This window comes from Chryseobacterium scophthalmum, assembly GCF_900143185.1.
Lineage (GTDB): Bacteria > Bacteroidota > Bacteroidia > Flavobacteriales > Weeksellaceae > Chryseobacterium > Chryseobacterium scophthalmum.
In genome coordinates this window covers 1959232-2074574 of the sequence record NZ_FSRQ01000001.1, presented here as the reverse complement: position 1 = coordinate 2074574, position 115343 = coordinate 1959232, and the positions used below count along the sequence as shown (strand labels likewise).

Here is a 115343-nt window from a genome sequence, read left to right as displayed (position 1 = left end):
TACAGCACCAACGCAACCCGAAAAAAGGTTGCCCAGTGTAATGGCGTTTGCCAGATTGTTCTTAATGAAATTCATAGAAGCAAAATTACATTTTTTAAAAATTTTAACCTTAATTAATGTCAACTAAAAATTACAATCCTATGAAATCGCTATAACTAACAGTGAAATATAAGTTAGTATATATTGGCGATTGCATATGACCTTTAAAAAAAATAAATATCTACATATGAATTTAATGTAATTTTGCAACCGATAAATAATCGACTTTAAAAACAATACTATTTAAAAATGAAATTTTTCAAAGAATTCAGAAAAGAAGAGATTCTTGTTTTGTGTTACAGGCTTTTTTTGGCTTTCGTTTTTTATCAGATCGCGAGACTTTTGTTTTGGTTTTTCAATAAAGATTTAATAAAAGTAGATAGCGTTGCAGATTATCTGAACTTGGCTTATCATGGGATTGCGTTTGATCTTACAGCGATTTTATATGTGAATGCTCTGTTTATTTTTTTAAGCCTCGTTCCGATTGTAATCAATACAAAAAGTGGGTATCAGAAATTCCTGATCTGGCTTTATTTTATCACCAATGGAATTGCGTATGCAATGAATTTCGGAGATTTTATTTACTATAAATTTTCCCAGGCAAGGCTTACTTCTGCTGCTTTTCAGGTAGCAAAACATGAGACGAATATTTTAAAAGTATTCACCACTTCTATTACAGAGCATCCTTTTGTGATTATTTGGTTTGTGTTTTTAATGGCTGCATGGGTTTTTCTGTATAAAAGATTTAAAATTAATTATAAAAAACCGGTAAAGCTCATTCCTTATTTTATTTGGTCTGTGGTGACTTTGTGTATTTCTGCGGTATTAATTGTTGGCGGAATAAGAGGAGATTTCAAACACAGCACAAGACCAATTAATTTGGTTGATGCGAATAAATTTGTAAAAACTCCGCTTCAGGGAAATTTGGTTTTGAACTCTACTTTTTCGTTTTTCAGAACCATGGGAACGAATAATTTTAAAGAAGTTCAGTTTGTCGATCAGAAATTTATTGATGAAAATATCAATACCTATAAAACATACGACAGACAGGTTCAGGATAAACCAAACATTGTAATTTTTATTGTGGAATCTTTCGGCAGAGAATATTCGGGAGCTTTTAATAAAGATAAAAATATTAAAGATTATGTTTCTTACACGCCATTTATAGACAGTTTGGCAAATGAAAGTCTTATTTTTCCGAATACTTTTGCCAACGGAAGACAATCTATTCATGGGATGAGCAGTATTTTGGCAGGAATTCCTAGTTTGATGGATGCTTTTACAAGTTCGCCTTATTCTAATCAGAAAATCCAGTCGATAGTTTCGGTTTGTAATGATATGGGGTACGATACATCATTTTATCACGGTGCTCCGAATGGTTCGATGGGATTTTTAGGTTTTGGAAATATTCTTGGTTTTAAACATTATTTCGGAAAAGACGAATACAATCACAATGAAGATTTTGATGGAATGTGGGCAATCTGGGATGAACCGTTTTTACAGTATTTTGCTAAAAATGTAGGGAAAACAAAACCTTTTATGGCAACTGTTTTTACAGCATCGTCACATCACCCGTTTAAAATCCCTGCAAAATATAATGGGAAATTTAAGAAAGGGAACATTGAAATGCATGAACCGATGCAGTACACCGATTATGCGATTAAAGAATATTTTGAAACTGCCAAAAAACAACCTTGGTTTAAAAATACCATTTTTGTCTTTACAGGAGATCATACCAATCAGGTCTATTATTCTGAATACGAAAAAGCGATGAACCGTTTTGCTGTTCCGTTGATTTTCTATTCTCCAAATCCGGCCTATCAGTTGAAAGGAGTGAATGATGAATTGGCACAGCAAATAGATATTTATCCTACTTTGGCAGATTTAATCGGATATAATAAAAAGATAAGAAGCTGGGGGAGAAGTTTGGTTAGCGAAAAAAAATACCAACCTTTGATTGTTAACTCAGACGGAACTTCGGAGCAGTTTATCTATGGAAATTATATTTACAGATTTGATGGTAAAAACATTATCGGAATTTATGATAAAAGTGATTTAGGTTTTGAAAACAATCTGAATGATAAAATAAAATCTCCCGAAACCGAAAAAGGAAAACAAATGGCAAAAGCATGGTATCAGGATTATATGAGCCGCGTAATCAATAGAAAATTGAATTAATTTTTTATTTGTTTAATTTTAAAAAATGCTCTTTCTGTTGTTATATATGCAAAGGATAATAAAAATGTTGGTGTGTTTAAAATTTATGTCTATTTTTAACTAATTAAGAATTTAAGAATCTATAATTTAAATTAAACTCTATAATATGAAAAAATTATTAGCAACATTTGTACTTTCATTATTCAGTGTGATGTCTTTTGCACAAATCGAAGGAAAATGGAAAACCATAGATGATGAAACAAAACAGGCAAAATCTATCGTGGAAATCTACAAAAAATCTGACGGTAAATATTACGGAAAAGTATCTCAGTTATTGATTAAACCAGCAGATCCTAACTGTACAAGCTGTAAAGATGACAGAAAAGGGAAACCAATTTTAGGATTGGAAATCATCAGAGGTTTGGCAAAAGATGGCGATGAGTTTACAGGAGGTACCATTACAGATCCTAAAACCGGTAAAACTTACAAATGTACCATTACAAAAAGCGGAGATAAGCTGAATGTAAGAGGATATATGGGCGTTTCTATTTTAGGAAGAACACAGGTTTGGCAGAAAGTAAACTAATCAGTTTAAAATAATATTAAATATTAAGGCAACTCAGCAATGAGTTGTCTTTTTTGTTATGTAAATAATAAAAAAACACTATTTTTGTACTCTAAATTTTTCAAATAAATATGGCAGAACATACTTTTCGTGAAGTGATTGCGCAGGCAATGAGTGAGGAAATGCGTAAAGACGAATCCATTTTTCTAATGGGAGAAGAGGTTGCAGAATATAATGGTGCATACAAAGCTTCTAAAGGAATGTTGGATGAGTTTGGTGCTAAGCGCGTAATCGATACACCTATCGCAGAACTTGGTTTTACAGGAATTGCTGTAGGCGCTGCAATGAATGGTAACAGACCAATTGTAGAATATATGACATTCAACTTTGCTCTTGTTGGGATCGATCAGATTATCAACAACGCAGCAAAAATCCGTCAGATGAGTGGTGGTCAGTGGAACTGCCCCATTGTTTTCCGTGGTCCTACAGCTTCTGCAGGTCAGTTGGGAGCAACACACTCTCAGGCTTTTGAAAACTGGTTCGCAAACGTTCCGGGTCTTAAAGTAGTAGTTCCTTCAAACCCTTATGATGCGAAAGGATTATTAAAAACTGCAATTCAGGATAATGATCCGGTAATTTTCATGGAATCTGAACAGATGTACGGAGACAAAATGGAAATTCCTGAAGAAGAATATTACTTACCAATAGGAAAAGCTGATATCAAAAGAGAAGGTACTGATGTTACTTTAGTTTCTTTCGGAAAAATCATGAAATTGGCTCTTCAGGCGGCTGAAGATATGGCTAAGGAAGGTATTTCTGTAGAAGTTATCGATTTAAGAACAGTTCGTCCTTTAGATTTCGATACGGTATTAACTTCAGTAAAGAAAACAAACAGATTGGTAATTTTAGAAGAAGCTTGGCCATTCGGTTCTGTATCTTCAGAGATTACTTATATGGTACAGCAAAAGGCATTTGATTATTTGGATGCGCCAATCAAGAGAATTACTACTCCTGATGCACCTGCTCCTTATTCATCTGCTTTATTTGCAGAATGGTTCCCTAAACTTGAAAAAGTGAAAGAGGAAATCAAAAAAGCGATGTACGTGAAATAATTATTGTGCGATTATAGAAAAAAACTTCCGAAAGGAAGTTTTTTCATTTATACAATGCATCACTTATGTGACGGTGGCTGATAAATTTAATATAAATTTGCGCTTTTAAAAATAATAAGCTGACATGGCAGAAGTTACAGAAGGAGGTCATCATATAGACCTTAAAAAGCTTTCATTTGTGGGAGTTATCGTTTCTCTAGGGATTGTTTTCGGAGACATTGGTACATCACCACTTTACGTAATGAAGGCAATTGTCAATGCAAGGAAAGATGGCTCAACGATGCCTTTTGACACTTATATTGAAGGCGCGCTTTCTTGTATTATCTGGACTTTAACACTTCAGACAACTCTTAAATATGTGATTATCGCTCTTAAAGCAGATAACCGCGGTGAAGGTGGAATTTTAGCTTTATATTCTTTAGTTAAAAAACTAAAAAAGAAATGGCTCTACGTCGTCGCCATCATCGGAGCATCAACTCTGGTTGCGGATAGTGTAATTACCCCTTCTCTTACGGTAATGTCTGCAATTGAAGGACTTAAAATCTACAATCCAGAAACACCGGTTGTTTTTATTACCCTATTTATTCTCTTTATCGTTTTCGTTGTACAGCAATTCGGAACGGCTTCTATCGGAAAATTCTTCGGACCTATCATGGTGACGTGGTTTTTGGTTTTAGGAGGTTTCGGATCAATGCATATTTTTGATCATATCGAAATTTTAAAAGCATTCAACCCGATGTATGCATATAACCTGATTACCCATTCGCCAAGTGCAATTGTAATCATGGGAGCGGTGTTTTTATGTACAACCGGAGCTGAAGCTTTATATTCAGATTTAGGACATTGCGGAGCAAAAAATATCCGTGTAAGCTGGATTTTTGTAAAATTGATGTTGATTCTGAATTATTTAGGACAAGGAGCTTGGTTATTAGATAACTATGAAAAAGTTTTCTCAGGAGTCAATCCTTTCTTCGGAATTATGCCGGAATGGGCAGTTTTACCGGGAGTAATTTTAGCAACTTTAGCGGCAATTATTGCGAGTCAGGCTGTAATTACAGGTTCGTTTACGATGTTTTCTGAGGCGATGTCAATTTCATTCTGGCCAAACCAACACATTGAATATCCTTCAGGAGTAAAAGGACAAATGTATATCCCAAGGATCAATTGGGGATTGATGTTTTTCTGTTTCATTGTTGTTGTTTTCTTCCAGAAATCAGAACACATGGAAGCAGCGTATGGTTTAACAATTACCATCACGATGCTGATGACAACAATTTTATTAACATATTGGTTAAGCCGAACAAGACTTAATAAAGTGTTTCTTTTTGGCTTCGTAGCGATTTATCTTTTCCTTGAATCTGGATTCTTCTATGCGAACGTGATTAAGTTTTTCGACGGCGGTTGGTTAACAATGGTTCTTGGAGGCTTCATTGCAGTTTGTATGTACGCTTGGTATAACGGGAGACTACTAAAAGCCAATTTCACAAGCTATGTGAAGATCGATAAATATGTTTCTATCATCAAAGACATGAAATTGGATGAAACAATACCAAAATATTGTACCAATCTTGCGTATCTGAGCCGTGCGAAACGAAATGATGAAATAGAATCGAAAATTATTTATTCCATCATTAAAAAACAGCCTAAAAGAGCAGATCATTATTTTATTCTGAGTATTGTCAACCAGGAAGATCCTTATACTTTTAAATACAGTGTTGATGAGATTTTACCGGGAACAATTTATAAAATCAATTTCCTTTTAGGATTTAAGGTAGACCGTAGAATCAATGATTATTTCAATATGGTTTTAAAGGATTTAATGGCAGACGGAACTATTCCTTCACGAAGCAGCCATCCTTCTTTGAGAGCACATAATGTTCCGCCAGATTTGAAGTATGTAATCATAGATAACACCTATATCAACGATATTCTTTTAACGGTAAAACAAAAAATAACGTTAAATATTTATAATTTTGTTAAATATATCGGCAGTGATGACTTCAAATCTTGGGGTGTTACTTCGCACAATGTTGTCGTAGAATCGGCGCCATTAACAGAAGAAACGATCTCAAGCAGTAAGATTCAACAGGCAGAATTTAGAAGATCTAATTTTTAATACTTGCATTACAGAGCTTAAATGCATGATATTGATTTAAATAAAAATCAATAAATTTGTAAGATAAATTTTTTAATGGATACTTTACAAAAAGAAAAAAATATAGCTTTAATAAAAGACGTTTTACGAAATTATTTACTTGAAAAAGGTTTTCGTAACACGCCTGAACGATACACGATCTTAGAAGAAATCTATAATATGGATCATCACTTTAATGTAGATGATCTGTATCTTCTGATGATGCAGAAAAAATATCATGTTTCTAAAGCTACGATTTACAATACCATCGAGATTTTCCTTGATGCAGGCTTAATTCGTAAGCACCAGTTTGGTGAAAAAACATTGACTTCATCTTCTTACGAGAAATCTTATTTTGATAAGCAGCACGATCATTTGGTGATTTACAAAAAAGATTCAGACAAAGAAATTGAAGAAATCATCGAGTTCTGTGATCCTAGAATTCAAGGGATTAAAGAAGCAATAGAAGGAGCTTTTGGCGTAAAAATTGATTCTCATTCGCTGTATTTTTATGGCACTAAGAATGATTAATCAATGAGACTGGTTCTTTTTCTATTCCTATTTATTTCCTCGTTTACTTTAGCTCAGGTTACACCGAAACCTGCGCAACGAGACCCTTATTTACAAAATCCTGTAAAAAATCAGCCACAGAAAAGTAAGCCCGGACAAAAGGTGAAGATTATTCATGCTGATGAAATTATTAAAGATCCTGCCAAATATGATGGTAATCAATATTTAAAGGGGAATGTTGTCATCGATCATCAAGGCTCTATTTTAAGCGCCGATGAAGTGGTGATGTATGAAGCCGAAAACTTTGTAAAAGCAATCGGAAATACAAGACTTCAAAACTCTGATGGCTCAATCATTACATCATCAGAAATGGAGTACGACGGAAATACTCAAAAAGGTGTTGCCCGAAAAAATGTAGTCTTAACCGATCCGAAAGGAACGATTATTAAAACTGAAACCATGTATTATGACAGGGTTTCAAATCAGGCTTATTTTAATACAGGTGGAACCATCAATGACGGTAAAAGCACAACCTACGCCAAAACAGCTACTTATTTTCTGACAACACGTACGATTGATCTTACAGGAAGAGTGAAAATTGTAGACAAAGATTATACTTTGGAAGGCGATAATGTAGTTCAGAATCAGAATACCAATATTGTTACCATTAACGGCTATACCGTAATTACCAATAATAAAAATCCGAAGAACAGGATTATTACCGATAAAGGAACTCATAATATGAATACCAAAGAGTCTTTTCTTACAAAAAACTCGAGGATTTATTATAATGACAAGATTCTTACCGGAGATGAGATGTATTATAATCAACTCACTGGTTTCGGAAAAGCTACAGGAAATGTTACGCTTGATGATCCTTTAGAGAAAAGATACATTAAAGGTGGCTATGGTGAGATTTACGAAAAGAAAGATTCGTCAATGATGACCAAGGAACCTTATGCGGTAAAGATTTTTGAAAAAGATTCGCTTTACTTTTCGTCCGAAAAAATTCTGTCTTATCAAAAACCGGATACTGCAGATATTACCAAAAAGAAAAGTTATTTGAGGGCTTTCAAAAAAGCAAGAATTTATAAATCAAATGCACAGGGAAGAGCAGATTCTATTGCTTTCAACGAAACAGACGGAATTATGCACATGTACACCAATCCTATTTTATGGAGCGGCGAAAAACAGGTGACCGGTGATAAAGTAGAAGCTTATTTTAATACTGAAACTGAAAATATTGACTCTTTAAAAGTGATCGGAAATGGTTTTGCGATTGCTAAAGTAGATTCATTAAATCTGTTAGATGAATTTCATCAGGTGAAAGGAAAATTAATGACGGTGTATTACGAAGGTCCGGATATCAAAGAAATTAAAGTAATCGGAAATGCTGAAGCAATAACGTATGCCGATGAATTTAATAAGAAAACAAAGGTTAACGATAGAATCGGGGTTAATGTATCAATATGCGGAATTATCAGTGCCTTGTTTGATCAGCGTCAGGTTCAGATTATTTCATGCAGTATCGGAGCGGCTGCAAAAACGTATCCGATGAGTCAGATTTCTCCGGAACAGAAAAAATTTGAAGATTTCAACTGGAATACCAAAGACCGAATACGGAAATGGCAGGATATTCTCGTCGACTCTCCAAATTATGAAGAGATAAAATACGAACCCAACGATGCTCTTTACAATAAAGTACAGGAAGCAGCGGAAAAAGAAAGAGCTAAAGAAGAAGCTAAAAAACCTAAAAGGGTAAGAAAATAATAAATGAAAGACCAGTTGTAAAGCTGGTCTTTTTTCTTTGTAAATATTTGTTTTTATTTACTTAATCTTAATTAGACGCACGACTTAATTAAATTACACGTCTTAATCGAAGTAGTTAGACGTCTAATTTGAGGAACTTAGACGCCTAAGTTGAAATTTATACGAATACGGGTAATAATCATGTATGAAATTTCTACATCTGATGAATGTTTTTTAGCTTTGCCTAAAATTTTTCATCCAATGGAAATGCAAAACAATTTTTTTAAATATCAGGCTCAAACGACGCAATTTGCAGCGGGTTTTGAAGTGGAAAAAGCAGAAGGAAGCTATATTTTTGGAAAAGACGGAAGAAAATATCTCGATTTCGTAGCCGGAGTTTCGGCCAATACTTTGGGGCATTCGCATCCGAAAGTAGTTAATGCGATTAAAGAGCAGGCTGACAAATATCTTCATGTGATGGTTTATGGCGAATATGCTCAGGAAAAGCCTGTTGAATTGTGTAGATTATTAGCTGAAGCAACTCCGGATCCTTTAGAAATTACTTATTTGGTCAACAGTGGTGCAGAAGCAATTGACGGAAGTTTAAAACTGGCAAAAAGATATACCGGTCGAGAAGAAATTGTTTCTTTCAAAAACTCATATCATGGTAATACGCACGGTGCATTAAGTGTTTCAGGACATGAAGGTCACAAAAGAGAATTTCGTCCTTTGTTGCCAATGATTTCCTTCATTGAGTTTAATAATGAAAATGATTTCGATAAAATCACAGAAAAAACAGCTTGTGTAATTCTTGAAACCATTCAGGGAGCAGCTGGCTTTTTAGTTCCGAATAATGATTATTTAATTAAACTAAAAAAGAGATGTGAAGAAGTTGGAGCTTTATTGATTCTTGATGAAATCCAACCAGGTTTTGGAAGAACCGGAAAACTTTTTTCTTTTGAGCATTTCGGTATCGTTCCTGATATTTTGGTGATGGGAAAAGGAATGGGTGGTGGAGTTCCAGTCGGAGCTTTTATGAGTTCTAAAAAGATTATGGAAACACTTTCTCACTCTCCGAAATTAGGACACATTACAACTTTTGGTGGAAATCCTTTAATTGCTGCAGCTTCTCACGCTACTTTAAAAGAAGTTTTAGAAAGTGGTTTGATGAATGAAGTAGATGAAAAAGAAAAACTGTACAGAGAACTTTTGGTTCATCCTAAAATTAAAAATATCAACGGGAAAGGTTTGATGCTTGCGGTAAATCTTGGAACTCCAGAATTTACACTCAATGTTGCTAAAAAATGTATGGAAAAAGGTCTTATTGTTTTCTGGCAGTTATACCGAAATGAATACCTGAGAATTTCTCCACCGTTAACAATTTCTAAAGAAGAAATTACAGAAGGATGTAAGATTATTCTTGACGTTTTAAACGAGGAAAACCCTATATAAAGCTGTGCGCAGAAGATTGCTTTTTCATGAGTTTTTTTGATGCAGTTTTATTTCGGAATTGGCTGTTAAACTTCGTTTTGAAGCAATAAGAATATTTCTGACAAAAATCATAAAAATTTAAATATAATTTTGCGTAATGAAAAAATTAATTTATATATTGCGTGACGTTAAAAATAAGTTATATGGCGAAACATAAAGTCCATTACGAATTCCCAATGCACTGTCTTTCAGAGATTTTGTACGAATATTTGGCAACTGCTGAGGGATTGTCTGAATGGTTTGCGGATGAGGTAGTAGAGAAAGGTGATGATTTCTTTTTCAGTTGGGGTGGAGGTCCTGCTGAAAAGGCGACTTTAATCAGATATAAGCCTGAAGGTTTCGTACGTTACAGATGGGAAGAAGACGAAGGGACGAAAAATTTCTTCGAAATGACCATCACAATTGATGATATTACAGAAGATCTAGCTTTAAATATTACAGATTTTTGTGAAGAAGGTGATGAAGAGGAAAATGCAATGTACTGGGAAAATCTTATCGAAAACCTTAGAATAAAATTAGGTGCTGCTTAATTCTTAAGTAGGACTGTTTTAAATGAACAAAACTGATGAACGATTTATCGTTCATTATTTTTTTATAAAAGAATTAAATTTTGAAAAATACCTATTTTACATCTGAAGAACTTGAATTGAAAAACCGTGCGTTTCTTTCGGGAGATGCTGTGAAAGTTTCTTTTTTTATTAGAAATTCAAAATTAATCATGGATGAAGAATGCTATTTCTTTTTAATGGCTTCCATGAGAAAAATGAGAATGAATATTCCTCTTACTTATACGCTGGAGTTTTTTCAGAATCTTTTTAATACGAAAGTGATCGAAGGAGAAGGTGTTCAAAACGGAATTATCAATTTCTTGGTATTCAGAAATTCAGACGGAGTTATTTTATCTAAATCGACGGTTTCTTATTATTTTGAAGTAGATGAAATGGAGGATGTACTTTCTATTCATCAAAGACCTTTAGAATTAGATTTAATTAAAGAAATTAATGTAAATAATAACCTTTTGAGTAACATCAGAGTTCATTGCCCTGAAAACATTTATGGAGGAATTTACGCCCAGGAAAATGACTTGGATGATGTGATCTTATTAAATCCAAACAAACGTATTGCCCGTTCTACAACTGGAAATCTTCTTTTCTTGGAAGGAAATGTTATCAAGATACCAAAACAGTCAGAAGGAGCTTATATTTCGCCTTTATTGGAGAACTTTGTAACTTTCCTGCATAAAAATAATCTTGCAGATACGCAGGAGCATGAAATTATTGCTTTTGAATCTCAGAAAGCGGAAGAAATTCTATTAATTTCTGATGAAAAAGGAATCTTTTCTGTAAAGAAAATTAGAAATAAAACTTTTGAAAGTGCTCGTTTTACCGAATTGGTAGAAAGCTGGAGAAATAGTTTCTAAAATTGACAAACCCGGTAAACAACATTAAAGTCCTTTACCGGGTTTTATTCTGATTGAGATCAGAAACTGTATTCTTTATTATTTTTCGTTGATGAAGTCAGCAAATTTCTGAGCAATTTCTCTTTGCCCGTCGCTGCTGTTCATGTATTCTCTTTCTTTAGTATTGTTGATATAGCCTAATTCTACCAAAACTGCAGGTGATTTTGAATTCCTCAGGATATGCAGATTTTGTTCTTTAATGCTGCATTCTCCTAATTTTTTCGATAATTTTTCAGCTAAATTTTTAGATTCTTGAGTATTCTGAATAAAAATTTCGTGACCGCTTTTATTGGTGTTTGCTTCAGGAGTTCTGTTAATATGAAGCGAAATAACCATTTCGGGATTCAGTTTATTGATTTGCTCGGTACGTTCTGCAAGAGTTGCATAAGTATCATCACTTCTTGTTAAGATAACTTCGTATTTTCCGTCTTTATCGCTTGCCTTTTTAATTTGTTGAGCGATACTCAAAACCATATCTTTTTCTGACACACCATTGATGTTGGCTCCGAAATCATTTCCGCCATGTCCTGCATCTATTACAATAATCTTTTTGGTTTCGGTTGAGAAAGAAAGCATTGCGGCAGATGCGAATGATACAACCAGTAATTTTAATGCTTTCATAGTTCATTGTTTTAGGTTATCAAATAACGTGAAAAGTATCTTAAAAATTATGTAAAGAAAGCTTAAAAATTTGTTAAATTTTAAATCGCTTCAATGTGAAGTAATGACTAGTTTAACGAAATATCTTCCGGCGCATTTGCCCACAAAAGATATTCACCACCAAGATTCTGCATAATAGATTTCCACAAAGTATGATCATTGGGAAGAGTATAATCCAGATTATAAACATCTACAACGGTCCAGACTTTCTGCAAAACTTCATTTTCCAGCTGTGATGGAGACCATCCCGAATATCCTGAAAATATTTTTACATCCTGAATACTGATTTCATTCTGCAAAACAGCATTGATGATAAGTTCGATATCTTCTGTAAGATAATACTCATCATTAATTTCGGTAAAATTCTCAGTTACTTTTTTTCCTTTAATGATAAAAAAGACTTTATCATTTTCTACCGGACCGCCGTCGTAAACTTCAATTTCAAAATCAAAGAAGTTTTTGAAACGATTACTCATTTTGCTATTTTTCTTATTCAGTATCAAACCGAATGCTCCACTTTCGGAATGATCTATAATCAGCACGACCGATCTTGAAAAAATATCGCCGGAAATATCGGGTGTGGAAATTAATATTTTACCTTTGTATGAGTAATTCATACTCAAATTTAATAAAAATTATTTATGGAAAACCTCCACGATAAAAGAAAAATCTACGAAAAATCTCAACTTATTGAAACTGAGATTAAAGAGAATCCTATTGAGCAATTCAGAGATTGGTTCTTAGATGCTTCTGAAAATCCTTCCGTTTCTGAGGCTAATGCAATGGCTATTTCTACGTTGGAAGAAGATGGTTGTCCGCGCACGAGAATGGTTTTACTGAAAGAATATACTTACGAAGGTTTTATTTTTTATACCAACTACGACAGCAGAAAAGGAAAAGCTATCGAAAAAACACATAAAGCCTGTCTTCACTTCTTTTGGCCGGGTTTAGAAAGACAGATAATCATCAAAGCAAATCTTGAAAAAATTGCAACGAATTTAAGTGATGGTTATTTTCATTCGAGACCGAAAGGAAGTCAGCTCGGTGCAGCAGTTTCACCTCAAAGTCGGGAAATTCCCAACAGAATGTTTTTAGAAGAAAAATTAAAAGTATTAGAGCAGGAATATCAAAATAAAGAAGTTCCCAGACCAGAAAACTGGGGCGGTTATATCGCAAAACCTTACGAAATAGAATTTTGGCAGGGAAGACCCAATAGATTGCATGATAGAATTATCTATACATTAGAAAATCTTGATTGGAAGATTTCTCGATTGGCGCCTTAGTTTTTAAGAGAACAACCTAATTTAGCAATAAAAAAACCCCATCAGATGATGAGGTTTTCTTTTTTTATAATCAGAAGATTATTTTTTCTTTTTACCAGCAGGAACATTTGCTGTAGCAACAGCAGCAGATAAATCTGCACCAGCCTTAAATTTAGCAACTGTTTTTGCTTCGATGTTAATAGGTTTTTTAGTTGCAGGGTTAATACCTTGTCTTGCTGCTCTTTCAGATACTGAGAAAGTACCGAAACCTACTAAAGAAACTTTTCCTTCTTTTGTCTTTAGTGTAGTAGTTACATTAGAAATAAATGATTCTAATGCAGCTTTTGCAGCAACTTTAGTGATACCTGCGTCTTTTGCGATTGCGTCGATTAATTCAGACTTGTTCATAATTTTTAATATTAAAAGTTAGTTAGTTATAAAAGCAAATTTAAAACAATTTTCAAATTGTGCAAATTTTTTGTAAAAACTTATTGATTTTTTTTACAATTTCTTAAAATCAATCAAAATTTGACAATTTGGGTTTTTGCGAAAAATCTACGTTTCGAGGTACTAAAATCGTGCCAACTACTTATGTACATTGACTTTGCTATATTTATATTATTTATTTTTTAATTTATTAAATTCCTAATTTAATATCAAGTATTGATTTTTTTGCTGATATGATTGTTAAGTTTATAAAATAAGTGTTGATATTTTAGTTTGAATAAAAATAATTGCCTCAATTTATGATAGTTGTAATTTTCATTTTAAACCGATTTTATTAAATATTATTAATAAATTTGCACCATGTTAATAGAAGTATTCAAATCTAAAATTCACAGGGTAAGAGTTACGGCTTCAGACCTTAATTATATTGGAAGTATTACCATTGACGAAGATCTTATCGAAGCTGCAGGTTTGGTAGTGGGAGAAAGAGTTTATATCGTCAATGTCAACAACGGAGAACGTTTTGATACGTACGTAATCAAAGGAAAAAGAAAATCTGGCGAAGTATGTCTGAACGGTCCTGCTGCAAGAAAAGTACAACGTGATGACATCATCATCATTATTGCTTATGCACAGATGACACCAGAAGAAGCTCAGGAGTTTCAGCCGAAAATCGTTTTCCCGGACGAAAAAACCAATCTTCTTACCTAATATATGGAGAAAAAATCTAATAAAACTTTAAAATCTTTTTTAACCATAGTAATTTCGCTTGCTTTTGCAGGCTTTTTTTTGTGGTTAGCGTTGAGAGGATTAGACTTTAAAGTCATTCAGAAATCTTTAGCGAAAGCCAATTACCTTTGGGTCGCTTTTGCTGCTGTATTTGCACTTTTAGCTTATTGGTTCAGAGCAATTCGCTGGAATTTATTGTTGGAACCGATGGGACATAAAATCTCAAGCTCAAACGCGCTTTGGTCTCTGTCTTTTGGTTATTTGATGAATTTGACGATTCCGAGAAGTGGTGAAGTGGCAAGAGCAACAGCTTTATATGGAGTTGAAAAAGTTCCTGTAGATAAATCTTTTGGAACAATTATTCTGGAAAGAGTAGTGGATTTGATTTGTATGTTTGGATTCTTGCTTTTAACTGCGATTTTTAAATTTAAAGCAATTGTATCTTTCTACGATTTTGTAATGGAACAGAAAGATAAAAAAGAAGTTTTTGTACCTAATTTTTTCGAAAGAATGATGATGAAATTAGGTGTTGAAGATTTTGATTCTTTTTATTTCTATTTGAAAATAGCTATTTTAGTTTTGATTCTAACAGCACTTATTATTTTTTATAAATATAAAAAAGAGGCTCTAATCAATTTTGGAAAAGGAATTTTACAAGGTCTTACCTCGATTTTCAAACTGAAAGAAAAAGGAAAGTTCATTATATATACATTAGGAATTTGGGTTTCTTATTACTTTGCAGCGTATTTGGTATGTTTTGCATTACCCGAAACTTCAGATTTTACTTTTGCTGACGGATTTTTCATCATTGTTGTAGGAACTTTGGGAATGATAATTCCTGCAAGTGGCGGAATTGGAGCTTTTAATTTGGCAATGAAGTACGGTTTTATGGCATTATTCCTAGCGATGGGCAAAAGTGCTGAGTTTGGTGGCGAAATGGGTTTGACGTATTCATTTATCTCGCTTCCGTTACAAATTGTCGTTATGTTGGTGATGGGATTAATTTCTATTCCGATGTTGGCAAAAGCACGTAATAATATAATAGAAGAATAATCTTATTCATTTTAAAATATAGAAATCCTGTTTCATTTGAAGCAGGATTTTTTTGCTTAAATTTTTTTTCAAATATTAAAAAAACTTTAAAACTGTATGACTTTTTATCATTAATTTGGTTAATTCAAAAATCAAATCTATCTTAAGGGAAAAATTATATTTATAGATTATGGCAATTAATTTACAGAAAGGTCAAAAAATAGAATTAGGACTTACAAAAATGACAATCGGATTAGGATGGGATCCAAATGAAGGTACCGGTCATGCATTCGATTTAGATGCTTCAGCAATTATGATTGATTCAGACAGAAAACTTGTTGGTGACGAGTATTTTGTTTTTTATAATAACCTAAATTCTCCAGACGGAGCTTTACAACATACAGGCGATGATCCCGATGGAAAAAGCAGCGATGGAGACGATGATGAAGCAATTGTTATCGATCTTGAAAAAGTAGATCCAAGAGTGGAAGAAATTCTGTTTGTGGTAACAATTGAAGACTTTGAAAGAAGAAAACAAAACTTTGGAATGGTAAGAAATTCTTACATCAGAGTTGTAGATAATCACAGTCATCAGGAAATTGCAAAATACGAACTGGATGAAGATTTTTCTATTGAAACAGGTGTAGAATTCGGACGTCTTTACAAAAGAAACGGAAGCTGGAAATTTGAAGCTTCAGGTATTGGTTACAGAGCAGATCTTGGTTTCTTTTTAGAGAAATATTATAAAGGTCAAATCATCAAATAAAAAAATAAAATTTAAAACAACACAAAAAAGATATTAAAAATGGCAATTAATTTACAGAAAGGTCAAACTATTGATTTAAGAAAAAACGACCGTGGAGAAAGTGTTTATGATCTGTCTCAGGTAACCATCGGTTTAGGATGGGATGTTCGTAAACAGGGAGGTTTCTTCGGAAAAATGTTCAGCAAAGAAGCAGAGTATGATTTAGATGCTGTTGCATTTCTTCTTGATGGAAACGGAAAAGTTGCCAACTTAGGAAGAACCGTTCAGACCAATGACGGAAGACAAATGGGGCTTTATCAGGGAGACGTTATTTACTTCAACTCAATGCAGCATCCAAGCGGACATATTTGGTTAACCGGAGATAACAGAACCGGAGCCGGAGATGGTGATGATGAGCAAATCATTGTAAAATTAGAACAGCTTGATGAGCGTTATCAGAAAATTATTTTTGTGGTAACGATTTACATGGGTAGAAAAAATAATCAACATTTCGGGATGATCGATAATGCATTTATCCGTGCGGTTGATGCAAGAGGAAAAGAAATTACAAAATACAGTCTTTCTGGCGATGCAAGCATGAACGGAATGTGTTCTATGGTTTTTGCGGAAGCTTACAGACATAATGGTGACTGGAAATTCCGTGCTTTAGGAGAACCCAACCATACCGATAGTTTTGTAGATATTCTTAAAAATTATTCTTACTAATCAAATTTTTATAAAATAATAATTCCATCAAAATTAATCTCCTTAGATGATTTGGATTTTAATTTTGATGGATTTTAAAATTTTTAATTAAATCTTTCAAATAATACTGTCGCAAAATGAACAGAAGATTATTAGCGTATTTTCTGCTGGATACTTCCGGCTCGATGAATGGTGAACCCATTCAGGCGCTGAACAATGGTTTCAACGGATTAATAAGTGCGCTTCGTTCAGATCCGCAAGCGATGGATACATTGTATTTAAGTGTCACAACTTTCGATCGTGAAGTGAAAAATATTATTCCGATGGTTGATCTGGCAAGTTTTCATCCGATGGAAATTACCTGTCCGGATAGTGGTCCTACTCATACAGGAGCTGCTTTGGAGCTGGTTTCTGCACTGCTTCAGGTGGATTTAATAAAAGGTTCAACAGAAGTAAAAGGTGACTGGAAACCGCTTCTTTTTATTTTTACCGACGGAAAACCTTCAGATATTCAAAAATACAGACAAATGATCCCTGTAATTAAAAATATGGATTTTGGAGTGATTGTTGGATGTGCTGCAGGTCCAAAAGCTGATGAAAGTTTCCTGAAAGAATTGACCGATAATGTCGTAAAACTCGATACAACCGATGCTGCAACCTTATCTTCATTTTTCAAATGGGTAAGTTCATCCATCACGATGGGTGGGAAATCTCAGGGAACAGGAGAAAGTATCAGTCTTCCGCCACCACCATCAGAACTGAATATTATTATTTAAAAATTGTTTAAAAAAAGATTAAACCATTAAGATGATTTAAGAAATTAAGTTTAATTAAGAAAAATCAAATAGATTTTTTAAAAGCAAGTTGCTAAGAGCGAAGCTAAAACTTAATATTCTTAAATCCTTAATAAAAGCTTAATGGTTAAATTTAAAATCTTCTAAAATTAAAAATGATGAGAAGACTTCCCATTTATTTTTTGGTAGATATTTCCGAATCGATGATTGGTGAACCGATTGATCAGGTTCAGGAAGGTATTTCAACCATTGTAAGAGAATTGAAAAAAGATCCGTATTCATTAGAAACAGTCTGGATTTCCGTTGTTGGTTTTGCAGGTGAAGCAGAAGTAATTACACCGTTGCAGGATATTATTTCTTTTTATCCGCCAAAAATTCCTGTAGGAAGCGGAACTTCTTTGGCAAAAGGTCTCTTTAAAGTAATGGACTGTATCGACAAAGATATTGTAAAAACCACTTACGATAGAAAAGGCGACTGGAAACCTCTTGTTTTTCTTTTTACAGACGGAGTTCCTACTGATGACGCGCAAATCGCCATCGAAAAATGGAATAGAAACTATCACGGAAAATCAAACACGATTGCAATATCCATCGGTGATAACACCAATCATAAATTATTAGGCTCGCTTTCAGATAACGTTTTATTATTTAATAACAATTCTGAAAATTCTTACAAAGAGTTTTTCAAATGGGTGACAGATTCTATTAAAACGACAAGCCAGAGTGTGATGGAAGCGAATAAAGAAGGAATTAATTTATCTAAAATCGATCACAGTATTTTAGAAAAAGTTGATACTGAAGCTCAACAAAGATTTCCAGATAATAATTTTGTAGTGTTGAATGGAAAATGTTCAGACACAAAAAAATCGTATTTAATTAAATATAAAAAATCGTTTACCGACTCCGGTATTGCAGGAATGCAAACCCGATATTACCGATTGGAAGGAACGTACAGAATAGACGATGCTTCGTATTACCGACTTTCTTCGGCGCAGAAAAGCAGCCAGAAAATTTCTGTAGAAGAACTTCACGGTGCTCCTTCTTGTCCGCATTGTGCCAATCCGATTGCTTTAGCGACCTGTTCGTGTGGTGGAATTCATTGTTTAAAAGGCGAAGGCTACAATGAATGTCCTTGGTGTGGAACCGGAGATTATTACGGATTCAGCAATGAAGGTTTTGACATCAACCGAACTTTAGGCTAAATGGAAAATACAATCAGGCAGATTTTGAAAAATCACGATATCCATGATCGTAAAATATTGGATAAAGTAGTTTCAAAGCTGTTGACTCAAACGGAAATTCAAACTCATGTACAGCTGATTATAGAAGCTCAGAACAAAATTATGCAGGAAGCAATGATTTATAAAGAAAGAGAAGAATTTGCCGACGCATTTTTTCCGATTACCAACGCACATTCCAAGAAGAAATATGAATTTATTTTTCCGATGGAGCAGTTTCCGAATATCAGAATTAAAGATATTTCCGGTCTGGAATTGGCGGGTTTAAGCTTTGAAGAAAACAAGATTAAAGGAATACCTTTTGAAAGCGATACTTACGATTTGAAGATCGAGTTTTTCCATATTCAAGACGAACAAAATTCTGAATTTAAAAAAGCACAGCTTTTTGTGAATGCAGATCCAAAAGATTTGTGGAAAAACATTCCTTCCGATAAAGATGCGCCTTTTCACAATGCAGATGAAGCAATGTTTAAAGGCAGTTTTTCAGATAAAAAAATTGTGGTGGCTTCGCAAAGAGGTCGTTCTCATGCACATGAAGGAAAATTCAGAGATGATGATTTTGCGGTAAATGAATTACCCAATTCCTGGAATATTATTTCGGTTTCCGATGGAGCTGGTTCGGCGCAATTGGCGAGATATGGCTCTGAATTGGCAACGCAATCAATCAACGATTATTTTAAAAATACAGAAGTTTTAACCAAGCTTGATATTCATCTCAATGAAATTTTCAATTTAGAAAATGAGAATTCAGAAGCGAAACAAAATGTTATAAAAATTCTTTACCAAGGAGTTTCTGATACTTTTAAAACATTAAAAGATAAAGCAGAAGAACATTTTGTCACGTTGAAAGATTTACATTCTACTTTGATTTTTGCTTTGGTTAAAAAGTTTGATTTTGGATATATTATTTTAAGTTTTGGAGTGGGTGATTGTCCAATTAATTTGATTAATGAAGATGTTTCTGATGTTAAATTGCTGAACACAATGGACGTTGGCGAATTTGGAGGTGGAACCCGTTTTATTACAATGAATGAAATTTTTGATGATACTATTTCTTCACGTTTCAAAATTACGCATGCCAAAGACTTTTCTAAATTGGTTTTAATGACGGATGGAATTTACGACCCGAAATTTATCACCGAAAATAAACTGGAAGACATCGAAAGCTGGAAAGTTTTTTTTGAAGATTTAAATGGAAAAAATGAAGATGAAGCGAAAGTAGATTTTCAAAACGATGAAGGTATTGATGAACAATTACTTTCATGGATGGGTTTCTGGAGCAAAGGAAATCATGATGACAGAACTTTGGCGGTGATTTATTAATACTTTTTTTATGAAAAATATACTTCAAATTATCATTTTTATTTTATTCTCAAATTTCTGTCAATCTCAATCTTTCAATGTTAATCATCAAGAGATACAAATAAATATTGCGGGAAGACCTTCTCCTTGGTTAAAGTATAAAGATAAATTCTATTGTTATTTTAGCACAGATAATGATAAGTTTAGCTCAGGTTCAACCCATCATTTTTATATTATTGATGATGGAGGAAATATTGAAACTAAAATAAATGTACCTAAAGAATTACAAACATTTTATTATGATTTATATGTTAAGAATGATTCCATTTTTACCACAGCATATATGAGCCATGATACTTTCTATTTTGATGAGATTAATAAAAAATGGATCGAGACTAAAAAGGGAGAAGATCTATTTTATTCTGACGATAATTACAATGTTTATTCGTTAAATTTTGGAGAATGGGGAGGTGTGACTTGGTTTAAAAATAATAAAACAAATTATCAGTATGAGTTAGGAGGGGCAAGACCAATAGTTAATTCATTACACAATACTTATTACGTAACGCAAGGTAAAAGAATTCTAAAAATAACTGATCCTTCAAAAATGGAATTGAGTAAAGAACCTTACAATTATAAAAATGCGGTTCTTGATGAGCATTATTTTCGGGAAGGTAGTGGTTCTTTAAAAGGCACTGAAATTATTTATGAATACAAGAATGACGATTATTTCAGACCAAAATTTTCATTTGCTACTTCTTTTATTGCAGACAAAAAACTATTTAATATTTACACTGATAGTATTTCAACTAAAATAGGATTAGTTGAAAATCATCAATTAATTCCTGTATACGAGTTTCAAAAAGAGATTAAACCTTTTCAGTGGAATTATGATTGGAGAAATCCAATTCAAAATAATAAATATCAGACAATTCAATTTGCAACCGACAATCAGAATGAGTATGGAATAATTGAAATATCTGAAAATAATTTAATGGTCACAACCTTTAAGAACTCTTATAAAGAAAATGTTTGGAGTGAAAAAGCTATGGAGGAATGGTTTGAGAAAACTTTTGAATTTTATCTTAAAAATTTTGATAATTTATATCTTAAAGACATTGATGATTTGGAATTAAAAGTAAAATCTACAGATTTGACTCAAAATCATATGATGACACATTATTTGTTGAAAGACAGAGATATTCAAACTCCAAGAATTTATAGAAAAATAGAAGACGCGTCATTGAAATTGAACACAATGTATTATTATCAAACTAGCGATAAGTCTGTTAAATTAATTGAATTTGAATGGGGACGGAATAATAATAGATTTAATAATATTGAAGAAGCCATTGCCGATTCGTTCAAAGAGGATAATTATAAATCTTTTTATAAATCAAAATTTGTTTGGTTATCTGAATTTTTAATTAAAAAATTAGGTAAACCATCAAAAAATCAAAAAGATAAAACAAACGCTACACAGCAATGGTCTATAAAAGATAATGTAGTTGAACTTTTTTATAACGACAATTTGGTTCAAGTAACTCTTTATAAAAAATAAAGTAAAATCTTTCATGAAAAAAACAACCACCGTTTCCTCAATTTTAGACACTGCAAAATCTTATGAATATGTAGATGAAAACCCTGTAAAAGGCGGGGTCAAAGATGTTTATTTTTCTCCTGACAGAAAATATGTGGTGGCTTTTTACAGAACACCTTTGGAGAACGAACAAAAAGAGAGAATCAAAAGAATTGTTTCTACCTATTTGGTGAATATTCAAAACGGAAACGCTTCAGAATATTATCTGGATGAGGTTTTCAGGTGGCCTTATGATATTGTTCAGAAAAATAATCTGACGGGAATTGTTGTTCCTATTTACAGTCAGAAATTCTTTTTTGCGAAAGGATATTTTGGTTCAGATAATATTGCAGGAGGTGATAAAGTGGGGAAGTGGTTTACGGCTCCAATGTTTAGAAACCAGCATTATCCGCTTCGCTTAGATAAATCGGAATTGGGAGATTGGTTAAGTTATTTTCAAATCGCTATCAATATTACTAGAGGAATTAAAAAGTTGCATCAGATGGGTTTGGCGCATTCAGACCTTTCTTATAATAATATTTTAGTAGATCCGGTGACGAAATCTGCCTGTATTATTGATATTGACGGTTTGGTAGTTCCCAAACTGTTTCCGCCCGAAGTCATCGGAACTGCAGATTTTATTGCTCCTGAAGTTTTAAAAACAAAACATTTGCACCTGCATGATCCCGGAAGACAGCTTCCGAATCAGAAGACCGATCTTCATGCTTTGGCGGTTCTTATTTATATGTATCTTCTTCGCCGTCATCCTTTGAGAGGCGGTAAAATCTGGGATCTGGATTCTGAAAAAGATGAGATATTATCAATGGGTGAAAAAGCTCTTTTTGTAGAGCATCCAACCGATTCGACCAATAAAGTGCGAACTGAATATCTTAAAAAATGGGATGCTTTCTGGGGTGATCCGAATAAAATTCCTTACACCGTTACTGGACCTTATTTGTCTGAATTATTTAGAAAAGCTTTTATTGATGGTCTTCATGATCCGATTAAAAGACCTTTGGCAAATGAATGGGAAACGGCTTTACTGAAGACCGTAGATTTAATTCAGCCTTGTCATAACCCTGAATGTAACGAGAAATGGTATGTTTTCGATAATACCCAAACTCCGAGATGTCCGTTCTGTGGAACTTCACACAAAGGAAGTTTACCTGTCCTCGATTTGTATTTTAAATATGATGATGAGGTTTGGAAGCCTGAAAATCATCGATTAATGGTCTATCATAATCAGTATTTATTCAAATGGCACGTTTCAAGAAAAATAATCCGCAATGAAAGTCTGATTTTTGAAGATAAAAAACCGGTCGGATATTTTACTTTTTATCAGGATAAATGGGTTTTGGTGAATCAAACCTTAACTTCTATGAAAGATTTGACCGAACAAAAAGAGATTCCGCCCAATTCAATGGTTGAATTGTCTGAAGGCAAAAAAATATTGCTTTCTAATGAAGAAGGCGGAAGAATTATTTATGTGACGATGGCGAATAATCAATAGGAGCGGGCTTTAGCCCGCTTTTTTAATCGTAAAACTCATTGGCTTTAGCCAAATTTTATATATTCTCTTTAAAAGTATTTTTGGTTTAAATAAACTAATAGTTTGCTAAAGATTTACACCAATTCAAAAAAATCTCTTTTCCCAATTTTAATTTTCGTCTCTTTTAAAAGCTTAATTTCTGTATTCGAATTTGTAATTTTTACATTGTTAATTTGAATTCCACCGTTTTCAATTAATCTTCTTATAAAAGATTTACTTTCGTTATTTTTCAAATGATGACAAAGCTCAATCAAGCTGATTTTTGATTGATTTGGAAATAAAGATTCAATAGAAATTGGTTCAAATACTTTCTCTTCAAAATTTTTGTTTTGAAACTGATTGCTAAAAAACTGTTCAGCAAGTTCAGCCGATTTTTCATTGTGGTATTGAGAAATAATATTTTTCGCAATGATTTTTTTAATGTTCATTGGGTTTTCTCCATCAGAAATTCTCAATTTTAAATTTTGCTTTTCTGCATTTGAAAGATCTGTGGTCAAATCAATAAATTCATTGATCATAGCATCAGGAATTGACATTGTTTTTCCAAACATTTCGTTGGGTTCGTCTGTTAATCCAATAATATTATTGAGCGATTTGCTCATTTTCTCTTTTCCGTCGAGTCCTTTTAATAAAGGCATACACATCACAATTTGTGGTGATATTTGATGAGCTTCCTGCAATTGTCTTCCCATCGTACAATTGAAAAGCTGATCGGTTCCGCCCATTTCAATGTCTGCTTGGATTTTTACTGAATCAAATCCCTGTAAAATTGGGTACACCAATTCATGCATTGCAATCGGATAGTTTTCAGAAAATCTTTTATTGAAGTCATTTCTGTGCATCAGTTGAGCTACTGTAACTTTTGAAATCAACTGAATAACATCTGAAAAATTCAGAGAATCTAACCAATCAGAATTGAAAACAATTTTCGTTTTTTCTACATTAATTACTTTTGAAAGCTGGTTGATGTACGTTTCTGCATTATGCTGAACTTCTTCTGTGCTTAAAGGTTTTCTGGCTTTGTTTTTCCCGGTCGGATCACCGATTCTTGCCGTAAAACTTCCTACAATAATAATGATTTGATGTCCTAAATTCTGAAACTGTTTCAGTTTTTTCAAAACAACAGCATGTCCCAAATGTAAATCCGGAGCAGTGGGATCAAAACCAAGTTTGATGATGAGTTTTCTGTTTTCTTCTTCGGCTTGTTTTAATTTCTGTTCCAAACCGTTTTCTGGTAGAATAATTTCTACATTTTCTTTTAATGTGTGTATCATTTTGTTGAATTTTAAGCATAAAAAAGCCCGAACAAATCTGTTCGGGCTCATCAATATTGTTAATTTAAATTTTATTGAATGTTAGATATAGAAATACTTCCCGAACGATAGAACGGGTAATAATAAGTACTGAAAAACGGTAAACGTAAAATGCTGTTTAAGTGTTTCATTGTTTGGCAAAGATAAGAAGTTTAAATTTAACTTTTAATGTAATTAAGTTCATACAACTTTTGTTGCTCATCAGTAAGAAAAGGGTAAAATAAATTTAAAAAAATAATAGAGTAGTGTTTTATCGATTCTTCTTTGTTTAATTTTAAAGTAAGACTGTTAAAGGTGATCCAGTTATCTCCGATGATAAAAATCTGTGTAACCAGTGATTCTAAAATGAAATTTGGAATATTTTCTTTGAAAATTCTGTCTTCCTGAAAATCTTTAAAAATAGATTGAAATTCTTCTTTTCTTATGATATTCAATTGAGCATATTGCGATTCTATGGCTGGAATTTTTCTTAAAATGTCTACAAAATTCAGAAAAATAAATCGGTAAGTGTATAAAATTTCACAAGATGACTGAGTATAATTATAAAGGTCTGAAAGATCTTTTTTTTGAATATTTTTCAGGTTTTCCAGTAAATGATCCATGTCTAATTTTAGATTAGTAAAAAAATGGATAATTAAATCTTCTGAATGTTTAAAATGATAATGCAGATTTCCCGCACTGATTTTCATTTCAGTAGCAATATCTCTTGTAGTGACGTTGTTGTAGCCTTTTTCGTTAAAGAGATTTAAAGCGGTTTGCAAGATTTTATCTTTGGTTTTCATCAGTCAAATATAATTAAGTTTTGTAAAATTAGAACATTTGTTCTAATTTTACATATCTTTGCATCAGAATTTTTTTAAAATGGAAAATAAAAAAAGTTTTGATTACGAAAACACACCCGATAGAACCTCAGAAACATCTGCAAAAGCACAAGATATTATTGTGAAAATTTTACAGATTATTCTAGGTTTCATTATGGCTATATTTCACATGTGATGATGAAAGTTCCGTACTTTTTATTGGGAGGATTGGCTATTTGGCTGGGAATTTTTATTCTGCGAAAAAATAATATTATAATTCCCATAATCAATGATTATTTCACAGATTTTATTACGATTCCGTTGTACAGTTATGTTATCAAATATATAATGAATGATATTTTGAATCACCATTGGAAACCAGATTTTCAGTTTTATTTAAGCTCATTTATCTATATTTCTTTGTTATTCGAGTTAATTTGCCCAATCATTTCTCCAAGATTTACAAGTGACATTTTTGATGTTCTAGCCTATTTCTTGGGCGGATTTTCTTATTATTTATTTGAAAAATATAGAATGAAGATTTTCAGTTTTTAAAAATAATTATATTCTTAATAGAATTATAAATCACTGACAATCATTTTTCAACTCAATCGGATTTTCGAAATTTTTTAAAAACTCCAGTTGCTGTTTATCAAATTTTTCCTGATACTTTTTGTCGTTGGGATTTCCACCACCAATTGTATAGTTTGCAGTCCATCCGTTGTTGTTAATTTGAGTTTGGTAATTAAAAATAGAAGAAGGCTGTTTTTTATAATCTTCCCAGATTTTCTGATATTTTACTGAACTCAGTTTAATGGTGTTTGTAACTCCATAATTTCTTTCAGAAATATCATTAGTTTCTTTCGTGATAGATTTCATTTCATAGATAAATTCATTTTCTGCGTCTGTGATTTTTAAAATTAAACCAGGCAATCCAGAGAATTTATAAGGTCCATCCTGAACCGGAATTTCAGTAGTAAACCAGGCGATCCATTTTCTGCCACCAAATTCTGTTGCCGCTTTTTGAACAGAATAACCTAATAATTTATCTTTCGCAGAATTTATTTTCCAATTTATTTTGCATTCATTTTTCACCAAAAAAAGTTTGTCATATAATTGCTTTTGAAACAGAATCTCTTTATTGGTGTAGTTTTTAGAAATAACATCGTTGAATTTTGATTCTCCGTATTTGTAATTAAACGACATGCTTCCCTGTCCAATTTTTTTAAAGTCTTTTACGGTTTTAGTTTTTGTAGAATCATTTTTGAATTTAATATAAGAAAGAAAATCTGATGATTTATTTTCATTGATTAGCAAAGCAAAATCTTCATGCAAATATTCGGTTGCATTTTTCTGAGGTTTCCATTTGAAATCATAAACAGCTTTATAAGATTGAGCTGAGAAAATTCCGAATAAAAATAATGAGAAAAAACATGATTTTATTTTCATATTTAAGTGAGTTTTATTGTCGCTAATATAAATGAAAAAGCCCCGAAAATATTGTTTTTCGGGGCTTTTATTAAAAGATTAACTTTTTTATTTTCTCGGTTTTTCTACTCCGATCCATGCTTCACCTTCTCTTTTTACCTGGCTTAGGATGAATGTTTCAAAATCTTCTGTTTTGTATTCGATGTTATCTTTATTTTGCTCAAAAGGCATAATGTAGAAGAAATCTTTGTCTGTTTTGTCAGCTTTGCTTCCTTTTTTTACCGTAGGCATATATTTTCTTTCAAACTTATACTTCGGAAGATACTGTTTTACAGAAGCGTAAAATTTAGCATTGTCTTTTTCATTTGGAATGATGTCAACAATTTTAAATTTATCATTTTTCTTGTCAACCCAAAGATAGTAATTGGTTTCTTCTTTAGTTTTTTTGTTTAAAGAAGCAAATCCGAAAAATTCTTTAGGAACCAATTGCTTGATTTTTTCAGCATCTACTTTTGTAAAATATTCTCCCTGTGAAGGATCTACATACGTTTCCAGGTTATAAAGCAAAACTGCATTATTCTGGAAATTTTTGTTTTTGAAATATTGGTCTAGAGATAATTCTGCGGTATGTCTAAGCTCTTTTCCTCTGTCGTCCAATTTTTTTGTAGGATTTTGAGGGTTTACTTTTTTCACAAAGTTGTATAAAACAACAGGTTTTACATCAGCAAGGTGAGGATATGTTTTAAGCTGTTCAGCTTTTACCAACCAATAATATTGCTGATAATAATCGTCTTTATCAACAGGTTTTACAGTTTTATAAGAAAGAGCTAGTTTTTTAGAATTGAGAACTTTTCCGTATTTACCTTGTCCGAAAGCTAAGCTTGTACACAGTAAAGCAAAAAAAATAGTAATGTTTCTTTTCATTTTACAACAGAGATTATTTTTATTTTCCAAATATAATTATTTATTAGATAATAAGTTTAATACTTAGTTAAATTATGCAAATATTATTGATTTTATTGAATAAAAAATCCTGTACGAATACAGGATTGATAAATTTTATAGATTTTAATAAGAAGTTTCGTGCACTTTTACGGCTCTTCCACTTGGGTCGTTCATCTTTTTAAATGCTTCATCCCATTCTAATGCGATAGGAGTGGAGCACGCAACTGAAGGAACCGAAGGAACTGTTGCAGCCGCAGTTTCACTTGGGAAATGCTCTTCAAAAATTGTTCTGTAGCGATATTCTTCTTTATTTTGCGGTGTGTTTAAAGGAAATTTGAATTTCGCATTCGCCATCATTTCATCAGTAACATATTTTTCGGCAATATCTTTTAAAGTGTCGATCCATGAATAACCAACTCCGTCTGAGAACTGTTCTTTCTGTCTCCAAGCAATAGATTCAGGTAAAAGATCTTCGAATGCTTTTCTTAAAACCCATTTTTCAATTTTTCCTTCTTCTTTGCGAATCATTTTATCTTCCGGGTTTACATTCATCGCAATATCCATAAATTCTTTATCCAAAAACGGAACTCTGCCTTCAATTCCCCAACTCATCAATGCTTTGTTGGCTCTTAAACAATCATATAAGTGAAGTTTGCTAAGTTTTCTTACCGTTTCATCGTGAAATTCTTTTGCATTCGGAGCTTTATGGAAATATAAATATCCACCAAATAATTCATCTGCACCTTCACCAGAAAGTACCATTTTGATTCCCATAGATTTTATGACTCTAGCTAAAAGGTACATCGGAGTGGAAGCTCGAATTGTTGTCACATCATAAGTTTCCAAATGATAAATCACGTCACGGATCGCATCTAAGCCTTCCTGAACGGTAAAGTTAACTTCATGATGAATAGAACCTATATGTTCTGCAGCTTTTTTCGCTGCAGCCAAATCAGGAGAACCAACCAATCCAACGGCAAAACTATGCAATCTTGGATACCACGCTTCTTGAGTATCGCCACTTTCTATTCTCTGTCTTGCAAATTTTGCGGTAACGGCAGAAATAATAGATGAGTCTAAACCTCCTGAAAGCAGAACTCCATAAGGAACATCACTCATCAATTGTCTGTGAACGGCATCTTCCAGTCCTTTTCTGATAGCCTGAATATCTGTAACATTATCTTTTACAGCATCGAAGTTTTCCCAGTCTCTTTTGTACCATTGCTGAAGTTCGTGTCCTTCAATACTATATAAATAATGTCCTGGTAAAAAAGTTTCAATTTTTTTGCAGATTCCTTCTAAAGCTTTCAATTCTGAAGCAACGTAATAATTTCCTTCTCTGTCCCAACCTTGATAAAGCGGGCAAATTCCCATATGATCTCTTGCAATGAGGTAAGTGTTATTTTCAATGTCGTATAATGCAAAAGCAAAAATACCGTTAAGTTTTTCAATAAAATCTTTTCCGTATTTCTGGTAAAGAGCAATAATGACTTCGCAGTCAGACTCGGTTTGAAATTCATAATCAGGGAATTCTTTTTTTAATTCTCTGTGGTTATAAATTTCACCGTTTACGGCAAGTACAATTTTTCCATCTTTTGAAAATAGAGGTTGTTTTCCGGAAGCCGGATCTACGATAGCAAGTCTTTCATGAGAAAAAACAACTTTTTCACTTTGAAAAACTCCACTCCAATCGGGACCACGGTGACGGATTTTTTTAGACATTTCAAGAACCTGAGGTCTTAGTATTTCGGTTGACTGTTTTGCGTCAAATAAGCAAACGATTCCACACATGTTATATTTATTTGATACAAAACTAAGTATGTGGTTTAAAAATTGCAATAAAAATCTATAAATAATTTATATTTTTAATTTATTTTTGATTTTTAATTTAAAAAATTAATTAAAATAGTTAAAATATAGTACTTGAAAGAATTTTTTTCACAATAGAAAAACAACTATGTTTCATAAAGAAACAATAATTAACATAAATATTTTTTAATTTATTATTTGTAATTCAAATATTTTTCTCACCTTTGTTGCTCGAAATAATTTTTTTTCATCATTTGTGTTTTTACCTCCTTGTAATAATATTGCAAGGAGGTTTTGTTTTTACTCATTTCCTAATAAAACGCCTGAAATATTCCATGCACTGAAGCTTGTTCCTTCCGGTTCTCCCTGCGGAATTTTCACCTGAATTGTATGTTTTCCAGCTTTTAAATCACCTAAAGAAATAAAGTTTGGATTGGTTACCGTTCCGGGACACCAATTTGATCTGCTTAAATCTGAAGAAGAAAGTCCGTCTGCGAAATTTCCGGAAGCCGGATTAAATAATCGGTAAGACCCGCATTCTGTTCTCCAAGGTGTAAATGAAAATGCCATTTTTCCGTCTAAATAAATTGAATTGGCTTTCGGGATAAATTCGTCACCATTTTCCCAACCTCCATGTCCGGTTGTAATGTATCTTAACTGTGCATTTTTAAGATCTTTTTCTAAATTAAATTCCACAAAAAGTCCTTTATCATTATTAAACATTGTTGCATAATCCTGACCCGCCATTTCCATAATATTAGTCGTGTTGAAAAGCGGAATGACCTTATTATTTTTATTAACAATTTGTTCGCTGTTATGAATCGTAATATCTAAACTTACTTTGTGACCGCCTTTATCGTAATTACCGATAAAAGTTCCAATCCAAAGTTCTTTTTCTGAAAGGGAAGGTTTTAATTCGGTAATATCCTGACGAAACGGACTTACCGTTTGCCAAGTTTTATCCTTTAATTCAATATGATTGAACTTGTTGATTCCGAAAGCGGTAAAAAATCTCATTAATTCAACCGTCGGTTGATAATTTTGATTGGAAACAACTCCGTAATATTGTTTTCCGTTTCCATTTTCATAAACAGGAAGTGTTTTTGCTCCTTTTTCTAAACCATCAAAAAATGTCTGCGATTTTTCTTCAGGAATAAAAAATACAGTTCCGGTTCTGTCGTAAGCGTCACCGTTGGATTGTTGTTTCAGTTCCACAAAAATATTATCGCCCAGAGCAATTTTTGGAAACTTTACCTTTTTTAAAATAATTGTTCCGTTGGCAAATCTTTTTATTTTTTCATCAGATTTTGACTGATCTGAGAAATTGATAATTTCATTTTCAAAAACTTTTAACGTCGTAAATCTGCTTTTCCAAAGTAGATCTTTGTAGCTCAATAAATCTTTAGTAGGAATCGTTTTATTAATAATCTTGTCAATTCCTGTTGTTTTAATTTTCTTTAAAGAAACTGCGGTTGTTGCAGAATTTCCGTTTCTTTCAACCTGTAAAACCAAGCCTAAGTTTTGTCCTAAACTTGATGGTCCGCCTTTTATTTTTAAATCATTGGTGTACCAAACTTCAATGGTATTCGAATTGATTTTTGTAACCGCTTTTTTACAGTTGTAGCCTAAGATCTTTTTAGTCTGTGTCGTTAATTCAAATTCCTGTTTAGCAATCGATTCTCTGTCTGAAGTGGAAATAGCTTCATTCGGTTTTAAAAATGCATAAGAAACAATTGTGTTCGAAGGTTTTTCAATTTTACTGATTTCAAAAGGATAATCGCTTTTTCGTTCTTTAATTTTTGTATTTAAAATAAAGTTTTCATTTTCATTTACCCAAACAATTGTCTGGTTCTGATTGGGTTGAGTTTTTCCGTTGTACGAACTTTCATATTGAATTTCGTAAGTCTGCGAAAAACTCAAAACAGATAATAAAATAAAAAAACTTGCTAAAATAGATTTAAACATAATGTATTGATGGTTTTTACAAAGGTAATTTATACTTGATGATTTGTCAAATCTCTTTGTAATGGTTTAGATGTAAAATATTAATTTTAGAATTTCGTTTACCGTTTAAACTAAAAACATGAAGTCTATTTTTTCTTTACTTATTTTTTTATTTTTTTCTAATTATTGTCATGCTCATAAGCCTAAAGTTAAAGTTGAGAGATTCGGGAGTGTGAAAACTTTTTTCAGATCAGGATTCAATTTCGGAGATAAAATAATAGAATCTCAGGAAATGAAAATTCATATTATTGGAAAGCTATCTCAAATTATTTCGAAAAGATTAAATCTTAAAGACACTTTAATGATTGAATATGATAGGAGCTACAATAAAAATAAACTGACTATCTTAGAAAATGATAATTCAAATTATAAGGTTTTAGGCTTGACGGAAGGAAGTGTAATCAAGAGTAACGAAAAAGGAATAGCAGTAAGAATTATTGCTGAAAATGTAAATATTACAGATGTTTTAAAACTGGTGGAATATACTATTCTTAACAGAAAAAAGATAAATAAATTTTTAATTCCTACAGATCATAATTATAGCTACAATGATGAAAATATAATTACTGTTCTTGCTAACTCTGATGATTTTATTCAAAAGATCACTAAAAAGCAGTCAAATTTAATTGATGAAATAATCAACAACGAAGTTGAGTTGTTGAATAATGGTTTTTCAAAAACGAAAATTTCATGGAAGAATGGAGAATTTATATTTGGTATTAATGATATTCCACCAACAAAAGGGAATTATTTAAAGCTTGAAACTGAAAAATATACTATAAAAGATTTCAAATATTATGTAGAAAATACTTGGAATGATTTCTTTGTTATTTTCAATGATTCAAACTGTTTCACTTACTTTGATGGTAGAAAAGAAAATACTTTTTCACAAAAGCTTGATGAAAAGATTAGCGATTTTTATCCTTTCAGATTAAATAAAGATAAAATATCAAACAAAATTTTATTAATTCCATTTAATAATGATAGTCTTTATGTTTATAAAATCAACAAAAAACTACTCCAAAAAATAGAGTAGTTTATGTATAATATGTTGAAATTATTTTAAGAAAGTCTTTCGATCAAAGCCATGTAAAATCCGTCGTAACCTTCGCTTGGCATTACTTTTTCGTCTTTAATCATTTTATAGTTAGGATTGTTTTTAATAAACTCTTCTACTTGCTTATTATTTTCAGAAGGTAAAATAGAGCATGTTGCATACACCATTTTTCCACCCACTTTCAGCATTTTAGAATAATCCTGCATGATTTGCTGTTGTTCTTTTTTAATTCTGTCGATAAAATCCTGGTCGATTTTCCATTTGCTGTCCGGATTTCTTTTTAAAACTCCTAAACCAGAACAAGGTGCATCAATCAAAAGTCGGTCTACTTTATCGTGAAGACGTTTGATTACTTTCGTATCAGAAATTACTCTTGTTTCGATGTTGTGAGCTCCGGCTCTTTTTGCACGACGTTTTAGCTCAACTAATTTCCATTCAAAAATATCTAAAGCGATAATCTGACCTTTGTTTTTCATTAAAGCAGCTATGTGAAGTGTTTTTCCACCTGCACCTGCACAAGCATCAACCACTCTTTGGCCTTCTTTTACATCAAGGAAATAACCGATTTTTTGTGAAGAAGCATCTTGTACTTCAAACAGACCTTCTTTGAAAGCTGTGGTAAGAAATACATTTTTCTTTTCCTCAAGCTGTACCGCATCAGGATAGTTTTTAATAGGATAAGAAACTACATTTTCGTGTGCAAGATCAGAAATAAGTTCTTTAGGAGTCGTTCTTAAAGAATTTGCTCTTAAAACAGTTGGTGCTTTTTCATTCAAAGCATGCATTTCTTTTTCCCATTTTTCGCCTAATTCTCTTTCCAGAGTTTCAACAAGCCATTCCGGAATAGAATGCTCAATAGCTTTTGTAGGAACGGTTCCTTTTCTAAGTTTTGTCGTAATGTCGGCAATTTTGATTCCTTCAAATTCTTCAAATCTTTTATAATTAGTCTTGCTCCAAAGAAGATAAGCGATGATTAGTTTATAGATGTTATTTGGTTTTACACCTTCACCCATATAATATTCAAGGCGTTTTTTCCAACGGATGATATTATAGAAAATCTCAGAAACAACGGCTCTATCTTGGCTTCCCCATTGTCTGTGGGATTTCAAAAGTCTTTCTATTACTTTATCCGCGTATTTGTTTTTTTCGAAAAAAGTTTCCTGTAAAGCATCGTGAATTCCGATTGCCAAGTTTCTGTGAATTAATTCCATAAATTGCTGTAAGCTGTTTGAATTTGCAAAAATACGAATTTAAGTTGAGAGTTAATGATTTGTAGTTATGAGTTATAAATTATGAGTTTAAGGAAAATTAAATTTAGACTAATTGATCTTTACTTTTGCCTAACTTCTAACTTCTAACTTCTAACTTCTAACTCAAAATACTACCTTTGCAAAAAAATATAATATGAGTGATGTAGTAATTTGTCCGAAATGTAGTTCTGAATTTACGTATGAGCAAGACGGTTTAATGGTTTGTTCACAATGCTTCCACGAATGGGATCCTAAAGAAGCGGGAAATGAAGATCAGATTTTAGACATCAATGGAAATGAACTTCAAAATGGAGATTCGGTAATTGTAATGAAAGATCTTCCGGTAAAAGGTGCTCCGAAACCAGTAAAAGCTGGAACTAAAGTAAAAAATATCCGTTTAAGACCAGACAGCGATCATAATATTGATTGTAAAATTGATGGTTTTGGTGCGATGGCTTTGAAATCTGAATTTGTAAAGAAAGCTTAATATATAAGCAATGTTGGTTTTTGGTAATTAGGATTGTCTTTCAACTAATTGCCAAAAATCAATAAAAAAAGGAAAGAATTGGACAGAGTAATCTTTCAAAGACGTGATTGCAATAAAGCTAATTTAGGTCTGGAAGGCAGAAAGAGAATTAACCAAAAATTTCCTTAAGCTGTTGTCTTACAAATGTATAAAGATATTTTATAAGAAAAAGGCTAAATCGTTGAAAATTATCCACATACTAACATTAAGAGACTTAATGTTTTCTTAATAATAAGTTTTAAAGAAGGTACTAATCGAAAGTAATTTTAATAAGCTTTTCAAGCTGATGATTACTAAACATCACCATTTCTCTGTTTCTGAATCTAATCTTATTCCAATAATGATTTCCTGCAAATCTGCTTTCTAAGACTTCTGCTTCAACACCATTTTCAGAAATCTTGATTTGATGCGGATAATAGAAAAATCTTGAAATCTGCAATTCTGAAATTTCATCTTCACTAAAAATATTTACTTCTCCAAAAAGTTTTGCAACATAAGGATTATAAGGGGCTTTATAGGTTTCTTCTGCGCTATTATTTTGAATCAGTCTTCCGTTTTGTAAAACGATAATTTGGTCAGTCCATGCAATAATATCCTGCAATTCGTGAGTAGAAATTACCAAAGAAATATTGTTTTCTTTTACATATCTGAACAGTTTTTCACGAAGCTCAATTTTTCTTGCAAAATCTAGATTGCTGAACGGTTCATCGAGCAAAAGCAACTTTGGAAGTACAGAAAGTGCTCTTGCAATGGCAACTCTTTGCTGTTGTCCGCCACTTAGATTTTTTGGTAAAACATCTGCAAATTCAACCAAGCCAACAACATCTAAAAGTTCTAAAACCGTTTCTTTTTTCTTGGCTAAATTGATATTAGAAATAAATTTCCCGACGTTATCTGCAACGGTTGCGTAAGGCATTAAATCAAAGTTTTGCGCAACAAATTTCATTTCAGCTTCACCCGGAACGAGATTTCCTTTCGGCCCCATCAGTTTTCTGCCTTCAAATACAATTTCACCCTGATTCCAGTCGTGTAATCCGTAGATAAGACTTAATAACGTAGATTTTCCGCAACCGCTTTCGCCTGCCAATGCAATAATTTTACCTTCATCCAGTTTCAGATTAAAGTTTTGAAAAAGCGGTTTTTCCTGAGAATGAGAAAAATATAAGTTGTTTATCTCTAATAGCATACTGCAAAAATAAGGGTTTTTGGGGAAGACTGGCATATTTTTAGTAATTTAGCCATGCATAAATTATATCAAAATGAAAAGAATATTATTTTCTCTCGCAATTCCTGCTTTGTTCACTGTTGTTTCTTGTTCTAAAGAAAAACCGGTAACAAGTGATGCTAATGAAGTAACGACAACGAAAGACGGAAGCCGATTTGTTTTGGATACTTTAAACAGTAATGTAGAATGGAAAGGATATAAGGTTTTTAAATCTGAAAATACAAGTCATTTCGGAACCATTAAGTTTGAAAGCGGCGATGTAACTGTAAAAGATGGGAAACTTGAAAGCGGAAAATTTGTTGCAGATATGGCTTCGTTAACTTCGGAAGATCTGAAAAATAAAAAAGATGATCTTGAAAAACTAAACGGTCATCTTAAAAGTGCTGATTTTTTTGAAGTTGAAAAATTTCCGACAGCATCTTACGAAATTACAAAAGTAAGCCCGTCTGCAGAAGGTGATTATAATACTATTTTAGATGGAAATTTAACGATAAAAGGAATTACCAAACCCACTCAGTTTAAAGCAAATGTTGCTGTAAATGGAGCAGAAGTAAGTATTGCAACAGAACCTAAAGATGTTATGCGAGAAGAATTTGGTGTGAAATTTCAATCTCCTGCCGCAAATGGAGTGATTAAAAATGAAGTGACGCTTCAGATTAGAGTGAAAGCTTTAGAGAAAAAATAGTTTAAACAAAATTAAAAGATGAGTAAGGCCGTTTTAATAATTAGTATTGCTTGTCTGATGTTTTTGTTGAGTCTTCAGATTCTTTATTATATTTCTTACAGCAATCAAATCATTCAGATTTTTGTAGAACTGTTTACAATTCCGGCGATGTTGTTTGTGGTTTTTGCATTTTTCTTCAGTTTGATCAATATATTTAGGAAAAAGAAAGAGTATTATCTGATTTTTGGAATTAATATTTTTACAATTTTAATAAGCATCGTTGCTACTGTTTTAGATTAAATCAAATCAGCTTTAAATAACAATTATACAATCTGTTTCTCGCGAGATAGATTTTTTTATGATAAATTGAAAAGGTTTTTTAAACTGAAAATCGTATTTTTGCAAATACATTTTTTTGAAAGGGTAAAACAATGATTGAAAAGATAGAAGAATTGCTTGTTGAGGTTAATGGCTTCAATACGACAAGTAAAGAGGAAATAGAAAACTTCCGAATCAAGTATAATGGGAAAAAAGGAGTTCTGAATGATTTTTTTGAAAAATTTAAAGAAGTTCCAAACGACCAGAAGAAAGAATTCGGACAGAAAATCAATACTCTGAAGCAAGCGGTTAATGTAAAGCTGGAAGATTTGAAAAATGCTTCTGCTTCTTCTATTATTTTAGAAAAAGAAGATCTTACAAAACCTGCTTTTCCTTTAGATTTAGGATCTAGACATCCGATTAATTTAGTGAAAAACAGAATTATTGAGATTTTTAAATCTATTGGTTTTGCTGTTGCAGACGGACCGGAAATTGAAGATGACTGGCATAATTTTACCGCGCTGAATCTTCCGGAATATCATCCTGCAAGAGATATGCAGGATACTTTTTTCATCGAGCAGAATCCTGATATTTTATTGAGAACACATACTTCTTCGGTTCAGATCCGCTATATGGAAGAAAATGAGCCGCCTATCAGAATTTTATCTCCAGGAAGGGTTTTCAGAAATGAGGCAATTTCTTCACGTTCACATTGTATTTTCCATCAGATTGAGGGTTTATATATTGATGAAAATGTAAGTTTCGCAGATTTAAAACAAACAATTCAGTTTTTTACGACTGAGCTTTTTGGAAAATCTAAAATCAGAATGAGACCTTCATTTTTCCCATTCACAGAGCCAAGTGCTGAGATTGATGTATATTGGGGATTAAATTCTGAAACCGATTATAGAATTACCAAAGGAACAGGCTGGCTAGAAATTATGGGTTGCGGAATGGTAGATCCTGCTGTTTTGAAAAATGTAAATATTGATTCTGAGAAGTATTCAGGATATGCTTTCGGGATGGGTATTGAAAGAATTACCATGCTTCTTTACCAAATGAGCGACATCAGAATGTTCTTTGAGAATGATATAAGAACTTTAGAACAGTTTAAAACATTGTAATTAATTTAACATAAATAATTTTTAATCCTGTGAATTTTCACGGGATTTTTTATTAACTTTATAAATCACTTAAAGACGAATCTTTTTTATTAAAAAAGATTAATCAAGTCGAAATTGACTAATAAACAGTAGCTTACAAGAGTGCAAAACTCTGTTGGTAACGATTTAGTAATGGTGCTTACTGCGCTTGATTTCATTGAATTACCCCTGTAAATCAATACTACAAATTTAATGATTAATGGGCAATGTGGCTAACACTTTGTCCATTTTTTTTGTCTGCCTTTTTTTGTATTTGAAATTTCACTTCAAAAAAAAAAATTCCCACCTTGGGGGAACCTGTGGGAATGGTTTCATTATTTTTTTCAAATTTTGAATAATCAAAGATTTGATTATAAAACAAATAATGTTAACCTAAAATCGATTACGCTATGGAAATCCTATTAAGTGAAATATTATTAAAAATTCGGCATCAAGAAAATATTTTTTCTTCTCATATAATGCAGACGTCTGACGAGGCTTACCAAATGACTTTATTTCTAAATACGATGTTGCATAACATTAAAGCAGATGTTTTAAAATCAGGTTTTAAGAATGGACAACAAGAAATAGACTTTTTTAAAAACATTAAACCGCAAATTTTAGGCAAACTTATTTATTACAATAAGGTATTTCGTCTTGAAACAACTTGTCCTGCAAGCAAAGGCAAAATGTACCAAAGTTTTTACGAAAAACAGTTGAAAATTCTTAAAACCGAATACGAGGAAAACATCTGCAACGAAGATTTTTACAGATATTATCGTGCAAATAGAACAGACCGTGACCATAGCTATTTCACACTTGGAAACATAAATTATCACGATGGTTTAAAGAGCGGTGTATTTGAAATTGACCTAACTTTCTCAACCTATTATGACCACAAAATAGCCCATATAATTGCCAATGAACTAATCTATACTTATTTACTTTCCAAAATAAATCCTGAAGAAAATCCCGATGCGCTTTTACAAAATTTAGAAACCAACAAGGATATTTCGTGGACAAATTCACAAAATGCACTCATTGAACTGATATACGCTCTTTATGCTTCAAATTCCGTGGCTTACGGAAAAATTGGTATCCGAAAATTAGCTTTGATTTTTCAAGTCCTCTTCCAAACACCCTTAAATGATATACATCACTCTTTCCACCGGATGAAAACAAGGGCTGGCTCCCGAACTGCATTTTTAGACCAACTCAAATTGTCACTCGAAGAATATATGGATAAAGACCTTTAGGTTAATTCGGGGATATTTTTATTTTAAGCAGTACTCAAAAAGTACTGTTTTTTTTGCCCATATCTGCCAATTGGTAAATTCTTCCAAAACTTCAATACTAAATATTCAAAATGCCTTAAAAACCTTGTCTGATAAAGGTTTTACTTGATTGTGAAATTTTTCAAAAAACTTCAAAAACCAATGGGCAAGCATTGGCAGACAAACACTGCCACCTTTCACAATTTTGCATAGTGAACTTTAAATGATATGCAATGAAAATAATCACAATTGAAGAAGAAGCTTGGCTAAAGTTAAATAACAGTATTAATGCCATTGCCGATTATCTGAAAAAATTGGAAGATAAAAGTTATGATGACTTGTGGCTCAATAACCACGAGGTATCTCAATACCTACGCCTAAGCGAGAAAACCTTATGGCGTATGCGTACCAAAGGCGAGATTGCCTATTCAAAAATCTACGGTCAGTATTTCTACACCATCGGTGCAATTAAAGATATGCTGAATGCAAATGCAATTGAGAGTAGTGATGAGTTTTTGCAGGAACTTATGGCAAAAGGTAAAAGCTATATCGAAAAAGGAAGAAATCTGAAATTGGGGAAACCATAAAATGTATGGCTATGAATATTGATAGAATGGAATTTTTGGCGTGGATGGAACGCCTTATTGGTCGCCTCGATATGCTGGGCGATAATATCAATGAGTTGCAAAAAAAGCGTAACAGCATAGATGGCGAGGAATTATTGGACAATCAGGATTTGCTTCAAATGCTTAAAATCAGTAATCGTTCTCTGCAGCGGTATCGTTCGAATGGGAAGTTGCCTTATTATACGATTAGTGGAAAATTGTACTATAAACTTTCCGATGTACATCAATTTATTCGTGAAAGTTTTAATCCTCCTACTAAATAAATGAACGCCAATAAATGACAAATACTGCCTTTTAATGCCATTTCCACCAATCCAGTAAATGCTTGTTTTACATTCGATAGTGAATTTTAAATTTTTCAAATTATGAGCGAAGAAACAGCAAATACGCAGGAAATGCCCGAACAACTATCGGACATATTATTAGTGCTGGATAAAGAAAAAATGAAAATCCAAGCCGTAAAAAGTATCGACGAGAAAGGGAAAATGGAAACCGTTGACCCCACCAAGAAAAATGAAAATCAGTTTATGCGTGTGGATAAGGGTGGCGATTTTTTTTCCAATTTTTTTTCCAATTTTTTCAGCCAACTAAAGAACCCTACCAATTTTTCATTCTTTAAAGTACCTGCCCCTATCGCAGTTGAAAAAGCACAGGAAATGCAAAAACAGGTAAATAAGCCAACTCCCGAAGGCGAAAAAGTGATGCAAGAACACGAAATAAAAACAGAAATAAGGCAGGATAATAAACAAGAAAATCAAAAAGATATGGCAACAACACAAACAGCAGCGGAAACTAGCGAATACCGCTACAAACCGGAACAAATTGATTGGGACACAATGAATAATCTTGGATTGAGCAAGGAATTTTTAGAAAAAAGAAATCTGTTAGAACCTTTATTAAAAGGCTTCAAGACCAACGAACTTGTGCCCATTGGCGTTAATCTCGGTGGTTCAATTCTCCGTACTGATGCCCGTCTTTCATTACAGCAAGCCGAAGATGGAAAAGTTGTTGTGGGAATTCACGGTATCAAAAAAGAACCAACCTTACATTTTGAATTTTTCGGACACAAATTTACCGATGAAGACAAAAAAAATCTACTTGCAACTGGCAATATGGGTCGTGTGGTTGATTTAAAAAACACCAAAACAGGCGAAATGATGCCATCCATCATCAGTATAGATAGGCTTACCAACGACATTATTGCCCTACGGACAGATTTCATAAAAATCCCTGATGAAATTAAAGGCGTGAAACTCAATGATGCCCAAAAACAAACATTATTGGAAGGTAAACCGCTTTATTTAGAGGGTATGATTTCAAACAAAGGAACGGAATTTTCAGCAACGGTTCAGTTTAATGCAGACAAACGTTATGTTGAGTTTTTGTTTGATAGAAGCAACACCAACAAGCAAACTCAAAGCAACGGACAGAACAATCAACAAAGCAATCAGCAGAACCAAGCACAAGAAGCTCCAAAAACTTTCCGTGGTAAGGAACTGACCGATGAGCAACATAAGGATTTTAAAAATGGTCAAACCATCTACATTGACGGATTGGTAGACAAAAAAGGACAGCCTTATCAAGGTTACATCACTTTCAATAAAGAAGATGGTAAAACAAATTTTGAATTTCCAAATCAATACAAGGAAAGAGCAAAACCTACTGAAACCCATAAAACGCAAACTGCTGTCAATTCAGAAGGGAAAACCAATGAAGCCACCAAAAAAATCAATGAGCCTTTAAAATCGGGTCAGCAATCTCCGAAAAACAAGCAACAGCAGGAACAACAAGAAAAACCCAAAACTCCTGCAAAATCCAAAAGCAGAAAAATGTAACAGTGTATGAAAACAATTATTGCAGAAAAACCAAGCGTAGCAAGGGAAATAGCCAGAATTGTAGGAGCAACTGAGAAAAAAGATGGGTATATAACAGGTAACGGCTATTTTGTTACGTGGGCATTTGGTCATTTAATTGGCTTAGGAATGCCCGAAGATTATGGGATTTCGGGATTTGACAAAACAGCATTACCGATTTTACCAAACCCTTTTTTACTTACAGTTCGGAAAGTGAAAAAGGACAAAGGCTACGCAGTCGATACAGGAGCATTAAAACAATTGAAAGTTATCGAGCAACTTTTCAATAAAAGTGAACGCATTATTGTAGCAACCGATGCAGGGCGTGAAGGTGAATTGATATTTCGATACATTTACGAATATCTGAAATGCAACAAACCTTTTGAAAGACTTTGGATAAGTTCGTTGACCGAAAAAGCCATCAAACAAGGATTTGAAAACCTGAAATCTGGAAAAGAATTTGACGGATTATTTCAGTCTGCCCAAGGTAGAAACCGAGCCGATTGGTTGGTAGGCATTAATGCTACACAAGCATTGAGCATTGCCGCAGGAAATGGTATTTATTCGCTCGGAAGAGTTCAAACGCCAACATTGGCTTTGATTTGCAAACGCTATCTGGAAAACAAAAATTTCACAATTAAGAATTATTGGCAGATACAATTGCTGCAAAACAAGTCATCAATAGACTTTGAGAGCATTTCAGCAGAAAAATGGGAAGACAAAAAAGTTGCTGATGATATTTTGAAATCCATTCAACGAAACGGAACTGTAACCATAAAATCGGTAGAAATTAGAAACGTAACAGAGCAACCGCCTTTACTTTTTGACTTGACAGGATTACAAAAAGAAGCCAATAAAAAATTGAATTTGTCTGCTGACGAAACCCTGAATATTGCCCAAAGCCTTTACGAGAAGAAATTTATCACTTATCCCAGAACCGGAAGCAAATATATTCCCGAAGATATGTGGGCAGAAATTCCCAACCTCGTGAGGGCTTTGCAGGACAGGGAAAACTGCAAGCAAGCCGTATCAAAAATGAAATGGGGACGTTTCAATAAACGTATCGTGAATGATTTGCGTGTTACCGACCATCACGGATTATTGGTTACAGACAAAATCCCGTCAGCACTGAACGCAAAAGAAAATGCCGTTTATGATATGATTGCCTTTCGGTTGCTCGAAGCCCTTTCACAAGCGTGTATCAAAGAGATTACTGATGTTGATTTACAAGCTTTGCATTACGATTTTACGGCAAAAGGCTGTAAAATTCTGGAAGCTGGTTGGCGTTCCATTAAAGGTAATTTCTCCGATGATGACACCGAAGTTTTACAGGATTTACCCGAATTAAATAAGAACGATGAACTCAAAATAAAAGAAGCTTCTGTTCTCGAAAAGAAAACCAAACCACCTGTACTCTATACCGAAGCCGGACTTTTATCGGCTATGGAAAGTGCCGGAAAAGAAATAGAAAATGAGGATGAACGCAAGGCTTTACAAAATATTGGTATCGGTACACCCGCAACAAGAGCTTCGATTATAGAAACCTTATTTACCCGAAATTATATCCAACGAGAAAAGAAATCTTTAATACCAACTGAAAAGGGAATACAGGTTTATGAATTGGTCAAAGACAGGAAAATTGCAGACGTAGCAATGACTGCCGAATGGGAATTGGCTTTGCAGAAAATCGAAAACAACGAAATGAATGCAGAAACATTTCAAAAGGAAATGGAAAACTACGCTTCATCTATTACCAATGAATTGTTGCAAACTTCCATTGCCCAAAATAATCTACCCAAATTGGTTTGTCCGAAATGTAAAGCCCAACATTTGATTATCCGTGATAAAATTGTGAAATGTCCTGATGAGGTTTGCAATTGGATACAATTTCGCAATGTTTGTGGTATACAAATCGCTATAGCCGATATTGAAAATCTTATCAATAAAAAGAAAACCTCTCTTATTAAAGGGTTGAAAAGCAAAGCAGGAAAAAAATTTGATGCTTATATTTTATTGAATGAAGATTTTACCACATCATTTGAATTTGAACAAAATAAATCTCCAAAAAATAATAGAAAATAAAATTGCAACAACCTTTTGAAGTAGGTTAGACCAATCAATTTGCCAAATGTTTTACACTTGGCAAATTTTAATTTTCAGTGATTGGTTTCTTTTTCATATCACAACATTTTTAATCAATAAAAATACATTTTTTTAAACTGAATTTTTTTTCAACCAGACAAACTACGCCTTTCAAAGCCAATCTCTACCATCTCTAACGTTGATTTTATCTCCTGCCATAATTTTGATTTTAAATAAAATTCAAAATAAAATTATAGTATGGATACTCCAAAAAAAGACCTGTCGTATTTCAGTTTACGACTTAAAGATTTATTAAACACCAGCTTCCCCGAAAAAGCCCACGACCAAAAATTTATAGAGCATCGTGCTTCATTGGCTGCAAATGTATATGAAGGTGCTTTTCAATCAGGCAATGATGTTGAAAAATGCAATGAAATAGCCAATTACATTCTTTTTGAAGGTTTGCACTTCTCAAAATTCGATACTGTTTTTGAAGTGGTTTGTAATGAATTTGATACGGTAATGGCAGATGAAGAACTTCGACTATTTGCCTTGAAAATGTTTCCAATTTGTAAGCCAATTTTCGATGGCTATGAATTAACCGATGACTTCGCCTATAACACAGATTTCGACCTGCTCTATACTGAACTGACGGGAACCATCGCATTATGGATAGAGGAAAATGGGCTTCAGTAAAAAGCAACATCTCCAACAGAACATTGATGCCCTGCGAATTGCTTTTACACTGGATAAGGAGAAACGGCAAGCCACCGTAGGCGAAAGACTGCTAATGATGCAATACAGCGGATTTGGCGGTCTTAAATTTGTGTTGAACCCTATAGCGAAAGAAATAGACATCAACAATTGGAGAAAAACAGAACACGACCTTTTCCCAATTGCACAGGAACTCCACCAGCTACTCAAAGAAAATTCAGAAGACGAAAAACAATACCGCAAGTATGTAGATAGTATGAAAAGTTCTGTATTGACGGCTTTTTATACACCACCACAGGTCATAGATGCTATTTCTACTACATTGCGTGAAAGCGGTCTGAACATTGAAAAATTCCTCGAACCATCCGCAGGTATTGGGTCTTTCATACAATCCTTTTCAGAAAATCAAAAAGCCAGTGTTACTGCCTATGAAAAGGATTTGCTGACAGGAATGATTTTAAAACAGCTTTATTCCGAAAGCAATATTCGTGTAAGTGGCTTTGAGGAAATTCCCGAAAAGGAACAAAATAGCTATGATGTAATCGCCAGTAATATTCCATTTGGCGATACTTCGGTATTCGACCTTTCCTATTCCCGAAGCAAAGACACTGCAAAAGTGCAAGCAGCTCGAAGCATACATAATTACTTCTTTCTGAAAGGTGCTGATATGCTTCGTGAAGGCGGTTTGTTGGTTTACATTACTTCTCAAGGGATTTTAAATAGCCCGAAGAATGAGCCTATTCGCAGGGCATTAATGGAGGATAACAATTTGGTTTCGGTGGTCAGATTGCCCAACAATTTGTTTACCGAATATGCAGGTACTGAAGTTGGCAGTGATTTGATTATCCTTCAAAAAAATACAGCAAAGGAGAAACTTACTGAAATTGAAGAACTTTTTTGTCAAAGCAAACCAACGGAATTTAATACAATTGGTAACGCTTACTTTCAAGACAACTCGAGAATTGTTTATACCAACCAAAAACTTGATACCGACCCTTACGGAAAACCAGCACTCATTTATACACATAAGGACGGATTTGATGGAATTGCCAAAGACCTCAAACAAATGCTTTCCGAAGATTTTGGCAAGCACCTGAATTTAGGCTTGTACAGAGGCGAACGCAACAATGAACCTATTATCCAAATTCCAATTGAGCCAAAAATAACTTCTCCAAATATCGAAACCGTCATCACTCAGGGAAGCGCTCAAGAATTAAAACAGTTAAGCATTTTCGACTTATTTGAAAATGTGAATGAACCTGTAACGGTAATTGTTCCTCCTAAAACGACTACACCAACCAAAAGGCAAAACGCTAAAAAAAGCAGCCGTACCAACGGTCGCCAAGCCAACCTATTCAGTAGTGTGCAACAATCTTATATACCTTCTGTTGCTAATAGTTCTGAGAATGTAATTACATCAAACTATAGCAAAAAACAGGAAGTTATTGGTGACCTGTTTTCAAGTTTAGACGGAAATGACCAAGTTACTCAACCAGCAGTTCCCGAAAATATTCCTGAACCTGTAATATTTAGCGGCGAACTTCAATCATTCCACCGAAACGATTGCCTTGTTGTGGATAATGGTTGGGTCGGTCATTTGCAAGATGTAGACAATTCAAATGGTAAAGCAGTTTTCCATCCTTTGCGATTGCCCACTTTACAGAACGCAAGAGCCGAAGCATACATTGCCGTCCGTGATGTTTACCAAGAACTTTACAATAAAGAGGCAAAATTTCATACCGAACAAAAAGGAGAAAGAGAAAACCTTAACCAATTATACGATGTTTTTATCAAAAAGTATGGCAATCTCAATAGTGCGGATAATATCAAACTTATAAAAACGGATAGTTCCGGTAAGGAAATTCCTTATTTGGAGCGTGTTGTTGGCGGTGTGGTGCACAAAGCGGATATATTCAGCCGTCCAGTAAGTTTTTCTACCATAACCATAGCAACGGATAATCCCGAAGAAGCTTTAGCGGCTTCATTGAATAAATATGGTAGCGTGGATTTGAATTATATGTCTGAAATCAGCGGTATGGCTGACGATGCTTTGAAAGAAGCTTTACACGGTCGCATTTTCTACAATCCATTACAAAAGGAATATGAAATATCCGAACGATGGATTGCTGGCAACGTAGTGGAGAAAGCCCAAGAAGTCAAATCGTATCTCGAACGCAATCCCGATGATACCGAAGCTAAAGCAAGCCTTACCGTTTTGGAAGAAGCCCGACCAAGAAGAATTGAGTTTGAAGAACTCGATTTTAACCTCGGTGAACGTTGGATGCCAACAGGAATTTATGCTCGTTTTGCTTCGCACTTGTTCGATACAGATGTAGTTATCCATTATTCCGAAAGCTCTGATGATTATTCTGTAAAATGTAATCGAGGGAATTTGCATATATGGGAGAAATATGCCGTCAAATCAGAAAGCAGAACGTTTGATGGAATTGCATTGCTAAAACACGCTCTCGTTAACACCACGCCCGACATTACTAAAAAAATTACAGTAGAGGGACAAGAGGTTAAAGTACGGGATATGGAAGCCATCCAAATGGCGAATACCAAAATTGATGAAATCCGTACTGCTTTTTCGGAATGGCTTCACGCCCAAAATGATGAGTTTAAAAACAGGCTGACCGACCAATACAATGATACTTTCAATTGTTTCGTTCGACCAAATTATGACGGAAGCCATCAGGACTTTCCGGGATTAGACCGTAAGGCTTTAGGCATTGAAGACTTATATTCGAGCCAAAAAGACACTGTTTGGATGATAAAACTGAACAACGGTGCTATTTGCGACCACGAAGTTGGTGCAGGAAAAACATTGGTAATGTGTACCGCAGCACAGGAAATTAAACGTTTGGGATTAGCCCATAAACCAATGATTATCGGGCTGAAAAGTAATGTTCACGAAATTGCTGAAGCCTACCGCACTGCTTATCCTCACGCTAAAATTCTGTTTCCGGGCAAAGAAGATTTTACACCTCAAAAACGTCTGAGGATTTTTGGCGATATTAAAAACAACGATTGGGATTGCGTCATCCTCACGCACGACCAATTCGGGATGATACCGCAATCGTCCGAAATGCAAAAAGAAATTCTACAAATTGAGTTAGATAGCGTAGAACGAAACCTCGATGCGTTGCAATCGCAGGGCAAAGAAGTTACCAGAGGAATGCTTGCCGGAGTAATCAAACGAAAAGAAAACCTTGAAGTAAAACTAAAAACTCTGCAACACGATATTGATAATCGCAAAGATGATGTGGTTGATTTTAAGATGATGGGCATTGACCATTTGTTTGTGGACGAAAGCCATCAATTCAAAAATCTGATGTTTAATACAAGGCATTCAAGGGTTGCAGGATTGGGAAATGTGGACGGAAGCCAAAAGGCAATGAACCTGCTCTTTGCTATCCGCACCATTCAGGAGCGCATCAATGCGGATATGGGAGCCACTTTTCTTTCGGGAACAACTATCAGCAATTCTTTGACGGAGTTGTACCTTTTGTTTAAATACCTGCGACCAAGAGCAATGGAAAAACAGGGCATTCATTCTTTTGATGCTTGGGCAGCTATTTACGCAAGAAAAACGACCGATTATGAATTTTCAGTTGCCAATAATATTGTTGCAAAAGAACGTTTTCGATATTTTATAAAAGTGCCGGAATTGGCGCAATTCTATTCTGAAATTACAGATTACAGAACGGCAAAAGATATAGGAATTGACCGACCGGATAAGAATGAGATTTTATATACTATTCCGCCTACTCCAGACCAGTCTGCATTTATTCAAAAATTAATGGATTTTGCAAAAACAGGAAATGCCGAGTTGCTGGGAAGACCACCGTTGTCGCAAAGTGAAGAAAAAGCAAAAATGCTCATTGCTACAGACTACGCCCGCAAAATGTCGTTGGATATGCGAATGGTAAGTGGGAAATACGAAGACCATCCCGATAGCAAGGCTTCGCATTGTGCAGCAACTATTGCTAAATATTACAACCAATACAATGCACAGAAAGGAACGCAGTTCGTTTTTTCTGATTTGGGAACTTATAAACCTGGCGAATGGAATGTGTATTCTGAAATCAAACGCAAACTTGTGGAAGACCACGGTGTATCTGCTCACGAAATCCGTTTTATACAAGAAGCCAAAAATGATAAGCAACGTAAGGAACTTATTAAAGGAATGAACGAAGGCAAAATTCGTGTACTTTTCGGTTCTACAAGTATGCTTGGAACAGGCGTGAATGCGCAGAAAAGAGCCGTTGCTGTTCATCATCTTGATACGCCGTGGCGACCAAGCGACCTTGCTCAACGTGATGGCAGAGCTGTTCGCAAAGGCAATGAAATCGCCAAGTTCTTTGCCAACAACAAAGTGGATGTAATTATCTATGCAGTAGAAAAATCATTGGATAGTTATAAGTTCAATCTGCTTTACAACAAACAACTTTTTATTGACCAATTAAAAAACAATAACCTGGGCAAACGAACGATTGACGAAGGAAGTATGGATGAAAAATCGGGAATGAATTTTTCGGAATATGTGGCGATACTTTCAGGAAATACAGACCTGTTGGATAAAGCCAAATTAGAAAAACAAATTGCAGGTTTGGAAAGCGAAAAACAAGCTTTCAACCGTTCTAAATCTAGTGCCAAATACAAATTGCAAGATTATACAGTGTTATTGGAAAGCGCACAATCTCGTTTCAACAGAATGAACCTCGATTGGGGAAATTTAAAACAACGCATTCAAAAACATTCGGATGGAACTATTGCAAATCCTGTACAGTTAGACGGTTTACCACTTAATGCAGATATAAAACAAATCGGCATCAAGCTCAATCAACTTGCAGATAAATCCCGAACTGGCGGTCAGTACGAAGAGATTGGAAATTTGTACGGATTTACGTTGTTGGTAAAAACCGAAATGTCTGAAAAAGAAGGTTTGGATATTCGGGTAAACCGATTTTTGGTTCAGGGCGAAGGAAACATTAAATATACCTACAACAACGGTTTAATTGCTAAAGATGAAAAGCTGGCTGCAATGAATTTCCTAAACGCATTGGAAAAATTACCAAGCTACATCGACCAAGAGAAAAAGAAAATCGTAGAAATACAAAAAGATTTACCTGTGCTTCAGGAAGTGATAAATGGGACTTGGGCAAAAGAAGACAGATTGAGTGAACTGAAAACTGAATTGGCTTCGGTTGAACGGAAGATACAATTATCAATAAACCCCGAAAATAAAGGCGAAGAGAAAGAAAAAATTGAAAAACAAACGCTAAAAACAGCCAATCCCGAAAGTGCTTTAAAGAATAAAAGCATTCATCTTTCAAGAGGTGTTTAAAAATATCAAACCGTTTACATTTCGTCTTGTTCGTCCATTTTTTTCAGAAGACTTTCTTTAAGGTTATCAAGGAATTTTGTACGGTTGATTTTGCGGCTTTTCAGTTCGATGTAAGTGTGGTAAAAATCGCCTAAATCTATATTAAAAGTTTGTCCAAATGTTTTGGCTATCACTTTTAGATCTATGTTTCCACCTTCAAAAACAGCTTGGGAATGCAAAGCATAAATTAGTTCTATCAACGCCGTTTTACTGGCAGTCCAATTTAGTGTGGGCAAATCGGTTGATTTTTCTTCGTTTGTTGCTTTATGAAGTTGGTTTTCGATGTAAATTTGAAGCTGGTCATTGGCAATAATTTTTGCAACTTTATAATCGTGAGAAGTCGAAAAGGTATGGTCTGCCTGAAAATAAAAAGTATCTAAACTTAGCTTAATATCATATTTGCCACGTACAAAAATTTTTTCATCAATGTAGGTATTGTTGGTTCGATAGTATTTATAAAATTCAAGATTACTTTCAAAAAATCTTTTCAATTTCCTTAATTCTATATTTAAGTATTTTTTAATGAGTTTTGCACCGTAGGGTCTTTTGGTTTCGATTTTATAGATGGCGTTGTAAAAAATAAGCTTGGCAACAATTACAGGTTTCTGATATTTGAAAAAGCGGATTTCTTCCTCTTTATCTTGGAATTCATTTTTCAGGACATACTCCTTTAATTCGGACAAAGAATTTACAATAAGGTTGATGATTGCTTCAACTTTTTGAAAACAGCTTTCCGCTTCAATTTCTGTGATTTCAGTTTCTAGTTTATGCAACGTTTCATTGAAGAATTTAGTCATATATTTATCTTTTGGGATTAATATCTGGGCTAATTAATAAATGTCCTAATTATTTTCATTAAGCCATTTTTATTGTTTTACCTGTGGTTTTCTAATCAGCAGAATAGCTGCAATCGCTAAAATAATTGTGGCAATACCGCCATACAAAAACTCCCGACCGGGAAACTGTGTACCTAAAAATCCTGCAATGGGATAGGCTATTGCCCACCATAAATGGGAAAATGCGAAATGAGCACCATATACTTTGCCGTGGTCTTTGGCTTCAATATTTTCGCCGATTAGGGTTTCGGACGGCATATCTGCTAATGTTTGACCGATACCTGCCAAAACCCATAAAAACATTACTCCGTTGTATGGTAAAAAATTAGCAAAACTAATGGCTATACCTAGTAACATTGCACCGCTTATTAGGGATACACTTCTACTTTTCGATTTGTCTAAACTTCCCAATAAGAATGCGGTAATAGCTGCACCCACGCCAAAAATTGACATTATCCAACCGTAATGTTGGTCATCCAATTTCAAGGAATTTTTAACCAAACCTATTGTATTTACTAAGATGATAGCTCCTGCAATAGCTGATATAAACTCGATGCTTAAAGCGAAACGAACAATTTTGTTACCGAATAGTAATCGAATGCCTTTTAATACTTCATTCCACGTATTTTTAGATGCTGTATTCTCATTATTTACACCTTTTTGCAATGTTCCTTTGGGAATAGTAAGTATTATAAGTATAGCAACGAAAAGAGTTGCACCATTTATGAAAAATATTTGTGTAGCACCCATCCATACTGCGAAAATCCCTGCCAGTGCGGGTCCGAAAACACTCAATAACTGAAATGTTGCCATTGATAAACCATTGGCTTCTCTGTAAATTTCTTTTTCAACTATCTGTGGAATAATTGCCCTATAAGTTGGTGTAAAAAATGCTGCAAATACATTCAAGGCAAATATCAACCCATATAATTGCCATTCGGCATTAACGAATGGTAACGCACATACGATTGTCATTCTTGCCACCTGTGTAACGAGCAGTATCTGCTTTCGTTGAAATCTTTCTGATACAACACCTGCAAAAGGCGAAAAGAGAATATAGGCTGTTACCCTTAAAGTAAGGGCTGATGCTAATATTGCCGCTGCGTTTTTAGGGCTCATTTGGTAGGTAAGCAAAGCCAAACCGAGCCAAGTAAAAGCATCACCCAAAAGGCTTGCGATTTGGGCGAAATATAGCTTTGCAAAAGTAGCATTCCTCAGAGATTTGAAGGGTTCTATAATTGGTTTAATTATTTTATTCATTGTCTATTTAATTTTGATTTCTGTACGACAGATACACAGGTTTGATAATAAAAACTTAAGTACCACTACATTTCAAAATAAAGCTCATTGTCTTTCTTTTGGGGTATTTCGTCTTCACCAATCATTTGCTTGATATTGATTTCTATGGTTAAAGCCAGCGATGTCATCGGAGTATCAACAGGTGTATTCTCAAATGGGTCTTGCATCATTATGGCGGTTTTTTCTATGGCAATAAACATTATAGGAATAAGTATTGACAGTATAATTTGTATAGTAAACTGCGAATGCTCTAATCCGAATGGCACCAAGATGGTAAAAACGTAGATTAATGTATGTAATAGCAGGCTGTACGCTCTTGGGAATACCGTGTTTTTTATGCGTTCACATTTCCCCATACTATCACATAGCTTAGTAATTGTTTCGTTTAGTTGCAGTTGCTGAAACTCCGAAATTTTTCTTTGTTCTGCTAAAAAACCCATTTGTTTAGAATGCTCATCAAGAATAGCGTTTGGAATATTGACAGCACTAATTTTATGAAAATTAATATACGCTTCGACTTTTGAAGAAAATCCTACTTTCCTCAAGGTTTCGCCCAGAGCATACACCCATACAATTTGCCGTTGAGCAAAGATTTTAATTTCTTCTTTTTCTTTAGTCGATAGAAATTGGTTCAATTGCCTTGTAAGTATTCGAGAGTCATTAACGATAGCTCCCCAAACAATCCTCGCCTCCCACCATCTTTCATAAGACTGTGAGGTTCTAAAGGCAAGTAAAATAGAAACAATAGTTCCTAAAAGAGCCAATATGCTAAATGGTATTGCAATATCTGCCAGTACAGGGGTTAAATGCAGAAAACCAATGGTTAGAGCAAAGGTAACTACAAAGAATATTTGCCATTTTACTTGCTTAACAAAGTATGAAATAGATATTTTTTTGTTTAAAAGCATTTCTTAAAATTTTTGTTATTAATCGTTCACTACCACAAACAGTCCTGAAAATCGGCTACCATATGCAGCAATAAACCAAGGGCAATAATTCTTATTATTTTGTTTCCAAATAGGAACAACAAAACATACAGCACTATAGCGTAATATGAATGCAGAAAGTGAAATCCTACACTGCATCTGTTTGGATCAAATATTGGTTCGGCAAACAGATGGTCAATGTCAACAAGCATCGTTGATAATAAAATTATCCAAACCGTTTTCCATTCCTTTTTAAAAAATACAAAAGCAACTAACCCTGGAAAGAAAAAATGCAGCGTATAGTGGATAATGTTTTGTAATATAAATAGGGACATATTTTAACTTCTATTTGGGGCAAATCTTAACTATTCCTCTTCTTCGGCATTTTTAATCGCTGATAAAATAGTGTACGCATTTTTGGTAACTATTTTTATTTGTTGAGGATTTGCTGTTGATGGTAATTCTATGCCCGTGTAACCTTCTTGTTCTATGCCTTTGGCAACTTGTATTAATTGAAAAGTATAACCGTTTTTGCCTTCATTGGTCTGCGCAATAATATAATCCACTCCTTCTAACTGTACAAGTGCATCATTCGGCACTGCATTTTTTTCATCTGTTCCGGTTTCTACCCACGCTTTTACATACATTCCCGGCAGTAGTTTTACATCTTTAGTAAAATGGCAATGTACGGGTATCATCTTTTTATCGTCTGCAGCCTGCCCAACCAAAAATACTTTTCCGGTGTGCTTGTAATCATTTTCATTGGATAGTGAAAACCTAACGGTTTGCCCTACCTGAATTTTGCCTAAATCTTTCTCAAAGGCATTTAAAGCAAGATGTAGGTCATTGGTACCTGTAATTTCAAATAGGATATCGGTAGGCGATGCGTATTTTCCGATATTGGTATTGCTGTTTTTTATGTAACCTGATATGGGTGCATAAATGCCCGCTGTTCTCGAAATTTTATTGCTCCTTTTAAGAGAAGCAGTACTGATGCCAATCAAAGCCATTTGCTGCTCTAATCCTGAGATGCGGGCTTTCATTACTTTGAAGTCGGAACTTACCTGCTGGTAGGTTTTTGCTGCATTTATATCCTCATTTCTTAAATCCTGTTGTCTTTTGTATTCCTGCGATAGGTATTCTAACCTGCCAATGCTTTCTAAATACTCCTGTTGTATGGAAATAAATTCAGGGTTTTCGAGTGTGGCTAATTGTTGCCCTTTTTTTACAAATTGCCCGGGTAATAAACCTGCTGATTTGATGTAACCGCCTAAAGGTGCAGATACGGTGGCTACACTGTTGGGTTCGGCTTCAATTGCACCCGTTAGTTTGATGATATTGCTTAGGTTTCGCAGTTCTATAGTACCCGTTTGTATATCCGATAATTTGTACTGGTCTGGCGTAAATGTTATTTGTTTTACTTGGGATGCAGTATCGGTTTTGTTCTCTGTAACTGCCTGTTCTGTAGCTGTTTCTTTTTGGTCTTTACAGGATAACACCGTAATTACTACGATTAGTAAAAAGGGAATGTATTTTTTGAACGAACTATTCATTTTTCTAATTTTTTTAATGATTATTTATTGCCGGAAAGTGTTTCAATGGCGATAATTGCCTTATTGAAATTGTACAGGCTTTCTACGTAAGCGGTACGAATGTTATTTGCCAGCGTTAAATTTTGCAAATGCTGGGCATAGGAAACCTCACCGCTTTTAAAACTTTTTTCGGAATTGCTGATGATTAAATTGGCTTGTGGCAGAGCTTGTTGCTGATAATAATTCAGCTCATTCTGAAGTTTGGCATATTGCTGTTCCAATTCTTTTAACTGACCATTGAGGTTGGTTTTATTCAGCTCCACCTGTGTTGCTGCAATTTCCCGGTTAATTTTTGCTGCATTAATTTTTGATTTATAACCTCCCGGAAACAATGGAATGCCAATACCAATTTGAAAAAAGCTAAACCTGTCTTTTCCGGTATAAGTCCTGTCAATACCATTGATGGTCTGCATTCCTTTATAAGTCTGAGCGCTATAACCCAAAATAATTTCGGGCAACATTTTACTCTTTTCAACCTGTATTTCCTGCTGGCTTACGTTTACTTCTTGTTGCAGGTATCCAATAATGGGATTGTTATTTGCAGAAAAGTTTTCGATAGTTAATAGTAATTCTTTAGCCGTAAGGTTGGTTTCTGCAATGCTGATATCATCTGTGGTATTCAGTAAAGTTTGCAATTGTTGTTTGGCAATTTTCACATCGGCATTGTTTTTTTCAAGTTCATTTTGAATTTGTTTTAACTGAACGGAAGAGGTCATTTTTTCAAGATTGGTACTTTCTCCCGTTCTGTATCTTGCATCACTTGCTTTGCTCAGATTGCTGTAAATACTGTCTAACGCTGCAATGAGTTTTCCTTTTTCCAGAACATACTGGTATTGCAAATACGCCAGCTTCACATTTTCTATCAATTCATTTTCCGAAACGGCTTTGTATTTTTCTGTGCTGATTATCTTTTCTTGTGCCAGTTTTGACTGGTTGCTGTACAGTGTAGGAAAGTCAAAGCGTTGGGTCACGTTAATGAGATTATCATTAATGGTTGGGTTGCTTACAACGCCCTGTGTGTAAGAAAGCTCAGTTTTTGGAATGGTTACGCTTCCTTTTTTCAAAGCTTTTTGAACATTGATGTTGTATTCGGCAATCCTTATGCTGTTGTTGTTTTTTACGGCTTCATCAATAGATTGCTGTAAGGTCAATACTCTTGTGTTTGTTCCAGAAGATACCTGCGCTTTCAGTGTAGATGAAAAGCATAAAAAACCTAAGAGCAATATTGCCGTTGGTAATGTTTTATTCTTTTTCATTTTGAATGTTGATTTTGTAAAATAGATATAGAGCACCGGAAGCACCAGTAAGGTAAGCGCTGTTGCAGTTATCAGCCCGCCAATAACCACGGTTGCTAAAGGACGTTGTACTTCTGCACCTGATGAGGAAGAAATAGCCATCGGAAGAAAACCTAATGATGCCACCATTGCCGTCATTAATACGGGTCTTAACCTCACTTTTGTGCCAATGCGCACTCGCTCATAAATATCGGTAACGCCTTCTTTTGCCAATCGGTTAAATTCTGCAATGAGTACAATACCGTTCAATACCGCTACGCCAAATAGCGCAATAAATCCTACACCAGCAGAAATACTAAAAGGCATATCTCTTATCAGCAATGCAAATACACCACCTATAGCTGAAAGCGGAATAGCTGTAAAAATCAGCAAACCTTGCTTCACAGAACGGAATGTAAAATAGAGCAATAGCAAAATAAGCAATAGCGCTACCGGTAAGGCTACGGCAAGTCTTGCATTGGCTTCTTCCAGATTTTTGAACTGTCCGCCGTAAGTAATATGATAACCTGCCGGCATTTTTACTTTGGCTGCAACGATGTCCTGTATATCATTCACAATGCTTTTTACATCGCGGTTACGAACATTGAAACCAAGCGTAATACGTCTTTTGGCATTATCTCTCTGTATTTGTACAGGACCCGGTTTATAGGAAATATTGGCGACTTCGCTTAAAGGTATTTGCTGTCCTGTTGGTGTACTTACAAATAGGTTTTGTACATCTGTAATGTCGGCTCTTGATGCGCTGTCTAATCTTACCACTACATCAAATCTTCTTTCTCCTTCGTACAGCAAGCCTGCAGTTTTTCCCGCAAATCCTGTTTCAATGGCACTGTTTACATCTTCTACGTTCATACCGTATTGTGCTATTTTATCTCTGTCGAATTGGATGCTTATTTGTGGCAATCCTGTGATTTCTTCAACATACAAATCTTCTACACCTTCAACGGATTTTATTTTCTTTCCTACATCAGAAGCCAAATCTGAAAGTACATCCAGGTCTTCTCCATAAATTTTCAAGACAACATCTTGCTTAGCTCCGGTTAGCAACTCATTAAAACGCATTTGTATAGGCTGTTGAAAGCTGAAAGTAGCATTTGGAATAACAGCAAGTGATTGTTGCATTTTATCAATCAATTCTTCTCTATCTGCTGCGCTTGTCCATTCTTTTTTAGGTTTTAAAACAACGACCATATCACCGGCTTCAATCGGCATTGGGTCTGTAGGGATTTCTCCCGAACCTATCTTATTCACTACCTGCTTTACTTCGGGATAATTTTTCAGTAAAATATCTTGCGCTTTTTGGGATACATCTATCATCTGGTTAATGGAACTGCCCACGGGAACTCTTGTTTCTACTGCAAAGTCACCCTCATCTAATTGGGGTATAAATTCTCCGCCCATTCTGTTGAATGCAAAAAGGGTTATAACAAACATTGCCACGGCAATAGATATTACCAACAGCTTTCGTTTCATTGCTCCTTCAATGATGGGGCTGTACACTCTTTGAATGGCTCTCATCATTTTATCCGAAAAGTTGTCTTTGTGCGTGGTCTTTTTGCTGAGGACTAATGCAGACATCATCGGAACATAAGTGAATGACAATAGGAATGCGCCCATAATAGCAAATGAAACGGTTTGCGCCATTGGTGTAAACATCTTGCCTTCTACACCTACCAATGCCAGTAACGGTAGGTAAACAATAAGAATGATGATTTCTCCAAATGCTGCTGCCGAACGAATTTTGGTTGAAGACTGAAACACTTCTTCATCCATTTGTTCTTGTGTAAGTTTTTCTACTCCGCCGTACCGGTTTTTGCTGGTTGTTATTCGGTGTAGTACTGCTTCTACAATGATTACCGTTCCGTCGACAATAATTCCGAAATCGATGGCACCAAGGCTCATTAGGTTTCCGGATACGCCAAAAAGGTTCATCATCGCTATGGCAAACAGCATTGCCAATGGAATAACCGAGGCTACCACAAGACCGCCACGCAGATTACCAAGGAAAAGTATCAAAACAAAAATTACAATTAAAGCACCTTCTACCAAGTTGGTTGATACTGTTGATATGGCGCCATCTACTAATTTTTTCCTGTCAAGAAACGGCTCTATCTCTACACCTTCGGGCAAACTTTTTTGAATTTCTTCAATCTTTGCTTTTACATTGGTAATTACTTCAGAAGAGTTGGCACCTTTTAGCATCATCACAATTCCGGTAACGGTTTCTCCCTGCGCATTTCTTGTTGCTGCCCCATATCTTGCCCCATTTCCGAAACGGACATCTGCCACATCCCTTAACAAAACAGGAATGCCCCCTTCGTTTTTAACTACGATTTTTTTAATTTCCTCAATATTCTTTACCAAACCTTCGCTTCGAATAAAGAAAGCATTTGGGCCTTTATCGATATAAGCACCACCAGTGTTTTGATTATTCTTTTCTAAAGCGGTGAAAATATCGGATATATTGATGTTTTGGCTGGCGAGCCTGTCTGGCTCTATGGCTATTTCATACTGTTTTACAAATCCGCCAAACCCGCTTACTTCTGCTACTCCCGGTGTTCCTAAAAGTTGTCTTTTAATAATCCAATCCTGAATAGTTCTTAATTCGGTAGCATCGTATTTGTCTTCATATCCTTTTTTAGGATGGATGACGTATTGGTAAATTTCGCCTAAACCTGTGGTAAGCGGTGCCATTTCAGGAACACCGACACCTTCGGGTATGTTTTTAGCAGCCAAGGTCAACCGCTCCTGAACTTGTTGTCTTCCCCAATAAATGTCTACTTTTTCTTCAAAGACAATTGTAACTATGGAAAGACCAAAGCGAGAAAAAGAACGCATATCTTTTATGCCGGGAATACTTACCATTGTTTGCTCTACCGGAAAGGTTACGAGCTGTTCTACTTCCTGCGCTGCCAATGTGGGCGATACTGTGATTACCATTACCTGATTGTTTGTAATATCGGGCGTTGCATCAATAGGAAGTTTGGTAACGGAATAGGAACCCCAGCAAATTAATGCCAGGGTAAATAATCCTATTACCAACTTATTTTTTATTGAAAAATGAATGATGTTGTTTAACATATCATAATCTTGTTTGAATGGTTATTGTTTAAGGAGATACTGTCCTTTCATTTTGATTTTGACAGTAATGTCCTCATTTGAATTGTTTTTGAAATACCATCCTTGCGGACCTTCAAACGGAGCAAGAAATGAACCTGCCATATTGTTTGAATAAGCAATGGTGTAGCTTTCAAAGTAGTTGCTGTTGTTTTTTACCTCTCCGTGAAAATCAAAGTACAGTTCACCTTTATCGGTAATCCACTCATATTTTAATTGTCCGTATTTCAACATATTTACTTTGTACTCCAATCCTTTACCGGCAGGAATAACTACGCTTACATCATCTGTACGTTCTGCCAATTGTGTAGCAGGCGCAGGGTTGTTTGCGGCATCAGGCTTTGCCACATCCGCCGGCGAACCTACATTTTCCATTTTCAATATCTTGTGCGGTTCTGAACTTAGATTTTCTGTACTTCCTTCTGGTACATATAACTTGCTGAAACCGGTTGCCTTTCCTATTCCTAAGGGGTCTATACCATATTCAGCTGGTAATACTGCACTTACGAGAAGGGTGGTTCCAATAATTAAAGCAATGATTACCTGCTTTATGATAGATTTTTTATCTAAAACTTTATGTGCTATTTCTGACATTTTGATAATTGTTAAGAGTTAAAATAACCGACTAACTGGTAGCCGAATAATAAAAAGCCCGCTGCCATAAGCAACATATTGGTAACTGTAGAGAATTTGAAAAAGCTCGGTGATTTTCTCCAAAGGGTGATAACAAATAATACAAGAGCTAAGGCGATGAATTGACCTATCTCTACACCGATATTGAAACCAAGCAGGTTGGTCAATAATCCTGTTCGGTCAAAACTCAATTCCTGTAATTTACTGGCTAAACCGAAACCGTGAAAAAGTCCAAAGATTAAGACAGCCGCTTTTGTATTAGGCTGGCGACCAAGGAATTTTTGAAAGCCACCTAAATTATCAAAACCTTTGTAAACGATTGAAAGTGCTATAATAGCATCGATGAGGTAAGCGTTGATAGCCATATCTGCCAGTACACCTAATAAAAGGGTAATACTATGACCAATGGTAAAAAAACTCACATACAAAAGCACTTCTTTTGGACGATAAAGAAAAAAGATAACGCCCACAAGAAATAATAAGTGGTCGTAACCTGTAAGCATATGTTTTGCCCCTATATACAGGAACGGTACAAAAGCAACGCCTGAATTTCCACTTAAAAAAGTTTGGGTATCCTCATCTACTCCGTGAGCATACGCCGACCCTGAAACCAATAGCAATAAGGCTATTGATAAAACAATTTTTACATACTGCATTTGAAATTAATTTTTTAGTTAGGCAATAAAAGCCTGGCAGTACTGCGTACAAGGGTACGCAATACCAAACAGTCGCAGGCTTTGCTACAATGATTATAAGACTTTGCTTAAAAAATTAATTAATGCTTATGTCCGTGTGCTTTATCAATACTGTCCTGCTTTAAAGGAGCTACAGTTGAACTATCTGCTTTTGCAGCAGGTGCAGTATGATTACCGGAAGGATCGTGGGAATGCCCGTGTGCTTTATCAATGCTATCTTGATTTGCTGTTTCCACAGGTGTCACTTGATCAGTATTATCTGAAGATTTTTTCTCGTTGGTATTGCAGGCAACTAAGGTAAGGGCAGCAAAAGCCGCTATAATGAATGATTTTTTCATTGTTTAAAAAATTTGATAGTAAGAAATAAATAATTTGCCCGAAAAAATGGGCATACGTCAAATTTTAACTTTCGAGGATTGAAAGTTAAGCAACAATGAATGAAGGGGGACCCCGAAGGGAATAGGCTCCGTGGAGCGGTGGTAGATAAATAATATGCCTATCTGGTGGAAAAGTATTTTTCTGATAGTCAACTATATATTCAACGGGCGCAGTAAAATGAATAGGCAGAGCCTTAATAGATTTTACGTCGTCCTTGGAAATGACAATTTTAGTTTCGCTTGAATTTGTAAAGGATATGTTTTCACCAGCGTGTATAAAACCCGAAAATGCAATCTCTAAGGGTGTTTCGCCATTGTTTTTGCCGTTATGATGTTCGTCATTAACAATTTCAAGGTGGTGATGGTGCGATACAATGCCGTGCCCCAAAATCATTATTTGGGCAACAATTAAGAATAATATGGCAGTGTATCTACGCAACATTTTGACAAAGATATACAAATAAGTTTTGTTGGTAACAAAAGAAAGCAAAAAAAAGAATTTAAGAACCATAATAAATTTAATAATAACTCCCTAACCAACCATTTTTAAATTTGTCTGCTTACTGAAGTAGTTGTAAGAACATTTTATGCCTGCTGTAATAAATGTTGTAAATCTGGGTCGTTCTTAATTCTTTCCAATTCATTTTCTACAATATTCAAAATGTCCATCTTTATTTGTCGGTAATTCCCTTCAATCTGTTTTTTCATTTCATCTTCGCCCTGCTGGTTTACGAAAGATAATATTTGTGGTATCTTTTGGTACGCTTTGGTTTCTGATGCTACACTTTCATTGTCCACCACAATTTCAGCGTGAAAGATTTTCTGTTCAATTCGCTCATCGAAGTTATCCGAAACTGCACCAACAAACATCCCTTGTGTTAAAGTTGAAATTTTTGAAGCTGGGATTAAACTGTCCAATTGCGTAGAAATGGAAGTTGATTTGTCGCTTCGGTTGATGGTTAAACTTTGTCTTTTCTGCAACACCTTTCCGAAACGTTCCGAAAGGCTTTTTGCAGTTTCTCCCACCACTTGTCCGCTGAAAATATTACCAACCGTATTCTGAATAACCTTGCTTTCCTTGTCGCCATAATCTCTCGTCAATTGTGAAAAATCTTGAAAACCTAAACAAACAGCCACTTTATTACTTCTTGCAGTTGCAATCAAATTATCCAATCCTCTAAAGTAAATAGTTGGCAATTCGTCTATGATAACCGAACTTTTTAATTGCCCTTTTTTGTTGATTAGCTTTACAATCCTTGAATTGTATAATCCCAACGCTGCGGAATAAATATTCTGTCGGTCGGGATTATTACCTACACATAAAATTTTAGGTTCTTCAGGATTATTAATATCCAAAGAAAAATCATCGCCAGTCATAACCCAATACAACTGCGGAGAAATCATTCTTGATAAAGGGATTTTTGCCGATGCAATTTGTCCTTGCAATTGGTCTTGTGCGCCACCTTGCCACGCATCCATAAAAGGAGATAAATAGTTTTCCAAATCGGGATATGAAGTTAAAATCGTGAAAACATCTGAATATTTTTTGTTCAGCAATTCAATAGCGTGCGGAAATGTGCAATATTTTCCGTCATCGTAAATTTTCAAATACCAAATAATGGCAGCTAACAAAATTATCGGACTTTCTACAAAAAAATCGCCTTGTTTCTGTATCCAACTTCGGTTGAGGTTTAGCATTATGGTATAAGCAGCTTCGTAGGCATCAGAAATATCCGTCATAAAATCAGGATTGAGCGGATTGCAACGGTGGCTTTTTCGTGGGTCGTCAAAATTTATCACATAAAATTTTGGCTGAACTTTGTATTTATCCCGATGTTTTAATAAATGATTGTATGCAATGGTAGAAAGGTCATCAAATTTAAAATCGTAGATGTACATTGAAAACCCTTTTTCAATTTGTTGCTTTATATAATTATTTACAATCGCATAAGATTTTCCAGAACCGGGTGTTCCCAAAACAATAGTCGCCCGGAAAGGATTGACAATATTTATCCAGCCATTATTCCATTTGCCCTTATAATAAAACTTTGTAGGAAGATTGACAGAATACTCGTTTTCCATCAATTTAGTTTCCTGCTGAAAACTCTCATTCTCATTGTTGAAAACATCTTCCATTAAATTGGTACGGAGTAAACGGCTCATCCAAACTCCTGCTACCATCAAAGCAATATAACCTAAAGCAGTGGTAAAAATATACAGAAATGTGGCAGTTAATAAAGGTAGTTTCAACAAAGGAAAATTCAGAAAAAACAAAATAATTCCAATCGACAAAGCTACATATATTTTAGACCAAGTTATCTTCTCATTTTTAACGCCTTTTGTTCCCAAACAGCTTAATGCCAACAGTACCAAAGCAAAAATTTTGGTGTATAAATTGTGCGAAAACAAACCGGCTGTTCGGTCAAAATTGCCTAAGATTTTGTTGATTATTTCCAGCGTCCAGCCACGTTCCAAAAAGAAACCGTAGCAGAACCAATAAAGGTGCATCAGTACCAAAAGGATACTTACTGCCCGCATAAATGCCATTATTTTGGCAAGACCTCTTAAATCGTCTTCTCCCTGCATTATTTTAGTTTTAATGTTCGGGCGTGAATTTAAAAGTTGTAAATATTGGTTTTTAAAATGTGGTAGTCAATGTCTGCGAATGGCATTGTTTGGCGGATTGCTATTGCTGTCCTCTATGGCGTTTCCTTTTCTTCTTCATTTTATTTGCAAAATCTTGTTCTTCATAATCTTCTCCTTGTATTTCAGGCAATAAGCCGCCCAATGCTTCGACCAAACCATCTTCGTGTTTTTCAGTATTTAAAAAATCGAAGAAATGATGAGGTTTTTCCACAGGTAAATTTTCCGCATCGTTTGACTTAGAAGCTTTTATTTGTGATTGAACTGGTTCTTTAATTTCCGGTTTGATGTTGTTATTCCAATAATCGTTAAAAGTATTAGCAGAAAGTTCTTTTCCCAATCGTGAACCATTCCAAATTGTCTTAGAATTATGGTCTATAAAAGTTATTCCGTAAATTCGTCCTACATCATTTCTGCGCACCACTACATTAATTCCTTGTTCGGTTAATTGTTTCTTAAAACTCAATTCATCAGTTGTTGATTGTAAAGCAATGTTTATAGCAGATTTTAAAGTTTTTTGAACAGGATTATTTTTTAATGCAATTTTACTTTGCTCAAAATGCAATTCCAAAGCTGGAAGTCCAGCACTTTTCCCAAACAAAGATGCCTTGAACGGATGACCTGCTTTTTCTCCTTTTTCATTTAAGGGAATGTACAATAAACCCTTCTGCAACTGCCCTTGCAATTCTCCTTCTACCTTTTCGGTGGTAATGTTAAACAAAGAAAGCAAGGCGTTGTATTCTCCCAAAGTTTGGTATTGATAATAGTTTGGCAAATGGCGAATAACTGAAGCTATCTGACTTTTTACATCGCCTGCTTTGTAATTTATGGGACTAAAAATCTTGTCATTCAGCTTATGTTCTTTATCTGTAGCAGCTATCAATCCGTGTTTTCTTTCTAGTTCACGGCAAATATTCATAGACCTCATTTTTTCGAATTTGTCCGAAATCTTTTTGCCTTCTTCGTCCACGCAAACCGATACGATATGAATATGGCTACGGTCAATATCGGCATGTTTGAATACCACAAAAGGCTGGTCGCCGTAACCCATTTCCCGCATATATTCTTCTGCCATTTCCCTATACCGATCATCGCTTACCTTATCTTTCGGGTCGGGATTGAGAGAAATATGCAAAGTATGTTTCTCGGTATTGCGGTTGGCTATCAGGTAAGGAGCAAAAGATTGGGCTAATTGTGCAACGGAATAATGACCTTTAGCGGTTTCAATCATCTTGTTTGCAAACAAAATCTGTCCGTTTTCATTCTCCACTTTGAGCTGATTGTACGCCAATGCTCCGTATAAATTTCCGCTTCTTCCGATTTTTGCTATCATTTTTACAGCTGTTTTTTCAAATGTTTTGTTTCAAATTCTTCGCTAATCTGAATGATTTTTTGACACAACATTGCCATTTCAGCCGTTTGTTTTTCTAATTTGTATAGAAACGCTGCGGCTTTTTTCTCGGAAAAATTCTTATACAAAAGCTTCACTATTTGGTTGTAATTGACACCCACAGAACGAAATTGACTATGAAACGAAGTCAATCTCATATAAAAATCAACCGTGCCTTTATCTATTTTAACTGATTTCATCTCGTTACCAAACAACAGAGAAATGATAAACTTTGCTTTATTGGGCATTCCCGATGTTTCAAAAAGCGATAAAAGTTTGGCATTTTCTTCATCAGTAAGACGAAAAACGTGGCGGTGGATGCTTGGGTCGATTTTTGCCTTCCGTCCGCCTTTATTTTGTTTTCTTTTATTATTCTCATTCATCACTAATCCATTTTAAATTCATACAAAACCTCGACTTCGGAGTGGTTTTTTCAGCTCCCGGCAGGGCAAGTTGTTTTGAGGCACGAACTCGGTTTCGAGTGCCTCAAAACACAACTTGCCGTGTTCTGATGAACACAAAAATCCGCCCTTCGGGACGGATTAAATTTAACAGGGAAAAACGGCTCGATGCCGTTCTGTTTAGTGTCCATTTTTGAGAGATACTTTGCATAAATCTGTTAATAAAAATCATTTTACAAAGTAAAGATCTGCTTATGAGAGTATTGCAAGACATTACCAAGACAAACATTGCCTTTGAGTGCCAAACACCGCCAAAGCCATAAAATTGATTGAAAATGATGATTTCTTTGCTTTTGAATGTTGGCAGGAACTCCATCAGGGATGATAGATTGATAGCATTCCGGAATGCAGATAATCCAGCAATCTTGACGGCAGGATTGCAAGGATGAAAGAATGATAGCGTGACGGCTTGTAATCAAGATTGCTTTCGTGAATGCAGGATTATAGGAACGCTAGAATGATGGCTATCCTGACTGATAGCAAACAATAATGAGTGCTGTCTTGCAGACCAGTAGGAAATCACGAATTCAATAAAGAAAGACTGCCGGTTATCCTGCAAGCAAGCCTGAAAACAAGAATACGAAAACTTTAAATTTTTAAAATATGGACACAAAAAAGAAACCTCTGTTTATTGCATTTTCTTCTCAAAAAGGTGGCGTTGGCAAAAGTACATTTACAACGCTCGTTGCAAGTACGATGCACTATAGATTGGGCTACAATGTAGCTGTATTTGATGCGGATTTTCCACAACACAGTCTGATGAAAATGAAGACAAGAGATTTGGCAATGGTTATGGAAAATGAAACTTTAAAAAAGCTGGCGTACAAACAATTTACCACCATCAACAAAAAAGCCTATCCGATTATGCAGCACAAAGCGGATAGTGTATTGGAAGCGGCTCAAGAATTTGTAAATACTTCTACCACTCCTGTGGATGTGGTATTTTTTGACTTGCCAGGAACTGTGAACACGCCAGGAATTCTGAATGCATTGGCGGGAATGCATCACATTTTTACGCCCATCGCAGCAGACCGTGTAGTAATGGAGAGTACACTCATTTTTACACAACTTTTGCAGGATGTGATTATGAAAAAAGGAGAAACCTCCATAGAAACCATTCATCTTTTTTGGAACCAAGTGGACGGAAGAGAAAGTACGCCATTGTATGCTGTTTACAATCAATTGATTGAGCAATTAGGATTGAGTTTGATGCAAAGCCAAATCAAGAACAGTACACGTTTCCGCAAAGAAAGTGAAGCGGATAGCAAAACAGTTTTCCGTTCCACAGTAATGCCGCCGGATGAACGATTGATGAAAGCTTGTCAATTGAATTTATTCATCGAGGAGTTTTTAAAAATCATTCAATTATAGCCTTATGGAGAAAGATAATAAAAGAAAAGCTACGCCCGATATTAACGAGGAAATGATGATGAACTTGATGGTGGATGGCGTAAAAAAAGACGGAATACAGCTTCCTCCTGAACCCATTGAAAAAATGGAAAATGAGGCTGTAAAACAAGAAGAATTTTCAAGAAATAAACCTGCCCAAAAGGAAAAGAACCGAACAAAGAAAATTCTTGATGGAAGTTATGGCGACCATTTTTTGAAAACGCATTCGATGACAAAGCGTGGAGATAAAAGCATCTACATCCGGCAGGAATATCACGCACGATTATCCCGCATTATACAGGTTATAGGAAAAGATGAAATACCGCTGTATGCTTACCTTGATAATATTTTGGAGCATCATTTTGAAGTATTTGAGAAAGCCATTATAGACGATTTTAATGAGAAATATAAACCCATTTTTTAAAACATTTAATTATGGAAATAGTAATTGTAATATGCTTGCTGATTGTAATTTTCTTGCTTGTACAAGATAAAATCATCATCAATAAAAAGTCGAAACAAAAACCGACACAAGAAAAAATCAATCCAAATCTTCCTGATATTATGGGTCTGCCTAAGCCAGTAAGAAGCCTTTCGATGCCAAACACTGCCAATGAACGCCAAATTGAGGAAGACGAAATAAATCCTGATAATTTAGACATAGAATACGACGAAAATGAAAACGTAGGTATTCAAATTCCGCAGGAAGAGCTGGACGAAGTTTTCAGAAATATACCTGATTTGGATGAAGAGGAAGAGGAATGGAACAGGTACGGAATATCCGATGGCGATGACGGTTTTGCCCAAGGGGTTACCTTTGAAGAACTAAGCTCCGTGGGGATGTTGCTCCAAAAAGAAGAATTGGAACCAGCCCAAAAGGAAACAGCGGTAGATATAGTTCAAAGATTACAGGGAACCGAATTATTTAGTTTGCTGGAAAGTTCAATAGATGGTGCTTCCAGAAGAATTGCCGAGCTTTTGGACAGTACTCTCACTTCTGAGACGGATGCCGGTTCTTCCACTTTGCGGAAAAGTGATGTGAGTGATTTTGATATTGGGGAATTTGTGTGAGCAAACTCCCTTTTTATTTTTGCTGCTCTAAAAATTCTTCGTAGGATACTGATTTGGCATATTTAGGAATGACATCAGCATTGCTTAACCAAGAATAATCAGCATCTATTTCTACATCAAATTTTGACGGAACAGTAATGAAAGTTAATTGTTCATATTCTTCTATTTCTAAAGGAAAGAAAGCGCCGCCCGGTTCTGAATGTAGAAAAAAATCGCCTTGCAAGGCTCCACAATGTTCACAATGATTAGCCCAATAACTACTTTCCGCTGTTTTAGAATATGCAATTTTATAATTTGGAAATAATCTTTTGATTTTACCTGCAATTTCATTTTCGATGAATACTGGCATACTAAAAAAAGACAATCCATCGGCTCGAAACCATTTTTCATCCTCATTTTCGTCGGTATTCAAATAATAAAAATTATTTGAAGCTAAGGAAATGACAGCAGTTTTGTTTGCACATTTATAGCAATCACTACTATTTAAAGCAATTGATACGGGCGATTTTATAATAACCGATACTTTTGATTTGTCTATCCAGTGCTGGAAATCATTAATATCCTTATGGTCAGGAACAAACCAAGTTTTTTGTTCTACATCCCAAAAAGCGCCTTTTGATTTGGCACTGTCTTTATCGCTGTAGGGTACATTTATTTTTAATGGCATCGTAATTTATTTTTTTAATGGCTCAATCCATCCCTTCAAATTTTTGGAAAGAATAATCATAAGTATATTCAAGCAAATGTGAGGTTGGGGGCTTTCCATCTGGCGCATAAAACTTATGAACATTTCTATATTTTTCAGAAATAAGATGTAAATTTTTTCTTGCTCTCGAAGCTAATACATACAAGAGTTTCTTTGAATTTTCAATACCATTATTATCATTAAAATGAGGAACATAACCGTCCAATAAGCCAAAGCCAATAACTGCATCGTATTCTTCACCTTTAGTTCCGTGTATTGTGGAAACAGTAATTCCATCTCGCTGTCTGAATACTTTTCTGAAATTTTCAATATCCCCAATATATGGATTTCCTTCATCAATCAATCTCTGAATTCTACTTTCAGAACTTGCAAAAAATGAATTGAAATGTTCATCTAACAAGGGAAAATTGGGCAGTACAATTTTTAACTTTTCACAAATCTGATTAAAGAAACTTTTTAAATAAGTTAAACCATCTGTCTCGTTTATCTCAAAAGAATTACAAATTCTTAAAAATTCTTTACTACTTACATTTGAAACATCAACACCTGCACTATCCAGTTCATTTAATATTTCTTTACTCCACCTTAGCCTTCTTACATACATAAAAGGAGATGGTTCCGTCAATGCAACTCTTGAAACCTTGAACCAAAAATTATCAATATCCCGAGAAAAAGGAGCCATTCCTGGTCCGTCAAAACTGAAATCAGGAAGTCTGATGATAAGTTTTCTTGTAATGCTTGCGATATGTACCCATTGTGGAGCAGTGATGCATATTTCGTTTGGGCTAATTCCGGCTGTTTCTACATTGTACAAAATTAACTGAGCTAATTCTTCAATTAAATCATCAACTGAGACAACTGAATTAAATGTAATTATACTTGGATAATCTTTTCCATTACCAAATGCAACAATTGGAGTGTCGAAAGTTTTATAATAATCAAAATAGTTGATAATAGCCGACGATGACCTATAGTTTTTATCTAAGCTTAATGGGGTCAATTCAAATCCTAATAATTTTTCTAATTCATCTTTAGGCATTGGGTAACCTCCCAGCGAGTCGTAAATAGATTGGTTTGGGTCGCCAACAATAAGTGTTTTTGAATTGCCTTTGTTAACGCTTAATATTTTGGATATGATGTGATACTGTATTTCCTTAGTATCCTGATACTCATCAATTAAAATAAAAGGGAATAATTTGGATAGAATATTTGCTACAACTGGTTTTGATTTGAGTATTTCATAAGCGTAAAACAAAATTTGTTCAAAATCAATCTGTCGGTTTTTTTCAAGGATTGCAAAATATTCCCCAAGAATTTTTTGTAACGAATTATGTTTTTTTGTGTCTAAACAGGTCAAATAGAAATTATCAGTTTTGGCAAGGATGCCACAATCATAATAGGTTATTTTTTCTTCTTTATAGGGTTTGCATAATTCGGTCAATATCTTTTCGCTGTCAAAAGAATTGATAACCTTAAAGCCGTTCTTCAATCGTTCAGAATACAAATGATATGGCTTTAAAATCCATTCCATACAAAAAGAATGGATAGTGCCAATCCATAATTGTGACGTATCGACACCTAATAACTCAACCCGCTCCTTTATCTCATCGGAAGCTCTATTAGTGTAGGTTATGGCTATAACGAATTCCTTGTCTGATTTCAACCTGCTTAACTCATAAGCAATTTTGAATGTAAGGGTTCTCGTTTTACCGCTTCCGGGACAAGCAATAAGAAGTACGCTATTATCTTCAAGAATTGCATCTTCCTGTTCTTTATTGATACTGTCTTTTTCCCAAATAAACATAACTACTTCAGTTTATCTATTAGTATTAAAATTTGGTCGTCTGGCAGTACAAGGTCAAAGTCAAAAGCTAAGTCTTCCAATTTATTTGTTCCATTTCTATATTTCAAAAGTTCCGCTTTACAACTTGTAAAATCGAGGGCATTATCAGCTTCAAAATGTTTATTCATTCTATATTGGATAATGTCTGCAACTATGTTTGAAGAATAGGTTTCTTTTGCAAAAAGGATAGCATCAAGAATGTAAGCTGGGATTTCAGTTTTATAAGAAATATGTTTGCCTAGCATAATTGCAAACCAACCTTTTCCTTCCTGTTTTGCCATTGTAAGCACCCGCTTACCATAAATAGCCACATCGGCACTTTCGATATCCGTTTTTGCTTGCGTACGTGTTGCTGGGTCAATATAGACTTTTTTAATAATCCTCTCCACTTCCCAAGCGTTTCCTTCTGAAATAAAATCTACTTCAAAAGTGTGCTTCGCATAAAATGCTTTGACCCACGTATTACCTGCTTCAAATGCATCTAATTTTGTTTTTCTTTCCAGCCCTTTTTGCTTAGAACCGGCTACTTTTTTCTTATACTTTTTCAAAGCATCACTGTCGCCAGCATTTTCAGTAGTATCGCAGATAGCATCATCTAAATCTGTGAGGATAGCACATTTACGTTGTATCCTGTCATTATGGAAAAGTTGCGCAACATTTTCAAACCCAGTGCTTCTAATGTTTATCAAACTTATTCCCAACTCGTCCAAGCTTATCCCCAAAACTTTCTTTACTATAATTGGGATTAGAATTTCTTCGGCATCGCCTTCTACCAAAATCACACCTTTAGCAAAGAGCAAGTTGGTTCTTACCGCATCCAAGTAACGTTGTACCTGATTGATGTTTTCTGCCCCCAAGTCTGTAGAAGGCTGATAAACCTCTGCATAATTTAGTTTTTTAGCTAAGATGTTTATGTTTTCTACATTACTGACTTCAGATATTTGCGTAGAATGGGTTGAATATATGATTTGAGTATCACCATAATCTAATTTGTCGAATAATGTTTTTTGAATGTGATTATGAATATGAGCCTCTGGCTCCTCTATAATTAAGAAATTTGCGAATGTATCTTTTGATTTTCGATATTTAAATTCCAAAAGTTTTAAGGTCAGGAAAATAAGATTAGCACCTCCCAAGCTTAACTCGTGGATACCGCCTTCATATTCTTCTCCTGGTTCTCCAATAAATAATTTCAAGGATTGGAGCAGTTTTTCCGCTTCATCAGGAACACTAGATTTTATAGATAATGATGAGGGAGAATAGGTAAGCCCAACAGCATCTTGAATTGTTGTTTTAATATCATCACGGATAGTCTGTACATCTGGAAGTGCTTCAATGCTTTCATTCAATTCTTTTACTAAATCGCTGATAGGCTGGTAATCAGCATCTTTTATTTCGCCACTTTTATTTTTTAAAAGGGTGAGTAACGGATTGGTTCTGTTATTATGGAAATCACTTACAACATCTCTTAGTGCCTGTATAAAAGTAAATGAAACTTCTTTTGCAACAGATAGCTGATGAGGAATTTTGGAACCAAATTTTGACGCATCAATAGCAGAAGGAAAAATGACATTTTCAAAATCACCTACAAGTTCTTTATACACATCAGGGTCGTTAAAATCCGCTGTACTTTTCCCTGTAAAAAACGTTTCATAGTTATCTAAAATGTTAATATCATCAAGGATAGCTTGTAATCCTGCTTTGTCGCCTTCCGCTAACTCAGAAAGTTTTTGTCTGATGTCTGCTTTTGGGCGAAAAAAAAGATTGTAAGTAGCTTTTTCTACATAGTCCGCTTCGGCAATACCGGTTCCGTGTATGAATAATGATTGAATGGCTTCTTCATCATTCAGTTCATCAAATTCTATGCTGATTATAATCCAATGACCTTTCCATCTTCCTTTGTCTAAAGTTCTATTAAAATCACCCTCAGTTAGTTTATAGGCAAACTGAAGAGAAGCATCTTCCAAAAGCAATCTGATTGCTTTAAAAACGTTGGTTTTTCCTGAACCATTTTCACCTATAACGGTGTTTATTCCTTTATTGAAATTGAAATATGCATTAACAAAATTTCTATAATTGACAAGGCTGACTTTAGATATGTACATTTAAAATTTGCGTTTTTAAATTAAGATTTTCAAAACAACTAATATAATACTTTTCTACGTTTTGGATGCCACCCACCGCCAAACAATTCCTCTCATTGCCACTTTCTTACAACGCTTTAATTTCTGAAACACCTTTGTCCCGAAAGTCCGCAAGGTGCGGGAAAACAGTAACAAATTAATGTGTTTCAATTATGGAAAAACAAAGAAAAAAAGTTTTGCTGGCAGCCGTGGCTATGCTGTCAGGAATTGGTGCGTTCGCACAGGGAAACGGTGTGGGCGGCATCAACGAGGCTACGCAAATGGTAACTTCTTATTTCGACCCCGCAACTCAATTGATTTACGCTATCGGTGCAGTCGTAGGGTTAATAGGCGGCGTTAAAGTGTACAACAAGTTTAGTTCGGGCGACCCCGACACAAGCAAAACGGCAGCTTCGTGGTTTGGTGCGTGTATCTTCTTGATTGTGGCGGCTACTATCCTGCGTTCATTCTTCCTATAATCCCAAGCCTTATGAATTACAATATCAACAAAGGCATCGGAAGAACGGTGGAATTTAAAGGGCTGAAAGCACAGTATCTGTTCATTTTCGCAGGCGGATTACTGGGTACGCTTATTCTCGTAATGATACTGTATATGGCAGGTGTAAACTCTTACTTCTGTCTGTTTCTTGGTGCGGGCGGTTCTTCGCTGATAGTGTGGCAAACCTTTTCGCTCAACAGAAAATACGGCGAACACGGATTAATGAAAATCGGGGCAAAAAAAAGACATCCCAAATACATCATCTGCCGCAAGCTCGTGCACCGCTATCTGAAATTCAATCCTAAACAAAATATCGTATGAGAAATGTAGCAAAAACAACCACATTGGAAAACAAATTTCCTTTGTTAGCAGTAGAAAACAACTGCATCCTTTCAAAAGATGCAGACATTACTGCCTGTTTTGAAGTGCGATTGCCGGAACTCTTCACGGTAGCAGCGGCAGAATACGAAGCCATTCATTCCGCTTGGCACAAGGCGATTAAAACCTTACCAGATTTCACGGTGGTTCACAAACAGGATTGGTATATCAAGGAAAATTATGCGCCAGATTTGACAGAAGAAAACCAAAGTTTTTTGGCAAAATCCTATCAACGGCATTTCAACGAAAGACCTTTTTTAAATCACTATTGCTATTTGTTCCTTACCAAAACGAGCAAGGAAAGAATGCGTATGCAAAGCAACTTCAGCTCGCTTTGCAAAGGTTCTCTTATCCCGAAAGAAATTAGGGATAAAGAAGCGATACACCGATTTATGGAAGCAGTTTCACAGTTTGAGAGGATTGTAAACGATAGCGGATTTGTAAGCCTGCAACGCCTAACTGAAGATGACATCATCGGAACAGATGAAAAGCAAGGCTTGTTAGAACAGTATCTAACACTTTCAAGAGAAGTAGGTACGCCAATGCAGGACATCGCTCTCGGTTCCGAAGAGGTTCGTATCGGTAATAAAAGATTAAGCCTTCATACTTTGTCGGACACCGATGATTTGCCAGGAGCAGTTTCAATTGATACCCGTTACGAAAAATTATCTACCGACCGAAGTGATTGCCGACTGTCTTTTGCTGCCCCAGTAGGTTTGATGCTCAGCTGCAATCATATCTACAACCAATATTTGTTTTTGGATAACAGTGAAGACAACCTGCAAAAGTTTGAGAAATCTGCAAGGAATATGCACTCTTTGGCAAGGTACAGCCGTGCCAATCAAATTAACAAAGAATGGATAGAAAAATATCTGAACGAGGCTCACAGTTTCGGGCTGGCTTCTATTCGTGCGCATTTCAATATTATGGCGTGGTCAGATGACCCAGCTGAACTAAAGCAGTTGAAAAATGATTGCGGAAGTGCCTTGGCATTGATGGAATGTAAACCACGCCATAACACTACTGATGTAGCTACTTTGTATTGGGCAGGAATGCCGGGCAACGCTGCCGATTTTCCGAGTGAGGAAAGTTTTTACACCTTCATTGAACCAGCATTGTGCTTTTTTACGGAAGAAACCAATTACCACAATTCGCCTTCGCCATTCGGGATAAAAATGGCTGACCGATTGACCGGCAAACCTATTCATTTGGATATTTCGGATTTACCTATGAAACGTGGAATTATTACCAACCGTAACAAGTTTATCCTCGGTCCTTCGGGAAGCGGAAAATCCTTCTTTACAAACCATATGGTACGGCAGTATTACGAGCAAGGCGCTCACGTTTTGCTGGTGGATACGGGTAATTCTTATCAAGGTTTATGCGAACTTATCAAAGGTAAAACCAAAGGCGAAGACGGCGTTTATTTCACTTATACCGAAGATAATCCGATTGCATTTAATCCTTTCTACACAGATGATGGCGTTTTTGACATTGAGAAGCGTGAAAGTATCAAGACTTTGATACTGACCCTTTGGAAACGTGATGATGAACCACCAACTCGTTCGGAAGAAGTTGCCCTTTCTAATGCCGTAAGCGGATATATCGAACGGATAAAAACCACTGATGATTTCCCGTCTTTCAACGGTTTTTACGAATATGTAAAAGGCGATTACCGCAAGGTATTAGAAAGAAAAGAAGTCAGGGAAAAAGACTTTGATATTGCCAATTTTCTCAACGTGTTGGAACCTTATTACAAAGGTGGCGAATATGATTATTTGCTCAATTCTGACAAACAGTTAGACCTTCTTACAAAACGTTTTATCGTGTTTGAAATTGATGCGATTAAAGACCATAAAATCCTCTTTCCCGTGGTAACCATCATTATTATGGAAGTTTTCATTAATAAAATGAGAAGACTTAAAGGTATTCGAAAACTCATACTGATTGAAGAAGCGTGGAAAGCGATTGCCAAAGAAGGAATGGCAGAATACATCAAGTATTTGTTTAAAACCGTCCGTAAATTCTTCGGAGAAGCCATCGTCGTTACGCAGGAAGTTGATGACATCATTCAATCGCCTATCGTGAAAGAAAGTATCATCAATAATTCAGACTGTAAAATCCTTTTAGACCAACGCAAGTATATGAACAAGTTCGATGATATACAGGCAATGTTGGGACTGACGGATAAAGAGAAAGGGCAAGTACTTTCTATCAATATGAACAATGACATCAGCCGTCTGTACAAAGAGGTTTGGATAGGATTAGGTGGTACGCACTCGGCAGTTTATGCCACCGAAGTTAGCCTAGAGGAGTATCTCGCTTACACCACCGAAGAAACCGAAAAATTAGAAGTGATGCAACTCGCTTCTGAATTGGATGACAATGTAGAACTCGCCATCAAGCACATCGCAATGCAGCGACGTGATAAAGTAAATCAATAATCTATAACATTTTAAAAATTTAAAAAAATGAAAAAATTAATGTATTTGGTGTGTACGGCACTAATGTTAGCCGTAGCACCGTCAGCAAAAGCACAATTTGTAGTAACAGACCCTGCAAATCTGGCTTCAGGAATTCTTAACAGTGCGAATGAAATCGTGCAGACTTCTTCCACGGTAAGCAACGTGATTAAAAACTTCAATGAAGTAAAGAAAGTGTATGAGCAGGGTAAGGAATATTACGATAAGCTAAAGGCAGTAAACAATTTGGTTAAAGATGCTCGTAAAGTTCAGCAGACGGTTCTTTTAGTGGGCGATGTTTCGGAAATGTATGTTCAGAATTTCGGCAAAATGATGAACGACCCGAATTTCACACCACAAGAATTGGTAGCCATTGGCAATGGATATTCCGCACTTTTGAATGAAAGTACTGAACTTTTGAAAGAACTAAAACAGATTGTATCTGCATCCAGTCTATCCCTGAATGACAAGGAACGTATGGAAGTAATAGACCGTGTGTACAAAGAAGTAAAAGACTATCACAGCTTGGTTCGCTACTACACCAACAAAAACATATCTGTAAGCTATCTCAGAGCAAAGAAGAAAAACGATGCCAAAAGAGTGCTTGACCTTTATGGAACTCCCAACCAAAAATACTGGTAAGCTATGGAATGGAATAATCTTCACGAAGTTCTTCGTTCGCTATACGATGATATGATGCCGCTTGCGGCAGATATGGCAGCAGTAGCAAAAGGTCTCGCAGGATTGGGTGCTTTGTTTTATGTAGCACTAAAAGTTTGGCAGGCATTGAGCCGTGCCGAACCCATAGATGTGTTTCCATTGTTGCGACCGTTCGCTTTGGGACTTTGCATTATGTTTTTCCCAACTATCGTGTTGGGAACCATCAATGCGGTTTTAAGTCCTGTTGTTACAGGAACGCACTCAATTCTTGAAAACCAAGTGCTTGACCTCAACAAACTGCAACAGCAAAAAGACCAATTGGAATATGAAGCGATGGTCAGAAATCCTGAAACCGCTTTTATGGTATCGGATGAAGAGTTTGACAAAAAGCTGGACGAATTGGGATGGTCGCCATCCGACATTGGAACAATGGCGGGAATGTATATGGACAGGCAGGCATATCAGATAGAAAAAGCTATCAAAGACTGGTTCCGCAATTTGTTGGAAGTCCTTTTTCAGGCAGCCGCATTGGTTATAGATACCATAAGGACATTTTTCCTGATTGTGCTATCAATACTCGGACCCATCGCTTTTGCGATTTCTGTCTGGGATGGTTTTCAATCCACACTTACGCAATGGATTACAAGATACGTTAGTGTTTATCTATGGTTACCAGTTTCAGATTTATTCAGTTCTATGCTGGCAAGAATACAATCGTTGATTTTGGAACGGGATATAGAAATGTTGTCCGACCCAACTTTCATTCCTGATACTTCCAATACTGTTTACATCATTTTTATGATTATCGGTATTGTGGGATATTTTACTATTCCAACAGTTACAGGATGGATTATCCAAGCCGGTGGGGCAGGAAACTTTACACGAAATGTAAACCAAACGGCAATGAAAGCTGGAAATCTCGCAGGAGCAGGAGCCGGTTCTACCGTAGGAAACATTAGCGGTCAATTACTCAAATAATTTAACCCATAATCAATAAAAAAATGGAATTTAAAACGCTAAGAAATATAGAAAACAGCTTTCGGCAGATACGATTGTATGCCATTATGTTTGCCGTTCTCTGCATTGGCGTGGTAGGATTTGCCGTATGGCAGTCCTATCGCTTTGCAGAAGAGCAACGCCAGAAAATATATGTATTGGATAAGGGTAAATCTTTGATGCTTGCCTTATCGCAAGACGCAAGTATCAATCGCCCTGTGGAAGCAAGAGAACACGTCAGGCGTTTTCACGAATTGTTTTTCACGTTGGCTCCCGATAAAAATGCAATCGAAAGCAATATGAAAAGGGCATTCAACCTTGCCGATAAAAGTGCCTTTGATTATTACAATGACCTATCGGAAAAAGGCTACTACAACCGTATCATTTCGGGAAATGTGCAACAGCGCATAGAAGTAGACAGCGTGGTGTGCAACTTCGACAGACATCCTTATGCGGTTCAAACGTATGCCAAGCAATTCATCATCCGTTCCAGCAATGTAACCAGACGTAATCTGATAACTTCCTGCTTCCTTGTAAACTCGGTTCGCTCGGATAATAATCCGCAAGGCTTCAATATCGAAAAGTTTGCAGTCATCGAAAATAAAGATGTAGAAGTCATCGAAAAATAAAAACCAAAGGTTATGAAAAAAATAAGAGCAAATCTGGACAGATACTTTGACAAGGTCGATGAACGCTGGCAGAAATTACCAATGCGAAAACAACATCAATATACCCTTTATTTTTTTATAGGCTATCTGGTGTTAACAGCATTTGTGATTGGCAAAGTTTGGTACGACACTTCAAAGTCCGAAAACGGTATGGTCATCGAGCATATCGAAAATCCTGTCCTCAAAAAAGATGAAAGTCCTGCAAAATTGCGGGACACAGTATCAACAATTCTAAAAAATCAGTTTTATGAAAGAAAATGATAACAAAAAGTCTGTGGTTCGGGTAACAGAAGGAAACCCGAAAGACAACGCTGATTTGCTTCACGAAGGCAATCAGAATAAAATGGATAAACTCAAAAAGCCGCTCATATTTGTTTTAATGGGTATTGTTTTTATCGGCTGTATGTATTTGATATTTAAACCGTCTTCGGATAAGGATGAAATCGAAAATCTCGGTTTGAATGATGCCGTTCCGCAAGCAACTGATGCCGGAATGCAATCTGACAAACAAAAAGCGTATGAACAGGAAATGCTGGAAAAGCAAGAGCAGGCAAAAAGAAATGCCCTTACTACGCTTGCCGATTATTGGAATACAGACAGCACGCAAAGTAGTGAAGAAAGCTTATCTCAAGAAGAGGAAAGTAATGTTTTGGGTAAAGATAAATCTGCTAATCCTGCACTCAATAGTTACCAAAATGCGCAAAATACATTGGGTTCATTTTATCAAAATGATAATTCAGAAACGATGCAACTTCGCAGGCAGGTAGACGAATTGAGAGACAGGCTCGCGGAAAGAGATGTTCCTCGTGCTACCACAGTTGATGACCAATTGGCGTTGATGGAAAAATCCTATCAAATGGCAGCAAAATATCTTCCTCAAAATACAAATACGGGAAATGCTGCTCCTGACAATGCATCAAACCAAACAACATCCGCATCAGAAAAAGAGCATTTTGTAGCATTTGCACCGGCAAGAAAAAATACCGTTTCTGCTTTGTATCGAGAACCATCAGACAGTGCCTTTTCCGCAGACTGGAGCGAAATTAAAAACCGTGGATTTTTTACCGCAGGGTCTAAAGAACAAGTAGTTCAACCGAAAAATAGTATCAAAGCCTGTGTACACGATGCACAGACGGTAACAGGCGAAACTGGCGTACGTTTACGATTGTTGGAAACGGCACAAACACCACAAAGAACTATTCCGAAAGGAACTATTGTAACGGCAAATGCTAAATTTCAGAATGGCAGATTACAGCTAAAAGTAACTTCCATAGAATTAGAAGGTAACATTATTCCTGTTGAGATAACCATTTATGATTTGGATGGACAACAAGGATTGAACGTACCCAATTCTCCCGAACGAAGTGCCATTACAGATATTGTTGCCAATATGGGCAACGCTACCGGTTCAAGCTTTAGTATGAATTCTTCAACGGGACAACAAATTGCTTCCGACCTCAGCAAAAGCGCAGTTCAGGGTATTTCGGGTTATTTCGCTAAAAAAGTGAGAGCACCAAAAGTTACTTTAAAAGCTGGACATCAAGTCTTTTTGGTATCTAAAAAATAATGTTCAATTAAAATTTATAAAAAATGAAACCTGTCCTAGACAAGCTTCATCACAATTAAAAATAAATATTAAATAAGATGAAAAAATACATAAAAACCTTTTGGGCTATTGCCCTGATATTGGGCTTGGCCGTGCATTCTTATGCGCAAGACAGCATCAGAACACCGCTTGAACTCGGCAAGATAGAACCTTACAAAATGGAAGTTACTTACGATAAAACTTCGCATCTGATTTTCCCAAGCGCTATTCGTTATGTGGATTTGGGTAGCGAATACTTAATCGCAGGAAAAGCAGAAGATGCAGAAAACGTACTGCGTGTAAAAGCATCGGTAAGAGCTTTCGAGCCTGAAACCAATTTTTCCGTAATCACAAATGATGGTCGTTTTTACAGTTTCAATGTGTATTACAGTTCTTATCCCGAAGTATTAAGCTATGACCTTTTAACAATGCAAAAAGCAGTGGATAAAGCGAATGGAAACGATGTACTTTTTGAAGAATTGGGTAATAATTCTCCGTCATTGGCAGGTTTGCTTTTGGAAACCATTTACAATATGGACAAACGCATTGTAAAACATATTGGTGCTAAAAGTTTCGGCATCCAGTTTATTTTGAAAGGAATTTACATTCACAACGGCAAATATTATTTCCATACAGAATTGAGAAACCGTACCAATGTTCCTTTCCAGATAGATTTTGTGAATTTCAAAGTCGTAGATAAAAAAATAGCAAAGCGTACCGTAGTGCAGGAAAGACCAATGATACCGCTTAGAACCTACAAACCTTTGGATGAAATTGGCGGGAAGGCAATCGAGCAAAACGTGTTTTTGCTAGACCAGTTTACCATTGATGATGACAAAATTTTACTGATTGAAATTTTCGAGAAAAACGGTGGCAGACATCAAACGCTTCAGATAGAAAATTCGGATTTGATAAAAGCCCGATTGATAAATGATATGCACCTGAAATTTTAATAACCTTTTAAAACAATGATATGAAAAAATATATCTACACCGTAATGCTCGTTTTAGTAGGCATCACGGTTGCACAAGCGCAAAGAATGCTCCCGAAGCAAAAAGGAATTGAACTGAATGCAGGTATTTTGTCCAAAGATAAAATAGGCAATGATTATTACCTCAACATCGGAATGACCGTGAACGGTAAAAACGGTAATTACCAGCTTTGGGCTTTGGAATATACACACCAATACCACGACTACAAAAATGTTCGCATACCGCAGGAAACGTTTACTGCAGAAGGTGGTTACAGCTTATTTTTATTAGGCGATGCCCGAAAAAATATCACGATTAATTTAGGAATAACAGGCGTGGTCGGTTACGAAAGCATCAACCGTGGCGAAGCGATATTGTATGACGGTGCAAAAATTTTGAGCGAAGACAATTTCATCTACGGAGCTGGCGGAAGAATAACTTTTGAAACGTATTTGTCAGACCGGTTTGTATTAGTGTTGCAAGGACGTACAAAAGTCTTTTGGGGCACAGACTTAGAGCAGTTCCGTCCGTCTGCTGGTGTGGGATTAAGGTTTAACTTTTAAAAACAGAAAAATGATAACAATATTCAATAAATTCAGAATAGGATTATTGCCGGTATATCTAATGCTGGCAATCCTTACAGCTTCGGTTTCTTTGGTATCTTGCAGGAAAGATGACGACCTCGAAATACAGAACAATTTTCCTTTTGAGGTAAAAGTAATGCCGGTTCCGAAAGATGTTGCCAATGGACAAACGGTGGAAATACGTGTTACCATACAACGAACAGGAAATTACAGCAACACGCAATACTATCTCCGCTATTTTCAATTTGATGGGCAAGGTTCGCTACGTTATTATGATGAAACGCCATACTTGCCGAACGATTTGTATCTGTTACCAACAGAGCAATTCAGGTTGTATTACACATCTGCCTCTGCCGTTTCGCAATCTTTTGATGTGTGGATTTCGGATAGTTTTGGGAATGAAAAGCAACTGACTTTTCAGTTTAATAGCAGTGATTAACAGCATAGTAATTGAATGTAAAAACCGACTTTAAAGGTCGGTTTTTTGCTTTTTTACTTTTCGTAAATTATTTTTTTTCTTAAATTTAGATAACCTAATTTGAATTTTTATGGATGCGGTTACGGCTCAGTTAGTACTTGGTATTATTCCGCTTGTTATCGGAATAGGGCTTGTTTATTGGATAAGTCGCAGAAAATTTTACAGGCGTAATGCTGTTGGAGCCGAAGGGTTTTCCAGCTTTGAGGCATCAGTATTTACACGTTTTATAGAGCGTATTGGCAAATGGCTTGCCTATGCTTTGATTATTATCGGCATACTTTCTATTTGGTCGCATTGGCAAATGAAGAAAGAGAAAAAACAAACTGAGGTTAAAACGGAACAGCCTGTAGAGCGTTGATAATTATTCTCACTATAATTCTTTTAAAATCGGATAACGAAACGGTTACCCGATTTTTTTAATATAATTGTATTCGTTTCCATTTTACATCGCAACTCTTTTTAAAGAGGAACTCACTTTATTAAACTCAATATCTGCGAAGTCTTTCTCTGCCTTTTCTTGAACATCGATATCTTTAGTATTTAAAATTGCTGACATATACTTTAGCTTCCTTTTTACATTTTCTAACAAATCAGACCATTTCATAATCCATATTTCAATATTTTTATTTTCATTTCTGAAGTAGAAATAGGGGTTGTCTTCATTTCTTTGATTACCTTTTATTTGGAATTCAGCATCGGAATTTATTTTTGAGCTAATCAACAAAATTTTATAATGAATATTGGAGCTTGAGGCGTCAAGTTTTTCAATTTCTCTGGCATACTTCATTACTTGTTCTATTTCTTTAGGGCTTATTTTTACTTTGGGTGCTTTTAGTTCAACAACTAAAACTTCTCTTCTTTTAGCATCTAAAACTCTTTCATTATACATAAAAAGGTCAGTAATTGATTTTACTGGTTTTTCATCAATAACATTAATATTATCTCCATCTTTTGAGGGCTTAAACATTAAACAGTCTTGTCTTAATTGAGTTAAATTTTTTTCTAAATTCTTATCAGACAAAAGTTTAGTGCTTTCTGAATATTCTTCTCCAAAAACCCATAACATTTTTTCTAAAAATTTATGTAATTCTTTTCGCTCTTTTACATTTTTTGATATTTCGCTATATACCAATTTTTCGAGGAATTCAATATCTTCAATCTTTGAAGCAACTTTATCTGAAAACTCAACAATATTATCTAAATCGGTTTTTTCCAATAAATCGGAAAATTTAGATATCATTTTGTTATTTAATTTTAGAACACTTCGTAAAATGTTATTTAATTCTCCATTTGATATTGTTCTATCAATAAGGGGATAAATAATTTCTCTTAACTGATTATTGTCTTTTAAGATATGGTATTTATCTTCTACTAAATAGGCTAATTTATCAAACAGGATAACTTTTGATTTAGAGCTTGCCCTCTCTTTGTATGGATAAAAATCATCATTTTTAAGATTGTCGGAAAAATTGTCAAATTCAAAATTTCTGTCTTTAAAAAATGTGTTCAGTTTATCTTTAATAAATTCTCTTACTTTTCTCCAATCAGGGTCTAAGTCATCTAAATCTATATTTCTGTAAATGTCAGATGATAATGTAGAGGAAGACACATAAATAAACCATCCTCCAATTTTTGGGCTCAACCAACTTGCATCATATTCTAAACTTCCCGCTATAGTATTCAGACCCGCATTTTGCGCTGTTAAAAAGACTTTGATTTTATCCATTTTCTTAATTTGCATAAAGTCAAAAAGAACTTTATGTTCTTTACCTTTTGTGTCTGTATAAGTTTTAGCTATTTTAATCGGATTATCTATTACAAAATCAGTAGGATTTAAAGCTTTACCGTTTATGTGAAATGTAACTTCTTTATTAAAAATCTTTAAGGGGTATCTCTCAAAAATTGCATCTGAAAGATTGTCTTTAAGAAATTTGTCAATAATTTTCTTTTTTGGTTCATTTTCTGTGGTTGAATGTGGGTACAAACTGGAAATTGTTACCTTGTAAAAAGTATTATGATTATTTCCTTCTAAGATATTTTCTTTTGTAGCTAATTCAATTTCAGAAACATTGATGTTTTTCCCAAAACTATTGAATGATAACGGGATATATGTTTCAGTAAATGTCTTATCTTCTTGTGAATATCCAATAGTTTCAATTTCAATTTCTTGACCGATTTGAAAACTTGCAAATCTTCCAATTCCTTTACCACCATCTTTATTTGCCGTTCCAATGTCCAATAGTTTCCTTTCAATGTCAGACATATGAACTCCATTACCGTCATCTTTTACAGAGATTTTTTTGATTAAAAGAGGATGTATTTCAGTTTCTAAAGTATAGTCAATTTCAATCCAAATATTTTTACTCTTGGCTTGAATAGAGTTATTTAATAATTCGCAGAATGCAGCAAACGTACTGATATAATTAGCAAATAATTCATTGACTAATCTTGAATTTGTCGTAAGTTTTCTATTCATAGTTTCTTATTACGTATTGTTTTGTTACACTTGCAATTAATACCAACATATAAACAATGCCTATTTTGCATAATAATCAATAGGATTTATTTTCTCCAAATCTACAAAATTAATTCCTATCAAATTGCTGTTTCAAAGCCAAATACAGCCTTTCAAAGCCAACCAATACAATCTTTCCTAATCCCATAATAAGCCTCTATAAATTCGACTTCCAAAGAAAAATGAAGCAAGCTATGGAAGTTATCGCAATACAAAAATCTGCATTAGATAGAATAAACAATGAGTTAAAATCACTTTTGGAACTGACAGAAAATGCTACCACAAAATACATTCAGATTTTCAAAGCAGAAAAATGGCTCGATAACCAGGAAGTATGTCTGATGATGAACATTACCAAACGAACTTTACAGACTTATAAGGACAAAGGGCTATTGCCATATTCCAAATTAAACCGCAAAAACTATTACAAACTCTCGGATGTGCAGGCTTTGCTTGAAGCTCGACAATCTTACAATACCAACGAAAATGGATTTACTAACGAATGAAACCGAAGAAATAATTGCCCATCAGCAAATGATAATGCAGTTGAGAAGCTATATCGAAGTCATACTAAAAAATTATCGTCCTGTAATGAATGGCGAAATTTATCTCTCAGGCGATGATTTGTGCAGAATACTTCACATCAGCAAAAGAACCTTACAACAATATCGCGATGATAATATTTTACCATTTATACAAATTGGTGGCAAGATTATTTACAAGGAAAGTGATATTCTAACTGTCTTGGAACAGAACTATATAGCCAAAGGCAAACATTGTTTATAATAAATTTTCTTCTAGCTATGCTTCTATCAGAACGACTTTAGTATCTTTGCTATCTAAAACATAGAAATACTTAAAGTGTTTTTGCTTTAAGTCCCACATTGAAAACTGGTAATTTTTAAGACAACGGGACAAATAAGTAGGAACGCTCACGTGATAGGCGTGGGCGCTCGCTTATTCGTTGTCGGGTATACCAGTGCCTCAATGTCGGTAAGTGTAGTTGCCTGCGCTTTATTTTTTTGCAGGGCTACATCAACCTAAAAAGGTATGATATGAAAACTGGTACTGCACAACAAAAAACTTCCCTTGCCTTTATCAATGATAAAAGCCCGATTTTAGATTTGATTTGCAACGAACTTCTTTCTTCAGGAATAGAAATTCTGTTTCGGTCTGAAACTTTTCCAAATGCTTTAAATGAATTATCGGCATTAAAAAAACTTCCGCAAGTTTGCATTGTTGACCTCAATTTTTACGACAAAAATGTACTGGAGCAACTACAATATTTAACTTCACTTCATCCCACAATAAAACTGATTGCCCATAGCGATATTGATGCTGAAAAAGTAGCGAAAAGTCTTTTGGGTATTGGTTTTGTAAGCTATTTATTAATTGGCAGTGATGCAGATATTTTTAAAAAAGCTATTAAAAACGCCACCGAATGATGATTTTAAACAAATTAAATTTCATAGATAATACTGGTAATTTTATTATTTTCTAATACAAAATTCATCTGTTCAAATTTTTGAAAAGGTTGTTTTTCTAGTTCTGTAGAAGCAGGAAAATATTTCACGCCAATCATTACATAAGGCAATTTAAAACTCCACAATGACCTGATTTTAAAATCCTTACCGCTTAATTCTTGTTCGGAGGAACTAAGGTATTCTTTGAATTTTGGAATTCCTCTGGTTTCAAAAATAGTTTTCCAATGCTTGCGTACCTCGAAAATTATATCTTCATCAAGTTGCTTTACGATATTATCTTCATCAGAATTATTACACGCCTTTATAAATTCCCTGATAATTTTGCGGGGCAACTTTTGTATTTCTCTAATTTCTTTCTTTTTGTTTTCAAGGTAAAGAGTAAAATCATTTTCCACAACATCGGATATTTTATCAAATCCCCACTGGAAAGCTTCTTGGCGAGATTTATAAAGTCTATCTGGCAAAATTTCTGCGCTTTTACTTTCATTGTTCGTTTTAAAATCATCTAACAACAAGAAACCTTTTTCATCGGTAGCTGTATTGATGCCATCTACAATATTGATATGGTAAAATTGCTCTTGGTCTTCAAACAAAACTTTAATTTTAGGATTGAAATCTTCCGCTTTGTTTATAGATGTTTTTATAAGATATTTCGTTTCGTTCAAAGGGTTTTCAATCCGTCTTCCCCAACCGTCAGTAGACAATTCAGACTGGTAACGGCTTATTTGAATTCTGATTTCCTTTCGTCCTCTTTCCAAATCTGTAGTAAATTCATAGCCCGGAAAACTACTGAGAATTGCTGTATCCAATTCCCATTCTTCATAATCGCTCGTAAAATTTATTTGATAGCTAAATTCATATTCCCGAATGTAAACAGGAAATTGAAACTGGTTTTCGATAATTTTCTGCTCCAATAAAGCAATATCGGATTTTCGGTTAACGGTTATTGAAATTTGAGTTTCTATCATTCTTTGAATTTGCGATTTTAATTATTTTGACAGATTTCAAATTTAATCAAATAGAAATATAGACAAAGCTTAATTGGCGATGTTCTTTTGCTTCTTTTCTTTGGTCGCTATGTGAAAAGAAAAGAAGTCAATCCAAAATTAAAGAATGGGATAACGAATATCCCACGCAAAAAACTCGCAACTGGTTTGATAAAATGGCGGAGCAAACATTTTCATCAAACGGGTTGCATCTTTATTGAATGCAAAAAGACATTTCCGACCAAAGGAAGGAAGTGTCTTTTTTGCTGAACCGATTTAATCGTAAATTTTAAATATTGCTCTTGGAAATTTTTCGGTCTAAAAGAGTTTCCAAAATTTCATAATCACTCTCATAAATTTCGCCTTCAAAATGATAATTGTCGGTTTCTTCGTCATAATGATAATTGGCAAAATCTTCATCTTCCAAATAAATATCTGTGACAATCCCGTCAGAAAATGTTGCCCTGCCATAGACCATATTGCCCAGTTCTTCATAATCCTGTATGAAATTTACTTTGTACTGTTTTGCTATCTTTTGAATAATTTCAAGATTAGGCGACCATTTTGTTTCATATTGAAAAACGCCTTCATCGCTTTCATTCCAATAAATATTGAAGAAATAACCGCCGTTTGTGTCGGGAACAAAATCGGGCAATTGCCCTTGTTTTTCTTTTTCTTCTTTGCTTTTCATCATTTGGAAAAGCTGCTGTATCTGTTCGATTGCTTCAGGTTTTCCCTCAAAAACAACCGTATTATTGCACCAATTTGCCATAACTTTTATTTTTAGTAGGCTACCACCGATTAAAGCGGTAGCCTGTTATTAATTAATTAAGATTTAAAATTTCCGCACCGTCTAAAGCAAATGCAGTACACAATTCAAATGCTTTCTGCGATTTTAGTTGGGCAGTTCCGCCCAATACAATACTCTGCAATTTGGCTTCATCGTTTTTGTAATTTCTTACATTCTGATAGTAGCCTGTAACAGCGTTGTACGCTCCGAACAATGTGCCTTTGGTTGTTTCCATTTGCTGTGTGTCACTTATCATTGCATAGGCAAAAGCATCATCAACCGTATTTTTAAAGAGGGTTGAAATTTCATCTTCTGCACCTTTTTTAAGCAAATCAAAAGTTTCCTTGTTCGGACAAAGTGCCAATTGAATTAGCTTTTTTACTTCTTGGTCTGTTACCTTTACTTTTGCCCAATCGTTGAAAATGCGCTCTAATTGATTGCTTAATGTGTTTGCCAATCCCATAATCTTGTGGGCATTCTCGATACGCTGTTTTGCTCCCGATGTGTGTTTGATGCGGACTACATTGGTCATATTTCGCAATGAAGCATTTAAGGTATTTTGACAAACAATACGGATAGGTGTAAATGCGGCTGTAATGCTTCCGCTACCATCGTGCGAAGTGGTTAGAAAAATATACTTTTCCGTAACATCATCGCCATTGCCAACACGAATATAATCGGGTAATTTAGCTGTAATAAAAATACGTTCTCCGTTGCCCAATGCGCCTGCGGTTTCGTACAGAATACCTTCGCCACCGCCTACAATAGCATCAAAGAAATTAAAAGCTTCACGGTTTTGTACAATGTGATAATCTTTACCAACTACACCCAAAACGGCATTGTTATCGGTTCGTATGTTGGCAAAATAATTAGGTACTTCCAATTCGCTACTGCCTATTTCGATACCGCTTGCAGTTTCGATAATGCCCGAATTTTTAGTGAAAATTGGGGATTTTACGACTTCATAGTCTAATCCAGCGTATTTAATCGCTTCTTCACTGGTTGGGAATTGCTCCACGATTTGCCCTAAACCGTGCCACGCTTTTTGCTGAACGCTAAAAAATGAATAACGTCCTGTTCTCTCGTTGAAATTAATGTTGTGTGCCATTTTGATAAAATTTTGATGTTAAAAAATGATTTGTATACTTGATTAAAATGGAAGGTCATCCGTTTTTCCTTCTCCAGTAACTTGCACGGTTTCGGTTTTCCTGCCACCTCCGTGCAGTTTGATTTGCGAGGTATGAAAGTTTAACCCAGAATGCGCTTCTCCGTCTTTTCCTATCCACGCTCTTGTGCTTACTCTGCCTGTGAGTTCAACCAATTTACCCTTGGTGAGTAGTGTGGCTACCTTTGCAGAAATCCAATAAGCGCAATCGAAATAGGTTGTTTGTTCTATGCGGTCGCCTTGCTTGTTTTTGTAGCTTTCGTTGGTTGCTACAGAAAAATTCACTACCTGTTTTTCATTTGACAATGTGCGTACTTCCGCATCTTTTGTCAGTCTTCCAATGATGTTCATAACCATAATTTTTAAAAAGTTGTACATTTTTGTTAGGTTCACTTTTCTCGTTTCCTGCAATCGTAGTGGTTTGTTTCGCTTCGCTTCTCAAATAATTTTTCCAAAAGAAAAACCGGAAAAAAGAAAGCAGATAATCTTAGCGGGCTAAGCGAAAAACCAAAAGGAAACGGAATAAGTCCCGAAGGGTGGCAAGGCAACACACTACCACTCGGCGAAGCCATCATTTTGCCTTGCCATTATGCCGTAGTCTTTTGGTTGGACAGGGGCGGTGGCAGCCCGCTATACCTTAGCTGCCTTTTTACCGGTTGCTTATGGAAAATCATTTTCTAATAATTTTTTTTTGGAACTAAATACAGGCTAAGAAAGCCTGCGACAGGGAATTGAAAAATGAAATCGACGAGGGGATGAGAAAGGGAATTGCATTTTTCAATTTTCTGTTTCAAAAGAAGCAGAAAGCTCTTTTACAGCGTTGGGATATGCAGAGGAGAGTAAATGTGCTTTTGCTTTTAAAATTAAAGCCCAAAAAAAAGCAGAACCGTTAAGTTCTGCCTAATGATAAAATAAAAATGGTTTAAATAGTTGTTGAAAAAGCTTCTTCCATAGCAAGAAATTTAGGCGCAACCAAATCCATATCCTTGCTAATTTTTTGGCTTGTGATTTTGGCATAAATCTGTGTAGTAGCAATATTTTTATGCCCCATCATTTTACTAAGACTTTCCAAAGGCACACCTTCGGTCAAAAACATTGTTCCAAATGTATGTCTCGCAGTATGAAAGGTAACTTTCTGTTCAGTAATAATCTCGGCATCTTCCATTAATATTTTAATGTGATTATTGCAAGTTGTATTGCCAGGAACCGGAAAAATAAATTCATTGCGTGAGGTGCCTTGGTATTTTTCAATTATTCGTTTTGGAATATCCATTAAGCGAACATTGGATGCAACATCAGACTTCTTTCTTCTGCTGATAATCCATTGATGACCATCAAAAAAAGATTGGATATTTCTAACGGTCAGTTTTTTAATATCTACATACGATAACCCTGTAAAACAACTGAAAATAAACAAATCTTTTACCAGCTCATATCGAGGATGCGATGGTTTGCACTTCATTAATTTTTCAACATTCTCTTTCAGAAGATAACCTCTATCGGTTTCTTCCATACTGATTTCGTAATCCTCAAAAGGACTGTTACGTATCAAACCTTTTTTCATCGCCAGTTCAATTAAGCTTAAAACTGGCATCGTGTAAACCCAAACCGTGTTGTGGCTACATTGTTTATCATATCGAAGATAAAAATCAAATTCTCTGATAAAGTCGCCAGTTAACTCACGGAAAGCCATATCGTCTCTATGAAATCGTTGGCTTATGAAATCTGAAAGGTGAGTATAAACAATATTGTATTTGTAGTAGGTGCTTTCTGCACGTTCTCCCTTATCGACTAAATTTTTAAATTCTGAATTCTGTTCGTTAAAAACTTTTAAAATGGCATCATTCATTACGCCGACACCTAAAAATGACAGTTTCACTTTTTGTGATGTAGCAAAACCTTCGTGTTTCAGCATATCTTCATAAATCTTGTCGATGCGCCCACGAATGTTATCCAACTTTTGATTGATGTTTAAAGCAACTGAACTTTTTCCCTCAACTCTCCCAAATTTCAAATTCCAATTATTTGGATTGATTTCTAGCTTTGTTCCCAAAGTTTTAGCTGTTCCGTCAATGGTAATACGTGCCATAATGGGGGCATTTCCATTCTTTTTCAGTTCATTCTTTTTCAAATAGAAAAGTAGTTTGAACGTTGACTTTTTTGTCTGTTCCATAACTCAAATGTTTAATGATTAAAATTAAATTACATTGAGTTACAAGGGATTATGAAAACAAATGCAAAACACTGAATTATAATCAGTTACCACAAAATTACAAGCTATCAACAAGTAACGAATTAGTAACCAAACCTTGTCATTTCAAGTCCAAAACCGGTAAGACAGAGCATTCCATTCTTAGACTATAATTTTACAAATCACTGTATAGCAACGGTCTTAATCGTTTTTCTTACTTTTGCTTATTATTAATCTTTTTTAAGGAAAAAATACAGTCTTTTATAGAATTTAGAGAATAAAATGTAAGTGTTGCAATGGGATTTTTTCGATTTTCGAAATATATCATTTTAAACAAATAATAATATCCCAGAATATTTTTACGGTCTGTAACTAAGAGTTTAAATCTAATACTGATTGTGAAAAGAAGCTTTAAATACATGTATATGAAGTCAAAAGATAACCAACCGAAATCGTTAAATTTTAGATTTAGAAAAGTCGTTCATTACTCTCTTATCTTTTGTATTTTATTGATACAGCTTATCATTGCTGGCTTTTTTTATAACGAATTTATAAATAGAAAGAATTTAGCATTCATTGAAAATCAGTTAAAAGAAGTAAATTCTCTTGAAAACTTAACAGATAACTCCAGAAAAGAGCTTTTAAACGCTCAAAATTCTCTTCAGCAATATCTTGTAAATGCTGACAAAAAGTACTTGGATTCTTATTTCGCATCTTTAGACAAATTAGGCGCAAATTTAGACAACATTAATAGCTATGAAGCTAAATTTCCAAAATTAAAAAATATATTATCATTTCAAAAAAAAGACTCTTTAGGCAGTAAAAACCTGAAGCTTTTGGTTGATTCTACTTATCAATATTCTACCCAATCAAATTTCAAAGCTCCCACTCCTTTACCTTCGCTGAAAAAGTATGAGAGCAATTATAATTTGGATAAATATGATTTTCACGTAGAAACAAAAACGATTGCTGATACGGTTAAGAAAAAAGGTCTTTTCGGACGTTTGGGAGATGCAATATCCGGGAAAGAGAACGTACGTAAAGAGAGTACAATTATTACCGTGAAACAAGGAAAGATCCCTGAAGCAACTGCTATAAAAGCTGATGTAGATAGTGTAATGAATCTTGTTCAAAACTATTATACCGGAGAAATAAAGAAAATGCAGGTGCAGGTAATTGGAAAACAAAATAATAACAATAAATTTTATACCATATTTAATAAACTTCTTATTTACAGTAATGGGGTGATGAATATTTATGATTTTGCGATCAAAGATTCTAAAGCTGATCTTGAAAAAGAATATGCTCTACGAAATTCTGAAAACAATAAGATTAGAACGAATCTGATTTTGGGAGCAATGGTTTTGATGTTTATTGTGTCTATATTAATAATGTATTTGACCAGAATCGCATTTGTATATGAAAACCAACTCAATGCAGCCAACAAACAGATTAAAGAGAACCTTAATTTTAAAAACAGAATTTTGGGAATGTTGAGTCATGAACTGCGTTCGCCGTTGAAGATTATTGGAATTTTCATCAGAAAAATCAATAAAAAAACGAATGATGACAGTATTAAAGAATATTTAAAGTCGATCAGTTTTACCAATAATACCTTATTGATGCAGGCCAATCAGATTTTAGAATATACCAAAAATCAACATGTAGAAAACCAGTTAATACCGGTTGTTTTTAATCTTAAAAATGAAGTAACCTCTATCTTAAATTCGATAGAACCTTATATTGAAACAAGAAATAATAAGTTTATTGTTGAAGAAAATATAGATCCGAAAATTGAGGTTTATTCTGATAATACAAAGATCAATCAGGTTTTTATGAATATACTTGCCAATGCCAATAAATTCACCGAAAATGGAGAAATACGTGTGATAACCAAAGCAGAATCTGTTGATGAAAATATAGTTTCTTTAACCACGATAATAAAAGATACCGGAGTTGGAATTTCAAAATCTGATCTCGAAAAAATATTTGAACCTTATTACCAAGGAGTTCTTTCGGAAGATGTAGAAAACTTAGGCGCAGGTTTAGGATTGAGCTTATGTAAGGAAATTGTAGAGCTGTATTCTGGGAATATCTCGGTAGACAGTGAGCAAAATGTAGGTACAACAGTGCGTTTCAAAATTAATTTGAATGTCAATAAATGAATAATTTAGATACTAAAACCGCTAATTTTTTACTTGCTGATGATCACAGTCTCATAAGGCAAGGGATAGAATTTCTTATAGAAGAGATCGGTTTTGATGGTGAAGTTTTTCATGCATCTACACTTCAGAAGGTCTTAGAAACTGTTGAAATGCAGCAAATAGAAATTGTTGTAATAGATGCTATTTTCCCAGACGGAAATAGCCTGAATATAATTTCTGAAATCAAAAGAATCAAACCTGAAGTTAAGATTCTCGTTTTTTCAGGAGTCGATGAAAGTACACAGTCTATTAAATATATAAACGCAGGAGCAAACGGATTTCTCAGTAAGCTGAGTGAAGAAAATGAAATAAAAGAAGCGATTCTCAAAATTCATCAAACCGGAAAATATATTTCCTTAATTACTCAGGGCGTACTCATCGATTCTTTACATAACCCAAATATTGTAAATCCTCTACAAAGGCTTACTGAAAGAGAATTAGAAATTGCAGAGATGTATGCAAAAGGCTATGGCAATCTCGAAATAGCAAATAATCTTAACGTAAAGCAAAATACGATAAGTACAATCAAAAAAAGAATTTTTGATAAACTGCATATCGAAAATGTGGTTGATTTGGCAGATCTAATCAAGAATTATCATTAGTCTTATTCTTATTTTCCATTCAAGTTAATATAGTAGTAGATAAATATCTACAACTATATCGAAATACATCTACAATACTTATTGGGAAGATAGCTCTATATCTTTCTATTTTTACACTATGAAAGATGAACAAAAAAGAAGTTCTTTTAAAGACGTTTTTTTGAGTCATTAATCAAAAAGTAAGTTTAGATTTTTTAAATTCAATAAAATGAATTTTAAATTTTGAACTTGTTTGAAAACATAGATGGTGAAAAAAAGAATAAGTGTCTGATTGCGGAGCTGAAAGGCTCTGCGAAAAGATACTAAAAAGTAAAACCAAATTTATTAAACTATAAACACAATTGATTAACCTAAGTGTCATCATTGCAGAGCTGAAAAGCTCTGTAAAAGATGCCTTATAATCAATAAAGATATTGATAAAAACACAAATGATAAAGCCGTAACTAATTGCGGAATTGGAAAAAAAAGTAATATGCACTGGGGGGAAGTTTTTCCATATTACTCCCTAGAAAATGATTTCAAAAGCATGTTAATTTAGGTTGGTAATCCTCCGGAATTTTACGGAGGATTTTTTATTTACTCAACTTATTACTATCTATTTTAAAGATTTATTCACTGAAGACTTGTCGATTATATTCATTGTTATTCCATGTGATGATTTGTAGATAAATATCTACAACTAGGTCGAACTACATCTACAAGAAATATTGTGAAGATAGCCTTATATCTTTCTATTTTTACACTATGAAAGATGGACGTAAAAGAATTTCTTTAAAGGTAATTTTTTTGAGACATTAATCTAAAGTAAGTTCAGGATTTTAAAATATGTCGATAAGAGAATTTTAAATTTTGAAGTTGGTTTGAAAACATACATGATGAGAAAAGAAAAAGTGTCTGATTGCAGAGCTGAAAAGCTCTGCAAAACGATACTAAAAAGTAAAACCAAAACTGTTTGTAAACACAATTGATTAACCTAAGTGTCATCATTGCAGAGCTGAAAAGCTCTGTAAAAGATGCCTTAAAAATCAATCAAAATAGTTATAAAAACACAAATGATAAAACCCTAAGTGATATTTACAAAGTTAAAAGGTTTGTATAATACGCAAAGGGAAAGTTTTTCATAAATACCTGGGAAAGTAATTTCGCAAGTATGTTAATTTAGGTTGATAAGCCTCTGGAAACTCCGGAGGCTTTTTTTATTTCGTAAACTTTAACGGAAACCTTACATTCTTGTAATCATCAATACTTGCTTTTAAAGAACCAACCGCCAATTCGGCTTTCAGCAACAAAGGAATGTGATTGTAGTCATTACTTACCCACATCGTTACGCCTTCTTTTTCTTTAAAAACCCTACCACTTTTTACCGAAGGAATAATTTTTAAAGCATTAATAGTTCCGAATTTTGTCTTTAAATTCTCGGTTCCGGTTACTTTAAGCTGAAAAGGAAACATTTCATCATCAATCCAGACATTCATATTAATAATGGTTCCTACTTTTAGCTCTGCGGGCGTTTTACTTCTCAGATAATAAAAACATGAGAGCATGTCTTGTACGCCTTTTACAGATTTTATAAGCTTTGAACCATTTGCAGGAGTTTTTTTATCTGTCAAAATCAATGTTTGATTATCATGATTAAAAACGGTTTGTAAATGTTGTGTATAACTACCTTCTTTTACATTTCTTACATAAAAACTAGGTAATTCTGTATTGATATTAATATAACTTTCATATAAATCTTCAACTTTAAAAAAAGCTTTCACCGCTCCTGTCGTTTGTCCGGTTCCTTTTACATATAAATGTGGAGTTCCTCTGTAATTGACTTTTTGGGTGGTGAGATTTGCTGTTCCGGCATTTAGAAATCCGTAATGTATTCTTAAGGAGATCGATTCGCCATCGGCTACATTGGTCAATTGAGAATAACCTAAAAAGAAAGCGAATATGGTAATAATGTGGAGTATCTTCTTCATAATATAAATTTTGCAAAAACACTGCCAATTTTTTCATTATCAGCTTTTTGTGTCTTTTTGATAAATCTCAGTTTTTTATTTGAGTATAATTAAATATGCTTCGCATTAAAATTAGTAAATTTGCTGCTATTAATTATTAAATTATCATCATATTATGATCACTACAGATATATTGATTATCGGAGCAGGACCTACGGGACTTTTTGCCGTGTTTGAAGCAGGTCTTTTAAAAATGAAATGTCACATTATCGATGCACTTCCTCAACCGGGAGGTCAGTTGGCAGAATTGTATCCTAAAAAACCGATTTTCGATATTCCGGGTTATCCATCTGTAAATGCTGGTGAATTGGTAGATAATTTAATGGAGCAGATCAAACAGTTTCAACCAGGATTCACTTTAGGAGAAACTGCGGTTTCTTACACAAAAGTGGATGATGAGTGGTTTGAAGTGGTTACCAACAAAGGAACAGTTCACAGGTGTAAAGCTATTGCTATTGCAGGAGGTTTAGGAACTTTTGAGCCTAGAAAACCTACAATGGATAATGTTGCAGATTATGAAGAAAAAGGTCTTGAATATTTCGTTAAAGAGCCAGAACATTTCAGAAATAAAAAAGTAGTTATTGCCGGAGGTGGAGATTCTGCCTTAGACTGGAGTGTTTTCTTATCAAATGTTGCAAGTGAAGTGACATTAATTCACAGAAGAAATGAGTTCAGAGGAGCTTTAGATTCTGTAGAAAAAGTTCAGGATTTAAAAAATCAAGGTAAAATTAAATTGATTACTCCTGCTGAAGTTACCGCAATTAAAGGTGATGGAAAAGTAGAAGCAATTACTGTAGCAGTTGATGGACAAGATCCTTACGATATTGAAACTGATTATTTTATTCCATTATTCGGATTGACGCCAAAATTGGGCGAAATCGGAAACTGGGGATTGAATATCGAGAAAAATGCAATCGTAGTAAACAATGCTTTAGACTATCAAACCAATATTGACGGGATTTATGCAATTGGTGATATCAACACGTATCCTGGAAAATTAAAATTAATTCTTTGTGGTTTCCATGAGGCGACTTTGATGTGTCAGAGTGTTTATAACAGACTAAATCCTGGTAAAAAATTCGTTTTAAAATATACAACCGTAAGTGGAGTAGATGGTTTCGACGGAAGTAGAAAAGAAGCTGAGAAAGCTGTTGTAAAGAAAATAGATTAATTTGATTTTTAGTTTCTGGTTGTCGGTTGTTAGTTAATACATTTCTGAAAACCATCAACTATCAACCATCAACTAACAACATTTATTAAAATGAGCGATATAAATATAAAAATCACCGATAGAGAAGGTGTTACTCACGAAGTGGTTGCTCCAACGGATATGTCCATGAACTTAATGGAAATTATCCGTTCTTATGAATTGGCAGAAGAAGGCACGATCGGAGTTTGTGGCGGAATGGCAATGTGCGCTTCATGTCAGGTTTATGTATTGGAAGATCCAGGACTTGAGCCAATGGGCGATGAAGAAGATGCAATGTTGGGCGAAGCTTTTCATGTGGAAAGCAACAGTCGATTGGGTTGTCAATTGCATATGGTTCCTTCGATGGAAGGTCTGGCTGTAGCAATTGCTCCTTATCCTTAAAGAAATTTTAAACAACATAAAAAAACTCCTGAAGATTTTTCTTCAGGAGTTTTTTGGTTTTTAACTAAAGTTATTTTGTTTCCTTTAATTTTAACGGATTTTGTCTTGAATCAAAGACATTTGCGATAATAACTTTATTTGTTTTTACGTTGATGTAATAAATAATTTTATAATTTCCAGAAACAAGATATCTAAAGTCTTGTTTTCTTTCGATTAATAATTCTTCTATTTGTCCAGCCTTGTTATTCTGCTCTAAAATTAAAGTTTTATCAACAATTTCATTAATAATTTTCTTTGCAATTTTAATTCCTGCCTTGAATTTATAATATTGAAAAATATCATATAATTTATCTTCTGCAAATTGCGTCCAGAAAATTTCTAATCCCATTTTTGGATTTTACTTTTTAAATCTTTTGCATTAATTATTCTTTCATTAGCTTCATCGTTAATTGCTTTATCAATTTCATTATTAAACTGCTCTAAAGACATAGGCTTTAAATTTTTATCAAAATTTTCAGATTTAATTTTATGAAGTAGATTTTCCAGAGTACTGATCATTTTTTCATTATCAATCCTTAGAAATTCCTGAACAAGCAATATTTTACGAGCTTCTAAATTCATAATTTTTAATATTTTAAATCAAATTTAGCTATTTTTTTGATTATTTAGATGAATATTTACATTGGTAATTTTTTAAAGGAACTTTATTTTAATTTTTCGTAGGCTGAAAATTCGGATGTCCCACTTGCCATAATGCAAATGAATAAATATCTGCATATTCTTTAAAAACAACATCAAAATCACTTGTAAAATGCCCATTATCATAGTTTGCATACAATAAGGTAGGTTTTCCTGAAGCTGAATTATTTTGTAAAATTCCCGCAAATTTTCCAGGCATCCAAGGAACAACTCTGGAATCATTCATACCGACACGTACAATTACTGCGGGATATTTTCCACCTTTTTTTACCTTGCTTTGAGCATCCATTTCAATTAAATGCTTTGTGTCTTCTTCATTTTTAATAGATCCAATTTCCGGAATTTGATTAGGCCCGTTTGCGGTAGTTTCAGATCGTAACGTATTAGTCATCCCGACTTCTGCAATTGCAACGGTAAAAAGATCAGGTCTTTCAGTAATCGCTCTTCCAATAAGAATTCCACCTGCACTTGCACCGTTTCCGATTAGTTTTGAAGGAGAAGTATATTTTTGATCAACCAAATATTCCGAGCAAGCAATAAAATCTTTCCAGGTATTGGGTTTTGTAGCTTTCATGCCTTCCTCATGCCATTTTTCGCCTTTTTCACCACCGCCTCTTACGTGAGCAATGGCAATAACAACTCCTTGTTCTAGCAAAACGGAAAGTCTCGTTGAGAAACGAGGCTCATAAGAAATTCCGTAACCACCATAACCTGTTATATAAGCTGGATTGCTACCATCCATTTTCATATTTTTAGGGTAAATAATAGAGAGTGGAACCATTACACCATCGTGGCTTTTTATTTCAACTTCTTTTACAGTATAAAGTTTATTATAATCAGGATAATTGCTTTCGGAATTAATAAATTTACTTTTTACGGGATTTCCTTTTTCAGGATTGTATTCATAGGCCGTTAATGGAGTAAGCCAATTAACATTACTACAGAAAATGTTATCATTTTCACGTTGGTTAATTGATAATGAACCATTTATTCCGGTCGGAAAATTAATTTTTTTCCCCTCAAGAGTATTAATATTTACCTGATATTTATCTCTGATAATTCCATTTCCTAATGAATAATAAAGATAGTTTTTAGAATTATGGATACTGCTAATTACACCGTCTGTACTTTCAGGAACCACCACTTTTGCATTATTAAAATCAGGATTTGATAAGCTTGTTAAGATGATTTTATAATTAGGAGCATCTTTATGAGTGAGAAGAAACAGTTTGTCACCTGAAATAAATACATCGGTAATATCATCCGAAGGCTTTACAATCTGTCTCCACTTAATTTTTTTATTTTTTAATTCGGAATAAGGTGCAACAAAAAAGGGGTTTTCTAATTTTGTAGAGCTTAATCTTAAAACAAGATATTTATAATCATCAGTAAAACCAATACTCGTAAATTGCTCGGTTAAAGCATTCAATTCAGGATAATTTTCTCTTGATGCTAATATTTTATCGGTTTTTGTATCGGTTCCAATAACATGCAACATTGCTTTCATATCCTTTAAAAGCATATTACTGTTCGGATCTGCAGTGCTCATTTTGGTATAAATGATAGCTTTGTCATCTGGTGTAAATTCAAATGTAAACTCACTCCAGATAGGACCAATTTCATCCTTTAGAAATTTCTTGGTCGTAAGATCTAAAATTCTTAAATCACAAATTTCACCTCCTGATTTTGATAATAAAATAGCCATTTTCTTAGCTCTAGAATCAACTATGAAATTGGTGATTTGTGTATTTTTTCCAAGAGTTTCAGGATCAAAAACCAATGTCTCTTTTCCTGTAGAAAGATCTCTTGAATAAAGTTTCGAAAGATTTTCGCCCTTTTTTGTTTTGGTATAAAAATAAGTGTTTTGTCTGTCCAATATCCCGCCAAAAGAATCGCTGTTCATTTCCTATACTTCTTTCATGCGCTTATAAAGATCTTCACGATGCGGAATTTTATTAATCACGCTATGGCTAAAATCTGATTGAGATTTGAACCATTTTTCTACTTCAGGGCTTTTACTATCTTCCAGCCATCTGTAATTATCTGTGATTTTAGTTCCAAAATAATCGTCAACAACTGGGTTTTCAGGAGTTTTTGGATAATTATATTGTGCCAAAAACAGATGACTTGCAAATAAACTTGCAGACAGAATAATGTTTTTCATAATTACATTTCTTGTTGGTGTGTGAAAATAATATTGCAAATGTACTAAACTTCTTCCTTTGAGATCCATTTCCCAACGGTCGGAGCCTGATAATTGCTCATTTTTTCTAAAAGTTCATCAATAGAATCACTTACCAAAAGCATTTCCTGATTGATTTGTTTTAAAAATCCTTTATCAACCATTGTCTGAACCAGTTTAATTAAATCATCATAAAATCCGTCGATATTCAGAATAGCAATTGGTTTTTTATGGAGTCCCAGTTGAGCCCAAGTAATCATTTCGAAAAACTCTTCCAAAGTTCCATAACCTCCGGGAAGAACGATTACTCCATCGCAAAGTTCATTCATCTTGGTTTTTCTTTCGTGCATGGTTTCTACCAAAATAAGTTCGGTAAGATTTTGATGCGCAATTTCTTTTGATTGTAAAAAATGGGGGAGGACTCCAATTGCTTTTCCACCTTTTTGTAAAACTCCGTCTGCTACAGCTCCCATCAATCCTACATTGGCACCTCCATAAATAAGTTGGATATTTTCTTTTGCTAAAGTTTGTCCTAATAAAGTTGCTTGTTTTTTATATAGATCATCCGAACCAAAACTTGATCCGCAGAATACAGTTATACTTTTCATTGTTATATTATTAATTATTTTGTCCATTTTATTTTTACGGCAGACATGATCTCTAGTTCAAGTCTGATCTCTGATAAAACTTCAAATTCGTTTTTTATATAAAATTCTAATGGAGATTTATAAAAACTGCCGTTAAGTTTTTTATCATTGCTGTTGTCAATTACCCAACCGTTCAATTCATTTTTATGTTGTTTCAATTCATTCAAAACTTTTGTACCCCAACCTTTACCATGAAGGTTTTCAGAAAGAATGATCGCAAACCATGTTTCACTTTCTCTTTCAAATGTAATTGCCCAACCCTGAATTTTCTCATCATCATTCAATAAAAGAAAATGACCGAACTCATTAAGCTTTTCAAGATAGTTTTCAAAACCATCGATACTTTTATAAGCTAATTTTTCAGGATATTCATTATTCCACAATTGCAGAATCTGTTCTTTTTGTTCTTGGTTGAGTTGATGGGTGTTTGTGATTTTCATTGGAATGAGTTTAAACAAAAATAAGCAAAATTAAATGTGGAGATTCTTAAGTTCTTTTATATTATGTTTTTAGAATTCAATAGAGGCGGGTTTCGGCCCATCTATAAAAACAAATTCAAATTGGCATTAGCCAAAATCTAATTAAAATTATATTTTTCTCTAAACTCTTGATATTCTTCTTCAAAGGTTTTCTTCCGATGATGAATATGTTGGTTTTTAATATAATTTCGAACTTGTTCAACCATTGATTCTGAAACAGAAACGGCAAAATATTCTTCTTGCCATGCAAATTTTTCTTTCGTCAAACAATTTTTATTAATCCAATAAGAAGACTCACCTTTTATTAACTGAACAATATTTTCAATGTTTTGATTTGAGCTTAAAGAAATTAAGTAATGACAATGATCAGAATATCCATTGACTACATCCATGAAAATTCGTTTTTCTATTGCGTTTTCTTTAATATGTCTCCAAACTTTAATATGCTGTTCTAATGTGCTAAAATATGGAATTCTATTTTTTGTTGAAAAGACAATGTGGATATAAATTTTTAGATAAGACATTTGTGTTGTTTTCTCAAAATTAGAAATTATTTTTTTAAGTTTTGGCTAAAGCCAAAGGAATGTTTTTTATCACAAACGGGCTAAAGCCCGTTCCTATTGAATAACATCATATTGTGAATTTTTGATTCGAACGTATTTTTGTTATTCAATAGGGGTGGGCTTTAGCCCACTTGTAAAAGATAATTCATCGATTGGCTTTAGCCAAAATCGATTAAAAAAAATATCCAAAATCAAAAGACTTTGGATATTTTTAATATAAAAATTACATTCTTATTTCAATGGAATATTCGCTAAAATATCTTTCGTGAAACTCCAGAATTTCTGTGTTGAAGAAATATTTGCCTTCTCATCAGGAGAATGGGCTCCTCTGATGGTTGGTCCGTAACTTACCATTTCCATTTCTGGGTAATTAGCACCGATAATTCCACACTCTAAACCTGCATGACAAGCTACAACGTGAGGTTTTTCTGCAAATTTCTCTGTGTAGATTTTTTCTAAAACTTGTACTATTTCAGAACCTGGTTTTGGTTTCCATCCTGGGTAAGATCCGCTGAATTCTACATTCATTCCTGCCAATTCTGATACCGATTTTAATTGTTCAGCTACCGAATCTTTAGACGAATCAACAGATGATCTTGAAAGGTTTAAAATTTTCAGACCACCTTCTTTTAATTCTACTCTTGCCACGTTGTTTGATGATTCTACCAGATCCTGTACATCCGGGCTCATTCTGTAAACTCCGTTGTGAAGAGATTTTAAAACCAAAATAATTTTCTTTGAATCTTCTACAGAAAGCACTTTTTCTGAGCTTGTAGAGTTTTCAATATTAATTTGAAGATGAGCTTCAACAGAAGCAAACTCTTCTAAGATTTCTTTTTTAATTCCGTTGGTTACATTTTCAATAAACTCACCGGCATTTCTCACAGAAATTAACGCCACAGATTCTCTTGGAATTGCATTTCTCAAACTTCCACCATCAATTGAAATCAACTGAACGTTTTGATTTTCCAAAGCTTTGTAAAGAATTCTGCCCATGATGATATTGGCATTTCCAAAACCTTTGTGGATATCCATTCCTGAATGACCACCTTGTAAACCTTTTACTTCAATTCTTACGATTTGTCCGTTAGATACTTCTGTTGCATAGTTTTGGGTTACGGTAACATCAATTCCACCTGCACATCCGATGTCAATCTCGTCATCTTCTTCTGTGTCTAAATTTAAAAGAATTTGTCCGGTTAATTGTCCAGGTTTTAAACCTAAAGCTCCGGTCATTCCTGTTTCTTCATCAATCGTGAAAAGAGCCTCCAAATCAGGATGTGGAATGTCTGAACTTTCAAGAATCGACATAATAGTGGCAACTCCTAAACCGTTATCTGCACCTAAAGTTGTACCTTTTGCTTTTACCCAGTCTCCGTCAACTTCCATCTGGATTCCTTGAGTTTCAAAATCGAAATTTACATCGTTGTTTTTCTGGCAAACCATATCCAAATGCGACTGCATAACAATCGATTTACGGTTTTCCATTCCCGGAGTAGCCGGTTTTTTAATGATCACATTTCCTACTTCATCTACTGTAGTTTCCAGTCCTAAATTTTCACCAAATTCTTTGATGAAAGCAATTACTTTTTCTTCTTTTTTTGACGGTCTCGGAACTGCATTTAATTTGGAGAAATTCTTCCAGATAATCTGCGGTTCTATATTGGATAGTTCCATAAAAATTTATTTTTATCAAAATTACGAAATAAAAAATGCTCCCGAAATTCAGGAGCAATATTTTTGCTAATTGCTAATTGCTAATTGCTAATTGCTAATTGCTAATTGCTAATTGCTAATTGCTAATTGCTTTTAACATCCACATTCACCATAAATAGGAATGGTGGTTTTGCTTCCGTCTGGTTTTTCAATAGTTAAAGTACCTTCAAAAAGCAAAGCTTCTTCGTGTTTTATTTTTTTACCTTTTACAGAGATTTTATAATTCTCATTTTCAATTTCTTTAGTTAGGTCTTCGCCAGCTTCCATATCGCTTGAAGAAATCAAATTCATAGCAATTCTTTTTCCGTCGAGTTTCATATAAGCCGTTTTTCCAGCATCATCAGCATAAATGTATTGTTCATTTTCAAAATCTGCTTTGTTTTTTGCAAAATAGCAAGAGCATTCTTTGATTTCTTTAGGGAAAGGAAATACATCAACTAAAACTTTCTCAGGTGCAGAATCTGTTTTCGCAGAATCCTGAACAATATTCAGAGAGTCTGTTGGTTTTGAATCTGGAACGGTTTCTTTTTCCTTTTTACAGGCAACCAAAGTTAAGGCTGAAAAGAGAATGATAAAATATTTCATTTTTTTAAATTTATGGTTAAGCAAAATTTTAATTGAGCTTTAATAGAGTTATTTTGGTTCTATTTTATCAATTAAATTTTTAAAATTTTTCAACTCAACTGATGGAAAATCATTAATTATAAATGAAGAATCACTAAGAATTATATGATTAAATATTCCGCTGTGAGAGGGTATAGGTTCTCTGTTTATCTTGTTTTCAGCAAGCTCATAAATGATTTTGCTAATTAAATTACTTTCTTCATCAGCAATTTTTATACGCTTAATAGATTTTGTAATTTTTGATTCATGTATATTATCACAATTTCCCGTTTTTTCTGAATAATCTGCAAGTAAGGGGCTTTTAAAATCATCTCGATAAATTATTAATTGTTTTTCGTCCCCACCCCATTCTCCACACTTATCGTCTCTGCTTAATATTTCTAATTTATTAACATGATTTATATTAAGTAAAATATTTTTATTAAACATAACATTTTCTTTTTGACAAGAAATGATGATCAATGCTCCGAATAAGGTTATAAATGTTTTCAGAAGTGAATAATTTTAATATTACTACAAATGAATTGCCAAAAGCTAATTATCCTCTTGCTCTTTCAAGTAGAACCATCATCAATAAAGATAAAACGACTAAACTTTCATCTTCGTCATCAATATCAATGAGTCTGTCAAGCTGGAATCTTCTTCCGAACATCGAAGGCATTTTCTTTAGCTTAAAATATTCTTTTCCATCCATTCCTTTTACGGTGTAAGACGGGTTAAGGAAATATCCGGTAAACATTCCAATAATTGGGATTTCACCAACCATTCCGTCGAAAAATTTCACCCACGCATTATCTTCTGTAATGGTAAATTTTTGTTGATCAGCTTCGTCTAAAACATTGTAAGATGATTTCCAAATAGAACGCATTCCTTTTCTTGCAAGTCTACCGAAATTTTTTCCAATGGTATCTTTAATAGAGTAAGATGCATTAAAATCAATCCACTGATTAGCCTGAATTCTGAAAAGTTCTTTAGTTTTGCTTTCGTCATTGAAAACGATAACGTCTTCTTTTAGTTTAAACATTTTCTGACGAACATAAGCTACGTAATTTCCTTGCCTGTCTGTAATGTTGAAATCGCTGGCCAAAGTTGTGATTTTAAATTTAAAATCCAGCGGATAATTAAGGTTGTTGAGTACCATTTAGTTTATTTCTGTTTAATATTTTGATGATCAAAGATAGTGGTTTTTTCAGATTTATGAATAATTCTACAAGGCGAGATTGCTATTGAAATTTTGCTCTTCAAAGTTATCGTGTAAATACGCATTGACTAATCATATTTTACAACTATAATTCTTATTTTTGTGCTATGGATTACCCAAGTAAAGTATTGGCAAAAGCAGTTGAAGAGATTTCTGGACTTCCGGGTATCGGTAAGAAAACCGCTTTGCGTCTTGCACTTCATTTACTTAAACAGCCTAATTCCAGAGCGACAAGTTTGGGAACTTCAATCATCAATCTGGTGAATGAAATTAAATACTGCAAAGAATGTCACAATTTTTCAGATTTTGATATTTGTGAAATCTGCAGCAACGACAAACGTAGCAATGAGCTGATTTGTATTGTGGAAGATGTAAGAGATGTTATCGCCATTGAAAATACCGGAAAATATCGAGGAAAATATCTTATTTTGGGTGGGAAAATTTCTCCAATGGAAGGAGTGGGACCTCATCAACTGAATATTCCAAGTATTGAAAAGAAGCTACAGCAAGGCTTGGCAAAAGAATTTATCTTTGCTCTAAGTGCAACTATGGAAGGTGATACTACGGCTTATTATATTTACAAAAAATTCAAAAATTCGGGTGTTCAGTTTTCAACTATTGCAAGAGGAATTTCAGTAGGCGATGAACTGGAATATGCAGACGAAATTTCTTTAGGCAGATCGATTACCAACAGACTTCCATACAACGAAAAGGATTAAAAATGAGTAAAAAACTTTCAATCGTTATCGTTAATTACAACGTGACTCAGCTTTTGAGAAACTGTTTGATTTCTATTGAAAAATATAGTAATGGAGTCGATTATGAAGTTATTGTGATCGATAACAAATCTACAGACAGTTCGTGGGGTGATCTTATACCAGAATTTCCAAAAGTAAATTTTATTGCTTCTGAAATAAATGGAGGTTTTGCTAAAGCTAATAACAACGCAATAGAAACAGCGACTGGAGAATATCTTTTGATTTTAAATCCGGACACAGAATTGGAAGGATTTTATTTAAATGAAATTTTAGATTTTGCTGATTCTAAAAATAATTTTGGTTGTCTGGGGGTAAGAATGCACGATGCTAATGGGAATTTTCTTCCGGAAAGTAAACGTTCGGTCCCTGATATGATCAATTCTTTCGAAAAATTATTTACCAATTTTAAAAAGAAAAACTCAAAATCATATTACCGAAATGATGTAGATGAATATGGAGTCGCAGAAGTGGAAGTGATTACCGGAGCATTTTTCTTGGTTAAAAAGAGTGTCTACGAAAAAGTTGGAGGTTTAGACGAAAGCTATTTTATGTACGGCGAAGATATCGATTTGTGCTACACGTTGCTGAATAACGGTTATCAAAATTACTATTACGGAAAGGCTTCTATTCTTCATCATAAAGGCGAAAGTACGGTGAAAGATGAGGTGTACCTCGAAAGATTTTACGGAGCGATGCAGATTTTTATTGATAAGTATTACAGAGAAAGTAAGCCCTTACAATATTCATTTATGAAAGCAGGTTTGAAGCTAAGGCATAAAATAGAAAAGATTAAACTCAAATAAAAAAAGCAACTCCATCGAGTTGCTTTCATTTTATCTTAAATAAAGTATTTCTTATTTATTTGCCGGAACACTTACCGGAGCCGAAGACTGAGAAGCTGGAGCTTTTCCTGCAGGAGCTTCTTTAGTTGGAGCTTGAGGAATTACCGGTGCTGCTTGCTTAGGTTTACCAGTCACAACAACGCTTATCAAAATAAGAACGATGATTACTGCTCCTAAAGTCCAGGTTGATTTTTCCATAAAATCATTAGTTCTTTGTACTCCAAACTGTGCAGAAGATGCTCCTCCGAATGTACTAGAAAGACCGCCACCTTTTGGGTTTTGAGCCATAACAACGATTACCAATAAAACGCTGGCAATCATAATAAGAATCATTAATAGTGTAAATATAGTATCCATTAATTTTAATATCTTTTTGAATGGGCAAATTTAATGTTTTTTTACCGAACCACAAAATAAGATTTAAGCTAAAAATAGAAAACGGCAGCAATTGCTACCGTTTTCATTAAAAATATATTAATTCTTATTTGAAGTCAGAATCTTTAGCCTGGTTTAATTCGTATGATTTTACTTTCATCACCATATCCATACCCATTTGATTAACTGTGATTGTATAAGGCATTTTTACACCAGCGACATCTTTGTAATCAGCAAAAGTAGTAGGAACTGTGAACGTTTGTCCTTGTGCTTTTACAGTTTCAGTTTCACCTGTTTTAAGACCAGTTTTTACGCTATAGTAATAAGCTTTATCACCAGCTTTGATTGCATAAGAATCTTCACCGTTAATTTTTTCAATTCCTGTCAATTTGTAATCTGCAGATTTAGCAAAACCTAGTTCTTCGAAAAGCTCAGTATTTTTTAAGTTGTCAGCGATTTCTTCTTTAGTCATCTGAACTTTTTGTCCCATTTGCTCAGAATAACCTGTTTTTCCATCAAAAACTTGTTTTTGAACTGTCATTCCACCAGCAGAAACTGTTTGAAGTTCTTTTCCACCTTGAGCTTTAACAATTTTGAAATCAAGGTTTTGTCCTTGCATAGACATTGATGCATTCGTTGTATATGAAGACACTTTTGACAAATTAGCTTTTCCGCCAATTGCATTAATGTACTTATCAACAACAGAAGCTACAGTTACGCTTGCATCAACTTTCTGTGCTGTTGGTTTAGCAACAGGATTTGCATATGCATCATAGTATTTTACAGGGTAACCTAATTTTTCTAATCCTTCAGAAATTTCAGAAGCTTTACCAGCGATGAAAATTCTGCTTTGGTTTGGTAAAATAGTTGCTTTTACTGCGTTAGAAACGTCAGCTGCAGTTACTTTATCAATAGATTTTAAATAGTTAGTGTAAAAATCAGCCGGAAGATCCTGAACTTTTTGGTTAACTGCAAATCTTGCAATTGTTGCAGGCTGCTCTAATGCCATGATGAAACTTCCTTTCAATTTAGCTTTAGCATTGGCAAGTTCGTCAGCTTTTACAGTAGAAATTCCGTTGATTTCGTTCATGAATTCTTTTACTGCTTTATCAGTAACCTCGTTTCTTACACTAGCTTCAGCAGAGAAAGAAGGAGAATATTTGCTTGCGCTCATATCTGAATAAGCTCCATAAGTGAATCCGTTTTTCTCACGAAGATTCATGAAAAGTCTAGCTTCTCCACCACCACCAAGAATGTAGTTGGCAATTGTTGCAGGGAAGTAATTTGGATCTTTCATTTTCAATGTGTTCAGGTTTCCTACAGAAACTACAGATTGTACTGCAGAAGGAACATCTACTACATTGATTTCAGTTTTAGCTACATTTGAAGCAGGCTCTAAAGCTGGGAATTTTGTATCAGCTTTTTTCCAATTGTTGAAAGCTTTTTCAACCATTGGTTTTACTTTATCAAATTTTACATCACCAACAATTACCAAATAAGCATTGTCTGGAGCGTAATATTTTTTATACACATTCTGAACGTCAGCTAACTGAATTTTGTTGATAGACTGTTCTGTTTCAAATTCACCTCTTGAAGTGTTTTTTCCGTAAGCTAATGCGTTAGAAACCCTTGAAGCGATTGCATCTGCACTCTTCTCTGAAGATTTTAGACCTTCAACAGCTCTGTCTTTAGATTTCTGAATTTCGTCAGCAGAAAATTTAGGATTGATGATTGCATCAGCCATTAAACCTAAAACTTCAGGGAAATATTTTGAAAGAGAGTTTGAAGAAGCTCCTCCAGTAGAGAAGTTTAAGTTAGCTCCTAAAAAGTCTACTTTTTTGTTGAATGCATCCTTGCTTAAAGTAGTAGTTCCGTTACCAAGCTGATCTGCCATGATTTCGCTTACTCCGGTTACATCGCCTTCAAAATAAGGCTGTCTGTCCATAGAAAGACTTACGTTTACTCTTGGCAATTTGTTGTTTTCAACCACCATTACGGTCATCCCGTTTTTAAGCTGAAAAGTTTTTGGTTTTGCAATGTTAATCTCAGGAGTTGGTCCTGGTTTCGGCATTGCGTTAATATCAATTTTTTGTGCAGAAAGCATTCCTGAGAATAAAAATGCTACGGCTATATAGGTCAATTGTTTTTTCATTGTAAAAAATTTAAAAATTTATAATCATATTTAAAACTTGAAGTTTTTATACGATTACTTTTTTTCAGGTAAGTAGTTAAGGATGATTCTCTGGTTAGAATTTAAATACTTTTTAGCCGCATTCTGTAAATCCTGCTTTGTGATAGATTTGTAGATGTCGATTTCCTTGTTGATTAAGTTTGTGTCGCCCATCAATACGTGGTTTGTAGCCAATGAAGCTGCAATTCCCTGAATGCTTGAGTTTGCATTTACAAACTGATTTTCGTACTGATTCTGAAGTTTTTGATAATCTTCGTCAGAAATTAAAGTCGTCTGAAGTTTTTTGATCTCAGCATCGATGTCTGACTGTAATGTCTGCTTTGATGTTGATCCCATCGGGATTGCAAAGAATGCAAAAATACCGTAATCTTCAAGACCTTGGTTGAAAGCTGCTACCTGAAGTGCCTTTTTCTCCTGATCTACCAATTTTTTATATAAAACTGAAGACTTTCCGTTGCTTAAATAAGAAGAAAGCATATCTAAAACATAAGCATCCTTTTCTTTGTTACCCGGCGTTCTGTATGCAAAAACATAAGCAGGAAGCTGGATGTTAGGATCGTATGCTGTAACTTCTTTTTCTTTTGTGATAGGCTCGTCTTTCGGGAAGTTTTTAGGATAAACAGTTCCTTTAGGAATTGCTCCGTAATATTCCTGAATCCATTTTTTTGTTTGTTCAGGTTTGATATCTCCTGCTACAACCAAAGTTGCGTTGTTTGGAACGTAATATTTTTTATAGAAAGCTTGGAACTCATCTAGTTTAGCTGAATTCAAATCATCCATAGATCCAATTGTAGACCAATGATAAGGATGCTTTGTAAATAAGTTTTTCTGTACGTTTGTGAAAAGATTTCCATAAGGCTGGTTATCCATTCTCAATCTCTTTTCTTCTTTTACAACTTCTCTTTGCGTATCTACACCAACCTGGTTGATTACCGCATGACGAAGTCTTTCAGATTCCATCCAAAGACCTAATTGCTCGTTGTTTGAAGGGAAAGTTTCGTAGTAATATGTTCTGTCGTTTGTAGTGTTTGCGTTGTTTTGTCCACCATTTGAAGAAACGATTTTAAACCATTCTCCTCTTTTAATGTTTGGAGTTCCTTCAAATAAAAGGTGCTCAAAAAAGTGTGCAAAACCTGTTCTTCCAACTACTTCGTCTTTTGCTCCTACATGGTACATTACACCTGTTGTTACTACCGGTGCAGAATTATCTTGGTGTAAGATTACGTGTAGACCGTTTGGTAAATCATACTCTTCAAATTTGATTTGTTGTGCATTCAGCATTGCTCCAAAAAAGGCAGCAGCTGCAACACTAAGAAGTCGTTTTTTCATAAAATAGAAATTGTTTTGTCAATGAGTTGTAAAATTAGACTTATTGTTACAAAATTTTTAATATTTTTTTAAGAATTCTAGGTAATGGTTGAATTTATAGCGTAAGATTTTGGTTCTAAAGCTTTATTCAGTTTTGCTCGATTAATTGAAATTAAATACAAATTTGAATTCTCCTCATAATACACTAATTTTGTCATCCAAAATTTTTTTGCAGCATGGAGGATTATTTGAAAGGACTGAATGAATCACAATTTGAAGCCGTTACTACTTTACAGGGACCTTTGATGGTACTTGCGGGAGCGGGTTCCGGAAAAACACGTGTACTCACAATGCGTATTGCGCATTTGATTACTAATGGAGTAGACCCTTTCAATATTTTGTCTTTAACTTTTACCAATAAAGCGGCTAAAGAAATGAAAGAACGTATTGCGAAAGTTGTAGGACAGAGCAATGCGAGAAGCCTTTGGATGGGGACTTTTCACTCAGTTTTTGCAAGAATTCTGAGAAGTGAAGCACATTATTTAGGTTATCCTTCCAACTTTACAATTTACGATCAGCAGGATGCTTTGAATGTGATCAGAAAAGTTCTGAAAGACATGAATATTGATGCTGATTTGTATAAACCTAAAAAAGTTCAGTCTAGAATTTCAAATTATAAAAATAATCTGATCACCGTAAAAGCATATTATAATAATCCTGAATTAATGGAAGCTGACGAAAAAGCCAACATGAAATTCATCGGAAAAATTTATGAAAAATATGTAGAAGCTTGTTTCAAAAATGGTTCAATGGATTTTGATGACTTGTTGTTGAAAACCAATGAACTTTTAACAAGGTTTCCTGAAGTTTTAGCAAAATATCAAGAAAGATTCCGATATATTTTGGTAGATGAGTACCAAGACACGAACCACTCTCAGTATTTGATTGTGAAAGCTTTGGCTTCAAAATTTGAAAATATTTGTGTGGTAGGAGACGATGCACAGTCGATTTACTCTTTCCGTGGTGCAAATATTTATAATATTTTAAATTTCAAAAAAGATTATCCTGATGCGGTGACTGTTTCTTTGGAGCAGAATTACCGTTCGACACAAAATATCGTCAATGCAGCAAACGTTGTGATTGCGAAAAACCTTCAGCAGTTCAAGAAAAATGTTTTCAGTGAAAATGAAGAAGGGGAAAAAATCAAAGTGTACCGTTCGCTTTCCGATGCTGATGAAGCCAATTTCGTAGCTGGAAATATTTGGGAATTGAGAAATAGGGAGCAGAGAAAATTCAGTGATTTCGCAATTTTATACCGTACCAATTCTCAGACACGAGCTTTTGAAGACTCTTTGAGACGTAAAAATATTCCGTATAAAGTGTATGGAGGTTTGTCTTTCTACCAAAGAAAAGAGGTAAAAGATTTGATCGGTTATCTTCGTCTTTTGGTCAACGAAAATGATTCTGAAGCTTTGATGAGAATCATCAATTATCCGACAAGAGGAATTGGTGAAACCACTCAAAATAAATTAATTGTTTTTGCCGATTCGCAAAATCTTCCGGTGTCTAAAGTGTTAGACAATTTGGGGATTTATGCTCCGCAATTGAAATTTAATAATGGAGTTTTAACCAAACTAAGTGATTTTTGGTCGATGATTAAAGCGTTTCAGGTTTTGCTTAAAACAGAAACAGCGTACAGCGTTGCGATGGAAGTGGCAAAGCGAAGCGGTTTGATTAAATTTTTAAAAGACGACCAAACTCCGGAAGGAATTTCGCGTGTAGAAAACGTTCAGGAATTGATGAACTCGATGCAGGGTTTCATTGAGGAGCAGATGCAGATTGAAGATGGTGATCCTAGTTTACCGAATTTTCTTGAAAATATTGCACTTTCTGCTGATACACAAAGAAAAGATAACGAGGAAGATATGGTTTCTTTAATGACGATTCACCTTTCAAAAGGTCTTGAATTTCCGGTGGTACATTTAGTTGGATTAGAAGAAAATCTTTTCCCAAGTTTTATGAGTTCGGCAACTCGTGAAGATTTGGAAGAAGAAAGACGTTTGTTTTATGTTGCCTTGACAAGAGCAGAAAAACAGGCATTTTTCTCTTACGCAGTTTCCCGTTTTCAGTGGGGGAAAATTACTGATGCTGAACCTTCACGATTTTTAAGTGAAGTTGATGAAGAATATATTGAATTTTTAAACCCGGCGATTGAGAAAAGATTCATCAACAATTCTGGCATTACTTCTAATATTTTTGATGAGCATCCTTCTGAAATGAAGAGCTTTAAAAAGATTGAAAAGAAAACCATCTCTAAAACTGAAAATGATAAACCGATTGCCGAACCGAGAAAATTGAAACCGGTAAGTACTGCAAGGATTATCAATCCAAGCGGAGCTTCTTCACAGGATATTGAGGTTGGCGATAAAGTAAGACATGACCGTTTCGGAATCGGAGAAGTGAAATTCTTAGATGGAACTGATCCGCAAAATATCAAAGCGAAAGTAGTTTTCTTACATGAAGGTGAGAAGAATCTGATTTTAAAATATGCTAAACTGACGAAGATTTAGATCTACAGTTTAGAAAGCAAAATGGAAATTCAATAACAACGAAAATTTGTTCTTAATAAAATAAAGAAGGCGCAATACTTATTGTGCCTTCTTTTGTTTTTTTAATTAATAATGACATAGAAAACGGAGGCGTTAAGAAATTTTAAAGAATTACCGTCAAAAAATTTCCAATGTTTGAGTGGCGGTAATAATTTAGAATTTATAACTAATATCTGTTTCCGCCCGAATTTTGGAAATTTAGGAAATTCTTTAAAATTTTAGACGGAGTTTTCAAGTCTTGAATTTTTGATTCTTTTGTTTCAAGACAAAAGAATGTTATCAGATTACCTTTCCACCAATTCCTTCACTGTTTCGCCATAAAAATCGGTATGTGAAGTTTTAATTTTTAACAACTGATACCATTTTCTGAACGCGCCAACGAAAACAACAAGCATTAAAACCATTGCTACAACTGCTAAAGTTGCCAATAAATACTGCTGTTTTGGAATATAAATATCCATTACCTGAATATAACCAGCCCAAAATGTAATAATCGCCATGAAAACTCCCGGAATTGCTGAACAAAGCGCATATTTTCCTCGGTTTAATCTGATGAGCATTGTGGTACAGACAATCAAACCGCAGGCTGCAAGCAACTGATTGCTAATTCCGAAGAGTGGCCAAATGCTGCTTACATTTCCGGTAAAAACCAGATATCCCCAAGCAAATGTGAACAATAAACTACTGATGATAATTCCGGGAGTCCAGTTTTTATCATTGAATTTAGGAATAACAGATCCCAACATTTCCTGCAAGAAAAATCTTCCAACTCTAGTTCCTGCATCAATTGCAGTTAAAATAAATACCGCTTCAAACATAATCGCGAAATTGTACCAATATGCCATCAACTGATCCATGTAAGGAATTTTATTGAAAATATGCGCCATTCCGACTGCTAAAGAAACAGCACCTCCGGTTCTTCCGTGCAGATCAATTCCAATCCTTTCAGAAAAATAATCAATTTCAACCCCATGTAAACTTGGATGAGTTGCTAAAAATGCATCATATGTTTCTTTTGGTGTGTTGATGGCAAAATAATCTCCGGGCATCAAAGTACAAGCTGCAATTAAAGCCATTAATGCTACAAAACCTTCTACAAGCATCGCTCCATAACCTACAAATAAAATTTCCTTTTCTCTGTTCAGCATTTTTGGAGTCGTTCCGGTTGCAATTACCGCATGGAAACCTGAAATCGCTCCACATGCAATTACAATAAAGATAAAAGGTAAAACAGGGCCGCCAATTACGGGACCTCCTCCGTTAATAAATTCAGTTAAAGCAGGCATTTGAATGGTTGGATGAATCACAATTACTCCAATCGCCAACATGATAATCGTTCCGATTTTTAAATAAGTTGAAAGGTAGTCTCTCGGAACTAAAAGCAGCCAAACCGGCAACACAGATGCCAAAAATCCGTATAATGGAATTGCAATAGAAATGGTTGTAATGTCCCATGTAAACATATTGTTCATGGTTTCATTCTGCATTAAATTATGTCCACCAATAATTCCGGCAATTAAAAGAACACCGCCCAAAATACTTGCAAAAGTCACCGAGTTTTTTCTGTAACGCATAATCAATCCCATAATAATCGCAATCGGCATTGTAATGACCACAGTAAATAATGACCATGATGCTTCGTGCATTGCATTAATACAAGCTAAAGAAAGTCCGGCAAGTGTTAAAATTAAAATGAATAAAATAGCAAAACCGGCAACCGTTCCCGTTGTTTTTCCGATTTCTTTGGATGCAATGGTTGCCAAACTTTGTCCTTTGTGTCTTACGGATGCAAAAAGTACCACCATATCGTGAACACCACCTCCTAAAACACAGCCAATTAAAATCCAGATTGCTCCGGGAAGATATCCGAATTGAGCTGCTAAAACCGGACCTACCAATGGTCCTGCTGCTGCAATCGCTGCGAAGTGATGTCCGAAAAGAACATTTTTGTTCGTGGCTACATAATCTTTTCCATCGGCAAATTCTACAGCGGGAGTTGTATTTTTGTCATTTAAACGGAGTACTTTATTGGCTAAATAAATTCCGTAGAAACGGTAAGCAATTGCAAAGATAAGCAGGGATGTGAATACCAATGTTAATGCATTAATTCCATTTAGAAATTCCATATTGTTTTTCTTTTATGTGAGTAAATAATTAAGGTTTTCGCTTTTTTATTATGAATAATTTAAGCATTTGACCAAGGTAATTATTTTTTGTATAAAATTTATCAATATGTATATCAACTTAGCGAAATAATAAGT

General features: G+C 34.5%; 106 protein-coding genes and 1 pseudogene (1 of these 107 running past the window's edge). 57 read left to right on the top strand and 50 right to left on the bottom strand.

Going from position 1 to position 115343, the window contains the following annotated elements; all coding sequences use genetic code 11:
* Positions 1–75: the start of a CDP-alcohol phosphatidyltransferase family protein gene (locus BUR17_RS09375; RefSeq protein ID WP_074230024.1), read on the bottom strand. Its footprint begins 639 nt before the window's first position; only the first 75 of its 714 coding nucleotides appear in the window; its start codon is at positions 73–75; its stop codon lies beyond the left edge, outside the window.
* Between the two features lie 213 nt (positions 76–288).
* On the opposite strand from BUR17_RS09375, the gene BUR17_RS09370 reads away from it, so the two are divergent.
* The 9 genes from BUR17_RS09370 to BUR17_RS09330 all read left to right on the top strand — a co-directional run bounded on the left by BUR17_RS09370 (position 289) and on the right by BUR17_RS09330 (position 11177).
* A complete protein-coding gene (locus BUR17_RS09370; protein WP_074230023.1) occupies positions 289–2217 on the top strand; it encodes an LTA synthase family protein in 1929 nt (642 codons plus the stop codon).
* Between the two features lie 145 nt (positions 2218–2362).
* Positions 2363–2782, top strand: a complete 420-nt coding sequence (locus BUR17_RS09365) for a DUF2147 domain-containing protein (RefSeq protein ID WP_066675806.1) — start codon at positions 2363–2365, stop codon at positions 2780–2782.
* A gap of 110 nt (positions 2783–2892) precedes the next feature.
* Positions 2893–3873: a pyruvate dehydrogenase complex E1 component subunit beta gene (locus BUR17_RS09360; RefSeq protein ID WP_074230022.1), complete on the top strand. Its 981-nt coding sequence runs from the start codon at positions 2893–2895 to the stop codon at positions 3871–3873.
* Positions 3874–3997: 124 nt separating this feature from the next.
* Positions 3998–5989: a KUP/HAK/KT family potassium transporter gene (locus BUR17_RS09355; RefSeq protein WP_074230021.1), complete on the top strand. Its 1992-nt coding sequence runs from the start codon at positions 3998–4000 to the stop codon at positions 5987–5989.
* A gap of 75 nt (positions 5990–6064) precedes the next feature.
* The gene (locus BUR17_RS09350; RefSeq protein ID WP_047399628.1) at positions 6065–6538 is read left to right on the top strand and encodes a Fur family transcriptional regulator; all 474 of its coding nucleotides are present in this window, start codon (positions 6065–6067) and stop codon (positions 6536–6538) included.
* A gap of 3 nt (positions 6539–6541) precedes the next feature.
* Positions 6542–8287, top strand: a complete 1746-nt coding sequence (locus BUR17_RS09345; protein WP_074230020.1) for an OstA-like protein — start codon at positions 6542–6544, stop codon at positions 8285–8287.
* A 246-nt stretch (positions 8288–8533) separates the two neighbouring features.
* The gene (locus BUR17_RS09340; RefSeq protein ID WP_074230275.1) at positions 8534–9718 is read left to right on the top strand and encodes an aspartate aminotransferase family protein; all 1185 of its coding nucleotides are present in this window, start codon (positions 8534–8536) and stop codon (positions 9716–9718) included.
* 182 nt (positions 9719–9900) lie between these two features.
* A complete protein-coding gene (locus BUR17_RS09335) occupies positions 9901–10287 on the top strand; it encodes an START-like domain-containing protein (protein ID WP_066675814.1) in 387 nt (128 codons plus the stop codon).
* Between the two features lie 80 nt (positions 10288–10367).
* On the top strand, positions 10368–11177 hold the full coding sequence (locus BUR17_RS09330) for an aminotransferase class IV (RefSeq protein ID WP_084550481.1): 810 nt from the start codon (positions 10368–10370) through the stop codon (positions 11175–11177).
* Positions 11178–11255: 78 nt separating this feature from the next.
* Here BUR17_RS09330 and BUR17_RS09325 read toward each other — a convergent pair whose 3' ends face one another.
* Together BUR17_RS09325 and BUR17_RS09320 are read right to left on the bottom strand one after the other, a co-directional pair.
* Positions 11256–11837 (bottom strand): N-acetylmuramoyl-L-alanine amidase family protein, encoded by a 582-nt coding sequence (locus BUR17_RS09325; protein ID WP_074230018.1) that lies wholly within the window; start codon positions 11835–11837, stop codon positions 11256–11258.
* Between the two features lie 107 nt (positions 11838–11944).
* Positions 11945–12493, bottom strand: a complete 549-nt coding sequence (locus tag BUR17_RS09320; protein ID WP_074230017.1) for a YqgE/AlgH family protein — start codon at positions 12491–12493, stop codon at positions 11945–11947.
* Positions 12494–12517: 24 nt separating this feature from the next.
* Between BUR17_RS09320 and pdxH the strand changes: the two genes are divergently transcribed.
* Complete coding sequence (pdxH, locus tag BUR17_RS09315) at positions 12518–13159, top strand: pyridoxamine 5'-phosphate oxidase (RefSeq protein WP_074230016.1); 642 nt, start codon at positions 12518–12520, stop codon at positions 13157–13159.
* A 78-nt stretch (positions 13160–13237) separates the two neighbouring features.
* Here pdxH and BUR17_RS09310 read toward each other — a convergent pair whose 3' ends face one another.
* Positions 13238–13546, bottom strand: a complete 309-nt coding sequence (locus tag BUR17_RS09310) for an HU family DNA-binding protein (protein ID WP_074230015.1) — start codon at positions 13544–13546, stop codon at positions 13238–13240.
* Positions 13547–13945: 399 nt separating this feature from the next.
* Here BUR17_RS09310 and panD point away from each other — a divergent pair, with 399 nt between their 5' ends.
* The 9 genes from panD to BUR17_RS09265 all read left to right on the top strand — a co-directional run bounded on the left by panD (position 13946) and on the right by BUR17_RS09265 (position 23219).
* A complete protein-coding gene (gene panD / locus BUR17_RS09305) occupies positions 13946–14296 on the top strand; it encodes an aspartate 1-decarboxylase (protein ID WP_066679682.1) in 351 nt (116 codons plus the stop codon).
* Positions 14297–14299: 3 nt separating this feature from the next.
* The gene (locus tag BUR17_RS09300; RefSeq protein ID WP_074230014.1) at positions 14300–15367 is read left to right on the top strand and encodes a lysylphosphatidylglycerol synthase transmembrane domain-containing protein; all 1068 of its coding nucleotides are present in this window, start codon (positions 14300–14302) and stop codon (positions 15365–15367) included.
* Positions 15368–15536: 169 nt separating this feature from the next.
* A complete protein-coding gene (locus tag BUR17_RS09295; RefSeq protein ID WP_074230013.1) occupies positions 15537–16112 on the top strand; it encodes a TerD family protein in 576 nt (191 codons plus the stop codon).
* A gap of 39 nt (positions 16113–16151) precedes the next feature.
* Positions 16152–16817, top strand: coding sequence for a TerD family protein (locus tag BUR17_RS09290; RefSeq protein ID WP_074230012.1), 666 nt, complete (start codon positions 16152–16154; stop codon positions 16815–16817).
* A 116-nt stretch (positions 16818–16933) separates the two neighbouring features.
* Positions 16934–17572 carry a vWA domain-containing protein gene (locus BUR17_RS09285; protein ID WP_074230011.1) on the top strand — a complete coding sequence of 213 codons (639 nt, stop codon included), beginning with the start codon at positions 16934–16936 and terminating at the stop codon, positions 17570–17572.
* Positions 17573–17745: 173 nt separating this feature from the next.
* Positions 17746–18792, top strand: a complete 1047-nt coding sequence (locus tag BUR17_RS09280) for a TerY-C metal binding domain-containing protein (protein WP_317043309.1) — start codon at positions 17746–17748, stop codon at positions 18790–18792.
* Positions 18793–20151 (top strand): PP2C family serine/threonine-protein phosphatase, encoded by a 1359-nt coding sequence (locus tag BUR17_RS09275; RefSeq protein WP_074230010.1) that lies wholly within the window; start codon positions 18793–18795, stop codon positions 20149–20151.
* A 10-nt stretch (positions 20152–20161) separates the two neighbouring features.
* The gene (locus BUR17_RS09270; RefSeq protein WP_074230009.1) at positions 20162–21691 is read left to right on the top strand and encodes a hypothetical protein; all 1530 of its coding nucleotides are present in this window, start codon (positions 20162–20164) and stop codon (positions 21689–21691) included.
* Between the two features lie 13 nt (positions 21692–21704).
* Entirely contained in the window at positions 21705–23219 is a 1515-nt protein-coding gene (locus BUR17_RS09265) for a helix-hairpin-helix domain-containing protein (protein WP_074230008.1), read from the top strand.
* Positions 23220–23332: 113 nt separating this feature from the next.
* Here the strand turns inward: BUR17_RS09265 and tyrS are convergent, their stop codons facing one another.
* Positions 23333–24532: a tyrosine--tRNA ligase gene (gene tyrS / locus BUR17_RS09260; RefSeq protein ID WP_074230007.1), complete on the bottom strand. Its 1200-nt coding sequence runs from the start codon at positions 24530–24532 to the stop codon at positions 23333–23335.
* A 197-nt stretch (positions 24533–24729) separates the two neighbouring features.
* Positions 24730–25353 carry a TetR/AcrR family transcriptional regulator gene (locus BUR17_RS09255; RefSeq protein WP_074230006.1) on the bottom strand — a complete coding sequence of 208 codons (624 nt, stop codon included), beginning with the start codon at positions 25351–25353 and terminating at the stop codon, positions 24730–24732.
* Between the two features lie 216 nt (positions 25354–25569).
* Between BUR17_RS09255 and BUR17_RS20995 the strand changes: the two genes are divergently transcribed.
* Complete coding sequence (locus tag BUR17_RS20995; protein WP_228418652.1) at positions 25570–25926, top strand: hypothetical protein; 357 nt, start codon at positions 25570–25572, stop codon at positions 25924–25926.
* 30 nt (positions 25927–25956) lie between these two features.
* On the opposite strand, the gene BUR17_RS09245 is transcribed toward BUR17_RS20995, so the two are convergent.
* The 4 genes from BUR17_RS09245 to BUR17_RS09230 form a co-directional block, all read right to left on the bottom strand.
* The gene (locus tag BUR17_RS09245; protein WP_074230004.1) at positions 25957–26820 is read right to left on the bottom strand and encodes a GLPGLI family protein; all 864 of its coding nucleotides are present in this window, start codon (positions 26818–26820) and stop codon (positions 25957–25959) included.
* Between the two features lie 87 nt (positions 26821–26907).
* On the bottom strand, positions 26908–27723 hold the full coding sequence (locus BUR17_RS09240; RefSeq protein ID WP_074230003.1) for a hypothetical protein: 816 nt from the start codon (positions 27721–27723) through the stop codon (positions 26908–26910).
* Between the two features lie 144 nt (positions 27724–27867).
* Positions 27868–29535: an asparagine synthase B gene (asnB, locus tag BUR17_RS09235; protein ID WP_074230002.1), complete on the bottom strand. Its 1668-nt coding sequence runs from the start codon at positions 29533–29535 to the stop codon at positions 27868–27870.
* 318 nt (positions 29536–29853) lie between these two features.
* Positions 29854–31518, bottom strand: coding sequence for a GLPGLI family protein (locus BUR17_RS09230; protein ID WP_074230001.1), 1665 nt, complete (start codon positions 31516–31518; stop codon positions 29854–29856).
* A 118-nt stretch (positions 31519–31636) separates the two neighbouring features.
* Here BUR17_RS09230 and BUR17_RS09225 point away from each other — a divergent pair, with 118 nt between their 5' ends.
* Positions 31637–32593: a hypothetical protein gene (locus tag BUR17_RS09225; RefSeq protein WP_074230000.1), complete on the top strand. Its 957-nt coding sequence runs from the start codon at positions 31637–31639 to the stop codon at positions 32591–32593.
* A 26-nt stretch (positions 32594–32619) separates the two neighbouring features.
* Here the strand turns inward: BUR17_RS09225 and BUR17_RS09220 are convergent, their stop codons facing one another.
* Positions 32620–33825 carry an RsmB/NOP family class I SAM-dependent RNA methyltransferase gene (locus tag BUR17_RS09220; RefSeq protein WP_074229999.1) on the bottom strand — a complete coding sequence of 402 codons (1206 nt, stop codon included), beginning with the start codon at positions 33823–33825 and terminating at the stop codon, positions 32620–32622.
* A 193-nt stretch (positions 33826–34018) separates the two neighbouring features.
* On the opposite strand from BUR17_RS09220, the gene BUR17_RS09215 reads away from it, so the two are divergent.
* On the top strand, positions 34019–34351 hold the full coding sequence (locus BUR17_RS09215; protein WP_074229998.1) for a zinc ribbon domain-containing protein YjdM: 333 nt from the start codon (positions 34019–34021) through the stop codon (positions 34349–34351).
* Between the two features lie 289 nt (positions 34352–34640).
* Here BUR17_RS09215 and BUR17_RS09210 read toward each other — a convergent pair whose 3' ends face one another.
* The gene (locus BUR17_RS09210) at positions 34641–35576 is read right to left on the bottom strand and encodes a sulfate/molybdate ABC transporter ATP-binding protein (RefSeq protein ID WP_074229997.1); all 936 of its coding nucleotides are present in this window, start codon (positions 35574–35576) and stop codon (positions 34641–34643) included.
* Between the two features lie 73 nt (positions 35577–35649).
* On the opposite strand from BUR17_RS09210, the gene BUR17_RS09205 reads away from it, so the two are divergent.
* From BUR17_RS09205 to BUR17_RS09160, 10 genes are all read left to right on the top strand, one after another.
* Positions 35650–36300, top strand: coding sequence for a YceI family protein (locus BUR17_RS09205; RefSeq protein ID WP_074229996.1), 651 nt, complete (start codon positions 35650–35652; stop codon positions 36298–36300).
* A gap of 18 nt (positions 36301–36318) precedes the next feature.
* Complete coding sequence (locus BUR17_RS09200) at positions 36319–36579, top strand: hypothetical protein (RefSeq protein WP_143747550.1); 261 nt, start codon at positions 36319–36321, stop codon at positions 36577–36579.
* A gap of 131 nt (positions 36580–36710) precedes the next feature.
* Entirely contained in the window at positions 36711–37721 is a 1011-nt protein-coding gene (pheS, locus tag BUR17_RS09195) for a phenylalanine--tRNA ligase subunit alpha (protein WP_066678062.1), read from the top strand.
* Positions 37722–38149: 428 nt separating this feature from the next.
* The gene (locus BUR17_RS09190) at positions 38150–38995 is read left to right on the top strand and encodes an RteC domain-containing protein (protein WP_074229994.1); all 846 of its coding nucleotides are present in this window, start codon (positions 38150–38152) and stop codon (positions 38993–38995) included.
* A gap of 251 nt (positions 38996–39246) precedes the next feature.
* Entirely contained in the window at positions 39247–39600 is a 354-nt protein-coding gene (locus BUR17_RS09185; RefSeq protein WP_074229993.1) for a helix-turn-helix domain-containing protein, read from the top strand.
* A gap of 11 nt (positions 39601–39611) precedes the next feature.
* Positions 39612–39902: a helix-turn-helix domain-containing protein gene (locus tag BUR17_RS09180; RefSeq protein WP_074230273.1), complete on the top strand. Its 291-nt coding sequence runs from the start codon at positions 39612–39614 to the stop codon at positions 39900–39902.
* 102 nt (positions 39903–40004) lie between these two features.
* Positions 40005–41474: a DUF3945 domain-containing protein gene (locus tag BUR17_RS09175; protein WP_074229992.1), complete on the top strand. Its 1470-nt coding sequence runs from the start codon at positions 40005–40007 to the stop codon at positions 41472–41474.
* A gap of 6 nt (positions 41475–41480) precedes the next feature.
* Positions 41481–43574, top strand: a complete 2094-nt coding sequence (locus tag BUR17_RS09170; protein WP_074229991.1) for a type IA DNA topoisomerase — start codon at positions 41481–41483, stop codon at positions 43572–43574.
* Positions 43575–43832: 258 nt separating this feature from the next.
* Complete coding sequence (locus BUR17_RS09165; RefSeq protein ID WP_074229990.1) at positions 43833–44270, top strand: DUF1896 domain-containing protein; 438 nt, start codon at positions 43833–43835, stop codon at positions 44268–44270.
* Positions 44257–49638: an N-6 DNA methylase gene (locus BUR17_RS09160; RefSeq protein ID WP_074229989.1), complete on the top strand. Its 5382-nt coding sequence runs from the start codon at positions 44257–44259 to the stop codon at positions 49636–49638. Before BUR17_RS09165 ends, BUR17_RS09160 begins: the two co-directional genes overlap by 14 nt.
* A gap of 14 nt (positions 49639–49652) precedes the next feature.
* Here BUR17_RS09160 and BUR17_RS09155 read toward each other — a convergent pair whose 3' ends face one another.
* From BUR17_RS09155 to mobA, 13 genes are all read right to left on the bottom strand, one after another.
* Positions 49653–50474 carry an RteC domain-containing protein gene (locus tag BUR17_RS09155; RefSeq protein ID WP_074229988.1) on the bottom strand — a complete coding sequence of 274 codons (822 nt, stop codon included), beginning with the start codon at positions 50472–50474 and terminating at the stop codon, positions 49653–49655.
* Positions 50475–50543: 69 nt separating this feature from the next.
* Complete coding sequence (locus BUR17_RS09150; RefSeq protein ID WP_074229987.1) at positions 50544–51773, bottom strand: MFS transporter; 1230 nt, start codon at positions 51771–51773, stop codon at positions 50544–50546.
* Positions 51774–51838: 65 nt separating this feature from the next.
* The gene (locus BUR17_RS09145; protein WP_074229986.1) at positions 51839–52720 is read right to left on the bottom strand and encodes a bestrophin family protein; all 882 of its coding nucleotides are present in this window, start codon (positions 52718–52720) and stop codon (positions 51839–51841) included.
* A gap of 29 nt (positions 52721–52749) precedes the next feature.
* Positions 52750–53073, bottom strand: a complete 324-nt coding sequence (locus BUR17_RS20990) for a DUF6122 family protein (RefSeq protein ID WP_074229985.1) — start codon at positions 53071–53073, stop codon at positions 52750–52752.
* A 30-nt stretch (positions 53074–53103) separates the two neighbouring features.
* A complete protein-coding gene (locus tag BUR17_RS09135) occupies positions 53104–54291 on the bottom strand; it encodes an efflux RND transporter periplasmic adaptor subunit (RefSeq protein WP_074229984.1) in 1188 nt (395 codons plus the stop codon).
* A gap of 20 nt (positions 54292–54311) precedes the next feature.
* Positions 54312–58706, bottom strand: coding sequence for a CusA/CzcA family heavy metal efflux RND transporter (locus BUR17_RS09130; protein WP_074229983.1), 4395 nt, complete (start codon positions 58704–58706; stop codon positions 54312–54314).
* A 21-nt stretch (positions 58707–58727) separates the two neighbouring features.
* Positions 58728–59336, bottom strand: a complete 609-nt coding sequence (locus BUR17_RS09125; RefSeq protein ID WP_074229982.1) for a hypothetical protein — start codon at positions 59334–59336, stop codon at positions 58728–58730.
* Between the two features lie 11 nt (positions 59337–59347).
* Positions 59348–60031 (bottom strand): HupE/UreJ family protein, encoded by a 684-nt coding sequence (locus BUR17_RS09120; RefSeq protein WP_074229981.1) that lies wholly within the window; start codon positions 60029–60031, stop codon positions 59348–59350.
* Positions 60032–60150: 119 nt separating this feature from the next.
* Positions 60151–60408, bottom strand: a complete 258-nt coding sequence (locus BUR17_RS09115; RefSeq protein WP_074229980.1) for a hypothetical protein — start codon at positions 60406–60408, stop codon at positions 60151–60153.
* Positions 60409–60493: 85 nt separating this feature from the next.
* Positions 60494–60958: a hypothetical protein gene (locus BUR17_RS09110; protein WP_228418650.1), complete on the bottom strand. Its 465-nt coding sequence runs from the start codon at positions 60956–60958 to the stop codon at positions 60494–60496.
* A 74-nt stretch (positions 60959–61032) separates the two neighbouring features.
* Positions 61033–63033 carry a conjugal transfer protein MobC gene (gene mobC, locus BUR17_RS09105; protein WP_074229978.1) on the bottom strand — a complete coding sequence of 667 codons (2001 nt, stop codon included), beginning with the start codon at positions 63031–63033 and terminating at the stop codon, positions 61033–61035.
* Between the two features lie 100 nt (positions 63034–63133).
* Positions 63134–64423, bottom strand: coding sequence for a conjugal transfer protein MobB (gene mobB, locus BUR17_RS09100; RefSeq protein ID WP_074229977.1), 1290 nt, complete (start codon positions 64421–64423; stop codon positions 63134–63136).
* A 2-nt stretch (positions 64424–64425) separates the two neighbouring features.
* Positions 64426–64863 (bottom strand): conjugal transfer protein MobA, encoded by a 438-nt coding sequence (mobA, locus tag BUR17_RS09095; protein ID WP_074229976.1) that lies wholly within the window; start codon positions 64861–64863, stop codon positions 64426–64428.
* 681 nt (positions 64864–65544) lie between these two features.
* Here mobA and BUR17_RS09090 point away from each other — a divergent pair.
* From BUR17_RS09090 to BUR17_RS09080, 3 genes are all read left to right on the top strand, one after another.
* Positions 65545–66312, top strand: a complete 768-nt coding sequence (locus tag BUR17_RS09090; protein ID WP_074229975.1) for a ParA family protein — start codon at positions 65545–65547, stop codon at positions 66310–66312.
* A gap of 4 nt (positions 66313–66316) precedes the next feature.
* A complete protein-coding gene (locus BUR17_RS09085; RefSeq protein ID WP_074229974.1) occupies positions 66317–66754 on the top strand; it encodes a DUF3408 domain-containing protein in 438 nt (145 codons plus the stop codon).
* Positions 66755–66894: 140 nt separating this feature from the next.
* Positions 66895–67401, top strand: a complete 507-nt coding sequence (locus tag BUR17_RS09080) for a conjugal transfer protein TraD (RefSeq protein ID WP_446681834.1) — start codon at positions 66895–66897, stop codon at positions 67399–67401.
* Positions 67402–67414: 13 nt separating this feature from the next.
* Here BUR17_RS09080 and BUR17_RS09075 read toward each other — a convergent pair whose 3' ends face one another.
* From BUR17_RS09075 to BUR17_RS09065, 3 genes are read right to left on the bottom strand one after another with little or no spacing between them, the layout of a single operon-like run.
* On the bottom strand, positions 67415–68068 hold the full coding sequence (locus tag BUR17_RS09075) for a DUF5710 domain-containing protein (RefSeq protein ID WP_074229972.1): 654 nt from the start codon (positions 68066–68068) through the stop codon (positions 67415–67417).
* 22 nt (positions 68069–68090) lie between these two features.
* The gene (locus BUR17_RS09070) at positions 68091–69911 is read right to left on the bottom strand and encodes a UvrD-helicase domain-containing protein (protein WP_074229971.1); all 1821 of its coding nucleotides are present in this window, start codon (positions 69909–69911) and stop codon (positions 68091–68093) included.
* Positions 69912–69913: 2 nt separating this feature from the next.
* A complete protein-coding gene (locus BUR17_RS09065) occupies positions 69914–72055 on the bottom strand; it encodes an ATP-dependent nuclease (protein WP_074229970.1) in 2142 nt (713 codons plus the stop codon).
* 191 nt (positions 72056–72246) lie between these two features.
* On the opposite strand from BUR17_RS09065, the gene BUR17_RS09060 reads away from it, so the two are divergent.
* From BUR17_RS09060 to BUR17_RS09005, 12 genes are all read left to right on the top strand, one after another.
* Positions 72247–72552: a DUF4134 domain-containing protein gene (locus BUR17_RS09060; RefSeq protein ID WP_074229969.1), complete on the top strand. Its 306-nt coding sequence runs from the start codon at positions 72247–72249 to the stop codon at positions 72550–72552.
* Positions 72553–72563: 11 nt separating this feature from the next.
* Positions 72564–72893 (top strand): DUF4133 domain-containing protein, encoded by a 330-nt coding sequence (locus BUR17_RS09055; RefSeq protein ID WP_074229968.1) that lies wholly within the window; start codon positions 72564–72566, stop codon positions 72891–72893.
* Positions 72890–75394, top strand: coding sequence for a TraG family conjugative transposon ATPase (locus tag BUR17_RS09050; protein WP_074229967.1), 2505 nt, complete (start codon positions 72890–72892; stop codon positions 75392–75394). The genes BUR17_RS09055 and BUR17_RS09050 overlap by 4 nt, the downstream gene beginning before the upstream one ends.
* 27 nt (positions 75395–75421) lie before the next feature.
* Entirely contained in the window at positions 75422–76054 is a 633-nt protein-coding gene (locus tag BUR17_RS09045; RefSeq protein WP_074229966.1) for a DUF4141 domain-containing protein, read from the top strand.
* Between the two features lie 3 nt (positions 76055–76057).
* The gene (traJ, locus tag BUR17_RS09040) at positions 76058–77050 is read left to right on the top strand and encodes a conjugative transposon protein TraJ (protein ID WP_074229965.1); all 993 of its coding nucleotides are present in this window, start codon (positions 76058–76060) and stop codon (positions 77048–77050) included.
* Positions 77051–77073: 23 nt separating this feature from the next.
* Positions 77074–77697, top strand: coding sequence for a conjugative transposon protein TraK (gene traK, locus BUR17_RS09035; RefSeq protein WP_074229964.1), 624 nt, complete (start codon positions 77074–77076; stop codon positions 77695–77697).
* A 12-nt stretch (positions 77698–77709) separates the two neighbouring features.
* Positions 77710–77997 carry a nitrogen regulatory IIA protein gene (locus BUR17_RS09030; protein ID WP_074229963.1) on the top strand — a complete coding sequence of 96 codons (288 nt, stop codon included), beginning with the start codon at positions 77710–77712 and terminating at the stop codon, positions 77995–77997.
* The gene (traM, locus tag BUR17_RS09025) at positions 77984–79303 is read left to right on the top strand and encodes a conjugative transposon protein TraM (protein WP_074229962.1); all 1320 of its coding nucleotides are present in this window, start codon (positions 77984–77986) and stop codon (positions 79301–79303) included. Before BUR17_RS09030 ends, traM begins: the two co-directional genes overlap by 14 nt.
* A gap of 77 nt (positions 79304–79380) precedes the next feature.
* Positions 79381–80274 carry a conjugative transposon protein TraN gene (traN, locus tag BUR17_RS09020; protein ID WP_074229961.1) on the top strand — a complete coding sequence of 298 codons (894 nt, stop codon included), beginning with the start codon at positions 79381–79383 and terminating at the stop codon, positions 80272–80274.
* A 20-nt stretch (positions 80275–80294) separates the two neighbouring features.
* A complete protein-coding gene (locus BUR17_RS09015; RefSeq protein WP_074229960.1) occupies positions 80295–80855 on the top strand; it encodes a conjugal transfer protein TraO in 561 nt (186 codons plus the stop codon).
* 10 nt (positions 80856–80865) lie between these two features.
* Entirely contained in the window at positions 80866–81315 is a 450-nt protein-coding gene (locus BUR17_RS09010) for a DUF3872 domain-containing protein (protein WP_074229959.1), read from the top strand.
* Between the two features lie 109 nt (positions 81316–81424).
* Positions 81425–81712, top strand: a complete 288-nt coding sequence (locus BUR17_RS09005; protein ID WP_074229958.1) for a molybdenum ABC transporter permease — start codon at positions 81425–81427, stop codon at positions 81710–81712.
* 84 nt (positions 81713–81796) lie between these two features.
* On the opposite strand, the gene BUR17_RS09000 is transcribed toward BUR17_RS09005, so the two are convergent.
* Positions 81797–83830, bottom strand: coding sequence for an ATP-binding protein (locus tag BUR17_RS09000; protein ID WP_074229957.1), 2034 nt, complete (start codon positions 83828–83830; stop codon positions 81797–81799).
* 233 nt (positions 83831–84063) lie between these two features.
* Here BUR17_RS09000 and BUR17_RS08995 point away from each other — a divergent pair, with 233 nt between their 5' ends.
* From BUR17_RS08995 to BUR17_RS08985, 3 genes are all read left to right on the top strand, one after another.
* Positions 84064–84375, top strand: a complete 312-nt coding sequence (locus tag BUR17_RS08995; RefSeq protein ID WP_074230272.1) for a helix-turn-helix domain-containing protein — start codon at positions 84064–84066, stop codon at positions 84373–84375.
* Positions 84356–84655 (top strand): helix-turn-helix domain-containing protein, encoded by a 300-nt coding sequence (locus BUR17_RS08990; protein ID WP_074229956.1) that lies wholly within the window; start codon positions 84356–84358, stop codon positions 84653–84655. The genes BUR17_RS08995 and BUR17_RS08990 overlap by 20 nt, the downstream gene beginning before the upstream one ends.
* A 269-nt stretch (positions 84656–84924) precedes the next feature.
* Positions 84925–85314 (top strand): response regulator transcription factor, encoded by a 390-nt coding sequence (locus BUR17_RS08985; protein WP_074229955.1) that lies wholly within the window; start codon positions 84925–84927, stop codon positions 85312–85314.
* A gap of 14 nt (positions 85315–85328) precedes the next feature.
* On the opposite strand, the gene BUR17_RS08980 is transcribed toward BUR17_RS08985, so the two are convergent.
* The 5 genes from BUR17_RS08980 to BUR17_RS08960 form a co-directional block, all read right to left on the bottom strand.
* Positions 85329–86321, bottom strand: coding sequence for a hypothetical protein (locus BUR17_RS08980; RefSeq protein WP_074229954.1), 993 nt, complete (start codon positions 86319–86321; stop codon positions 85329–85331).
* A gap of 307 nt (positions 86322–86628) precedes the next feature.
* Positions 86629–87111, bottom strand: a complete 483-nt coding sequence (locus BUR17_RS08975; protein ID WP_074229953.1) for a DUF1281 family ferredoxin-like fold protein — start codon at positions 87109–87111, stop codon at positions 86629–86631.
* A gap of 52 nt (positions 87112–87163) precedes the next feature.
* On the bottom strand, positions 87164–88237 hold the full coding sequence (locus BUR17_RS08970; protein WP_074229952.1) for a DUF932 domain-containing protein: 1074 nt from the start codon (positions 88235–88237) through the stop codon (positions 87164–87166).
* Positions 88238–88279: 42 nt separating this feature from the next.
* A complete protein-coding gene (locus BUR17_RS08965) occupies positions 88280–88645 on the bottom strand; it encodes a single-stranded DNA-binding protein (RefSeq protein WP_074230271.1) in 366 nt (121 codons plus the stop codon).
* Between the two features lie 571 nt (positions 88646–89216).
* Entirely contained in the window at positions 89217–90467 is a 1251-nt protein-coding gene (locus BUR17_RS08960) for a site-specific integrase (protein ID WP_074229951.1), read from the bottom strand.
* A gap of 443 nt (positions 90468–90910) precedes the next feature.
* Here BUR17_RS08960 and BUR17_RS08955 point away from each other — a divergent pair, with 443 nt between their 5' ends.
* A complete protein-coding gene (locus BUR17_RS08955) occupies positions 90911–92650 on the top strand; it encodes a sensor histidine kinase (RefSeq protein ID WP_074230270.1) in 1740 nt (579 codons plus the stop codon).
* On the top strand, positions 92647–93291 hold the full coding sequence (locus tag BUR17_RS08950) for a response regulator (RefSeq protein ID WP_074229950.1): 645 nt from the start codon (positions 92647–92649) through the stop codon (positions 93289–93291). The genes BUR17_RS08955 and BUR17_RS08950 overlap by 4 nt, the downstream gene beginning before the upstream one ends.
* A 1196-nt stretch (positions 93292–94487) precedes the next feature.
* On the opposite strand, the gene BUR17_RS08945 is transcribed toward BUR17_RS08950, so the two are convergent.
* On the bottom strand, positions 94488–95258 hold the full coding sequence (locus BUR17_RS08945; protein WP_074229949.1) for a DUF3108 domain-containing protein: 771 nt from the start codon (positions 95256–95258) through the stop codon (positions 94488–94490).
* Between the two features lie 154 nt (positions 95259–95412).
* On the opposite strand from BUR17_RS08945, the gene BUR17_RS08940 reads away from it, so the two are divergent.
* Positions 95413–96468, top strand: a complete 1056-nt coding sequence (locus tag BUR17_RS08940; protein ID WP_072952612.1) for an NAD(P)/FAD-dependent oxidoreductase — start codon at positions 95413–95415, stop codon at positions 96466–96468.
* Between the two features lie 90 nt (positions 96469–96558).
* A complete protein-coding gene (locus BUR17_RS08935; protein WP_074229948.1) occupies positions 96559–96888 on the top strand; it encodes a 2Fe-2S iron-sulfur cluster-binding family protein in 330 nt (109 codons plus the stop codon).
* A gap of 70 nt (positions 96889–96958) precedes the next feature.
* Here BUR17_RS08935 and BUR17_RS08930 read toward each other — a convergent pair whose 3' ends face one another.
* The 11 genes and pseudogenes from BUR17_RS08930 to BUR17_RS08885 all read right to left on the bottom strand — a co-directional run bounded on the left by BUR17_RS08930 (position 96959) and on the right by BUR17_RS08885 (position 104939).
* Positions 96959–97276 (bottom strand): type II toxin-antitoxin system RelE/ParE family toxin, encoded by a 318-nt coding sequence (locus BUR17_RS08930; RefSeq protein WP_074229947.1) that lies wholly within the window; start codon positions 97274–97276, stop codon positions 96959–96961.
* A complete protein-coding gene (locus tag BUR17_RS08925; protein WP_074229946.1) occupies positions 97267–97509 on the bottom strand; it encodes a hypothetical protein in 243 nt (80 codons plus the stop codon). Before BUR17_RS08925 ends, BUR17_RS08930 begins: the two co-directional genes overlap by 10 nt.
* An 88-nt stretch (positions 97510–97597) precedes the next feature.
* Positions 97598–98329 (bottom strand): prolyl oligopeptidase family serine peptidase, encoded by a 732-nt coding sequence (locus tag BUR17_RS20985; RefSeq protein ID WP_228418679.1) that lies wholly within the window; start codon positions 98327–98329, stop codon positions 97598–97600.
* A gap of 195 nt (positions 98330–98524) precedes the next feature.
* Positions 98525–99751 (bottom strand): annotated as a pseudogene (locus BUR17_RS20980) (prolyl oligopeptidase family serine peptidase); the annotation flags it as partial.
* 44 nt (positions 99752–99795) lie between these two features.
* Positions 99796–100377, bottom strand: a complete 582-nt coding sequence (locus tag BUR17_RS08915) for an LOG family protein (protein ID WP_185116688.1) — start codon at positions 100375–100377, stop codon at positions 99796–99798.
* A 14-nt stretch (positions 100378–100391) separates the two neighbouring features.
* Positions 100392–100856, bottom strand: coding sequence for a GNAT family N-acetyltransferase (locus tag BUR17_RS08910; RefSeq protein WP_074229944.1), 465 nt, complete (start codon positions 100854–100856; stop codon positions 100392–100394).
* A 137-nt stretch (positions 100857–100993) separates the two neighbouring features.
* Positions 100994–101419, bottom strand: a complete 426-nt coding sequence (locus BUR17_RS08905) for a transposase (RefSeq protein WP_074229943.1) — start codon at positions 101417–101419, stop codon at positions 100994–100996.
* 270 nt (positions 101420–101689) lie between these two features.
* Positions 101690–103135 (bottom strand): aminoacyl-histidine dipeptidase, encoded by a 1446-nt coding sequence (locus BUR17_RS08900; RefSeq protein WP_074229942.1) that lies wholly within the window; start codon positions 103133–103135, stop codon positions 101690–101692.
* Between the two features lie 132 nt (positions 103136–103267).
* Complete coding sequence (locus BUR17_RS08895) at positions 103268–103759, bottom strand: hypothetical protein (protein WP_074229941.1); 492 nt, start codon at positions 103757–103759, stop codon at positions 103268–103270.
* A 48-nt stretch (positions 103760–103807) separates the two neighbouring features.
* Positions 103808–104227, bottom strand: a complete 420-nt coding sequence (locus BUR17_RS08890; protein ID WP_143747549.1) for a hypothetical protein — start codon at positions 104225–104227, stop codon at positions 103808–103810.
* Positions 104228–104336: 109 nt separating this feature from the next.
* A complete protein-coding gene (locus BUR17_RS08885; RefSeq protein WP_074229939.1) occupies positions 104337–104939 on the bottom strand; it encodes an LURP-one-related/scramblase family protein in 603 nt (200 codons plus the stop codon).
* Between the two features lie 167 nt (positions 104940–105106).
* On the opposite strand from BUR17_RS08885, the gene recR reads away from it, so the two are divergent.
* Complete coding sequence (gene recR / locus BUR17_RS08880) at positions 105107–105718, top strand: recombination mediator RecR (RefSeq protein WP_074229938.1); 612 nt, start codon at positions 105107–105109, stop codon at positions 105716–105718.
* 2 nt (positions 105719–105720) lie between these two features.
* Positions 105721–106560, top strand: coding sequence for a glycosyltransferase family 2 protein (locus BUR17_RS08875; protein WP_074229937.1), 840 nt, complete (start codon positions 105721–105723; stop codon positions 106558–106560).
* Between the two features lie 51 nt (positions 106561–106611).
* On the opposite strand, the gene secG is transcribed toward BUR17_RS08875, so the two are convergent.
* The 3 genes from secG to BUR17_RS08860 form a co-directional block, all read right to left on the bottom strand.
* Positions 106612–106956: a preprotein translocase subunit SecG gene (gene secG, locus BUR17_RS08870; protein WP_074229936.1), complete on the bottom strand. Its 345-nt coding sequence runs from the start codon at positions 106954–106956 to the stop codon at positions 106612–106614.
* 124 nt (positions 106957–107080) lie between these two features.
* Positions 107081–109126: a M16 family metallopeptidase gene (locus BUR17_RS08865; protein ID WP_074229935.1), complete on the bottom strand. Its 2046-nt coding sequence runs from the start codon at positions 109124–109126 to the stop codon at positions 107081–107083.
* A gap of 54 nt (positions 109127–109180) precedes the next feature.
* Entirely contained in the window at positions 109181–110494 is a 1314-nt protein-coding gene (locus BUR17_RS08860) for a M16 family metallopeptidase (RefSeq protein ID WP_074229934.1), read from the bottom strand.
* Between the two features lie 215 nt (positions 110495–110709).
* On the opposite strand from BUR17_RS08860, the gene BUR17_RS08855 reads away from it, so the two are divergent.
* Positions 110710–113043: an ATP-dependent helicase gene (locus BUR17_RS08855; RefSeq protein ID WP_074229933.1), complete on the top strand. Its 2334-nt coding sequence runs from the start codon at positions 110710–110712 to the stop codon at positions 113041–113043.
* A gap of 323 nt (positions 113044–113366) precedes the next feature.
* Here the strand turns inward: BUR17_RS08855 and BUR17_RS08850 are convergent, their stop codons facing one another.
* Positions 113367–115208, bottom strand: coding sequence for a carbon starvation CstA family protein (locus tag BUR17_RS08850; RefSeq protein WP_185116687.1), 1842 nt, complete (start codon positions 115206–115208; stop codon positions 113367–113369).
* Positions 115209–115343: the final 135 nt, after the last annotated feature.

Bases quoted from the DNA above. Each gene is read 5' to 3' on its own strand.
- BUR17_RS09215 (WP_074229998.1), top strand. From the start codon at position 34,019: ATGAGTGATGTAGTAATTTGTCCGAAATGTAGTTCTGAATTTACGTAT.
- BUR17_RS09225 (WP_074230000.1), top strand. From the start codon at position 31,637: ATGAAGTCTATTTTTTCTTTACTTATTTTTTTATTTTTTTCTAATTAT.
- traJ (WP_074229965.1), top strand. From the start codon at position 76,058: ATGGAATGGAATAATCTTCACGAAGTTCTTCGTTCGCTATACGATGAT.
- BUR17_RS09080 (WP_446681834.1), top strand. From the start codon at position 66,895: ATGGGTCTGCCTAAGCCAGTAAGAAGCCTTTCGATGCCAAACACTGCC.
- BUR17_RS09180 (WP_074230273.1), top strand. From the start codon at position 39,612: ATGAATATTGATAGAATGGAATTTTTGGCGTGGATGGAACGCCTTATT.
- BUR17_RS09030 (WP_074229963.1), top strand. From the start codon at position 77,710: ATGAAAAAAATAAGAGCAAATCTGGACAGATACTTTGACAAGGTCGAT.
- BUR17_RS09340 (WP_074230275.1), top strand. From the start codon at position 8,534: ATGCAAAACAATTTTTTTAAATATCAGGCTCAAACGACGCAATTTGCA.
- BUR17_RS09015 (WP_074229960.1), top strand. From the start codon at position 80,295: ATGAAAAAATATATCTACACCGTAATGCTCGTTTTAGTAGGCATCACG.
- BUR17_RS09335 (WP_066675814.1), top strand. From the start codon at position 9,901: ATGGCGAAACATAAAGTCCATTACGAATTCCCAATGCACTGTCTTTCA.
- BUR17_RS09355 (WP_074230021.1), top strand. From the start codon at position 3,998: ATGGCAGAAGTTACAGAAGGAGGTCATCATATAGACCTTAAAAAGCTT.
- BUR17_RS09160 (WP_074229989.1), top strand. From the start codon at position 44,257: ATGGGCTTCAGTAAAAAGCAACATCTCCAACAGAACATTGATGCCCTG.
- BUR17_RS09255 (WP_074230006.1), bottom strand. From the start codon at position 25,353: ATGAAAACCAAAGATAAAATCTTGCAAACCGCTTTAAATCTCTTTAAC.
- BUR17_RS09130 (WP_074229983.1), bottom strand. From the start codon at position 58,706: ATGTTAAACAACATCATTCATTTTTCAATAAAAAATAAGTTGGTAATA.
- BUR17_RS09295 (WP_074230013.1), top strand. From the start codon at position 15,537: ATGGCAATTAATTTACAGAAAGGTCAAAAAATAGAATTAGGACTTACA.
- BUR17_RS09210 (WP_074229997.1), bottom strand. From the start codon at position 35,576: ATGCTATTAGAGATAAACAACTTATATTTTTCTCATTCTCAGGAAAAA.
- BUR17_RS09245 (WP_074230004.1), bottom strand. From the start codon at position 26,820: ATGAAAATAAAATCATGTTTTTTCTCATTATTTTTATTCGGAATTTTC.
- BUR17_RS08925 (WP_074229946.1), bottom strand. From the start codon at position 97,509: ATGAATTTAGAAGCTCGTAAAATATTGCTTGTTCAGGAATTTCTAAGG.
- BUR17_RS09070 (WP_074229971.1), bottom strand. From the start codon at position 69,911: ATGTTTATTTGGGAAAAAGACAGTATCAATAAAGAACAGGAAGATGCA.
- BUR17_RS09165 (WP_074229990.1), top strand. From the start codon at position 43,833: ATGGATACTCCAAAAAAAGACCTGTCGTATTTCAGTTTACGACTTAAA.
- BUR17_RS09320 (WP_074230017.1), bottom strand. From the start codon at position 12,493: ATGAATTACTCATACAAAGGTAAAATATTAATTTCCACACCCGATATT.
- BUR17_RS09005 (WP_074229958.1), top strand. From the start codon at position 81,425: ATGGATGCGGTTACGGCTCAGTTAGTACTTGGTATTATTCCGCTTGTT.
- BUR17_RS09280 (WP_317043309.1), top strand. From the start codon at position 17,746: ATGATGAGAAGACTTCCCATTTATTTTTTGGTAGATATTTCCGAATCG.
- BUR17_RS08910 (WP_074229944.1), bottom strand. From the start codon at position 100,856: ATGAAAATCACAAACACCCATCAACTCAACCAAGAACAAAAAGAACAG.
- BUR17_RS08865 (WP_074229935.1), bottom strand. From the start codon at position 109,126: ATGAAAAAACAATTGACCTATATAGCCGTAGCATTTTTATTCTCAGGA.
- BUR17_RS09110 (WP_228418650.1), bottom strand. From the start codon at position 60,958: ATGGTTCTTAAATTCTTTTTTTTGCTTTCTTTTGTTACCAACAAAACT.
- BUR17_RS08945 (WP_074229949.1), bottom strand. From the start codon at position 95,258: ATGAAGAAGATACTCCACATTATTACCATATTCGCTTTCTTTTTAGGT.
- BUR17_RS09365 (WP_066675806.1), top strand. From the start codon at position 2,363: ATGAAAAAATTATTAGCAACATTTGTACTTTCATTATTCAGTGTGATG.
- BUR17_RS08955 (WP_074230270.1), top strand. From the start codon at position 90,911: ATGAAGTCAAAAGATAACCAACCGAAATCGTTAAATTTTAGATTTAGA.
- BUR17_RS20995 (WP_228418652.1), top strand. From the start codon at position 25,570: ATGAAAGTTCCGTACTTTTTATTGGGAGGATTGGCTATTTGGCTGGGA.
- BUR17_RS08975 (WP_074229953.1), bottom strand. From the start codon at position 87,111: ATGGCAAATTGGTGCAATAATACGGTTGTTTTTGAGGGAAAACCTGAA.
- BUR17_RS08900 (WP_074229942.1), bottom strand. From the start codon at position 103,135: ATGGAACTATCCAATATAGAACCGCAGATTATCTGGAAGAATTTCTCC.
- BUR17_RS09275 (WP_074230010.1), top strand. From the start codon at position 18,793: ATGGAAAATACAATCAGGCAGATTTTGAAAAATCACGATATCCATGAT.
- BUR17_RS09090 (WP_074229975.1), top strand. From the start codon at position 65,545: ATGGACACAAAAAAGAAACCTCTGTTTATTGCATTTTCTTCTCAAAAA.
- recR (WP_074229938.1), top strand. From the start codon at position 105,107: ATGGATTACCCAAGTAAAGTATTGGCAAAAGCAGTTGAAGAGATTTCT.
- BUR17_RS09220 (WP_074229999.1), bottom strand. From the start codon at position 33,825: ATGGAATTAATTCACAGAAACTTGGCAATCGGAATTCACGATGCTTTA.
- BUR17_RS09285 (WP_074230011.1), top strand. From the start codon at position 16,934: ATGAACAGAAGATTATTAGCGTATTTTCTGCTGGATACTTCCGGCTCG.
- BUR17_RS09300 (WP_074230014.1), top strand. From the start codon at position 14,300: ATGGAGAAAAAATCTAATAAAACTTTAAAATCTTTTTTAACCATAGTA.
- BUR17_RS08940 (WP_072952612.1), top strand. From the start codon at position 95,413: ATGATCACTACAGATATATTGATTATCGGAGCAGGACCTACGGGACTT.
- asnB (WP_074230002.1), bottom strand. From the start codon at position 29,535: ATGTGTGGAATCGTTTGCTTATTTGACGCAAAACAGTCAACCGAAATA.
- BUR17_RS09190 (WP_074229994.1), top strand. From the start codon at position 38,150: ATGGAAATCCTATTAAGTGAAATATTATTAAAAATTCGGCATCAAGAA.
- traK (WP_074229964.1), top strand. From the start codon at position 77,074: ATGGAATTTAAAACGCTAAGAAATATAGAAAACAGCTTTCGGCAGATA.
- BUR17_RS09265 (WP_074230008.1), top strand. From the start codon at position 21,705: ATGAAAAAAACAACCACCGTTTCCTCAATTTTAGACACTGCAAAATCT.
- tyrS (WP_074230007.1), bottom strand. From the start codon at position 24,532: ATGATACACACATTAAAAGAAAATGTAGAAATTATTCTACCAGAAAAC.
- BUR17_RS09120 (WP_074229981.1), bottom strand. From the start codon at position 60,031: ATGCAGTATGTAAAAATTGTTTTATCAATAGCCTTATTGCTATTGGTT.
- BUR17_RS09175 (WP_074229992.1), top strand. From the start codon at position 40,005: ATGAGCGAAGAAACAGCAAATACGCAGGAAATGCCCGAACAACTATCG.
- BUR17_RS08980 (WP_074229954.1), bottom strand. From the start codon at position 86,321: ATGATAGAAACTCAAATTTCAATAACCGTTAACCGAAAATCCGATATT.
- BUR17_RS08875 (WP_074229937.1), top strand. From the start codon at position 105,721: ATGAGTAAAAAACTTTCAATCGTTATCGTTAATTACAACGTGACTCAG.
- BUR17_RS09155 (WP_074229988.1), bottom strand. From the start codon at position 50,474: ATGACTAAATTCTTCAATGAAACGTTGCATAAACTAGAAACTGAAATC.
- BUR17_RS09270 (WP_074230009.1), top strand. From the start codon at position 20,162: ATGAAAAATATACTTCAAATTATCATTTTTATTTTATTCTCAAATTTC.
- BUR17_RS08995 (WP_074230272.1), top strand. From the start codon at position 84,064: ATGGAAGTTATCGCAATACAAAAATCTGCATTAGATAGAATAAACAAT.
- mobA (WP_074229976.1), bottom strand. From the start codon at position 64,863: ATGAATGAGAATAATAAAAGAAAACAAAATAAAGGCGGACGGAAGGCA.
- BUR17_RS09085 (WP_074229974.1), top strand. From the start codon at position 66,317: ATGGAGAAAGATAATAAAAGAAAAGCTACGCCCGATATTAACGAGGAA.
- BUR17_RS09060 (WP_074229969.1), top strand. From the start codon at position 72,247: ATGGAAAAACAAAGAAAAAAAGTTTTGCTGGCAGCCGTGGCTATGCTG.
- BUR17_RS08905 (WP_074229943.1), bottom strand. From the start codon at position 101,419: ATGTCTTATCTAAAAATTTATATCCACATTGTCTTTTCAACAAAAAAT.
- panD (WP_066679682.1), top strand. From the start codon at position 13,946: ATGTTAATAGAAGTATTCAAATCTAAAATTCACAGGGTAAGAGTTACG.
- BUR17_RS08990 (WP_074229956.1), top strand. From the start codon at position 84,356: ATGGATTTACTAACGAATGAAACCGAAGAAATAATTGCCCATCAGCAA.
- BUR17_RS09185 (WP_074229993.1), top strand. From the start codon at position 39,247: ATGAAAATAATCACAATTGAAGAAGAAGCTTGGCTAAAGTTAAATAAC.
- traM (WP_074229962.1), top strand. From the start codon at position 77,984: ATGAAAGAAAATGATAACAAAAAGTCTGTGGTTCGGGTAACAGAAGGA.
- BUR17_RS08960 (WP_074229951.1), bottom strand. From the start codon at position 90,467: ATGGAACAGACAAAAAAGTCAACGTTCAAACTACTTTTCTATTTGAAA.
- BUR17_RS09325 (WP_074230018.1), bottom strand. From the start codon at position 11,837: ATGAAAGCATTAAAATTACTGGTTGTATCATTCGCATCTGCCGCAATG.
- pdxH (WP_074230016.1), top strand. From the start codon at position 12,518: ATGGAAAACCTCCACGATAAAAGAAAAATCTACGAAAAATCTCAACTT.
- BUR17_RS09310 (WP_074230015.1), bottom strand. From the start codon at position 13,546: ATGAACAAGTCTGAATTAATCGACGCAATCGCAAAAGACGCAGGTATC.
- BUR17_RS09055 (WP_074229968.1), top strand. From the start codon at position 72,564: ATGAATTACAATATCAACAAAGGCATCGGAAGAACGGTGGAATTTAAA.
- BUR17_RS08885 (WP_074229939.1), bottom strand. From the start codon at position 104,939: ATGGTACTCAACAACCTTAATTATCCGCTGGATTTTAAATTTAAAATC.
- BUR17_RS08855 (WP_074229933.1), top strand. From the start codon at position 110,710: ATGGAGGATTATTTGAAAGGACTGAATGAATCACAATTTGAAGCCGTT.
- BUR17_RS09145 (WP_074229986.1), bottom strand. From the start codon at position 52,720: ATGCTTTTAAACAAAAAAATATCTATTTCATACTTTGTTAAGCAAGTA.
- BUR17_RS09345 (WP_074230020.1), top strand. From the start codon at position 6,542: ATGAGACTGGTTCTTTTTCTATTCCTATTTATTTCCTCGTTTACTTTA.
- BUR17_RS08850 (WP_185116687.1), bottom strand. From the start codon at position 115,208: ATGGAATTTCTAAATGGAATTAATGCATTAACATTGGTATTCACATCC.
- BUR17_RS08895 (WP_074229941.1), bottom strand. From the start codon at position 103,759: ATGAAATATTTTATCATTCTCTTTTCAGCCTTAACTTTGGTTGCCTGT.
- BUR17_RS20990 (WP_074229985.1), bottom strand. From the start codon at position 53,073: ATGTCCCTATTTATATTACAAAACATTATCCACTATACGCTGCATTTT.
- BUR17_RS08930 (WP_074229947.1), bottom strand. From the start codon at position 97,276: ATGGGATTAGAAATTTTCTGGACGCAATTTGCAGAAGATAAATTATAT.
- BUR17_RS09230 (WP_074230001.1), bottom strand. From the start codon at position 31,518: ATGTTTAAATCTATTTTAGCAAGTTTTTTTATTTTATTATCTGTTTTG.
- BUR17_RS09115 (WP_074229980.1), bottom strand. From the start codon at position 60,408: ATGAAAAAATCATTCATTATAGCGGCTTTTGCTGCCCTTACCTTAGTT.
- BUR17_RS09370 (WP_074230023.1), top strand. From the start codon at position 289: ATGAAATTTTTCAAAGAATTCAGAAAAGAAGAGATTCTTGTTTTGTGT.
- pheS (WP_066678062.1), top strand. From the start codon at position 36,711: ATGATTGAAAAGATAGAAGAATTGCTTGTTGAGGTTAATGGCTTCAAT.
- BUR17_RS09045 (WP_074229966.1), top strand. From the start codon at position 75,422: ATGAAAAAATTAATGTATTTGGTGTGTACGGCACTAATGTTAGCCGTA.
- mobC (WP_074229978.1), bottom strand. From the start codon at position 63,033: ATGCAGGGAGAAGACGATTTAAGAGGTCTTGCCAAAATAATGGCATTT.
- BUR17_RS09000 (WP_074229957.1), bottom strand. From the start codon at position 83,830: ATGAATAGAAAACTTACGACAAATTCAAGATTAGTCAATGAATTATTT.
- BUR17_RS08935 (WP_074229948.1), top strand. From the start codon at position 96,559: ATGAGCGATATAAATATAAAAATCACCGATAGAGAAGGTGTTACTCAC.
- BUR17_RS08965 (WP_074230271.1), bottom strand. From the start codon at position 88,645: ATGAACATCATTGGAAGACTGACAAAAGATGCGGAAGTACGCACATTG.
- BUR17_RS08915 (WP_185116688.1), bottom strand. From the start codon at position 100,377: ATGAAAAGTATAACTGTATTCTGCGGATCAAGTTTTGGTTCGGATGAT.
- BUR17_RS09150 (WP_074229987.1), bottom strand. From the start codon at position 51,773: ATGAATAAAATAATTAAACCAATTATAGAACCCTTCAAATCTCTGAGG.
- BUR17_RS09205 (WP_074229996.1), top strand. From the start codon at position 35,650: ATGAAAAGAATATTATTTTCTCTCGCAATTCCTGCTTTGTTCACTGTT.
- BUR17_RS08950 (WP_074229950.1), top strand. From the start codon at position 92,647: ATGAATAATTTAGATACTAAAACCGCTAATTTTTTACTTGCTGATGAT.
- BUR17_RS09135 (WP_074229984.1), bottom strand. From the start codon at position 54,291: ATGAATAGTTCGTTCAAAAAATACATTCCCTTTTTACTAATCGTAGTA.
- BUR17_RS09200 (WP_143747550.1), top strand. From the start codon at position 36,319: ATGAGTAAGGCCGTTTTAATAATTAGTATTGCTTGTCTGATGTTTTTG.
- BUR17_RS08860 (WP_074229934.1), bottom strand. From the start codon at position 110,494: ATGAAAAAACGACTTCTTAGTGTTGCAGCTGCTGCCTTTTTTGGAGCA.
- BUR17_RS09050 (WP_074229967.1), top strand. From the start codon at position 72,890: ATGAGAAATGTAGCAAAAACAACCACATTGGAAAACAAATTTCCTTTG.
- secG (WP_074229936.1), bottom strand. From the start codon at position 106,956: ATGGATACTATATTTACACTATTAATGATTCTTATTATGATTGCCAGC.
- BUR17_RS09010 (WP_074229959.1), top strand. From the start codon at position 80,866: ATGATAACAATATTCAATAAATTCAGAATAGGATTATTGCCGGTATAT.
- traN (WP_074229961.1), top strand. From the start codon at position 79,381: ATGAAAAAATACATAAAAACCTTTTGGGCTATTGCCCTGATATTGGGC.
- BUR17_RS09290 (WP_074230012.1), top strand. From the start codon at position 16,152: ATGGCAATTAATTTACAGAAAGGTCAAACTATTGATTTAAGAAAAAAC.
- BUR17_RS09240 (WP_074230003.1), bottom strand. From the start codon at position 27,723: ATGAAAAGAAACATTACTATTTTTTTTGCTTTACTGTGTACAAGCTTA.
- BUR17_RS09170 (WP_074229991.1), top strand. From the start codon at position 41,481: ATGAAAACAATTATTGCAGAAAAACCAAGCGTAGCAAGGGAAATAGCC.
- BUR17_RS09075 (WP_074229972.1), bottom strand. From the start codon at position 68,068: ATGCCATTAAAAATAAATGTACCCTACAGCGATAAAGACAGTGCCAAA.
- BUR17_RS09125 (WP_074229982.1), bottom strand. From the start codon at position 59,336: ATGTCAGAAATAGCACATAAAGTTTTAGATAAAAAATCTATCATAAAG.
- BUR17_RS09065 (WP_074229970.1), bottom strand. From the start codon at position 72,055: ATGTACATATCTAAAGTCAGCCTTGTCAATTATAGAAATTTTGTTAAT.
- mobB (WP_074229977.1), bottom strand. From the start codon at position 64,423: ATGATAGCAAAAATCGGAAGAAGCGGAAATTTATACGGAGCATTGGCG.
- BUR17_RS09350 (WP_047399628.1), top strand. From the start codon at position 6,065: ATGGATACTTTACAAAAAGAAAAAAATATAGCTTTAATAAAAGACGTT.
- BUR17_RS08985 (WP_074229955.1), top strand. From the start codon at position 84,925: ATGAAAACTGGTACTGCACAACAAAAAACTTCCCTTGCCTTTATCAAT.
- BUR17_RS08970 (WP_074229952.1), bottom strand. From the start codon at position 88,237: ATGGCACACAACATTAATTTCAACGAGAGAACAGGACGTTATTCATTT.
- BUR17_RS20985 (WP_228418679.1), bottom strand. From the start codon at position 98,329: ATGGATGGTAGCAATCCAGCTTATATAACAGGTTATGGTGGTTACGGA.
- BUR17_RS09360 (WP_074230022.1), top strand. From the start codon at position 2,893: ATGGCAGAACATACTTTTCGTGAAGTGATTGCGCAGGCAATGAGTGAG.
- BUR17_RS08890 (WP_143747549.1), bottom strand. From the start codon at position 104,227: ATGTTTAATAAAAATATTTTACTTAATATAAATCATGTTAATAAATTA.